Genomic DNA, 113,488 nt, shown 5'->3' with positions numbered 1-113,488 from the left:
TGGTCGCCGACCGGCGCGGGAAAGTCGATCTCAATGGCCGCGACATCATGCGGGCAGCACCGGAGATGATCGCGCGCGCCGGCGTGGCGCTGGTGCCGGAAGGCCGCGGCGTTTTCGGATCGTTGTCGGTGGTTGAAAATCTCATCATGGCCGCGCGGCCCGGCACCGACGGACGCCGGGTCTGGACGCTGGACAAGATCTACGAGTTGTTTCCGCGCCTGCATGCGCGGCGCACCAACGGCGGGCATCAACTGTCAGGCGGCGAGCAGCAGATGCTCACCATCGGTCGCGCGCTGATGACCAATCCCGACCTGATCCTGATCGACGAGGCCACCGAAGGCCTTGCGCCGCTCGTTGCTAAGGACATCTGGAAGACGCTCGGCGTGATCCGCGCCGAAGGCGTCGCGACCATCGTGGTCGACAAGGATTTTCGCAGCCTGTCGAAAATCGCCGACCGCATGGTGATGCTGTCGAAGGGCACCGTGGTGTTCGACGGCACGCCCGCTGTGCTGGCGGAGAAACAGGAACTGCTGGAGCAACATCTCGGAGTGTGAGGCGGCGCGGTAATTCTTGCCGTCACCCGGTAGCGAAGCTCGCAAGAGCTCGCACCTCAGGATGACGACAGGGATTAATTCGCGACCACCAGCCCTGCATCGCCCGCATCGACGATATGCCGCTCCACCGGCTGCGGCCATTGCACGACGAGCGCGCCGATCAAATCCTCAAGTCCATCCTCGTCGAACGCATCGTAAAACACCGGCGCATGGGCGCGGGCGATGAAGGCGTGCAGCAGATGCGCGGCGTCGTAGTCGTAGACAATATCCGCCGGCACGATGCCCGCGCGCCGCATCATGAAGCGGCGAAATCCCGTCAGCCTTGCGCGGCTCGCATCGAGCGCGGCGAACGACAGCACCAGCGCCTCGTGCGCGATGCACGGGCCGTCCTGCATCCGGTCGAGCATCGGCAGCGCGTTGGCGGCGATGACGTCGTCAAGGTTTCGGAAATCGTTCGACATGTCGGAGGGATGCAGCGTGTTGCGCACGACGATCATGCCTGCTGCTTTGAGCCCGCGCGCGGCCAGCACATCCGCCAGCGTCCGCGTGTGCCGTTTCGCTCCGGCTCCGGTCGTCGCAGTCGGCGGTTCGATGATGTCCAGAGCGGCGCTCATCGCGCGGCGACGGTGCGCGGAGCTGCGGCAAGCGATTGTTTCGCCAGCATGGGCGCGACGGTTTCAGCCAGACGCGCGGCAGCCGCCTCGATGCCGAGGCCCGCCGTATCGACCTGCGCGGCGGCGCGCGCATAGAGCGGTTCGCGGCTCAAGAGGATGGTGCGCAGTTCCTGCATCGCGGAGCGGTCGTCGGCCATCGGCCGCAAATCGCCCTGCTTGCGCACGCGCCCCATGTGCTCTTCAGGTTTCGCCTTCAGCCACACCGTGTAGAACGACGACAGCACCAGATCGAACGTCACCGGCTCGGAGACGATGCCGCCGCCGGTCGCCAGCACGATCGGCTCGTTGCGGGCCAGCAGTTGCGCCAGCGCGGCCTGCTCCATGCGGCGGAAGCCTTCCTGGCCGTAGAGCGCGATGATTTCGGCGACGGAGAGGCCGTTCTGCTGCTCGATCTCCTTGTTGAGCTCGATGAAGGTCCAGCCGATCTTTTTCGCCAGCAATTTTCCGAGCGTCGACTTGCCCGCGCCGCGCAGGCCGATCAGTGCAATGCCTGCGAAACTGTTGCCGTGCCGCGCCGATCCGTTGCCCGAGAGAATATCCTTGGCCTGCGCGATCTGGGCCGGCGTCGCGTTGCGCATCAGGTCGCGGATCACCAGCCAGTCCGGGCTCGTGTCGGCGGTCGGGATCAGATCCTCCACATGCGCGCCCATCGCGGCCGACACCCGCCGCAGCAGCACGATGGAGACGTTGCCCTTGCCGCTTTCGAGCTGCGCGATGTAGCGCTCGGAGATTCCGGACACCTTGGCGAGCACCTTGCGCGACATGCCGCGCAGCGCGCGCATGGTGCGGACGCGCTGGCCAAGTTGTTCAAGAAACTGGTTTTCCGGCTCTGCCTGCAAGGTCATGTCGTGTTTCGGATCCCGGTCATTCGCAGATCAACCTGAAACATAATGCCGGAAAAGGTTGACAGCAAGCGCGTAGGGTGACTTTATGTGAATTATAATTCTAAATTAGAAACGTGGAGCGAAACGCCGTGGGCATCGGGATGGGGCCGGGCATCAGCCCGGCATGGAAGTCATGAGCGATTCACCCGGCACATACAATGCCGTGACCTATCTGCTCGACCGCAATGTGGATGCGGGGCGCGGGGCCAAGGTCGTGTTCAAGGATCCGGTCTCCGAGATCACCTATGGCGCGTTGCAGGCGCAGACGCGGCGGCTTGCGAATGTGCTGAAGCGCCTCGGCGTGCGGCGGGAAGAGCGCGTCGCGATGATGATGCTCGACACCGTCGATTTTCCCGTCGTGTTTTTGGGCGCGATCCGCGCCGGCATCGTGCCGGTGCCGCTCAACACGCTGCTGACCGCCGAACAATACGCCTACGTGCTGGCGGATTGCCGCGCGCGGGTTCTCTTTATCTCCGAGGCGCTGCTGCCGGTGGTCAAGGATGTGCTCGGCCGGATGCCGGACTTGCAGCATGTCGTTGTCTCCGGCGCGGCTGCAAACGGCTATCTGTCGCTGAAGGATGAACTCGCGAAAGAGAGCGATCAATTCGCGACCGCAGCGACCCATCCCGACGAGCCTGCGTTCTGGCTCTATTCTTCGGGCTCGACCGGAATGCCGAAAGGCGTGCGTCATCTGCATTCCAATCTTGAGGCGACGGCGGAGACCTATGCGAAAAAAGTTCTCGGCATCCGCGAGGACGATGTGGGTCTCTCGGCGGCGAAACTGTTTTTCGCCTACGGCCTCGGCAACGCGCTGACGTTTCCGATGTCGGTCGGCGCGACCACGATCCTCAATCCCGAGCGCCCGACACCGCAGGTGATGTTCGAGCTGATCCGCAAGCACGACCCGAGCATCTTCTTCGGCGTGCCGACGCTGTTCGCGGCGATGCTGAACGAGGAAGCGTTCAAGAACGAGCCACGCACCAAACGTCTGCGCGTCTGCACCTCCGCCGGCGAGGCACTGCCCGAACTGGTCGGGGAGAACTGGAAGCAGCGTTTCGGGGTCGATATTCTCGACGGCGTCGGCTCCACCGAACTCTTGCACATCTTTCTGTCCAACGCGCCGGGCGACATCAAGTACGGCACATCGGGCAAGCCCGTGCCGGGCTATGCGGTGCGCCTTGTCAATGACACGGGCGCGGATGTGCCGGACGGCGAAGTCGGCGAACTGATCGTCAATGCGCCATCGGCGGGCGAGGGCTACTGGAACCAGCGCAGCAAGAGCCGCCAGACATTCGAGGGCGGCTGGACCCGCACCGGCGACAAGTACACGCGCGATGCGGAAGGCCGTTACACCTACTGTGGCCGTTCCGACGACATGTTCAAGGTCTCCGGCATCTGGGTGTCGCCGTTCGAAGTCGAGAGCGCGCTGATCACCCATCCGGCCGTGGCGGAAGCCGCCGTGGTGCCTGCGGAAGATTCCGAGGGCCTGCTGAAGCCGAAAGCGTTCGTCGTGCTGAAGCAGGGTGCGTCGGTGAGCGACCTCAACGGCGCTCTGAAGGAGCACGTCAAGCAGAAGATCGGGCCGTGGAAATATCCGCGCTGGATCGAGGTGGTGGAGAGCTTGCCGAAAACCGCGACCGGAAAAATCCAGCGCTTCAAGCTGCGCGGCTGATAATAAGGGACAACGACAATGACGCTGCAACCCTCCGGCACGCTGGCTATCGGTGCGAGCGAACTCGAATACCGCATGATCGGGCCGATGCCTGACAAGGCGCCGACCATCGTGATGCTTCATGAAGGTCTTGGCTCGGTCGGGCTGTGGGGCGACTTTCCCGAGAAGCTGCAAGCCGCCACCGGCGCCGGCGTGTTCGTTTATTCGCGCGCGGGTTACGGCAACTCCTCGCCTGCGAAGCTGCCGCGTCCGCTGAACTTCATGGAGATTGAAGCACTCGAGGTGTTGCCGAAGGTGCTCGACGCCATCGGCTTCCGGCGCGGATTGCTGCTCGGCCATTCCGATGGCGCGTCGATCGCAACGATCTATGCCGGCGGGGTGCAGGATCACCGCGTGCGCGGCGTCATGCTGATCGCGCCGCATTTTATTGTCGAGGAATTCGGGCTCGCCTCTATCGCGAAGACCAAACAGAATTACGATACCGCCGATCTCAAGCCGAAACTCGCGCGCTGGCACAAGGATGCCGACAACGCTTTCAACGGCTGGGCCGATGTCTGGCTCGATCCGAAATTCCGCGACTGGGATATTTCGGAATCCCTTGCCTATGTGCGTGTGCCCGTCGCGATCATCCAGGGCGCGGACGATCAGTACGGCACGCTGCGGCACATCGAGATCGCGGAGGCCGAGTGCTATTGCCCGGTGGACGCGACGATCATTCCCGACGCGGGGCATTCCCCTCAACGCGAAGCACCCGAGATGACCCTGAAAGCGGCGGCGGAATTCGCGAACCGGCTGTTGTCCCTGCATGGCGAAGGCGCCCTGGAGCGCGCTGCCTGACATGCATAAAAATGCATGTTTATGGCAGTATACCGCTGGACAGGGGTAAAAAACTGCACTATTGTGCATTATAATTCAGATTTCAGCCATATCGAGGATTACTCATGGCCGCCGAAGACCGGAAACTCGCCAACAGCGCGACCTTTATCGATTTCCAGACCGAGCCGTCGAAATACCGGCATTGGAAGCTCGATGTCGCGGGCGATGTTGCCACCCTGACCATGGATGTGGACGAGAACGGCGGCCTGTTCGAGGGCTATCTTCTCAAGCTCAATTCCTACGACCTCGGCGTCGACATCGAACTGGCGGACGCCGTGCAGCGGCTGCGCTTCGAGCATCCGGGCGTGAAGGCGGTGGTGATGCGCTCCGGCAAGAACCGCGTGTTTTGCGCCGGCGCGAATATCCGGATGCTCGCCGGATCGACCCACGCGCATAAAGTGAACTTCTGCAAATTCACCAACGAGACCCGCAACGGCCTCGAAGACTCCAGCGAGAATTCGGGCCAGCGTTTCATCACTGTCGTGAACGGCACTGCGGCGGGCGGCGGCTACGAACTTGCGCTCGCCACCGATCATATCATCATGGCGGACGATGGCGCAGCCGCGGTCGCGCTACCCGAGGTGCCGCTGCTCGCGGTGCTGCCCGGCACCGGCGGCCTCACGCGCGTGGTCGACAAGCGCAAGGTGCGTCGCGACCATGCGGATTTCTTCTGCACCATCGAGGAAGGCATCAAGGGCAAGCGCGCCGTGCAGTGGCGGCTGGTGGACGAAATCGTGTCCAACTCCAAGCTCGAAGCCAAGGTCGCGGATCGGGCGAAAGAATTCGCCGCAAGCTCGAAGCGCAACGGCGAGGGCAGCGGCATCGCGCTGAAACCGCTGAAGCGCGAGTTCACCGAGAACGGTATCCGCTATGGCTTCGTCAGCGTCGATCTCAACCGCCCCGAGCGCATCGCGACCATCACGATCAAGGCGCCGGAAAAGGATGCGCCTGCCGATGTCGCGGGCATGACGGCGCAGGGTGCGGACTTCTGGCCGTTGCAGGTGGCGCGCGAACTCGACGACGCGATTCTTCATTTGCGTATCAACGAGCTTGAGACGGCGATGTTCGTGTTCAAGTCGCACGGCGAGCGTGCGCGGGTGCTGGCGTATGACACTTTCCTCGATGCCAACAAGTCGCACTGGCTGGTCAACGAAATTCGGCATTACTGGAAGCGCGTGCTCAAGCGCGTCGACGTCACCTCGCGCACGCTGGTGACGCTTGTTGAGCCTGGCTCGTGCTTCGTCGGCACGCTGGCCGAACTCGTGTTCGCGGCGGACCGCTCCTACATGCTGATCGGTGAGAAGCAGGGCGACAACCGAGCGCCCGCCGAGATCATTCTGTCATCGGCGAATTTCGGCGCCTATCCGATGAGCCACGGGCTGACGCGGCTGGAGTCGCGGTTTCAGGCCGATCCGTCCGACGTGGACACGGCGAAGGCTAAGATCGGCGAAGCGCTCGACGCCGAGACCGCCGAGGAACTGGGCCTCGTCACCTTCGCGCTCGACGACATCGACTGGGACGACGAGGTGCGCGTGTTCTTCGAGGAGCGCGCGTCGTTTTCCCCCGACAGCCTCACCGGCATGGAAGCGAATTTACGCTTTGCCGGTCCCGAGACCATGGAATCGAAAATCTTCTCGCGCCTCACGGCGTGGCAGAACTGGATTTTCCAGCGCCCGAATGCAGTCGGACCGGAAGGCGCGTTGCTGCGCTACGGCACCGGCGTGAAAGCGCAGTTCGACATGACGCGAGTTTGAGACACTTTCATCGGCCAGCCGCCGCGGCCGATAGCTGAAACAAAAGTGCACAACAGGAGCACGCCATGAACATCATGAACGTCGATTACACCACCAAGATTCCGAACAACGTCAATCTCGCGGAAGACCGTCAGGTGCTGAAAGCGCTCGAAGGCTGGCACCCGGGCTATCTCGACTGGTGGAACGACATGGGGCCGGAAGGTTTCCAGGAATCGCTGGTTTACTTACGTACCGCGATCAGTGTCGACCCGAAGGGCTGGGCCAAGTTCGATTACGTGCGGATGCCAGAATATCGCTGGGGCGTGCTGCTGGCGCCGCAGGACGAACAGCGTCAGGTGAACTTCGGCCAGCACAAGGGCGAGAAGGCGTGGCAGGAAGTGCCGGGCGAGTACCGCGCCATGCTGCGCCGTCTGGTCGTCATTCAGGGCGACACCGAACCCGCCTCCGTCGAGCAGCAGCGGCATCTGGGCAAGACCGCGCCGTCGCTCTACGACATGCGCAATCTGTTTCAGGTCAACGTCGAGGAAGGCCGCCATCTGTGGGCGATGGTGTACCTGTTGCAAAAGTATTTCGGCCGTGACGGCCGCGAGGAAGCAGATGACTTGCTGCGCCGCCGTTCCGGTGACGAGGATGCGCCGCGCATGTTGGGTGCGTTCAACGAAGCCACGCCGGACTGGCTGTCGTTCTTCATGTTCACGTTTTTCACGGACCGCGACGGCAAGATGCAGCTTGAGAGCTTGGCGCAGTCCGGCTTCGATCCGCTGTCGCGCACCTGCCGCTTCATGCTGACCGAAGAAGCGCACCATATGTTCGTCGGCGAGACCGGGGTGAGTCGGATTCTCCAGCGCACTTGCGATGCGATGAAGGAAGCCGGCATCGAAGACCCGAACGAGATCGAGAAGGTCCGTGCGCTCGGTGTCATCGACCTGCCGACCATGCAGAAGAAAATGAACCTGCATTATTCGCTGTCGCTCGATCTGTTCGGATCGGAAGTCTCGACCAACGCCGCGAACTTCTACAATTCCGGTTTGAAGGGCCGCTTCCAGGAAACCAAGATCGACGACGATCACCGTCTGACCAACGACATCTACAAGGTGCTCAAGCTGGTGGACGGCAAGATCACGCTGGTGGACGAGCCGGCATTGACCGCGCTCAACATGCGGCTGCGCGACGACTACACGCTGGATTGCGAGAAGGGCGTGGAGCGCTGGAACAAGGTGATCGAAAAGACCGGCGTCAAGTTCCGACTCGAACTGCCGCACACCGCGTTCCATCGCCAGATCGGCGAGTTCACCAACGTCAACGCGACGCCGAAGGGCGTCATTGTCAGCGACGCGGAGTGGGCGAAGATCAAGCATGACTATCTGCCCTCGGCCGCCGACGGCGATTTCATCTCGTCGCTGATGGAGCCGGTCTCCGAGCCTGGCAAGTTCGCGAACTGGATCGCGCCGCCGAAAGTCGGCATCGACAACAAGCCCGGCGACTTCGAATACGTGAAGATCGCGGCCTGACGGATAAAGCCCATGAACGCGCCGACGCAGGAATTGCTGAAGCAGCACCTCATCGATCCGGAAATATGTATTCGCTGCAATACCTGCGAAGAAACATGTCCGGTCGATGCGGTGACGCATGACGGCAACAACTATGTCGTCGATGCCAGCATCTGCAATCACTGCATGGATTGCATCTCGCCGTGCCCCACCGGCTCGATCGACAACTGGCGCGTGGTGACCAAAGCCTATTCGCTCGAAGAACAGTATTCCTGGGAAGAACTGCCGAAGCAGGAAGAGGTCGCGGCGGTGGCGGTGGGCGAGGGCGGTGCGATTGAGGCGCTGGAGGACGACGTCTCGAAGCTGCTGGAGGAGGCGCGCAAAGGTCTCGGCGGCAAGCCGGTGGCGCCGCATTCCGCCAGCAAGCCGACGGTCAATCTCTACAACCGCAGCAAACCTGCGACGGCGACCGTCACCGGAAATTTCCGCCTCACCGATGCCAATGCCGATTCCGATGTGCGGCATATCATCCTGGACTTCGGCGATCAGAAATTTCCGGTGCTGGAAGGCCAGAGCATCGGCATCGTCGCACCGGGCATGGATGCCAATGGCAAGCCGCATGTTGCGCGGCTCTATTCAGTGGCGTCGCCGCGCGGCGGTGAGAAGCCCAACACCAACAATCTCGCGCTCACCGTGAAGCGCGAGGAGGGCGGCGTCTGCTCGAATTACCTGTGCGACCTGCCGCGCGGCGCGAAGCTGGAAATCACCGGCCCGTTCGGTGCGACCTTCCTGATGCCGGACGATCCCGCCGCAAACATCATCATGATCTGCACCGGCACGGGCTCCGCGCCATTTCGCGGCTTTACCGAGCGCCGTCGCCGCGCGATGCCTGACGCGCCGGGCAGGCTCTTTCTGTTTTTCGGCGCGCGGCGTCCGGAAGAGTTGCCGTATTTCGGGCCGTTGCAGAAAGTGCCTGAGAAGTTGCTGGCGAAATACTTCTGCTATTCGCGCGTGCCGAACGAACCGCGCGTTTATGTGCAGGATCGCATCCGCACCGAGGCCCCGCAGATCGCGGCCCTGCTGCGCGACGAGAAGACCCACGTCTATATCTGCGGCCTCAAGGGCATGGAAAGCGGTGTCGATGAAGCGTTCGCCGACGCCTGCCGCGCGGCGTCACTGGACTGGGCGGCGCTCAAGCCGGCAATGCGCGAAAGCGGGCGTTATCACGTCGAGACGTATTGAAATCTTTTTTCTCACCCGCTCGCCTGACGCTCGCGACCTCTCCCCGTAAACGGGGAGAGGTGGAAGATCGCTCTTACTCCCCCGCGACCGGCAGGCTGAGATTCGCATAGACGATGCCGCCGTCGACCGCGATGGCGTTGCCGACCACATAGTCGCCGGCGCGCGATGCGAGATAAATCGCGATGCCTGCCATGTCCTCCGGCGTGCCGATGCGCTTGGACGGGATCGCCTTCGCAACCGCGTCGCCATGGTCGCGAGCTGCCGTATTCATGTCGGACTCGAACGCGCCCGGGCAGATCGCGGTGACGTTGATATTGTCGTGAATGAGTTTGGCGGCCATTCGGCGCGTCAGATGGATCACCGCCGCCTTGCTCGCCTGATAGGAATAGGTCTCCAGCGGATTGACGGACATGCCGTCGATCGACGCGATGTTGATGACCTTGCCTGGCTTGTCCTTGGTCGCCGCTGCGCGCAGCGGCTTCGCCAGCGCCTTGGTCAGGAAGAACAGCGACTTGACGTTCAGGTTCATCACCTTGTCCCAGCCGGCTTCCGGGAATTCGTCGAACGCAGCACCCCACGCGGCGCCCGCGTTGTTGACCAGAATGTCGATTTTCGGTTCGCGCTTGATGAGTTCGGCCGCGAGCGTCTCGCAGCCCGCGACGGTGGACATGTCGATCGGCAGCGCGATGCACTCGCCGTCATAGGCGGCGGTGAGTTCCTTGGCGGTTTCCTCGCAGGGGCCGGCCTTGCGCGCGGTGATGTAGACCTTCGCAGCGCCCTGGGCGAGAAAGCCCGAAGCGATCATCTTGCCGATGCCGCGCGAGCCGCCGGTGACGACCGCGATGCGGCCCTTCAGTGAAAACAGATCCTTGAACATAACGCCTCCTGTTGCTTTGGCGGCGATATAGCGCCAGCGGCAAGGAGTGAGTCAAGGAATGGCGGGATTGCGGACTCTGTTTGAAACGTGGTTACGCCGCGTCGACGCGGCGGAAGCCGTTCCACATCGCGGTGGCGGCGCCCGAGGTCAGCACCGACAGGAAACGCACGTTCTGATAATTGCCGTTCAGTGAAATGCGCGGCAGCGCCGTCATGTGCGCGGCGTTGCCGGGAAAGATCATGCCGGGGCGCGTCGTGACGGCTGTCTTGAATCCGATCTCGCGGGCGAAGCCGAATTCGCGCGCCGCCGCCGCCGCCCGGTCGCCGTAGGGATAGGCGAAATGCAGCGCGGGCCGCTGCAACTCGTTCTCGATCCGCGCGCGGCTGTCGCGCATCTGATGCACCGCCTCGGCTTCGGTCTCACGCGCCAGATTGCAGTGGCTGATCGTATGCGCGCCGATGCTCACCAGCGGGTCAGCGGCGAATGGCGCAAGCTCCTGCCACGACATGCAAAGCTCGCGCGCGATGGCTGCATCGTCGACGCCATGTTGCGCGCACAGCCGGCTGACCTCGTCCTGCACCAGCTTGTCGTTCGCCATGCCGCGCAGCCAGCCGTGCACCTCGTCGAAAGCGGCCTGCTTGGCGGCGGCGTCGTGTGCGGCCAGACGCACCGTCACGCCGTCGCGCACGATCTCGATGATGTCGGCGCGCGCGATGGCGCGCTCCAGCGCTACCCACCACAATCGGCCGCGTCCGTCGGCGAAATCGCTCGCGACATAGACCGTGAACGGCGCATCATGGTCACGCATCACGGGGAGGGCGTGGTCGCGGTTGTCGCGGTAGCCGTCGTCGAAGGTAAAGCAGGCGAAGCGGCGCGCGAACTCGCGCTCCCGCATCCGGCGGTGGGCTTCATCCATGGAAACGATGTCGACATCCAGCGCGCGGACATGCGCCAGCACCTCGCGGAGGAAATCGGGCGTGATTTCGAGGTGGCGGTTGGGCTGGAACAAATCGTCGCGGGCGGGCCGGACGTGGTGCAGCATGAAGATAGCGCCGACGCCGGCCAGCAGTGGCCGCAGCACGTGATGCGCGCCGGTGAAGTAGAGCGCGTCGAGGCCCGCGCGGATGACGTGATTGCGAAGCTGCTTCATGGCGATGGCTCGGGCCGATCCTTTAGGATCCGACACCGACATGTCGCAGAAACGGTTGAACAAACGGTTATGCGCGCGTCCGAAACAGCGGCCTAAAGCCCGGTTTGACGTTTGCCTGACGGCATGGGGCCCGCGTTCATTTCCAGTTTGACACCCGTGCAAGGGTTTGTTTTGTCTGCACTCTGTCAGGTGAAGGTCCGGAATGAACCGATTAGCAAGTTGGGCGCGAAAATGGGGGCCAGGGCTCATTCCGCTGGCGTTCCTCTGGATCGCGGCGATCTGGACGGGGACTGGGCCGCTTGAGGCCGATCTGGCCGCCCGGTCAAGCGCCGTCCTCAACGATAATGTGCTCGACAAGACCCGCATTACCGTCTCCGGCCGCGACGTTTCGCTGTCGGCGGAGGCGTTCTCGGAAGATGGACGCCGCAGTGCCGCCTCGGAAGTCGAAGCTGTCGCGGGCGTGCGGCTGTTGAATGACGGCACCCGCCTGATCGTCGAAGCCAAACCGTTCCTGTGGTCGGTCGAGCGCGACGTGGTCAGGATCACGCTCGGCGGCAGCGCGCCGCTGCCCGCGAGCAAGGCGCGGCTGGCGGAAGCCACGCGCGCCGTCGCCGGAGGGACCGAAGTGTCGGACCGTATGATCCTGGCCCGTGGCGCGCCGCCGCGTTTCGACAACGCCGCGCTGCTGCTGGTCGATCAGATCGGCAAGCTCAAGGAAGGCAAGATCGCGCTGAGCGACACCAGCGTCAGCCTGAGCGGCCTGGCGCGGGAAATCGGCAGCCGCGAAGCCATCGTGGCCGCGCTGCGCAATCTGCCCGAAGGCTATTCGGTAAAGGAAAATGCGATCAAGGCGCCGCCTTACGTCTTCCAGGCCAACAAGGACCCGGTCGCCAACACGATCACGCTCGCCGGTTATGTGCCGGACAACGCCGTCCACGCCGCCATCGTCGCCGCTGTCGGCCGGAAGTTTTTCTCCGGAAAGCTGGTGGACAATCTCAAGGCCAGCGTCGGCGCGCCGCAGGGGTTCTCGAACGCCGTGGTTGCGGCGCTGGGCGCATTGTCGCGGGTCTCGACCGGGTCGCTGGTGATCTCGGACCGCGAAGTCAAATTGTCGGGTGACGCGCTTTACGCTGTCGCGGCCGATCAGATTCGCGACGGCCTCGGTGGCGAACTGCCGCAGGGCTGGACCTCGAAGGCCGAAGTGTCGGTCAAGCCGGTCGCCAGCGGCGTCGATCCGACGGTCTGCCAGCAACTGTTTTTCGATCTGCTGGGCAAGGCGAGGATCAAGTTCGAATCCGGCCGCGCCACCATCGACAAGGATTCCATGGGGCTGCTCGACCGGCTGATCGAAACCGCGCTGCGTTGCCCGACCGCCAATATCGAGGTCGCGGGCCATACCGACAGCGACGGCGACGACAACACCAATATGGCATTGTCGGAAAAGCGCGCGCAGGCGGTAGCGGATTATCTGATCAAGGCCGGATTGCCGGCGGACCGGCTGAAGGCGGTCGGATACGGCAGTTCGCAGCCCGTTGCCGTCAACGATACCGACGAAGGCAAGGCCAAGAACCGGCGCATCGATTTCGTGGTGAAATGAGCATGATCTACCTTGCGACATTCAATTGGGGCTGGATCCTGGCGGCAGCGCTGGTCGGCCTTGCAATGGGCTGGATCGCGGTGGTGCAGCGCGGGCAGGGGTGGACCATGGTGACGCTGCGCAAGGTCGCGGTGCTGGTGGCGGCGCTGATCCTCGCGTCGGTGTTTCATCTCGCGCCCGGCCGCGCCGGCTATTGGCTCGACCTCGGGCTTGTGATGTTCGCGGCTTATGTCCTGGGTTGCGCGCTGGGCTCCTGGTTGCGCAGCCTTGTGGTCGCGCGGCACACGGCCGCAGGCTGACACAAGATGGCAAGCGGCCTGACGTCGCATTTCCGCATGCTTGGCCATTACAATGCATGGGCGAACGCGCGGCTGTATGAGGCCGCCGGCCGTCTCGGCGAGGCGGATTACCGGGCCGATCGCGGCGCCTTCTTCAAATCGGTCCACGGCACGCTCAATCATCTGCTCGCGACGGATCGAATCTGGATGAAGCGTTTTACCGGCGAGGGCGATGCGCCGGATCGGCTGGATGCGATCCTGTGCGAGACGTTCGGTGCGCTTCGAATGGCCCGCATGGCGGAAGACGCCCGGATCGTGGCCTATGTCGAGGGGCTGGACGATGCGCGCATTGCCGGAACGATTTCCTATCGGCGTGTCTCGAGCCCCGAGCAATTCGTGCAGGAACTGGCTCCCGCCCTGGCGCATTGGTTCAATCACCAGACCCATCACCGCGGTCAGACTCATGCGCTTTTGACAGGGCTCGGCGAGCCGTCCGCCGAACTGGACTTGCTGTTTTTTCAGCGCGAGCAAGTCAAATCGGCCTCATGGTCCTGACACGGAGGCGACACCGTTGCGGTGCAATGGACGGCGATCGTGTCACGGTATTGTTAACGTGACTTCCGGCGCGTGAATGGGCTCAAATTGATCACGCCGGCCTCGCGGTCATCGAGCCGGTCTGCTAGGACAGCATCTAACGGGACAATGTGCTGATCGAATTTCGAGGTCTGGATGCTGGAGACACTACGCGGGGCTATCGCGTACTTGCGCGAGAAGCAGATCCTGCACAAGCTGGGCGTTGCGATCAGCATCGCGATCATCGCCACGGCTTGCTTCATCCTCTACGAGATGTTGAAGGGTCTCGACACCGACGACCTCTATGAGGCGCTGCGCGAAACCGAAATGCGCACCGTGGTGCTCGCGGGGCTCTGCGTCGCCGCCGGCTACTTCACCCTGACGTTCTACGATCTGTTCGCGCTGCGCGCCATCGGCCGCACGGAAGTGCCGTACCGGATTGCCGCCTTCGCCGGATTCACCAGTTATTCGATCGGCCATAACGTCGGGGCCAGCGTCTTCACCGGCGGCGTGGTGCGGTATCGCGTCTACTCGGCATGGGGGCTTTCGGCCGTCGATGTTGCGAAAGTCTGCTTCCTGGCCGGTCTCACCTTCTGGCTTGGCAACGCCGCCGTGCTCGGTCTCGGCGTCGCCTATCATCCTGAAGCTGCGGCTTCGATCGACAAGCTCCCGATCTGGCTCAATCGCCTTGCCGCCATCTGCATCCTGATCGGCCTCACGGTCTATGTCGCGTGGGTCTGGATGAAGCCGCGGGAAGTCGGGCGCGGAAGCTGGACCGTCACGCTGCCCGGCGGCCCGCTGACGCTGCTCCAGATCGTGATCGGCATCGTCGATCTCGGGTTCTGTGCGCTGGCGATGTACATTCTGGTGCCCAATGAGCCCCATGTCGGGTTCGTCGTCGTGGCGGTGATCTTTGTGTCGGCGACGCTGCTCGGCTTTGCCAGCCATTCGCCCGGCGGCCTCGGCGTGTTCGACGCCGCGATGCTGGTCGGCCTGTTTCAGTTCGACCGGGAAGAACTGCTGGCCGGCATGTTGTTGTTCCGGGTTCTTTATTATCTCGTCCCGTTCTTTATTTCTGTCATCTTGCTCTCGCTTCGGGAGCTTATTGTCGGTCTCCGGGCGAAGCGGGTCGCAGCCGCCTTGCAGCGGCTCGACGATGCCGCGAAACCGCAGGCGACACGTTCTCCGATTTCGTGACGCGGCTGTATCGGGTCACGCGGAACAGGTACGGCGCATGACGATGACATCTCCGGGTTCAGGTTTCGCGCCGTGGTCCGACCGGCTGCGGCGGTCGGCGATTATTCTGATCGCGACGGCGCTTGGCCTCGCGGCGTCGGTGATGTTCGGCGGTCTCACGCTGCCGCAAGCCGGGCTGGTGTTTCTGGTGATCGGGGGCGCGGCGCTGGTGCCGTGGCATCTGCATCAGTCCGTTCCGGCAGCCGATGATCTGATCGGCGTGCGGCCGGCGGAAATGCCGGTGGTGGCGTCGCTGGTCGGCGGCATGCCCGATGCGGCGGTGCTGCTGGATCGCGCCGGGCGCGTGCTGCATTTCAATATCGCCGCAGCACAACTCGCGCCGGCCCTGCGCAGGAATGAACTCGCGCTGTTCGCGCTGCGCTCCCCGGAAATCATCGCGGCGCTGCGCGAAGCCATTGCGAGCCGCCAGCCGCAGCGCGCGAGCTATGTGGATCACGTTCCGATCGACCGCTGGATGGAATTGATCGTGACGCCGCTGTCGCTGCCGACCGCGTTCGGCGGCAGCGAGTACTGTATCCTGATGACATTCCACGATCAGACGCCGCTGCGCCGGGTCGAGGAAATGCGCGCCGACTTCGTCGCCAATGCGAGCCACGAACTGCGCACGCCGCTGGCGGCGCTGTCCGGCTTCATCGACACGCTGCAAGGTCCGGCGCGCGAGGATGCCAAGGCGCGCGACCGTTTTCTCGGCATCATGCACGCGCAGGCGACGCGCATGGCGCGGCTGATCGACGATCTGCTGTCGCTGTCGCGGGTTGAACTGAGCGCTCATGTGCGTCCCGAAAAGATGGTCGACGTTGTGCCGCTGGTCCGTCAGGTGATCGACGGGCTGGAGCCGCTGGCGAGCGAGCGTCAGGTGAGCATCGAACTCGAACTGCCCGAGACGCCCGTGCAGATTGCGGGCGAAACCGAAGAACTACTGCGGGTGTTTGAAAACCTGATCGAGAATGGTCTGAAGTACGGCGCATCCGGCGGCCGCGTGGTGGTGTCGCTGACCGCGCCCTCCCCGGAGGATGGCGCCGGCGAGGTTCGCTTCGCGGTGCGCGACTTCGGTCCCGGCATTCCGCCCGAGCATTTGCCCCGGCTAACGGAACGGTTCTATCGCGTCGATGCCGGCGACAGCCGCGCGCAAGGCGGCACGGGTCTGGGCCTGTCATTGGTCAGGCACATCCTTATTCGTCATCGCGGACGATTGCTGATCGAGAGCGTGTTCGGACACGGCGCGACCTTCACCGCCTGCTTCCCGGCGACCAGGTCTGCGACGACGGCAGCGAAGGAATAGCGCGAACGCGGCCGCAGTTCTGCCGCATGGTCGCAAAGCCGCCTTTTGCAGCCAGCTCCGCCGCCACTTCGCAACAAAAAAGCCTCATCGATCCGATGAGGCTTTTCTGCATTGTATGTCACGCAAGCGATTGAGATTTTCGCCTACTTGGTCGGCCGCGAGGTGCGGCGGCGATCCGAGGCCGGCTGATAGGCCACGCGCGAATGATGCGCGCAGTAGGGGAGGCTGTTGAGCGCTTTGCCGCCGCAGAAAAAGAAGTCCGCGCTGCCCGGATCACCGACCGGCCAGTGGCAGGTGCTTTCATTCAGTTCGAGCAGGCTGAGGCGCTGGCTCATCGGCACCACGTTGTCGTAGGCGATCGGATCGGGCTCGGCTTCGACATCAAAGGCATGGGCCAGCGCTGTATTGCCGCGCGACACCGGGCGATTGATCCGCATCATGTGCTGCGCGGGACGCACCTTGCGCTGCCGTGGCGCTGCCGAGGAGGGGCTCTTGGCGCGGCCCGACAGGCCGAGCCGGTGAACCTTTCCGATCACGGCATTCCGGGTGATATTTCCGAGTTCGGCGGCGATCTGGCTTGCCGAAAGTCCGGATTCCCAAAGCTTCTTCAACTGCTCAACGCGATCGTCGGTCCAGCTCATTACCGTCATCGCACTCTTCCTTTTGTATCGCGCCGGCCATTTTTGACGCGGCGTCGCGATTGCCAAATTCCCGAAATCCCTGCGGGCAGAATCCCTTAGCCCTCGCCGGTTGCATGAAAAGCGACCGGGCGTTTACGCCGCACCGAAGACAATCGAGGATCAGAACCGCCGCACGAGATGTCGTACCCAACGCCAGGAATGCTACAATATGGCGTGACTCACGCGCAAGAGTCGGGCTTTGCGCGTCCACATGTTCCGGTCAAAAAGCAAATAAATTCGATCTTTGTGAGACATCCTAAACAGAGGTTTTTTTGCCCCAAGCCGGGTGGCGCGACACTGGATTGGGTCTGAAAATGCCGGAATATGCCCTTGCCGCAGCGACAACCAGGCCTTCGCCGCGCCTCCGCGAGCCCTTGTGTGGATTGACACCACAGGGCTCGCCAATAGAATAACCGCCACGTGCCGCCTTTTCGGGCGGCACGTTTCGTTTCCGGGGCAAGCAACTGAGCAACAAGCGCGCGGACGCGCTCGCAAAGCTGTTGGCCCATACCATCGATCAGGTCGCCATGAGCCAACATGCCAAGCCGCATCTCGACTCCCACATGTTGCCGGTTTTCGCCCGCGCCGACGTGGCGTTCGAGCGTGGCGAAGGGCCGTGGCTGATCGCAACCAACGGCGACCGCTATCTTGATTTCACCAGCGGCGTGGCGGTGAACGCGCTCGGCCATGCGCATCCGCATTTGGTCGCGGCAGTGCAGGCGCAGGCCGCGAAACTGTGGCACGTCTCGAATCTTTTCACGATTCCGGAAGGCGAGCGGCTGGCGACGCGCCTGTGCGACGCGAGTTTCGCCGACGTGGTATTCTTCTGTAATTCCGGCGCGGAGGCGATGGAAGCCGCCATCAAGATGGCGCGGAAATTCCAGGCGGTGAACGGCAAGCCGGAGCGCTACCGGCTCATCACGTTCGAGGGCGCATTCCACGGCCGCACGCTCGCGACGCTGGCCGCAGGCGGACAGCAGAAATATCTCGAAGGTTTTGGACCGCGTGTCGAAGGCTTCGATCAGGTGCCGCTCGGTGATCTCGACGCCGTGAAGAAGGCGATCGGACCCGAGACGGCGGGCATCATCATCGAGCCGTGGCAGGGCGAAGGCGGTGTGCGCGCAGCCGATCCCGCGTTCTTCCGCGCGCTGCGGCAGCTCTGCGACGACAACAAACTGGTTCTGGTGTTCGACGAAGTGCAGACCGGCATGGGCCGCACCGGCACCCTGTTCGCCTATGAGAAGACTGGCGTGGAGCCGGACATCATGGCGCTGGCGAAGGCGCTCGGCGGCGGCTTTCCGATGGGCGCGTGCCTAGCCACGGTTGCGGCTGCGGCCGGCATGACACCGGGGACTCACGGCTCGACCTTCGGCGGCAACTTGCTGGCTGCTGCTGCTGGCAACGCCACGCTCGATGTGATGCTGGCGCCGGGATTCTTCGACCATGTGCAGCGGGCGTCGCTGGTGCTGAAACAGAAACTCGCATCGATCGTCGATCGTTACCCCGACGTCGTCGATGAGGTGCGCGGCGATGGTTTGCTGATCGGCTTGAAAGCGGTGGTTCCGGCGGGCGATCTTGTCGGTGCGCTGCGCGATGAAAAGCTGCTGACGGTCGGCGCGGGCGAAAATGTGGTGCGGCTGCTGCCGCCGCTGATCGTGACCGAGGCCGAGATTGAGGATGCGGTGTCGCGCGTCGAGCGCGTCTGCGCGAAGCTGACGCGGATTTCGGCGCGGCGAGAGGCTGCGCGATGAGCAAGTCCCCGCGTCATTTTCTCGACCTGTTCGATGTGCCGACCAAGGAGTTGCGCGCGATTCTCGATGCCAGCGTGGCGATGAAGAAGAAGCGCAAGGCCGGCGACACGTCCAGCAAGCCGCTCGATGGCAAGACGCTGGCCATGATCTTCGACAAGCCGTCGACGCGCACCCGTGTGTCGTTCGATGTCGGAATGCGCCAGCTCGGCGGCGAAGCCATCATGCTGACCGGTGCGGAGATGCAGCTCGGACGCGGCGAAACAATCGCCGATACCGCGCGCGTGTTGTCACGCTTTGTCGACGCCATCATGATCCGGATTCTCAATCACGAAGCGCTGGCCGAACTCGCGGCGCACGCCACGGTACCGGTCATTAATGGCCTGACCCGGCGTTCGCATCCCTGTCAGGTGATGGCGGACGTCATGACCTTCGAGGAGCATCTCGGCCCGATCAAGGGGCGCACGGTGGCGTGGACCGGTGACGACAACAACGTGCTGGCGTCGTGGGCGCACGCTGCGGAGCGCTTCGGCTTCAACCTGAATATCGCGACACCGCCAGAACTCGCGCCCAACAAGCTGCTGAAGGACTGGATCAAGACGACGGGCGCGCCGATCGTGCTTGGCAATAAACCCGAGGACATGGTGCGCGGCGCGGATTGCGTCGTCACCGACACCTGGGTGTCGATGGGCGACAAGGACGGTGAGCACCGTCACAACCTGCTGAAGCCCTATCAGGTCAACGCCAAGTTGATGTCGCTGGCGAATCCCGACGCCATCTTCATGCACTGCCTGCCGGCCCATCGCGGCGACGAGGTCACCGATGAAGTGATCGACGGCCCGCAGTCGGTGGTATTCGACGAAGCGGAAAATCGCCTTCACGCCCAGAAGGGCATTCTGGCCTGGTGCCTGCACGCGATTGGCTGAAGCTGCGCGTTTCTGTCGTCATGTTCCGGCGGCAGGCGAGTCATCTCTGGTCCTTTTTTGGGGAACGAAGCACCCTATATAGGGCGGGCGATCCTCGACCCACCACTGCGTTGCGGCTGGAAATCGAACCGGACATGGTTTGAGTTTCTGCTGCGGCAATCTGCTTCCTCCTGATCCGAGAATGCTTCCGACATGACGCCTGAAAGCCAAATTCGCGCTCCCTCCGCAACGCCGGTGGATGATGCCGTGCTGCCCTTCGAGGTCAGCGCGCTCGACGTGCGCGGCCGGCTCACGAAGATGGGACCGGCGCTCGACGAGATCTTGACCAAGCACGATTATCCGGCGCCCGTCGGCAAACTGCTCGGCGAAGCCATCGTGCTCACGACGCTGCTCGGTACGACGTTGAAATTCGATGGCCGCTTCATCCTGCAAACCCAGACCGATGGCCCGGTGTCGATGATCGTTGTCGATTTCCAGGCGCCCGATCGGCTGCGCGCTTATGCTCGGTTCGATGCAAGCAAGCTTGAGGCGGGCCAGGATTCGGCCGCGCTGCTCGGCCACGGGCATCTTGCGATGACCATCGATCAGGGCCCGGACATGAGCCGCTACCAGGGGCTGGTTGCGCTGGAGGGCGGCAATCTGGAAGACGCCGCGCATGAGTATTTCCTGCGCTCCGAACAAATTCCGACGCGGGTGCGGCTCGCCGTCGGCGAAGAGTTTCGCGCCGGCGACGGTCCGAAGCATCGCTGGCGCGGCGGCGGCATGTTGATGCAGTTTCTGCCCAAAGCGCCGGAGCGCGCGCGGCAACCCGACCTGCATCCTGGTGATGCGCCGGAGGGCGCTGTCGTGCATGACATTCCTGAAGATGATGCATGGGCCGAAAGCCGCTCGCTGTTCGGCACCATCGAGGATGTCGAACTGATCGATCCGGATTTATCGGGAGAGCAGTTGCTGTTCCGGCTGTTTCACGAGCGCGGCGTGCGGGTGTTCCCGACGCAGCCGATTCTTGCCAAGTGTTCCTGCTCGCGCGATGCGGTGGCGGGGATGCTTGCGAGTTTCACGCCGCAGGATCGCGCGGACATGGTCGAGAACGGCAAGGTGGTCGTGACCTGCGAGTTCTGCAGCTCGGTTTATGAGTTCACGCCGGACGAGGCCGGCGTGGTGACGGTTTCAGAAGAAGGGCGCGCTGAAAATTAATTCAGCGTCCGCTTGTGGTCGGGGCTGTCGAGCGAGAACGCGGGGATGTCGATGTCGAAGGGCTCGCCGTCCTCCGTCACCATCTGGTAGCTGCCCGACATGAAGCCCGACGATGTCTGAAGCGGGACGCCGCTGGTGTATTCGAACCGCTCGCCGGGCTCGAGAACGGGCTGCTCGCCGACCACCCCTTCGCCACGGACTTCCTGGCTCCGCCCGGTTCCGTCGGTGATGATCCAGTGCCGGGTCTTGAGTTGGACGGTCTGGCTGCCGGAATTCACGATGGCGATGGTATAGGCCCAAAAGAACCGGCCATCCTGCGGCGACGAGCGCTCGGGCAGAAAGCTCGGTTCGACGATGACTTCGATCTGACGAGTCACGGCGCGGTACATGCGGTCCGTCCACGGTCTGGTTGCATCATGGCAGATTCTCCATCCTAACCTAAGTGCTGCCGACCGGGTTTAAAGCGGGTAGGCTGCTACAGGATACGCAACTGTCCCGACCATTGTTTCACCACCGTCTTTATCCAGCATGGTCTGAGGGTCGTCTATTTGAATGCCTTCAATTTGAATACCAGCAATTTGCGGGCCGCCCCGATCTTTCGTAAAACCGGCGTCGTGGATCGCAGGTTCGTATCGTTCTTATGGCGCCGCATGGAATGAAATGACGCTCGTGACGACCCAGATCACCGATCAGGCGATGGCGGATGCGACGACCGCAAAGGCCGCGGCCCTCCCGGTTGCCGTGGGTGAGCGGGAGCTGCGCCTCGATCTGTTTCGCGGCATGGCGCTGTGGCTTATTTTCGTCGATCACCTGCCGCCGAATATCCTGACCTGGTTCACCATTCGTAATTACGGCTTCAGCGACGCCACCGAAATCTTCATTTTCATTTCGGGTTATACGGCGGCTTTCGTTTACAGCCGCGCGATGCTGAGCAGGGGCTTTGTCGTCGCGAGCGCGCGCATCTTCAAGCGCGTGTGGCAGATCTACGTGGCGCACGTTTTTCTGTTCACGATTTACCTTGCGGAAATCTCCTACATCGCGACGCGATTTGAGAACCCGCTCTATGCGGAAGAAATGGGGATTCTCGATTTCCTCAAGCAGCCCGACGTGACGATCATCCAGGCGCTGCTGCTGAAATTCCGGCCCGTCAACATGGACGTGCTGCCGCTCTACATCGTGCTCATGATCTTTCTGCCGGTGATCATCTGGCTCATGCAGCGCAAGGCCGATCTCGCGTTGGCCTTATCTGTACTGCTCTATGCCATCACATGGGAGTTTGATCTTGCCCTGCCGGCTTATCCCAACGGCACATGGTTCTTCAATCCGTTCGCCTGGCAGCTTCTTTTCGTGTTCGGGGCCTGGTGTGCGCTGGGCGGCGCAAAGCGCATGGCGCGCATTCTGTCCTCACGCATTACGCTGTGGCTTTGCATTGCCTATCTCGTGTTTGCGTTCTGTGTAACGCTGACCTGGCATGTGCCGCAGCTCAACGTTTTCATGCCGCGCTGGCTCGAAAGCTGGATGTATCCGATCAACAAGACCGATCTCGACGTGCTGCGCTTTGTTCACTTTCTCGCATTGGCGGCGATCACGGTGCGCTTCCTTCACGCCGACTGGCCCGGCCTCAAGTCGCCGTGGCTCCGCCCCGTGATCCGGTGCGGCCAGCATTCGCTGGAAATATTCTGCCTTGGCGTCTTCCTGGCGTTTGCGGGACATTTCGCTCTGGCCGAGATTTCCGGCGGCGCATGGATGCATTTCTTCGTCAGCCTCGCCGGGATCGTGATTATGTCCGGCGCTGCGTGGCTGTTTTCGTGGTACAAGACGGAGATCGGCAAGGGCGACAAGCGTGTGAAAGGCGCGGATAGCGATGCCGATCTCGCCGGAGGCGGGTCATGAGAAAGATGCTGATCGCAGCGGTCGTGATGGGCCTTCTGGCGTTCTCTCCTGTGAAGGCGGAGGACGGCTGCGCCGTGCCCGCGTATCTCCTGGCGACGGAGAATGCGCTTCCCAAGGTGGCTGATGCGGTCAAGACCAGGAAGCGGCTCGAAATTCTCGTCGTGGGCAGTGGTTCTTCGGCGCTCGCGGGCCCCGACGGGGTCAATGCATCTTATCCGGCTCGGCTCGAGGCGGCGTTGCGCGAGATATTTCCAGGCGTGACGATCAACGTGAGAACCGATCTGCGAAGCAAGAAGACGGCGGCCGAGGCGGCCTCGAATTTCGGAGACTTGATCGAAAAGCTCCCACAGGATCAGAAGCCGGATCTCGTTATCTGGCAAACCGGCACCGTCGACGCGATACGGGGGGTCGATCCCGACGATTTCCGGAGCGCGCTTGAGGGTGGTGTTGGTGCGTTGCAGAAGACCGGTGCAGATGTCCTCTTGATGAATCTCCAATACAACCCACGTATGGAGACGATGCTCGTGGTTTCGCCATACAACGATACGATCCGAGTTGTCGCGCAAGAGCATGAGATTCCGATGTTCGATCGTTTTTCGATCATGCGGCACTGGAATGACGCAGGCGATTTCGACCTGTTTGGTTCGGCTCACGGATATGGAATGGCGAAGCGGGTTCACGATTGCATCGGCCGCGCGCTCTCGTCGCTGGTTGTCGAGGCGTCGCGCCTCAATCCGGCGGAGCTCAGGATTCAACGTTGATGCGTTTTGATGATCGGTTTGTGTTTGCCGCGTTGGCGGTGGCGATGATGTGCGAATTATTGGGTACGTCCCCGGCGCTGGCTCAGGCGGCGCCGAATGAAGCTGCACCCGCAGCGCCTGCGCAGCAGAAGAGCCTGACCACAAAAGCGATTGAAGCGGCGAAGAGCGCTGCCAAGGGCGCAGGGGATATTCTCACCCGCGTTCCATGCCTGCCCGCCAAGGGATTGAAGGACGTTCCGGGTTCGCTGCCCCGCGTTGCGCGGCGAATCGCGGCGGGCGAGCCGGTTACCATCGTTGCGTTCGGCTCGTCGACCACGGTGGGCTTCGGTACGTCGTCACCCGCCTATACCTATCCCAACCGTCTCGCTGACCAGTTGCGCCGCAAGTTTCCGACCGCCGACATCAGCATCATCAATCGCGGCATGGGCGGACAGGATGCCCCCGAAATGATGAAGCGGTTCAACGCCGCCGTGCTCGATGCCAATCCGGATCTCGTGATCTGGCAACTCGGCACTAACACCGTCGTCAAGGGTACGGCCAGCGATATCGCCGCGACGGCGGCGCTGGTGGAGGACGGAATCTCACGTCTTCAGGCCAAGGGTGTCGATGTTGTGCTGATCGATCCGCAATACGTTCCTGCGGTCGCCTCGAAAACGGAAAACGCCAGCAAGATGGTGAAGGTGATCGGCGAGGTCGCCAAGCTCAAGAACGTGGCGGTGTTCCCGCGTTTTGAAGTGATGCGTCAGTGGCACGAAGACGAGAAAATGCCGTTCGATAAATTCGTGATCGGCGACGGCCTGCACATGAATGACTGGGGCTACGCCTGCTTCGCCCAGCTGCTCGGCGACACGATCATCAAGTCGGTCGGGCAGGTGAAGGCCGGGGTCAACATCCCGAGCAATGTCATGACCTACCGCCCGATGTGAGAGCGAAGGGCTTTCCTATTTGTCATTGGGGCTTGATCCGGCAATCCACCTTCTCGAAAGTTTTTTAGATGGATGCGCGGGTCAAAGGCGAGCGGAAGCGACGCCGTTCTTTGCCCGCGCGGGTCGGGGTTTCGACTCACGCCTTCTCGAGTCCTGCAGTGAGATCCTCGATCAGATCGTCCTGATGTTCGAGCCCGGCCGAGAAGCGAATGAATCCTTCGCTGATGCCGAGTTCGGCGCGCGCCTCCGGTGTGAGACGCTGATGCGTCGTGGTCGCCGGATGCGTGACGATGCTTTTTGAATCGCCGAGGTTGTTGGAAATCCGCGCCAGTTTGAGTGCATTGAGCGTGCGGAACGCCGCCGCCTTGCCGCCCTTCACCTCGAAGCCGATCAGTGTCGAACCTGCGCGCATCTGCTTCTTCACTATGGCGGCCTGCGGATGATCGGCGCGGCCCGGATAGATCAGCCGCGAAATTTTCGGATGTTTCGCCAGCACGTCGGCAATCGCTCCCGCCGTCTCGGTCTGCGCCTTGACGCGGATGCTTAGCGTCTCGAGTCCCTTCAGCAGCACCCAGGCGTTGAACGGCGACATGGCAGGGCCGGTCTGGCGCAGGAATGTATGGATGTGCTCCTGAATGAAGTCATCCGACGACAGGATGATGCCGCCGAGGCAGCGGCCCTGGCCGTCGATGTGCTTGGTCGCCGAATACACCACGACATCGGCGCCGAGCGCGAGCGGGCTCTGCCAGATCGGCGTCGCGAATACATTGTCGACAATCAGCCGCGCACCGGCGCTGTGTGCGATCTCGGCCACCGCTGCGATGTCGACCACATCGAGGGTCGGGTTGGTTGGGCTTTCGAGGAAACAGGATTTGGTGTTCGGCCTCATCGCCTTTTGCCACTGATCGAGATCGTGGCCGTCGACCAGCGTGGATTCGATGCCATAGCGCGGCAGGAGATCCTCCACGACATATCGGCATGAGCCGAACAGCGCCTTGGCCGCGACAACGTGATCGCCGGTTTTCAGCGGGGCAAGAATTGCGGTGGTGACGGCGGCCATACCGGTGGCGGTGGCGCGCGCGGCTTCAGCGCCTTCAAGTTCGACCATGCGCTGCTCGAACATCGCGACTGTCGGATTCGAGAACCTCGAATAAAGGAAGCCGGGGTCCGCGCCGGTGAAGCGTGCTTCGCACTGCTCGGCGGTGTCATAGATAAAACCCTGCGTCAGGAACAACGCTTCGGAGGTTTCGCCGTACTGTGAGCGCAGCGTGCCGGAATGCACGAGGCGGGTCTCGGGGCGATAGTTGCGGGTGGGGGATTGCGGCTTTGCCGCGGGCGTCTTGGTCTCGGACATGTGCACTCCATCGTGGCCACCCTGCGGTGGACACAAAAAAACCGGCCTGGAAATTAATCCATGGGCCGGGATCACACTGTCCCCGGCCTGTTTAGCGAGTTATTTAACGTGGCTGCAAGCCGGCCGGCTCAAATGACCACGGGATAAGTCCTAGGCTTAATCCCGCATGGTCTTTCCGTCAAGCACCTCATCGGATAACGGGTAAACGTGGGTTTTGCCCGACATGACAGGCAGATAGGGATTGAACAGGTGGCTTTCACGCTCGCCCCCGGCGCGACAGGAATTCTGCCCGACCGCATGATCGCGGCGATGGCGGATGCCGGATTGATCCTGCCCGAATACCCGTTCGTTGAAAGTCAGATCCAGCCGGCCAGCCTCGATCTGCGCCTTGGCGCGATTGCCTATCGCGTGCGTGCGAGCTTCCTGCCGGGGCCGGACATCACCGTCGCGCAGCGTATCGACGAATTGAAGCTGCACGAGATCGACCTGTCCGATGGCGCGGTGCTGGAGACCAACTGCGTCTACATCGTGCCGCTGCTGGAAAGCCTTGCGCTGCCGCCGACGATTCTCGCAGCCGCCAATCCGAAAAGCTCGACCGGACGGCTCGACGTCTTCACGCGCGTGATCGCCGACGGCACGCGGCGCTTCGACATGATCGCGGCGGGCTATCACGGCCCGCTCTACGCGGAGATCAGTCCCAAGACATTTCCGGTGCTGCTGCGCGAAGGATCGCGGCTATCGCAGATCCGTTTCCGCGTTGGTCATCCGTTGCTCGATGCCGATGAACTGCACGCGCTGCACGCGGCCGAGCGCCTGGTCGACAGCGACGACGCCGATCTCGCCGGTGGAGTGGCGCTCAGTGTCGACCTCAGCGGCGAAGGCTCCGACGGATTTGTCGGTTATCGCGCCAAGCGTCATACCGGCGTGGTCGATGTCGACCGCCGCTCCGGCTACACCGTCGGCGAATTCTGGGAGCCGATCCGTGCACGGCCGGATCGCAGCCTGATCCTCGATCCCGGCGAGTTCTATATTCTTGCTTCCAAGGAAGCGGTGCAGGTGCCGCCCGATTTTGCCGCCGAGATGGTGCCGTTCGATCCGCTGGTCGGCGAATTCCGCGTCCACTACGCAGGCTTCTTCGATCCGGGCTTCGGCTACGCAGGCGCCGGTGGGCAGGGTTCGCGCGCGGTGCTGGAAGTGCGCTCGCGCGAAGTGCCGTTCATTCTCGAGCACGGCCAGATCGTCGGCCGTCTTGTCTACGAGAAAATGCTGTCGCGCCCGGACGCGCTTTATGGCCAGAAGATTGCGTCCAACTATCAGGGGCAGGGCCTCAAGCTGTCGAAGCATTTCCGGACCTAGGCATTTCGGGATCCGATTTTTCGCAGTTCCGCTCTGCGGATTATATCTTCGAGCGGCACAGTTCTCCCATGTCGGTCCGATCTTCAGGCATGCTTGCCGTTGCACGTCAAATGCCGGATCATTCCCGAGATAAAGATCGTTCGGGAGAACGCCATGACCGCCGCAGCGAAGCCTCTGAGTGCGCCCGCGCCGAAATCGGAACTTGGCCTGATCGCGCCTGACACGTCGGGCATGAATTTTTATCGTGCCGACCCGGTCCTCGCCGATCTGTTGCGCGTCCATCTTCCTGCGGCGCTGTTTCAGCACATCGAGCCGCATCTGGATCGTCTCGGCGCGCTCGCCGGCGGTCAGCTCGATGAGTGCGCGCGGCTGGCCGACAAGCATGGCCCCGTGCTGCATCAGCGCGACCGGTTCGGTAACGACCGGCAGTGGATCGAATATCATCCGGCCTACCGCGAACTCGAACGCGCCGCCTACGGCGAATTTGGCATCCACGCGATGTCGCATCGCAAGGGTATTCTCGGCTGGGCGGAGACCTATCCGGCGGTCGCCAAGCACGCCTTCACATTCCTCTTTAATCAAGCCGAGTTCGGACTCGGCTGTCCGATCAACGTGACCGATGGCGCGGCGCGGTTGTTGTCGCGTTTCGGCGACGATGCGCTGAAAGCAAAGTATCTCGACGGCCTCACGCAGACCGACATGGGCAAGCTCACGCAGGGCGGGCAGTTCATGACGGAGAAGGAGGGTGGCTCCGATGTGGGCAAGCTCACCACCACGGCAGTGCAGGAGGGCGATCACTGGCGGCTGCACGGCGAAAAATGGTTCTGCTCGAATGCGGACGCCGAAGTCGTGATGTTGCTGGCGCGGCCCGAAGGCGCTGTCGGTGGCACTCAGGGCGTCGGTCTGTTCCTGATGCCGCGGCGGCTCGATGACGGATCGCCCAACCATTATCGCATCGTTCGCCTCAAGGATAAGCTCGGCACCCGTTCGATGGCATCGGGCGAAATCAAGCTCGAAGGCGCGATCGCTTATGCCGTAGGGTGCCTCGATCGCGGCTTTGTGCAGATGGCCGAGATGGTCAACTGGTCGCGGCTCTCGAATGGCGTGAAGTCTGCGGCGCTGATGCGGCGCGCCCATCACGACGCCAACACGGTTGCCAACAATCGTGTGGTGTTCGGTCGCCGCATCATCGACATGCCGCTGGCGCGCCGGCAACTGATGAAGATCATGCTCGCGACCGAACAGGCGGTGTCGATGAGCTTCGTCACCGCCGATGCGCTGGATCGCGCCGAGGCAGGCAGCCAGGATGCGGCGGCATTGTTGCGCGTGCTGACGCCGACGCTGAAATATCGCGCCACGCGCGACGCCCGCAAGGTGTGCGGCGACGCGCTCGAGATGCGCGGCGGCATCGGTTACATTGAGGAGTTCGCGACGCCCCGGCTGCTACGCGACGCTCATCTCGGTTCGATCTGGGAGGGCACAGGGAACATCGTCGCCCTTGATACGCTGAAGCGTGCGGTTGGTCGTCACGGCGCGGAAGCCGCACTGGGCGCGGATTTGCACGCGCGGATCGACGATACTGCAAGCATTCCGCAAGCCTGGCGCGACCGATTGCGCGGCCTGACCGACAAGGCTATCGGCTTTGCCCGCGAGGTGGCGGGCCGCTCCGAAAACGAAGCGGAGGCGCGCCGCGCCACCAGCACGCTTTATCATGTCGCGAGCGCTGTGACCTTCGCATGGGAAGGCAGCAGGATACACGCGATGCGCGGCGATGCCCGCCGCCTGCTGTTGTCGCGGCTGGTCGTCGATCATCGGCTGACCGCGCAGGACCCGTTTGCCGTCCTGTCCGACGGGCGGGGTGACGCCATTTCCGATCGGCTGCTTGGCGACCGGCCGGTGGCGATGGCCGATGCGTCGGCCCTCCTCGAACCGGCCTGAACGGGTTTGTTCGGAGCAGCGGATAGCCGCCATGCGCACCGGTCGCGTTGCCGAGCGGTATTTCGGTGGTAAGTGTCGCTGACAAGCGGCTGCGATCATAAACGATAGCCGCGCAGGGGAGTGCATGTCCGAGCTTGGGGTTGCCGAGATACCTGTCGTGGTGGTGGACACCAAGCCACCGTTGCCGCCCATCAAAGGGCCGACCAGGAATCCTCTGCTTGATGGGCCGATCCTCTCGACATTGCTGAAGCTGGCGGCTCCCAACGTCATAGCGCTCACCGCCGGCACCTGTGTCGCGATTGCCGAAACGTCCTATATCGGCCGCCTCGGTGTGGAGCCGCTCGCGGCGATGGCGCTGGTGTTTCCCTTTGTCATCCTGATGATGACCATGTCCGGCGGCGCGATGGGCGGCGGCGTGGCATCCGCGATCGCGCGCGCGCTCGGCGCCGACGATGCCGGGCGCGCCTCGAGCCTGGCGATCCACGCGCTGATGATCGGCCTGTGCTTCGGGCTGGCGTTCACGGTCACGATGCTTGTGTTCGGGCCGTGGGTGCTCGCGATGCTGGGAGGACAGGGCCGCGTCTTGAGCGAAGCCGTTGGCTACGCGCAGATCTTTTTCGCTGGCGCCGTCATTCCGTGGATCATGAATATGCTGGCGGCGCTGCTGCGCGGCACCGGCAACATGAAATTGCCGTCGGCTATCATTCTCACTTCTGCGCTGTTTCAGATTCTGCTCGGCGGCATTCTGGGCCTCGGGTTCGGGCCCGTGCCGCAGTTCGGGATGCGTGGCGTCGCCGCCGGAACGCTGATCGCATTCTTGATCGGTGCTGCCATCATGACATGGTATCTGCTGTCGGGCCGTAGTCGCGTGAAGCTGAATTTCAGGGGCTTCCGGTTTCAGCGCGCAATGTTCTACGACATTCTGAAGGTGGGCGCGGTCGGTTGCTTCTCTCCGCTGCAAATAATGCTGACGGTGACGATCTTCACGCACCTGCTGGCGAACTTCGGCACCGAAGTGCTGGCCGGTTATGGTATTGGCGCGCGGCTGGAATTCATGCTGACGTCGCTGGCGTTTGCAGTCGGAATTGCGTCGGTGCCAATGATCGGAATGGCGATCGGCGCCGGCCGTATCGAGCGGGCGCGGCGCATCGCATGGACCGCCGGAGGCCTGTCGTTCGTGGCGGTCGGTGTGTTTGGCGGGTTCTTCGCCGTTTTCCCGGATATCTGGGTCAATCTCTTCACCGATAACGCGGCTGTCCGCGCCGCGGGCCGTCAATACCTGTCTACGGCAGCGCCCTTCCTCGGGTTCGTCGGGCTTTCGATCTCGCTCTTCTTCTCATCGCAGGGCGCGGCTAAAGTTCTTGGCCCGGTGCTGGCGCAGACGGCGCGACTGGTCTTCGTCATTGCCGGAGGATGGTGGCTGATGTCGCAGGGCGCGAGCAGCCCGCAATTCTTCTGGCTGGCGGCAGCGTCCATGGTTGTGCTCGGCGTTCTTGCAGCCGCCGCTGTGCGGTTCACCGACTGGGGATCGAGAGCTTCATCCGCCGCCGCTGAATGATCGGGACTGTTACGCGAGGGCCGTGACCGGGCGCGACAGGGTCGCGCGTGCGAATTTTTTCGCGTTGGCCGGTTTGCCAAACAGATAGCCCTGCGCCAGATCGAAACCCATTTCGTGTGTGGCGACCAGATCGGACCTCGTCTCCACGCCCTTGGCGACAGTGCGCGCCCCGGACCGGTCCGCAAGCTCAAGGATGCTGCGGCAGACCGTTTGCTTCAGCCGGTTGTCGGCGCAATCGGTGACGAATTCGCGGTCGACCTTCATTTCGACAAACGGGAAACTTGGCAGATCCGCGAACAAGGGCCAATCGACGCCGACGTCGTCGATGGAGATGGCGATGTTATGAAAGCGGACGCGTTTGGCGACATCGATGGCCAGGTCGATATTTTGAATGATCTCGCTGCTTTTCACTTCAATGATCAGACCTCCGAACGCCGGATGATCAGGGATCTGGCGGCAGAGTCCGCTGACTGAAGCCGGATCCTCGAGAAAGCTGATCGGCAGGTTGATCGAGAGATCGACGGGACCGTACTGGTCGACGAAATAGTGCCAGTCCTCCAGCGCGCGGTTCACCACGAACTCCGACAACGCCTTGAACTGCGGGTCACTTGCGTCGGGAATGAAGGAGGCGGGAGGAACGACGCCCCACGCCGGATGACGCAGACGGATCAGCGCTTCGGCGCCGCGAGGCGCCAGCGTATGCGCGTCGATTTTCTGCTGATACCAGAGTTCCAGCCAGCCGGCCTTGAGAGCTTCCGCGACATCGACGGGCGGGCTCGGCGGAGCCTTGACCGGAAGCAAGGTGGCCACGCTGGAGCGCAACCCGTCCGCGCTGAACGGGGTGGCAAGCGGCGGCAGCATCGCGATGCTGATTTCCTCACCGAGCTGGCGCACTGCATTGAGGACGATCGAATCCTTCGGACCGATCAGCAGCACCTTGCCGGTGAACTGCTTGCTGGTAAGGGCTTTCAGGATATGGCCAGCTTGAGTGCCGTCATGCGGTATTCCAAGCACTACGAGGTCAGGCAAGTGACGGTCGAGCAGTGCGGGAAGTTCGTCGGCGGCCGCGCATTCGCACGCGATGAAGCCGAGCTCATCAAGGGCTTCCGCGAGAAAGGTGCGAATATGCCTTTTTTCGTCAACAATACACACACGCGGCGTCACCTTACGCAGGCCGAACGTCGCTACCGTGTCTGCTTCCGCAAGTTTCGAATTCTGCATTCGCGACTCTCCGTGCTCTTCGAGGAGAATGTCTTAGCGTCACGGGGCGGTCGCAAATGTGGAATTGCCGAACCATCCACTTGTATAATTCGGTAAGGTTAAAGGTGCGAAAGAGATTCGAATTTAAGCGATTAAATTCGAGCAGTTTGTTTGTATCCCGCTTGTTCAGTGCGGTTTTGCCGTCTCGCACAGGAGATGTGCGGTTTACTCCGGCTTGTCGCCGGAATGTGTCGCGCGCATATCGTCCGGCAAACTCAGTCTTCGAGTTTGTGCTTCATCTTGATAACGGCTTCGTCCATTTGCGCGCTTATATATGGCGCGATTTCGTTCGGCAGCACATCGACAGTCCAGATAAATCGGCTGCGCCCCTCGCCATCATCGAGAATCTGCACGGAAGCGCTGTGTTGCTTGATGCGTTCGCCGATGATGGCATAGACGAGCCGGCGTCTTGTGTCGTCGCAATCGACCAGCAGTTCGCGGGCGACCGTGCCGTTCGCGAATGTCACGATTCGTGTATCGCCGTCCATTTTGCATTCGGTCACGAAGCCCGGCGCGAGCCGCGTGTGCACGGCAGGAAAGTCGCGCACCGCCTCCCAGACGCCGTCAGAGGGCGCAGCAAGTAGGATTTCTTTGTGAATTGACGCCATGGATCGAGCTCTCGCAAGTTGCAGACGGTTTAAGTGCAAACGGCTTCGACGTTGTTGCCGTCCGGATCGATCAGGAAAGCGGCGTAGTAGGTGGGGCTGTAATCCGCGCGCGGCCCCGCGCCGCCGTTGTCGCGGCCGCCGGCCCTGAGCCCCGCTGCGTGAAACGCCTTGATGGCATCGTGATCAGCGGCGCGGAACGCGACATGCGCGCCGGGGCCTTCCGGCTCTTTTGAAACATGCAGCCACAGCGCGGGCGCGTCTTTCGGTCCAAATCCTGCGCCACTGTCGTCGCGTGAGCACAGCACATGGCCGAGCGGTGCGAGCGCCGCGGTATAGAACCGCACGCTGGCATCGAGGTTTCTGACTTTCAGTCCGATATGGTCGTACATGATGATCTCCCTGATTGTGGAGATCAGCCTACGGCGGCGGACTGTAACCGTTCTTGGAGAATCTTGCGGTCGCCGCGCGCGGCCTCGCGAAAGCGCCGGGGCGAGACGCCGGCGGCCCGATGGAAGGTGCGCACGAAATTCGACAGGTCACCGAAACCGACGTCGAATGCGATCGATGTGATGGATCGCGCATCGTCGGCCAGAAGCCTGGCTGCATGGCGCAGCCGCGAGCGCACCAGATATTGATGCGGGGTCACGCCGAGCACGTTGGAAAACAATCGCAGGAAATGAAACGAACTGATCCCGGCCGCCGATGCGGTGGCGTCGAGATCGATGTTGTTGTCGGCGTGGGCATCGATCCACAGCGCGCTCTCGACCGCGCGTCGGCGGTCGCGGGTCGTGGCCGATTGCGTTTTCTGCGATTTCCCGGATGTCGCTTCGACGAAGCGATTCACGAACAGCATCGCGGCCTCATCGATCCCAATGTCGCTGTCGCCGCGTCCCGCCGCTTGCGCGAGTTCACCATAGACCATCAGTTCCGGCAGCGGCGGCACGCTGCCGAGGCGCAGCGCATCTGTGCGCAGACCCATGTCATCGGCCAGCGCGGGGGCGAGCTGGAACGACAGGCATTCGTCGCCGCAGACATGGTGATCATGTGAGCAGATGTACTCGTCGCCCGCGTGACCGACCATCACAGCGCCTGCCACAAGCTCGTAGCTGTGGCCGTGTGTGTCGTAGCCGAAGCTGCCTTTGCGGACATAGGACAGCGAGTGACATGTGTGCTGTTCGAGGAACGGAGCGTCGTCCGGTCCCATGTTGCACCGGTAGGCGACCACGGAGAGCGATGCGTTGTGCAGCAACGAGGTGACCTGCATACGCGGAATTCTAGCTGCGCCGCCGTCGCGGGGCAATCGACAACCCGGGATCGAACAGCATCGGCGCGTCCTCGGATGCATGGCCAGCGATGCGCGCGCGTTCAATGGAAAGCATCCGGAACTTGGTGGTGACCCCGCCATTGGCCGAAAAGCCGCCGGTCTTGCCGTTCGCGGCCAACACCCGGTGGCAGGGGATCACGATGGGCAATGGATTTTCGCCCAGCGCCTTGCCGACGGCCCGGGACAAGAGCTTGTCGCCGAGTTGTGTGGCGATATCGCCGTAAGTCAGCGTCGCGCCGGGCGCGATGGTCCGGGCGATGTCATAGACGCTGCGGCTGAAGGCAGGAATTTTCTCCAGGTCGAGAACAATGAAGGAAAGGTCCCTTGCTTCGCCGCGCAGAAGTCCCGCCATTGCGTCGCAGGCCTGCCGGACATGATCCGGCATTGTCGCTTCCCGCGCGCCGGGTGCCTTTTGCCGGATGCGCGCGCGGGTTCGGGCGTCGTCCGCTTCCGGCAATTGCACGCCCAGCAGGCCCCGGTCGCCCCAGGCGACGCCGCAGCGGCCGATCTCCGTATCGAACAATGCAAAACCGGTCGTCATTGCGTTCCAGACTGGCATGGCTGAGTTCATGATTCTTGGAGAATCTTGCGCTTTTCGAGACCCCACGCCACCCGAATCCTGTCCGGGAAGCCATCTTGCGGCGGCTCGCCGGGTGTGGCTAAGGTCGGCCTTGTGCGGGTGTAGTTCAATGGCAGAACGGCAGCTTCCCAAGCTGCATACGAGGGTTCGATTCCCTTCGCCCGCTCCAGCCTGCCTGTGACCGTATCGACGAATTTAATCAGTGCGGCGAAGGGCCAGGGGAAATCCCGAGCAGGCTCCCAAGTCGGGCGCGGGGGCGCACCAGGTCGGCGAGCGAATAGCCCTCCAGAACCTCCATGAATGCATCGCGGGCCTTCGCCAGCGCGCCTTTGAGAACGCAGCAAGAGCCGATCGCGCAAGGTACATCGAGCGGTTCGAAGCACGATGCGATCGCCATGTCGGGCTCGGTGTACTGCACCACGTCGGACAGCAGGATGTCTTCCATCGGCTTTGCCAGCCGCAACCCTCCGCCGCGTCCGCGCACGGTTTCGACATAGCCGCCGACGCCGAGTTGATGAGCCACCTTCATCAGATGATTTTCCGAGATGTCGTAGCTCGCCGCGATCTCCGCAATCGTCGCCAGCCGGTCCTGCTTCACTGCGAGATACATCAGCATTCGCAGCGCATAATCGGAATATGACGTCAGTCGCATGTCAGCCTCGTATCTGGATTATAAGATATATTTCAAATATTGCTTTATGGCAAGTCCTGTCATAAGCTGCCTTGAGCACTCACTTGAAGGACTGCTCCAATGCGCAAATTCGTTTCGCCAGGTGACATCATCGCGTGGCCATTTTTACTGCCGGGCAATATCGCCTCTCGCGCGATTGGCTCTGCCGAACACAGCTCGCTGGTGCGGATGCTGGTCAATTCGCTGGTCTGGACTGTGCTTGGCGTCGTGGTGGTATGGGTTGTCGCATGATGGGCCTGACAAAAAAACATGACCGTGTTTCCGAGGATAACATTCGGCAGCTCGTCGATGCGTTCTACGTCAAGGTGCGTGCGGATCCCGAGTTGGGACCGGTTTTTGCAACCGCGATCCCCGGCGATTGGCAGCCGCATCTGGAAAAGATGTATGCCTTCTGGTCGTCCGTCATGCTGACAAGCGGACGTTACAAGGGGAATCCGGTCGTCAAACATTTCGCGGTGGATGGAATGCGGTTCGACCTGTTTGCCGTCTGGCTGAAACTGTTCGGCGAAACGTGTGAGGACATGTTTGACGACACAGTCAGCGCCGTTTTTCGCGAGAAGGCCAATCGCATTGCTGAAAGCCTCAAGCTGGCGCTCTTCTATAGGCCGGATCGGGCGTGGCCGCCGCAGGCGTCGGACTAGACCGCGCGCGCCAAACCGCTTCGTCCCAGGCGACAAGAGCTGTTCCTTGGCTTTCGCAGGCGGGCTGTTAAGTTGGGCCCTCCAATGATCCAATTAACAGAGGCCTGATGTCACAGCCCCGCTTGTTCACGCCAATCGCGCTCCGAAACATTACCGCCAAAAACCGAATCGTAATCTCGCCGATGTGCCAGTATTCGGCGGAGGACGGTGTGGCGAACGACTGGCATCTGGTCCATCTCGGCAAATTCGCGCAGGGCGGCGCCGGAATCGTGATGACGGAAGCAACCTCCGTGAATCCCGAAGGCCGTATCACTCATGGTGATCTCGGCCTGTGGAACGACGCGCAAATTGCACCGCTGAAACGCATCGCGGCGTTTCTGCGCGCCAATGGCTCGGTGCCTGCGATCCAGTTGGCTCATGCCGGCCGCAAGGCCAGTATGCAGCGGCCGTGGTATGGCAACGCCGCACTCACCGCCGCAGATCACGCGCGTGGCGACAAGCCGTGGATCATCGTTGCGCCGAGCGCCATTCCCATGGGCGACGGCTGGCTGATGCCGCACGAACTGACCGAACTGGAACTGAAGCAGCTGTGCGAGGATTTTCGTCTTGCGACGTTGCGGGCGGTCGAGGCGGACTTCGACGTGCTCGAGCTTCACTGTGCTCACGGTTATCTGCTGCACGAATTCCTCTCGCCCCTGTCCAACAAGCGCAGCGATGCTTACGGCGGCGACCGCGCCGGGCGGATGAAATTTCCGCTCCAGATCGTCGAGACGGTGCGCGCGGCGTGGCCCAAGGATCGTCCGCTGTTCGTGCGCATCTCGTCGATCGACGGCATCGACGGCGGTCTGGATATTTCCGACTCAGTCGCGTTCGTGAACGAAGCGAAGGCGCGGGGCGCCGACGTGATCGACTGTTCGTCCGGCGGATTGATGGGATCGGCCACGGCGGCCCGCATCCCGCGCGGCTACAGCTTCCAGGTGCCGTTTGCCGAGCAGATCCGCAACGAGACCAAGGTCGCCACCATGGCGGTCGGTCTGATCCTGCATCCGCAACAGGCCGAAGACATCGTCGCCGAAGGCAAGACCGACCTTGTGGCGGTGGGCCGCGAGGCGCTGTTCGATCCGAACTGGCCGCTCCATGCCGAACTCGCGTTGCGCGACACCAAGGGCGAGATTGGCGACGGCACGTTCGACTCCTGGCCCAAGCAATACGGCTGGTGGCTGGAGCGCCGCGAGCCGGGCCTGCGCAAGCTCAACGGCCCCGCATTGCCATTTCGCAAGGTTTAGGCGACGCTCCGGTTCATTGCGGATCGGGTCAACCCTCATGGCTTTGTCAAAATCCATTTGCATCGCGGGCGCGGGCAGCATCGGCTGCTTCGTCGGCGGCATGTTGCGTGCCGGCGGACGCCCGGTCTTGCTACTGGCGCGGCCGCGCGTGATCGACGACATCAATCGGAACGGGCTCAAGGTCACCAGTTTTGAAGGCATCGAGCACCGCCTGACCCCGGCGGAGATCGCACTTTCGGACGACCCCGCGATTTTTGCAGATGCAGGAATTATTCTGGTCACGGTCAAGAGCGACGACACGCCAGAGATCGCGGGCCTGATCGCGCGCCACGCAGCAAGAAATGCGGTGATCGTCAGCCTCCAGAACGGCACCGGCAACGTCTCGGTGCTGCGCGACGCGCTGCCGGATCATGACGTGCTTGCGGGCATGGTGCCTTTCAACGTGTTATCGCTCGGCGACGGACATTTCCATCGCGCCACCTCCGGCGACATCCTGCTGGAAAGGGATGACGCCGACACGGCCAAGCAACTTTGGCAGCCTGAACTGGCGTTTCGCGCGGTGGACAACATCACCGGCGTGCAATGGGGCAAGTTGCTGGTCAATCTGAACAACGCGCTGGTCGCTCTTTCCAACCTGCCGCTGCGCGAGCAGTTGTCCCAACGGCCCTGGCGCGCGTTGTTCGCGGATCAGTGGCGGGAGGCGCTTCGTGTTGTCAAAGCCGAAGGCATCGATCCCGTATCGACGACGCCATTGCCGGCGTCGCTCACGCCGTTCATTCTGAAGCTGCCTGATGCGTTATTTCAGCGCGTCGCCGCGTCGATGGTGAAGATCGACCCGACAGCGCGCTCCTCGATGTGGGAAGATCTGCAGCGCGGCCGCCGCACCGAGATCGACCACCTTCAGGGCCTGATCGTCACGCTCGCCGAACGTCATGGGCTGAGCGCGCCGCTCTCCGCGCGCATCCTGGCGTTGATCCGCGATGCCGAGCAAACGGGGAAGGGCTCGCCGGGTCTTGCGCCGGATCAGATTCGGGCGACGACCTGATCTTGGCGACGCTTATCGCCGCTGCCATCTCCCGGTAAAATCTGACGGAGGCAGCGTTCGCCTTTTTGTACTGCACTGCCGCATGCTTCACCGCAGACTGTTGAAGCCGCGACTCGTGCTGTATATCTTACAGTACGTATGCCGGACGGCGTCGATAAGTCCCGATACCTGCCGGCTGACAGGCCTCGCTCCGGAACGATCCGGACATGTTGCGCGGTGACGGATCGTCTTGTGAGATCGGCCTCAACGATTGGAGGCTCACATGCTTGCGGACACAATCAAAATCACGCCTCATCGCCTTGTTGCCAGCGACAGGGTCGAAGGAACGCGGGTCTTCAACGCCGACGGCAAAAAGATCGGCGCGATCAAACGGCTGATGATCGACAAGACCAGCGGCAACGTCGCTTACGCGGTGCTGTGTTTCGGTGGCTTTCTCGGGGTCGGCGAAGATTATCGCCCGCTGCCGTGGGGAAGCATGAAATACAACCCCGCGATTGAAGCCTACGAACTCCTAACATTGATGAGCGACGAAGAACTGAAAAAAGCGCCGTCCTTCGGAGCCGACAAGGAGTTCGACTGGGGCAATCGCGTGCGCGAAGTCGACGCCTACTGGATCGGCTTCTGACGCGTGTAACCGCGGAATCAGCCAGCCGCCGCGGTGACAAGACGATTGGCTTCGCCGCGGCGGTAGACCATGAGCGTTGCGACAAGCCCGCAGACGGCTGCGAACGTCATCCAGAGACCCGGCGCAGCCTTGTCTCCGGTCGCCTCGATCAGAGCGGTGGAGACCGCCGGTGTGAAGCCGCCGAACAACGCGGTGGCAAGGCTGTAGCACAGCGAGAAACCGACCGTTCGCACGCTGGCTGGAACGATCTCGGTGAGCGCGACGACCATCGCGCCGTTATAGCTTCCGTACAGGAACGACAGCCACAGCTCGACCATCAGCATTCGCTCGAAAGAAGGATGCGAGACCAGCCAGGAGATCGCCGGATAGGCGGTGAGAATGGTGAGGACTGTGAACCCCAGCAGGATGGGCTGGCGTCCGATCCGGTCCGACAGCGCTCCCATCACCGGCAGCCAGAAAAGGTTCGAGACCGCGACGCAGAAAGTGACGATCAGCGAATCCGTGATCGAGAGTTTCAGCACGCTCTTGCCGAAGGTCGGCGTGTAGACCGTGATGAGATAGAACGACACGGTGGTCATCACCACCAGCAGCATCCCAGCCAACACGATCCACCAGTTCGATACGATCGACACGAAGATTTCTGAAAAAGTTGGATGGTGCTTGCGTGCAAGGAACGCCTCGGTCTCCTGCAGCGACCGCCGGATGACGAAGATGAACGGCACGATCAGCGAGCCGATAAAGAAGGGGATGCGCCAGCCCCAGTCCGACATCGCTTGCGGCATCAGGGTGGTGTTGAGAACGTAGCCGATGATCGCGGCGACGATGATCGCGATTTGCTGGCTGCCGGATTGCCAGCTCACGTAAAAGCCTTTCTGGTTCGGCGGAGCCATTTCCGACAGATAGACCGATACGCCGCCAAGTTCGACGCCGGCGGAAAAGCCTTGCAGCAGCCGGCCGATCAGCACGAGCGCTGGCGCGGCGAGACCGATGGTCGCGTAAGCTGGCACGAAGGCGATCAGCACGGTGCCCATCGCCATGATCGCCAGCGTGACGATCAGGCCTTTCCTGCGCCCGACGCGATCCACATAAGCGCCGAGCACGATCGCGCCGAGTGGCCGCATCAGAAATCCCGCGCCGAAGGTCATGAACGTCAGCAGCAGCGAGGCGAATTCATCACGAGCCGGAAAGAACGCGTTCGCGATGTAGGTTGCGTAGAATCCGAACAGGAAGAAGTCGAACATCTCGAGGAAATTGCCGCTGGTGACGCGCAGTACAGCGGCAAGCTTCGATTGCTCGACTTTGACGGGCGCCGTCGCAGATGGGGCCGAGGCGGTCACGGGGCATCTCCCTGAATTCTTGTTGTTTTCAGGAGGATAGACTGCGCCGTTTTGTCGCATCTCGCAAGATGGGACGATAATCTCGAAGCGCGCTGGTGACGTGGCTTGCTAGGCGACGGCCTTCGCGGCGGCGCGCCCCGCGTTGCGGCCGGAAAAAAGACAGCCGCCGAGGAAGGTCCCTTCGAGCGAGCGATAGCCGTGGACGCCGCCGCCGCCGAACCCGGCGGCTTCACCGACGGCATAGAGCCCGGGAATGATCTGGCCATCGTTGCCGAATACCCGCGACTCCAGATCTGTCTCGAAGCCGCCGAGCGTCTTGCGCGTCAGGATGTTGAGCTTGACCGCAATCAGCGGTCCATGCGCGGGGTCGAGAATCTTGTGCGGCTTGGCAGTGCGGATTAGCTTGTCGCCGATGTAGCGCCGTGCGTTGTGGATGCCCATGACCTGGGTATCCTTGACGTAAGGATTGTCGATCTCGCGGTCGCGCGCCTCGATCTGTTGTCTGATCGACGCCGTGTCGAGCAGGTTCGCGCCGCTGAGCTTGTTCATGGCCGCAATGAGATCGTCGAGAGTGTCGCGGACGATGAAGTCCGCGCCTTTCTGCTTGAAGGCTTCGACCGGGTCGGGCGCGCCCTTGTTGAAGGCGCGGCGGATGGTCATGCGCCAGCTCTTGCCGGTGAGGTCCGGGTTCTGCTCCGAACCCGACAGCGCGAATTCCTTTTTGATGATGCTCTGAGTCAGGATGAACCACGAATAGTCGTGGCCGGTCTTCATGATGTAATCGAGTTGCCCAAGCGTGTCGTAGCCGGGATAGAGCGGCGAGGGCAGGCGCTTGCCGATGGCGTCGAACCACATCGACGACGGCGCCGGCAGGATGCGAATGCCGTGGCCGGGCCAGATCGGGTTCCAGTTGTGGACGCCTTCGACGTAATGCCACATGCGGTCACGATTGATGAGGCGCGCGCCTGCGGCTTCTGTGATGCCTATCATGCGGCCATCGACATGTGCGGGAACGCCGCTCACCATGTGTTTGGGCGGGGTGCCGAGACGTTTCGGCCAATTCTCGCGAACCAGATCGTGATTGCCGCCGATGCCGCCGGACGCGACGATCACGGCCTGTGCTTGCAGCGTGAAGTCGCCGGTCTCGGTGCGCGACGAACTGACGCCGCGGGGTTCGGACGACGGTTCGAGAACTTTTCCGCTGACGCCGGTTGCGGCTCCGTTCGTCATATCGAGCGCATCGACGCGGTGCCGAAATCTGAAAACAATGCGCCCGGTCTTGACGTGCTCACGGGCGCGCCGCTCGAACGGCTCGACCACACCCGGACCTGTGCCCCAGCTGACATGAAACCGCGGCACCGAGTTGCCATGGCCCATGGCGTCGTAGCCGCCACGCTCGGCCCAGCCGACCACCGGGAAAATCCGGTGTCCCATCGCCTGCAGCCAGCCGCGTTTCTCGCCTGCGGCAAAGGCGACATAGGCTTCGGCCCATTTTCGCGGCCAGTGATCCTCGTCGCGGTCGAAACCGGCGGTTCCCATCCAGTCCTGCAATGCCAGATCGTGGGAATCCTTGATGCCGAGCCGTCGCTGTTCCGGCGTATCGACCAGAAACAGCCCGCCGAGCGACCAGAAAGCCTGTCCGCCGAGATTCTGTTCGCCTTCCTGATCGACAACGATCACGCGCTTGCCCGCGTCGGCCAGTTCGGTGGCCGCCACAAGGCCCGCCAGCCCTGCGCCGACGACAATCACGTCCGCATCGTTTGCCATAGTTCGCAATCTCCCCAGCCGGTATGATTGAAGCGCGGCGTGCGAAGTCCGGTCAACGAAAATTGCGCGCGAAGGAGCGGGTTGCGAGTTCAACTCGTTCAATGAACCACGCTCGCTCTGTTCCAAATCGGGATCACATCGTGCAGGTGCAGCAAGCCAGCAACACTGCGGCAGATTCTGTCTCCATCGCGCTGACCGATCTGGACAAAATCGCTGAGTCACAACACGCTGACAGTGCCCCGACGATCGACAGGCAGGGGGCGACGGGGCCGGCAATGAAGATTGTGACGGGGATTCTCGCGGCGGTGCTTCTCGTGATCGGGGTCGGCGCCAGCCACGCCGTGGTCCGGATTTCCGAGGACCGGGGCGGCCGCATCGGCACCTATGTGGACAAATATCAAAGTCTCAAGGGGTCGGGTGAAACCGTCATGATCGACGGCTTGTGCGCGTCGGCCTGCACCATCGTGCTTGGAGCTGTTCCCCGCGACAAGATTTGCGTGACATCCCGCGCCAGTCTCGGATTTCACGCCGCCTGGGATTTTGGAGCCGGTGGCCGGCCGGTAACGAACCTCGAAGCCACGCGGATGCTTTACGAGATGTATCCGACCTCGATCCGGAGCTGGATCTCGCGGCGCGGCGGCCTGAAACAGCGCATGATCTTCCTGCGCGGGCGCGAACTGACCAGCATGTATCGCCCCTGTTACATGGATGCGCAGGCGTCGGCTCACGCGCGCTGACAAAAAGCCTGTTGTCTGCCGTATTTGCTCCCTGTCATGTGATCCCCCGGTGCGAGGGCGACGCTTGCCTGCGCAGGCGTCCCGCTCTATCCCAAGCACGTTGAGGACAGGCCGCTGGCATTCCGTTCGCGGACCGCCTGCCGCACGAAAGATCAAGGATCGCAATACGATGGACAGGACAACCCGGCCGCTCGTGATCATCGCGGCGTTTGCCGGCAGTCTCGCCATCGGGTTGCTGGTGACATTGTGGCTGCTGGGCGGCTTCCGCGGGGTCACCGCGCCCGCGGCGATCGGAGGGCCATTTCGGCTCACCGATCAGACGGGACAGGCCGTCACCGAGAAAAACCTCATCGGCCGCCCTTCAATCATATTCTTCGGATTTACGCATTGTCCCGATGTCTGTCCGACGGCGTTGTTTGAAATGTCGGAGGTCCTGCGCGCCATGGGGCCTGACGCGAGCAAAGTGAATGCGTATTTCGTGTCGGTCGATCCTGAGCGCGATACCACGGCCGCAATGAAGGACTACATTTCGAGCTTCGATCCGAACCTGAAAGGCCTCACCGGAAGCCCGGAAGAGATTGCGCGCGTGATTTCGGCTTATAGGGTCTATGCCAAGAAAATTCCTCTGAAAGACGGCGACTACACGATGGATCATACCGCGCTGATCTATCTGATGGACAGCAAGGGTAATTTCGTCCGGCCTTTCGATCTGAAGCGGAAGCCGGAAGAAGCCGCCGCCGATCTCAAGCGCTATCTCTGATCTGCTTCCTTGCGTGACGCATGGGTTCTGATTGAGAAAGTCGGGACGCCATGCGCGAGTGTCGCGCGAGGCCGTGTTCGGTCTTCTCCCAATGATATGGTTCGGCCAATAACTGGTAGAGCGCGCGCCAGGCCGCGATGGACAAGCAAATCCAGTAGATCGGCGTCAGCAGCAGAATCCATGCTTCATGCAGCAGGTTTCGTCTGGCCAGCCCGATCATCCCGATCACGACGGTGCTGAGATAGCCGGCTGCAATCGTCGCCAGATAAAGTTCAATGAACGGTTTTGCGAAGAACGATGTCACGCTGCTGTCAAACGCGCTCATGACTGCCCGAACGAGAATCTCGCCGAGCAGGAACGGATGCGCCAGCGCGCTCAAAACGTTTCCGCCGACAATGATATTCAGGGTGAAAAATCCGCCGCCGCCGGCATCTCGCCAGAGTTGCCGCGGAGAGCGCATGTGCACGCTCCAGGTTTGCATCCACCCTTTCATCCAGCGCGAACGCTGACGCAGCCATGCCCCAAACCGCGCAGGAGACTCCTCGTAGGTCGTTGAGGGAAACATCACACAGCGATACTTGAACCGGGCGAGCCGGAAACCGAGATCGGCATCCTCGGTCACATTATAGGGGTCCCAGCCGCCGACCTCGCGAAGTACGCTGGTCCGGAAATGATTGGAGGATCCGCCGAGCGGCAACGGCATTTCGAAGTTGGAAAACCCCTGAAGGAATACGTCGAACTGCCCGGCGTATTCGGCCGTGAACATGCGCGGCAGCCAGCCGTCGCTGGTGTTGTCGATGCAAAGACTGGCCTGTGCGCAGGCGACGTCCTCATCGCGCGTCAGGAAAATATCGAGCGCGGCGCGAAGCTGATCCGGATCAGGGCGATCTTCGGCGTCGAACACCGTGATGAAGGTGCCGCGCGCGAAAGTCAGCGCGTAATTAAGAGCTTTCGGCTTGGTGCGCGGTCCGACATCAGGTGCAATAATGACCTGGACATGCGGCATCGGTCCGAGCCGCAGCGATGGCTGCGCGCGTGCCGAGATCGTCCAGTTCGATGACGAGCTTGATGTCGAGCTTTTCGCGTGGATAGTCGAGTTCACCGATGTAGCGCATCAGCGGCGCGACCGACGATGCTTCGCGATAAAGCGCTGCGACCACCGTATAGACAGGGAGTTGATCGTCGGACAACCGGGAGCGAGGAACAACGGGCTTTTGCGGCGAAATGCTTCCCGCCAGACGCAGGCTTGTGAAAAGCAGGAACCACACCGACAACACGATGCTGCAAAAGTCGAGTACCGCAAGCGGCGCCAGGATCAGCACAGTCACGGGTACGAGGCGCAACAGATGGCGGGCCGCCGATGTCAGCGGATGACGCTGTGTTGGCGCGGAAGGCGCTGCGGACAATGCGGGAGACTGCTCCGCGAGGCCTTTTGCGGCCTTGCGGGCAAGTGAATCACCGCACTGGCGCTCGAGAAATTCGTTGAGCCGGGCTTGCGACGTCAGCCGGATACGATGGCCTAACTCCGGAAACCGGCGAAGGAACTCCGTTATGTTGCGAGTCGTGTTTCCGCGCGGTGAGATGATGTAGATCAACTCGCCGTTTCTGCGGATCGGCAGATAGCCGTGCCGCGCGACGAACTGGAATGCACTGTCGGGCAGCGGAAAGTCGCGCCGGTCTATGTCAGTGAAGTTCTCGACCTCGACGCCGGTGTAGGAGGCCAGTCGATCAAGGTACACCTCTTCGTCGATGACGCCCCGTTGAATCAGGACCCGGTCGGCGCAAACGCCGATCTCCCGGGCGCGGCGCTCGGCCGAGGCCAGAAACGAACCTGGAAGCACGCCGCGCAGACAATCCAGTTCGAGAGCAGGTCTGTCGCGGAGGACGATCTGGTCGCTGCGCAGCGGAAAGCCAAGACGGCTGGTGAACGCGGCTTTGAAACGGCGGGCAGAATCCGCCAGACGGCCGAAACGCGGCTCAGGTGCGTTGTCAAATCGCCTTGTCCGCTCAGCCACGGCCATTTGACCGCCACCCCACGCCACAAACGGCACTCGAATCCGCCTGCGGATGGTCTATAAGACCCGCACGCGGACCCCCCAATTGATGCAACCACAGATGGTATTCCCCTTCAACATCCGATTGCGTGATCTAGCCGTTGCAACTGCGGCGGCGGTCTGCATCTCCGCGATGCATGTGCCCGCGATGTCACCCGCACATGCGCAGGGCGCGCCATCCGCGACGCCGTCGCAACCGTCCCCGCCTCCCGCCATCGTCCCACAGCCCGCCGCCCCCCAAGCGGTGCCGGGATTCTGGGACCCGCGGCGGCGGCCCGACCGGCCTGATCTGGCGCGGTTGACTGTGATCCGCTTTTTGACGGAGACGGATTACCCGCCGTTCAATTTCACTGGCCCCGACGGCAATCCGGCTGGCTTCAACGTCGATCTCGCGCGGATGATCTGCGAAGAAATCAAGGTGGCGTGCACGATCCAGATGCGGCGGTTCGAGACGCTGGTGGATGCTATCAACGGCAATCGCGGCGATGCGATCATCGCGTCTCTGGCCGTCACGCCGCAGTTGCGCGCAAAGCTCGATTTCAGCGATCCCTACTACCGTGCCCCGGCGCGCTTCGTGTCGCGGCGCGATGCGGTGATGGCGGAGGTGCGGCCGGAATATCTCGAGGGCAAGAAGGTCGGCGCCATCGCAGGCTCGTCGCATGAAGCGTATTTGAAAACGCTTTTTACCGATGCACAGATTGTCAGCTTTCCCAACGATGAGGCGCTTCGCCTCGCGCTCCGCCGCGGCGAGGTCGATTTTATTTTCGGTGATGCGATTTCGCTGGCGTTCTGGATCAACGGCACTGATTCTTCGGATTGCTGCGCGTTCAGCGGCGGCCCTTTCACCGAAAGCCGCTATTTTGGTGAGGGCGTCGGCATCGGCGTGAAACGTGGCAACGACTTGCTGCGGCAGGCGCTGAACTGGGCGATGTTCCGGCTATGGGAAAAGGGCCGCTACACCGATTTGTGGCTGCGCTATTTCTCGGTCAGTCCGTTCTGATCAAACGCGAGGCACGATGGCGATGGCGATCGGATCGGCAAGAATCAAACGCATGGGCGTCGGATTGCTGGCGGCGTTTTGCTGGTTCTCGCTGTTGCTTCAGCTCGTTTTGCACATTCAGGTCACGAACGGGCTCGGCCTCTCGCTCGCGGAATCGCTGATCCGCTTCTTCTCCTATTTCACCGTGCAGACCAATATCCTCGCAGCGCTCGTGCTCACGGCCTTTGCGATCAAGGCCGGGATGGACGAGTGGCTTGTGCATCCCTTCGTCCGGTCCGCTGTCGCGGTCTATATCACGATGGTCGGGCTCACCTATCACACCCTGCTGCGTCACCTGTGGGAGCCGAAAGGTGCGCAATGGTTCGCAGACACTGCGCTGCATACCGTGATGCCGGTGGCCTATGTTCTGTTCTGGTTGACGTGTGTTCGCAAGGCAGGGCTGCGGTGGTACGATCCGCTGCTGTGGCTGATCTACCCGCTGTTCTATCTCGGCTTCGCCCTGGTGCGCGGAAAGATGTCCGGCTTCTACCCTTATCCCTTTATCGACGCCAAGACCTTGGGTTATGCAGGCGTTGCGGCTAATACAGCCGGATTGCTGATCGTCTGCGCTGCGCTCGGCATGTGTTTTGTAATGATCGGCTGGTGGCTCGCGCGCCGGCAGCCGACCTGATTTCCCTGCGCGGAGACCCTTGATGTCGATTGAAATGCCTGCAACCGCGAGCGACCTGCGCGCTCTTGCCGAACAATCCAATGCCTGGCCGTTCGAACAGGCGAAGCAGATTGTCGCGCGGTTGAAGAAAAAGCCGAAGGACGAAGTGCTGTTCGAGACCGGCTATGGCCCATCGGGGCTGCCGCATATCGGCACCTTCGGCGAGGTGGCGCGCACCACCATGGTGCGTCATGCGTTTCGCGTGCTCACCGACGACAAGATCAAGACCAAGCTGCTGGCGTTCTCGGACGACATGGACGGGCTGCGCAAGGTTCCGGATAATGTGCCGAACAAGGAGCTGCTCGCGCAGGACCTCGGCAAGCCGCTGACACAGGTGCGCGATCCGTTCGGCACGCATCCGAGCTTCGGCGAACACAACAACGCGCGGCTGCGCGCGTTTCTCGACACCTTCGGCTTTGAATACGAATTCGCCAGCTCGACGCAATACTACAAGTCAGGCCGTTTCGACGCGACGCTGCTGAAGATGCTGGAGAACATCGACAAGGTGATGGCGATCATGCTGCCATCGCTGCGCGAGGAGCGTGCCGCAAGTTATTCACCATTCCTGCCGATCTCGCCGCGCACCGGTATCGTGCTTCAGGTGCCGATCGTCGCGCATGACGCCAAGGCCGGCACGGTGTCCTATGATGACCCCGACACCCAAGAGCGTGTCACCGTTCCGGTCACCGGCGGGCACTGCAAGTTGCAGTGGAAGCCGGACTGGGCGATGCGCTGGGTTGCGCTCGGCGTCGATTATGAAATGGCGGGCAAGGATCTGATCGACTCGGTGAAGCTGTCTGGGAAGATATGCTCGGCGCTTGGCGGCACGCCGCCGGAAGGATTCAATTACGAGCTGTTTCTCGACGACAAGGGCCAGAAGATTTCCAAGTCGAAGGGCAACGGCCTCACCATCGACGAGTGGCTGCGTTACGCCTCGCCGGAATCGCTGTCGCTGTTCATGTACCGCGAGCCGAAGGCGGCGAAGCGGCTGTATTTCGATGTGATCCCGCGCAATGTCGACGACTATCAGCAGTTCATCGACGGTTATCCGCGCCAGGACGGCAAGCAGCGCCTGAGCAATCCGGTCTGGCACATTCACGCCGGGCAGCCGCCGCTCGCCGACATGCCGGTCACGTTCCAGTTGCTGCTGACGCTGGTGTCGTCGTCCAACGCGGAGAATGCCGAAACGCTGTGGGGCTTCATCGGACGCTATCGTCCGGGTGTGACGCCGCAGACTCATCCGAAACTCGATGCCATGGTCGGCTATGCGATCAATTATTATCGCGACTTCGTGGCTCCGACGAAGAAGTTCCGCGAGCCGTCCGACAGCGAGCGAGCGGCCTTGACCGATCTGCGCAACGCGCTCGCGCAGTTGCCGCCGGAGGCATCCGCCGAGGATATCCAGAACGTGGTCTATGAAATCGGCCGGCGCGAGCCGTTTCTCGATCAGGTCAAGAAGGGCAAGGATGGCCGTCCGGGCGTGTCGCTCGACTGGTTCAACATGCTCTATCAGGTGCTGCTGGGCCAGGAGAAAGGCCCGCGCTTCGGATCGTTCGTCGCGGTCTATGGTATCGCGAATGCCATCGCGATGATCGACGCGGCGCTGAAGCGAGCTGGATAACTTACTGGCTCGCCCAGACGATGCGCGCGATCCACTCGACGTTCTTGGCGTCGATGACGCGGTCCTTGTGCGCCGGATTGAGCGACTGCAACTCGATCACTTTCGCGGTCCGCCGTTTCAGTTCCTTGACCGTGACCTCGCCGTCCTTGGTCTTGACGACTACGCGGTCGCCGCGCCGGATTGGCGAGCCCGGCGAGACGATGATGACGTCGCCGTCGCGATAGGCCGGCTTCATCGAATCGCCTGAAATTTCCAGCGCATAGGCGTGCTCGTCATTGACGGACGGAAGCCCGACCTCGTCCCAGCCCTTGCCGACGGGAAAGCCGCCATCGTCGAAATAACCGCCGGTGCCGGCTTCGGCGAATCCCAGCAGCGGCACGGCCTGCACGGCACGGGCGGTGTCCTCGATCAGTTGCACGAAGATGTCGACCGTCGTGCCGGTTGCCGCCAGCGCCTTCGCCACAGATTCAGTCGATGGCCAGCGCTCGCGCCCGTCCGGTGTGACGCGTTTCGATTTGTTGAAGGTTGTCGGGTCGAGCCCGGCGCGTTTCGCCAGTGCGGAGGCCGACAACCCCGCGCGTTCGGCGAGGCGATCCAGCGCATTCCAGATTTGATCGTGAGTAAGCATGGGTGTGGCCGGAGAGTGGCCCAGCCGACCGGACCGGGGCAGTGAATTTGATCAGATTCTAGGAATTATTACCTCGAATCGACGGCTTCTGCAATCGGGTGCTGTTCCCTGAATACCGGCCTTGAAGTGACTGGAGTGCGCCGATACGGTCTGCCGGGCGTTCGGCAAGCCTCCGGAAAAGCCCAAAGAAATCAATAATTCACGAGAATCGATCGCTGTGTCCACGATCTATAAAGTCTGTCCGGCCTCGGCCTGGCGCGAGGCCGAACGCCAAGGCACCTTTCGCGGAAGCGCCGACGACCGGCGTGACGGGTTCATCCATTTCTCGACGGCCTCGCAGGTTGCAGGGACGGTCGCCAAACATTTCGTGGGGCAGACCGGGCTTTTCCTGATTGCCATCGACGCCGATGCGCTCGGCGACGCGTTGAAATGGGAGCCTTCGCGCGGGGGCGAATTGTTTCCGCATCTCTACGGCGAACTTGATCTTGGCGCCGTGACGCAGATTTTCGACCTGCGCGCCCGGTCCGACGGTTCGCACGATATTCCGGAGCTTGTCCCGTGATCCGCGCCTTCGACGCCCTCACATTGCCGTTGCTGCGCCGGCTCGATCCGGAGGACGCTCATCGATTGGCGGTCGGCGGTTTGCGGTTCCTGCCGCCCGCGAAGCCCCGCGCTGATGATCCCAAGCTCGCAGTACGCGCCTTCGGCCTGAATTTCCCCAATCCTGTCGGCATGGCCGCGGGTTTCGACAAGAACGCTGAAGCGCCCGACGCGCTGCTGCGGCTGGGGTTCGGCTTTGTGGAGATCGGCTCGGTGACGCCGAAACCGCAGGCAGGCAATCCGCGTCCGCGGCTGTTTCGTCTGGAGCAGGATTCCGGCGTCATCAACCGCATGGGTTTCAACAATGACGGCGCGGAAGCCGTGCTGCGCAGGCTTGCCGCGCGGGCGCGTCTCGGCGGCATCGTCGGCGTCAACATCGGCGCCAACAAGGATGCGGTGGATCGCACAGCCGATTATGTCCGGCTGATCGAACTGTTTGCGCCGGTGGCGAGCTATTTCACCGTCAATGTGTCGTCGCCCAACACGCCGGGTTTGCGCAACCTGCAACAGGCCGCCGCGCTGGACGATCTGCTGGCGCGGGTGGTCGATGCGCGCGAGCGGGTACGCAAGAACGCCGGCGATTCGCCGCTGCTGTTGAAGATCGCGCCGGATCTGACGTTGCAGGAGCTTGACGACGTGGTGCACATCGCCCGTTCGCGGCGTGTCGATGGCATGATCGTCGCCAACACCACGCTATCGCGGCCGGCGTCGCTGCGCGAGCAGGCGCGTGCGAAAGAGCAGGGCGGATTGTCGGGACGGCCACTGTTAAAGCTGTCCACACGCATGGTGGCGGAAACCTATGTGCGGGCGGAAGGCGCCTTCCCGCTGATCGGCGTCGGCGGCATCGATTCCGGAGGGGCCGCGCTGATGAAGATCCGCGCGGGGGCCAGTCTGATTCAGCTTTACTCGTCGCTGATCTACAAGGGGCTCGGGCTGGTCGAGGACATCAAGGCGGATCTCCTGTCCACGCTGCGGCGAACCGGGCGCGACAGTCTTTCCGAAATCGTCGGCGCGGATGCCGCGACCATCACCGCAGAGCCGTGGCCGGAGTGAGGGCGCGGTCGCCGAACGAAGCCTTCAGCAGCGCCGGATAGCGCAGCGCCTGCAGGCCGCCACGCGCGACGTAGTGAACGAGCAGCGCAATCCAGAGGCCAGCGTTGCCCAGCGGACGTGTCAGCGCCCACGCCGCAAGAAAGATCACCAGCGACAGCAGCATGAGATTGCGCATGTCGCGCGCCCAGGTTGCGCCGATGAAAATGCCGTCATAGGCGAATGCGAACACGCCGAGGATCGGCGCGAGAACCACAAAGACGAGATAGTCGTTTGCCAGGCGCTGAATCTCGAGATTCGATGTCATGACCTCGATCAAGGCCGATCCAAAGACGAAATACGCGGCTGCGACGGCGAGCGCGAAAACCGAGCCCCACAAGATCACGAGTTTGGTCGCGGTCAGGAAACCTTCGCGGTTGCGCTGGCCATAAGTGCGTCCGCAGATTTGCTCGGCGGCATTTGCGATCCCGTCGAGAAAGAATGCGCTGATGAGAAGAAAATTATTGAGCACGGCATTCGCCGCCAGCACGTTATCGCCGGCGCGCGCGCCTTGTGAGGTGAAGAACAGAAACGCCGCAATGAGGGCTGCCGTGCGGATGAGAATGTCGCGGTTCACCGCGAACATGTGCAAAAGCCGCTCGCGGTCGAAAAGCCGCTCAACGCTGATGTCGAACATGCGGCCGAGCAGGCGCCAGGCCAGCGCCGCGCCCACGACAAATCCGATGGTTTCGGCCAGTATCGCGGCAATCGCCGCGCCTGCGATTCCCTTGTTCAGTACAAGCACCAGCCAGACTGTCACGATGATGTTTGCAACGTTGATCAGGATTTGCAGCGCCAGCGCGGTTTTCGCGCGCGCCTGACCGACGAACCAGCCCAGAAGGACATAATTGCAGAGCGCGAGCGGTGCAGACCACAGCCGGATTGCGAAGTATTCGCGAGCCGCGGCGGTCACCGGTTCGCTGCCGCCCATCAACGAGAAAGCGATAGCGCCCAGCGGCTTGTGGACGGCAATCAGGAACAGGCCGATGGCTGTCGCGATAATGATGGCGCGGAACAAGGTCGCGCGAATTTCCGCATCGTCCCGCGCGCCCAAAGCTTGCGCGGTAAACGCGACGGTGCCCATGCGGAGGAATCCGAACAGCCAGAACAGGCAATCGAAAACGACCGATGCCACGGCCACGCCGCCGAGTAGCGCGGGTTCACCCAGTCTTCCGATAGAGGCTGTCGCGACGACACCAAGGAGTGGAGTCGTCAGGTTGGCCAGCATCGCCGGTCCGGCGATGCTGAAAACCTGCGCGGTCGTGACTTTAGCGGCGTCCCTCAATCAGCGCGGCCGATTGGTGTTGAACAGCCGCGAGATCAGCCAGACCGGGATTACAATCACCGCGCCCAGCAGGAAGTAGCGCCACAGGCCGTTGATGGCGTCGAAGCCGAGATTCCAGATCCAGTCGACCAGCCGGCGAATGCTGTAGACGATATTCCACGGATCGAAGCCGATCGCGGCGAGCACCACGCCGACGAGCAGCGACAGCAATACCAGCCGCACCAGCACCGCCAGCGGCGAACCGCCGAGAAAGCGCGACAGGGTGTCGTCGTTTCTGGCTGGCAATTCCCTCACGTCGTCCGGCATCGTCGTCTCCTGAATGGTCGTGTGCGCGGCGCCCACACTAGCACGCCACATGGGAACTGTCTGCGCTGCGTCAATGGTTATCGACGGCTGCGACAGACGGAATTTTCGCCTCGGAGATTAACATTCGTTCAAGTGTCTCCAGCCGGTCGGCGTCGCGCGGCGGTTTGTCCCAGCGCAAACGGCTGATGCGGGGAAATCGCATGGCAACACCGGACTTGTGCCGCGCGGAACGCGCCAACCCCTCGAACGCCACCTCGAACACCAGCCCTTGATCCGGTTCATGCACCACATGACGCACCGGGCCGAATTTTTCGGTGGTGTGACGGCGGATGAAGCGGTCGATTTGAATCAACTCCTCATCGGTGAAGCCAAAATAGGCCTTGCCCACGGGGACGAGCTGATCGCCGTCGTCGCCTTTGGTCCAGACGCCGAACGTGTAGTCGGAGTAATACGACGAGCGCTTGCCGTGGCCGCGCTGGGCATACATCAGCACCGCGTCGATGATGTGCGGATCACGTTTCCATTTCCACCACTGGCCCTTCGGACGGCCCGGCAGATAGGCGGCATCGCGGCGTTTCAGCATCACGCCCTCGACAGCTTCCGAATCCTCTCCTGCTCCGGCACTCGCCGGGTCGGCGCGTGCGGCGGCGAGATCCTCCCATGTCTTGAAAGAAACTTGCGGCGAGAGATCGATACGGGGATCGCCAAGCTGCGCAATAAAATGTTCCAGTTTCACGCGACGCTCGGTGAATGTCAGCGCGCGCAGGTCGTTGGCGCCGTCGCTGAGCAGATCGTAGGCGCGCAGATGGATCGGATAATCCTTCATCAGCTTCGGCGTCACGGATTTCCGGTTGAGGCGCTGTTGCAGGACATTGAACGTCTGTACCCGGCCGTCGCGCAGCACCAGCAACTCGCCGTCGAGCGCGCCGGGCAATCTCAGCGACGGCACCAGATCGGGAAAGCTCCTGGTGATGTCCTCGCCTGTGCGTGAATAAAGCCGTGTCACGATGTGATCGTTCTCGTCGCGTCCGCTCACCGCCTGCACGCGGATGCCGTCCCATTTCCATTCTGCCGTGAAATCCTCCGGCGCAAGATTGGCGAAGTCTGAGTCTTCGATGGCGTGCGCCAGCATCACCGGACGGAACGGCGCGGGATCGAGATTGACGGGTTTGTCTGCGCGGCCCTCGAGCCACGCGAACAGGTCGAGATACGGCGGCGCGAGCCCCGGCCAGATCAGTTCGACATCGTGCGCATCCTTGCCGCCGAGTGCCGCAGCGGCAGTTTTCGCCAGCCGCGCCGAGACGCCGATGCGCAAACCGCCGGTAACAAGCTTCAGCAACGCCCACCGTCCCGTTTCATCAAGCTCGTCGAGCCAGCGCACCAGCTGCGCCGGGATTTCCGTCTTGCCCAGCGTGTTGAAGGTGGTGACCACGTCGGTCAGCGTCGGTGGCGGCGGGGAATTGGTGGCGCGCTGGTTGGCAGGCCACATCAGGGCGACAGTCTCCGACAAATCGCCGACGTAATCGTAGGACAGTGCGAACAGTTCCGGATCGGTGCGCGCGGCGATCAGGTCGCGGATCAATCCCGCCTTGGCGTGGCGGAACGACAACGCGCCGGTCAATGCCGCGAGCGCCCAGCCGCGATCGGGGTCCGGCACCTCGCGAAAGTAGTTCGTGATCAGGCGCAGCTTGTTGTTGCGGCCGGGCTCGTAGGCCAGGCGATCAAGCAGTTGCGCAAACCGGTTCATGACGGCGATGCCTCGTCGGCCGCCACGGCCTCTTCGTCTTCATCGCCATAGCCGACCAGGGCAAGCGGCCGTGCCTTTAAACCCTTCGACTGGCACCAGTGCACCAGCGCGTCTTCCTGCCCATGCGTCACCCAGACCTCGCCCGCCCCGGTCGCGTCGATGGTCGCGCACAGTCCGTCCCAGTCGGCGTGATCGGAAATCACCAGCGGCAACTCGATGCCCTTTTGCCGCGCGCGGGCCCGCACCCGCATCCAGCCTGATGCAAATGCCGCAACCGGATCGGGAAATCGCCGCGTCCAGATATCGGTGATGGCCGAGGGCGGCGCGAGCGTGATGGTGCCGGCGAGGTCGGCTTTCTTCATGCCCTTCGCCATTCGCAGATCACCCAGCGGAATGCCGCGGCTCTCGTAGTAACGCGTGATCTTCTCCATCGCGCCATGCAGGTAGATCGGCGCGTCGTAGCCGGCTGCGCGGATGAGGGCGATCACGCGCTGCGCCTTGCCGAGCGAATAGGCCCCGACCAGATGCGCGCGTTCCGGAAACAGCGCGACGGATGCCAGCAGCTTCGCAATCTCGCCCGCAGCGTCCCCATGGCGAAAGACAGGTAATCCAAACGTCGCTTCGGTGATGAATACGTCGCAGGGGACCACCTCGAACGGTGCGCAGGTTGGATCGGTCGCGTCCTTGTAGTCGCCCGAGGCGACGATCTTGGTTTTGCCGTGGGTCACCGCGATCTGTGCTGACCCGAGCACATGGCCGGCCGGATAAAACGTCACGGTGACGCCGCCGACCTTGAGCGTTTCGCCGTAGGCGATGGCTTGCGTGCTGCCCGCGAAATTGTCGCCATAGCGCAGCCGCATCATATCGAGGGTTTCTTGCGTGGCCAGCACCGCGCCGTGGCCGGGGCGGGCGTGGTCGGAATGGCCATGGGTAATAAGCGCCCGCTCGACCGGCCGCACCGGGTCGATATGAAAGCCGCCGGGCTTGCAGCACAGGCCGGCGGCGACGGGCATCAGGATGTCTTGGGGGCGCATCTGCCTTACCATCCGCGCTATATAGTCACTCCATAAGTCCGTTGGAGTCTGGTAAATCCCGCGAGGCTCTCTCCTGAAGGTTCATATCAAGTCCATGCCCGCGTCCTTGTTCCTGTCTTCGGGAAACCTGATCGCCGACCGGCGGTTCGATTTCGGACGCGACCTGATGCTGCGGGGCGATCTCGCCGCTGCGGCGGAGCTGATGGAGCAGGCGATTGAACTCGAGCCGCGATTTGCGTCGGCATGGTTCGCGCTCGGCGATTTACGCGAACAACTTGGTGCGTGGGACGAGGCGATTGTCGCGTATAACCATGCGTGCGAGGCCGATAGCGATGACCGGCACGGCGCCAAGCTGCGCCTGATGCGGCTCGGCGCGGAAGAAGTCTCCTCCATGCCACCCGGCTATGTCCGCGCGCTGTTCGATCAGTACGCACCAAGGTTCGACAAGACGCTGGTGCAGGATCTGGATTACTGCGGCCCGCAGGTGTTGCTGAAAGCCGTGCTGGCTGCGCGCCATGCGGCAAAGCTGCCGGTGTATTTCAAACGCGCGATCGATCTCGGATGCGGGACCGGGCTTGCGGCGCAGGAATTCGCCTCGCTGGTGGATGAGTTCATCGGCATTGATCTTTCGCCCGGAATGATCGAACGTGCGCGCGCCACCGGCCTTTATGCGCGGCTGGATGTCACCGACATGCTGCAAGGTCTGCAGGCCGAGGGTGCGACCAGCGTCGATCTTGTCATGGCGGCCGATGCCTTTGTCTATGTGCCGCAGCTTGAGCCGCTGTTGCTAGAAGCAGAGCGCGTGCTGAGGCCGAATGGCCTGCTGGCCTTCACGGTGGAGACGCACGCGGGCGATGGCGTCATTCTCGGCCGTGGGCTGCGCTACGCGCACGGCGCGGACTATTTGCGCAGGGCGGTCCTGGGCGTGGGCCTAACGATGTGTGCGATCACGTCCGCGTCCACCCGCACCGAGGCAGGAGAAAATGTGCCGGGTCTGGTCGTGACGGCGAGCAAGACCTGATCGTTCCGGCAGGGCATTCCACCAACAAAAAACCCCGGCGTTTTGCGCCGGGGTTTTTCGTCATGAGGGATGTTGCGATCAGTACTTCGCAACCACAGGCGAATTGAAGTGATAGTTCAGGCCGGTGCGGAAGATGTGCTCCTGCACCTTGCTGGTTGTCGCGAAATCAGCTCCGCCAACCGTAAAGGTATCCGTCGCGCGGCCGAGATCGACGAACAGATATTCAGTCTTCGAGGTCCAGTTCCGGCCGAACAGGCCGAACAAATCGAATGGCGATTCAACGCCGCCGCCAACGGCATAACCGGTTCTGGTCTTGTCGAAGGTCACGTCCGCAAAGCCGCCGCCGCCTGCCTGAATGCGGGTTTTGACGTTGCCGTAGGCGAGACCGCCGGTGGCGTAGAACAGGCTGTCTCCGACCGAGTAACCGAGGCGGCCACGAACCGTGCCGAGCCACTGCATCTTCTGGTCATAGACCGCAATGCCCGCCGCCGAACAGCTCGCCACGCAAGCGCGGTTGTCCTGCTGGGTCGATCCCTGGAAATCGGCTTCCAGGCCATAGACCCAATTCGCGGCCTGGAAATTGTAGCCGACCTGAACGCCACCCATGAGGCCGTCCGGGCTCAGGTTGAATCTCTCGAGAGCACCGGGGCCAGCCAAAGAACTACGATTCAGAGCCGTTGCGCCGCCGGCATTCAGACCGCCGTAGAGACCGGCCCAGTTGGCAGCCGGGGCGGCAGCATAAAGGCTGGTGCCACCGATGCGATAGTTCAGGCCGACGCGGAAAATATGTTCGCGGATATCGGAACCGTAGGCATAGACGCCCGGGACGCCGCCGCTCTGGTTGCCGAGATCGAGATACAGATATTCGATCTTGCCGGTCCAGTTGCCGCCCAGTGCGGCTTCGACGCCGCTGCCGATGGTCCAGCCTGTCAGGGTGTTGCTTGTGCTGGACGACAGTCCCGGCGCTCCGATGATACTGGCTGCGGTGTCGGCGCCGCCATAGGCAAAGCCGCCCGTGAAGTAGCTGAGCACAGGTCCGGTCGCGAGACCGACACGGCCGCGCACGGTGCCGAACCAGCCGAGTTTCTGGTCGAATTGGGTGCCGGCGAGAACGCAGTCACCAGCGCCCAGACAGGTGCGGTTATCGCGGAGGCCTGATCCCTGGATGTCGGCTTCAAGGCCGAGCACGACATTGCTGAAACCGAGCAGGTTCCCGTATTGCCAATTGTAGCCGATCTGTCCGCCGCCGAGCGCGCCCATGCCACCCAGGCGGGACGACTCAACCGTACCGCCGACAGGATCGATGAGGTTGGTGTTGCTGCGCCCGATGCCGACGCCTGCGTTCACGCCGAGATAAAAGCCGGTCCAATTGTAGACCTGAGCAACCGGTGCTTTGTAATAGGGCGCCTTGGCAGGAAGATCAGCGGCCTGCGCGGCGACCGTGGTTCCGATGAGTGTTGCTGCGACCAGAATTTTTTTCATGACACCCCAAGACGTCCAACTTCGATCATTCATAGTTACACCCCGATCGCTGCTTCGGCTGTCACCCATGAGCCACATCGCGCGGCATAAAATTCACTAACACTTTATAAACATTTGGAACTTTGGTGTTGGTGTCTGCCATTTTGTCGGGGCAGCGATGCATTGATGCGTATCATCGCTTTCTCTTGAGCAGAGCAGCAATATCGGCTCCCTCAGCCGGGTAGCGCGCGAAGTAAGCGCGGCGCTCGCAGCCGTCGTTCTCCGCCCTCGACCGAGGGCGAAAGACGGCTTAGCTCTAGGCCGTGGACACCAAAACCCCGGTATCGCCTGAGCTGCTGCCAGAAAATTTCCTGCGCTGGTTTGCGGCGCGGGGATGGTCGCCGCGAGTCCATCAGCTCGATCTCCTGGCGAAAGCGCGGGACGATCGTTCGGCGCTGCTGATCGCGCCGACCGGCGCGGGCAAGACGCTGGCCGGATTTTTGCCGACGCTGGTGGAACTGGGTGCGCCAACGTCGCGGCTGAGCCCGAAGACCGTCTCCACAGGGCGCGGTGTGACGCGCAGCAGCGGCTTGCATACGCTCTACATCTCGCCGCTGAAGGCGCTCGCGGTCGACATCGCGCGCAACCTTGAGCGTCCTATCGCCGACATGAAACTGCCGGTCCGGGTCGAGACCCGCACCGGGGACACGCCGGTGTCGCGGCGTCAGCGTCAGCGCAAGTATCCGCCGGACATTCTTCTGACGACGCCGGAGCAACTCGCCTTGCTGCTGTCGTCTGACGACGCACCGTATCTGTTGTCGAGCCTCAAGCGCATTGTGCTTGACGAACTGCACGCGCTGGTGACCTCGAAGCGCGGCGATCTCCTGTCGCTGGGGCTCGCCCGGCTGTGGCGGCTCGCGCCGCAGGCGACCACGGTGGGCCTGTCGGCGACTGTTGCGGTGCCGGACGACCTGCGCCGCTATCTGATGCTGCAATCGAGTGGCACGGAACGCATGGCCGATCTTGTGATCGCCGATGCCGGAGCCGCGCCCATTGTCGAGATGCTCGACACCAAAGAGCGGCTGCCGTGGGCCGGTCACATGGCGCGCCATGCGCTCAATGAGATTTACGATCTGGTCAAGGCCAACAAGACCTCGCTGATGTTCGTCAACACCCGCGCGCAGGCGGAGATGTTGTTTCAGGATTTGTGGCGCATCAACGAGGACGGCCTTGCGATCGCGCTGCATCACGGCTCGCTCGATGTCGCGCAGCGTCGCAAGGTTGAGGACGCGATGGCCGCAGGCAAGCTGCGCGGCGTGGTCTGCACGTCGTCGCTGGATTTGGGCATCGACTGGGGCGACATCGATCTGGTCATCAATGTCGGCGCGCCGAAAGGCGCGTCACGTTTGATGCAGCGGATCGGCCGCGCCAATCACCGCCTCGACGAGCCTTCGCGCGCGGTCATGGTTCCGGCGAATCGCTTTGAAGTGCTGGAATGCCGGGCCGCCATCGATGCTGTGGCGGAGAACGCGCAGGATACGCCGCCGCAGCGCGCCGGTTCGCTCGACGTGCTGGCGCAGCATGTGCTCGGGCGCGCCTGCGGTGAGCCGTTCCTGGCCGATGCGCTTTATGACGAGGTCAGAAGCGCTGCGCCCTATGCGGATTTGGCGCGCAAGGATTTCGACGACGTGATCGATTTCGTCGCCACCGGCGGTTACGCGCTGAAAAGCTACGAGCGCTTCGCGAAGATCAAGCAGGACAAGGACGGCAGGTGGCGCGTCACCAATCCGCGCGTGCGCCAGAGCTATCGGCTCAACGTCGGCACCATCGTCGAAGAGCCGATGCTGAAGGTGAAGCTGGTGCGGGGTCGAAGCAAGGGTTCAGGATCGACGGGCGCCATCGCGCGGGGCGGGCGGATGCTCGGGCAGATCGAGGAATATTTCATCGAGGGTCTGGTGCCCGGCGACACCTTCGTGTTCGGCGGCGAGGTCGTGCGCTACGAGGCGCTGATGGAGGACGAGGTTTATGTTTCGCGCAGCAACGACGCCAACGCGAAAGTGCCGTCCTATGCCGGCGGCAAGTTTCCGCTGTCCACATATCTTGCCGAGCGCGTGCGTCTGTTGTTGGCCGATCCGCCTGCGTGGAAAGGCCTGCCGGATCAGGTGCGCGAATGGCTGTCATTGCAGGCGGCTTTCTCCCGCGTGCCGGGGCCGCGCGAACTCGTGGTCGAAACGTTTCCGCGCGCCGACAAGCATTATCTCGTCTGCTATCCGTTCGAAGGCCGTCTTGCGCATCAGACGCTCGGCATGTTGCTGACCCGGCGGCTGGAGCGTGGACGGGCGAAGCCGCTCGGCTTTGTCGCTAATGAGTATGCGCTGGCGGTGTGGTCGCTCGGCGACATGTCGTCGATGATCCGGAACGGCCGCCTCGATCTGGATGCACTGTTCGATCCCGACATGCTGGGCGACGATCTCGAGGCGTGGCTTGCGGAGTCGGCGCTGATGAAGCGCACGTTCCGCACCTGTGCCGTGATCTCCGGGCTGATCGCGCGGCGTTTCACCGGCGAGGAGAAGTCGCGGCGGCAGGTGCTGTTCTCGACCGATCTCGTCTACGATGTCCTGCGCAAGCATCAGCCCGACCATGTGCTGCTCCGCGCGGCGCGGGCGGATGCCGCAACCGGCCTGCTGGATATTCGCCGACTCAGCGATATGCTGATCCGCATCAAGGGGCGAATCACCCACAAGGAACTCGACCGGGTTTCGCCTTTGGCCGTGCCGGTGATGCTGGAAATCGGACGCGAACAGGTTTATGGCGAAGCCTCCGACGAGTTGCTGGCGGAAGCCGCCGACGAACTCGTGAAAGAGGCGATGTCGCCCGATCAGGACTGATGCGAGATGCAGGCGGCGCAGGCGACAGATCGAATTCCAGCCGTCACTGTCGCGGGCGTCACCTTTGCCGCCGATCTTGCCGGCGCGCTCTTCTGGGAAGACGAGCGGCTTCTGATCGTCTCGGACCTGCATCTCGAAAAGGGTTCCAGCTTTGCCATGCGGGGCGTGCTGCTGCCGCCGTTCGACACCGCGGCGACGCTCGCACGCCTGAGTGCGGTGATCGCGCGCCACGATCCCCGCACGGTGATAGCGCTCGGTGACAGCTTCCATGACCGCGAGGCTCACGCGCGGTTGTCGCCGGATGATCGCGAGGCGCTGTCGGCCTTGCAGGCGCGTCGCGACTGGATCTGGATTTCCGGCAATCACGATCCGGCACTGCCGCGCGATCTCGGTGGTGTGGTCGCGGACGAAGTCGCCATCGGCCCCATTGTATTTCGCCATGAGCCCACGGGGGCCATCGGTGAAATCGCAGGGCACCTGCATCCGAAGGCACGGGTTTCGACGCGCGGACGTTCGGTGGAGCGAAGGTGTTTCGCCAGCGACGGCGAGCGCGCGGTGATGCCGGCGTTCGGCGCCTATACCGGTGGCCTGAGCATTCGCGATGTAGCCTTCGCGGCGATCTTCCAGACGATGGCCTTCACGGCCCATGTGCTCGGCGATCGCCGCGTTCACAGCATCGCGGCGTCGCGCTGCTATTAGCTTTATGCGGCCTTGGCCTGCACCTGACTGCAAAATTCCGCGAGCTTCTCGGCAAGCCGCAGTGTAGCTGGGCTGGCATCGGGCGATGCCATCAGTGCGACCTCTGTCTTGTCGATGGGTGCGAATCCGTCCTTCGCCGTCAGCACGCGATGATCGGCCTGAATAGCGATTTCTGGCAAGATGCTGAGCCCAAGCCCGGCGGCGACCGCGGCCTGAATGCCGGACAGGCTGGAACTGGTATAGGCCATGTGCCAGTTGCGTCCGCCGGCTTCGATCGCGTGGATCGCGCGCGTCCGGTAGAGACATCCGATCGCGAAGAACACCAGCGGGAGAGACTGCGCCTTCGCGTCGATCGGATTCTTCTTGCTGGTCACCCAGTGAACGCGTTCCGGCCACACCGCGATGCCGCCTTTCTCTCCGGCGTCGCGCTTGATGAGCGCGAGATCGATGTCGCCGCGTTCGAGATCGCGGCGCAGATATTTGCTCTGATCGGCGCGGACATCGAGCCGCAGGCCGGGCCGCGCACGTGCGAAATTTCCCAGGAGTTGCGGGAGCCGATAGGCGGCGAAGTCCTCGGGAATGCCGAGCCGCACCGCGCCTTCCGATTCTGGCCGGGCGAGAACGTCGCGTGCTTCTTCCGCCAGCGCGAGAATCCGCCGGGCATAAGACAGCAGGCGCTCGCCGTCCTCGGTCGCTGTCACCGTCTTGCCGGACCGGTTGAGCAGCACACGACCGAAATCGTCTTCCAGTCGTTTGATCTGCTGGCTCACGGTAGACTGGGTGCGGTGGACCCGCTCGCCGGCGCGGGTGAAGCCGCCGGAATCCACCACCGAGACGAAGCTGCGCAGGAGTTCGAGATCGAGCATGGCCGCACCTATTTATATATCCACTGATGTCGATTTTATCATTTAATTTCCAAATGACAATGTCAGGCCTATTTCGGGTGGCGAAGGAGACTTTCCATGTCCATCGCCGTTCCATTGTCCGCTCCGGCCGCCCGCAGCAACTGGCTGCCGTTCCAGATCGCCCTGTTTTGCGTGGTCTGGAGCCTGTCTTTCGCCGTCGCCAAGGTGGCGCTCACGGATTGTCCGCCGTTGCTGTTGCTGATGGTGCGCTTTCTGCTGGCCGGTGCCGTAATGCTGGGGCTCGCGGCGCTGAAGCCCGGTGAAATCAGTTTGACCAAGCGCGATCTTCTGGCCTTCGCCGTCATCGGCATCGCCAACAACGCGATGTATCTCGGCTTCGGCTATGTCGGATTGCGCACGGTCTCCGCCGGGCTCGGCACGCTGGTGGTCAGCGCTAACCCGGTGTTGACCGCCGTGCTCGCGGCCATGTTTCTCAGCGAGCGGTTGACGTTGCAAAAGGTCATCGGCCTTGTGCTCGGCGTTGGCGGTGTCGGCTTCATCGTCGTGCATCGCCTGTCCACTGGCACCGGCCAGGACAGCGCGTCAGGTCTAATTTTCACATTCTGCGCGCTGCTCTCGATCGTCGCGGGCACCATTCTCTACAAGAAGCTCGCGCCGCAGGGCGGGATGCTGATCGGCAACGCGGTGCAGAACGTCGCCGGCGGGCTGATGCTGATCCCGTTCGCGTTCTCGTTCGAAAGCGTCGCCGAGATCGTGCCGAGCTGGAAACTGCTGGCGTCGCTGGGTTATCTCACCGTGCTCGGTTCCATCGTCGGCTATCTGTTGTGGCAGCATCTGATCCGGGTGATGGGCGCAACCGCGGCAAGCTCCTATCATTTCCTGATGCCGCCGCTCGGTGTACTGTTCGGCTGGCTCCTGATCGGAGAGCATGTCTCGCTGGCGGATGTTCTCGGCCTCGTTCCGGTCGCGCTCGGCATCTACCTCGTCACGCGTCCGTCGTCGCTGCGCGCTTGACAGGACAAGGCAGTGCGCCTCGTAGGGAACCGGGGCGCACCGGGGCCGTTGTCAGCCGCGGCAGGGCACGGGCATGACACATCACAAAATCGATCATCGAAAGAAACTGGAGCGGGAGCCGGCCGCGCCGAAAGACAAGCAATCAGAACCTTTCAGCCTGCGTGGAATGCTGAAGAAGCTCGGTCCGGGCCTCATCACCGGCGCATCGGACGACGATCCTTCCGGCATCGGCACCTACAGTCAGGCCGGCGCGCAACTCGGCTACGGCATCGGCTGGACCATGCTGCTGACCTTTCCGCTGATGGTGGCCATTCAGGAAATTTCCGGTCGTGTCGGCCGTGTTACGGGACGCGGCATCGCCGGCAACGTCTGCCGGCATTATCCGGCCTGGGTGCTGAACATCATCGTGGCGCTGCTGTTTGTCGCCAACACCATCAACATCGCGGCTGATCTCGCAGCGATGGGCGATGCGCTCAAGCTCCTGATCGGCGGCCCCGGATTTCTTTATGTGCTGGTGTTCGGTGTCGCCTCGGTCGTGGCGCAAATTTTTCTTGACTACAAGCGCTACAGCGCCGTGCTGAAATGGCTGACGCTCAGTCTGTTCGCCTATGTCGCCGCACTGCTTGTGACCAAGGTCTCGTGGGGCGATGCGTTGCGCGGCATCGCCATCCCCCATGTGCAGTGGACGTCGGCTTTCCTGACCACGCTGGTGGCTATACTCGGCACCACGATCTCGCCCTATCTGTTTTTCTGGCAGGCGTCGCAGGAAGCCGAGGACCAGCGTGTCGATCACAACAAGCAGCCGCTTGCCGAGAAACATTACGGCGCGCTGAAGGAATTTCGCCGCATTCGCGCCGACACGATTGTCGGCATGGCGTTCTCAAACCTGATCGCGATTTCGATCATCATCATCGCGGCGGCAACGCTGAATGCGACCGGCAAGACCAATATCGAAACCTCCGCGCAGGCGGCCGAGGCGCTGAAGCCGATCGCGGGTAATTTCGCGGAATTCATTTTTGCGCTGGGCATCATCGGCACTGGCCTGCTCGCGGTGCCGGTGCTGGCTGGCTCTGCGGCCTACGCCATCGGCGAAGGCCGCAGATGGACGGTCGGTCTAGCCCGCAGGCCGGGCGAGGCGGTGGCGTTTTATTCGGTGCTGGCGCTCTCGGCGGCCATCGGAATTGCGCTCAACTTCACACCGATCAGCCCGATTTCAGCACTGTACTGGAGCGCGGTGATCAACGGCGTGCTCGCCGTTCCGGTCATGGTGCTGCTGATGTTTCTCGCGCGCCGCCGCGATGTGATGAGCAAGTTCATCATTGCGGGCCCCTTGTACTGGCTGGGCTGGCTCTCGACCGCGGTCATGGCGGTCTGCGTGATCGCGATGATCGCGGGATTTTTGCTTTAGTCTCTGCGGAAGACCACCGAGGCGAGCCAGCCGGTCATGATCGCCATCAGCGCGGTTGCGAGTCCGTAGAGCAGTCCGTGCTGACGCGCGGCGTTGGCAACGAATTGCTCGAAGCCGACCTTGACGATTTCAAATGCGGTGTCGGTCCGGGTCACCAGCGCGCCGTTCGCGAACAGCTTGATGTCGATGTCGTAAGTGCCGATCGGCACTTCGGCGGGCAGCGGAATCCCGGTGCGGAACAAGGTCGGCGTCAGGAAGGTCACCGCGCTGGTTTCCTCCCGGTAGAGTCCGTGATCGGTGCGAAGCCGCACGAACGCGGAGCGGAACGGGTCGCTTGCGACGGTATTGGCGATATCCGGCCCCATGCGTTGCGGCAGCGATATGCTGGTCAGTCCGACTTGCTGTCGCCGCCGCACATCCGGAGATGCGATGTTGTCGACGGGCCGGTTGGTGAAAATGCCGAGATAGGCAGGGACCTGAATGAATTCGCGGGAGTCGACATTGATCCAGATACCGAGCTTGCGCTCCTTGCGCCGTGTCACCATGTCGGCGCGCGGTCCGCTGACCGTGACGACGATGTCGTAGCCGGTTCCGGTCGGCAGCGATTTGCCATCGCGTTCGATCGAGCCGAACAGCACAAGCTCCTCGCCGGAATAGTTCGGGGTGACGGTGACGCGGTGGTTGGACACCGAAACGATCAGGTTCTCGGCGCGCGCCGTTCCGCTGGCAGCAACGGCGAGCATCAGCGCGGCTGAATAGAGGGTTGAGCGATTCATCATCCGCCGCCCCCAAGCTCGCGGATGGAATAGAGCTCGTTCGGTCGGATCACCAGTTCGACGGCGAAGCGGATGCCGACCGACATAATCAGAAGCCCGAGCAGCAGGCGCAAATGTTCGCCGCGGATGCGTTGGCCGGCCCGCGCGCCGAACTGCGCGCCGATCACGCCGCCCACCATCAGCACCAGCGCCAGCACTGCATCGACCAGATGGTTGGTGACCGAATGCAGCACGGTCGCGATCACCATCGTGACCAGCGTCAGCGCCATCGATGTGCCGATCACCGTCGAAGTCGGTACGCGAAGGATGTAGATCATGATCGGAATCAGGAGAAAGCTGCCGCCGACGCCCATGATGGCGCCGAGAAAGCCGACGATAAAACCGATCCCGACGACGGGGATTACTGACAGATAGATCTTGGAGCGCTTGAAGCGCATCTTCAGCGGCAGGCTGAGGATCCAGCCTTGCGCCCGTGCCCGCCGCTTGATGGCCGTGTCGCCGCCGCGCGCGCGCAAGATGGCGCGGAATCCTTCCAGGAACATCAGCGTGCCGACGGCGGTCAGCAGCACAACGTAAGACAGCGCGATGATGAGATCGAGCTGGCCGACGGAGCGCAGCAGCGCGAAGATCCAGACGCCAAACGCCGTTCCGGTGACGCCCCCGCAAAGCAGGATCAGGGACAGGGCCGGGTCGATGGCGCGCCGGCGCCAATAGGACAGCGCGCCGGAGAACGATGAGGCCGCCATGTGGCTGGAGACCGAGGCGACGGCGACCGCAGGTGCGATCCCGATGAAGATCAGCAGCGGTGTCATCAGGAAACCGCCGCCGATGCCGAACATGCCGGACACGAATCCGACCGCCGCGCCCATCGCCAGGATGAGAAAGACATTGACCGGAATGTCGGCGACAGGAAGGAAAAGTTGCACGCGCGCGTTCGCTTGATTTTTGGCGCGAGGCCCCGGTTGTGGTGCTAAAGCATGGAGGGGTCCGCAAACCGCTTCACGCTTTTCGGCATCATGCTCCGGAAACCCCTCGCAGCAGGGATTTCGCCGCGACGCGGGGTCATGCGCCGCACTTCTGCTTAACTGAAATCGTCCGCGGGTGCGTTAAAGAATCGGAGGGCGGCGCCGAAAAATGCGTGATGTGGTTTCAGAACACATCAGCTGCGTTAATCTTAACGCGGGAGGTCCACGACGGGACCGCGCGCGTTACGGCTTCCAGGGACAACGAAAAGGCTGATCTTAGCGGGACGCGCTTTTGCCGACGGCCGGCTTGGCAGCAGGCTTCGGCGCTGTCGCGGCATCCCATCCGCCGGCAGGAGCGCCCACGGCGTTGGCCTCGTCGGGCTGCGGCTCGGGCGTGAAGGTCTGAACCGCAAGCTTCGCGGCTGCGAGCGATTGAGGATCGAGCCGCTTGGCGACATCGTCACGCTTGCGGCCGGAATCCGCATCACCTTGGGCGGCGGCGAGGCTGAACCACTTGAAGGACTCCGCGAGGTTCTGTTCGACGCCGATGCCGCGCGCGTAGAGAATCCCGAGGTTGAACTGGCTGTCGGCGACGCCCCGTTCCGCAGCCTTGCGAAACCACTGCGACGCGCTCTTGTAGTTCGGTCCCACGCCGCCGCCGTCCGCATCGAGCACCGCGAGATTGTGCATCGCCTTGGCGCTGCCCTTCTCGGCGGCCTGCAGATAATACCCACGTGCGGTCTCGATATCCTTCTTGAGGCCGAGGCCTTTCTCGTAAAGCGTTCCCAGCCGGAAAGTCGCGGGCACCACGCCGCCCTGGGCGGCGCGTTCATACCATTTCGCCGCCGTTGCATAATCCGGGGCGACGCCACGCCCTTCTGCGTAGCGGATGCCGATCTCGAAGGCCGCGCCCGGATCGCCCTTGTTGGCCGCGGTGCGTAGCGCCGCGCCGCCGATGGCTTCGGGCAGTTTGTCCGCCACCGGAACGAGCGCGACCTTGGCGTTGCTCTTCGCTGCGGGAGGAATCGTGACCGAAATTCGCTCGTTCGGCTTGGCGATGGATCCGGTCACATCGGGCAAAGCCGGAGCCGCCGCCGGTGCGGCGACCGGCTCAAACGGCGCCGCGGCGGGGACCGAGAGAACCTGGGGCTGCGCATTCATCGACTGACGATCGAGCGGCGTCGGCGACGTGATCGAGGGCATCGCGGGCGGCGCGATGTCGGATCGCGGACCGCTGTCGCCTGCGGGCGGTGTCGCCGGCTGGTTGACGCTGGACTCGGCAGGCAGCGATGGGTTCGCGCTATCGTGACCGCTGAGAAGGTTCATGCCCATCTTGACCGTGCCGAGCACGATCACGACCACGCTGGCGCCGACCAGCAGCGCGCGGATCTTCGAGGAGATTCCGGAATCCCCGATGGTCGCAACCTTGGCGGCATTGCGCGCGGCATCGTTGAGCGCGGTGACGCGATTTGCCTTGGGCCCGGCAGGCACGGGAGGGGCTGCGGCGGCAGCCTGCGCGGCGCGGCGCGCGGCCTGAATGAAGTTTGTTGAACTGACGGGCGCCTGCGCGCTTGTGGAAATCTCGTTCAGGACGACTTCCGACGCGGCGATGCGCTCGGAGGGAGACGATCCAGCGCGCGCCGATTGCAGGCGGGTGCCCGGCTCCAGCGGATGATCCGGCGGCAGACTTGGATCGATCGGACTGCGCGGCGGCGACGGTGGCCGCACCTGAGCGGCGGGTTCGTCTGCATCGGCCTGCGCATACGTCATGGCCGCCGCAGGCATATGAGAAGTTGCGGCGGCAGCCTGCGTGGCTTGCAGACGCGCGATTGGGGCCTGTGCCGCAGCGGGATTCGGCATTTCCGGACGCGGCACCGGCATGAAGGACGCAGCCGGGCGCGGCGATTCAGGCGCGGAGGTCTCGCGCATGGCGGGCGCGGGCATCGGAATGTCGCGCGGCATCTCGCGCGCGGCAGGGGCTGCGGCGCGCGCGCTGCGCAAGTCGCCCTCGATCTGCGCGAGACGATCGACCACATGGCCGAGCGTGTTGTGAACGGCTTCGAGCGAGTCCTGCGTGTGCCGGTTGGTTTCCGACTGACTATAACGGATATCGGTCAGTTCGCGCTTGATGGTATCGACCAGATCGCCATCCATCGGCGCGGCGGCGCGGTATCCCTGATCCGCAGCTGCGCCGGACACGCGCTGGGTCTCGAGATGGCGCAGAATGTCGGACAGGCCTTCCTCGACCCGCGCAAGATTTCCGCCGCGCGAGTCCGACATCTCAAGCCGCTCAAGCAGATGGTGCACGCGCTGCTCGACATGGCTCAGCGAGGATGCGCTGTCATTGCCGACCTGAAGATGATCGAGCCGGTCCGAAATCGTCCGGACGGCGTTGTCGAAATAGATCGTGTCGCCGGCAGCCGGGCGGTCGCGCTGCTCCAGCGCCGTGGTCAGCACGGCGATGCGCTGTTCGAGCGCGGACAGGATGTCGCCGTTGCCGCCCGCGCGCGCGAGTTGATCGACCTTGATCGATAACGTCTGGACGTGGCCGGCGAGTTCGTTCAGCGCATCATTCGATGCGACGTTGGACACGATTGACCGGAGTGCGGCGATTGCGTCTTCAAGCTGAGGAACTGTTGCGGGATCGTGGCTGGATCGCACGATGGTGTCGATCTTGCCGCCGAGATTGCGGATCGCATCGTCGAAGCCAGCGAGTTGTTCGGCGGGCTTGAGCGTGCGCAGTTCGCTGTAGATGTCCGATAGCGCGCGTTCGATCCCGGACAGCGCCGTTGAGTCGATGCCGCTGGAGCGGGTTTCGTCGATGCGCCGTCCCAGCGAGCGGATTTCGCCTTCCAGCGATTCGATCGCGCGGCGCGGCAAGGCTTCGGTGATGGCGAGACGGATTTCGGCCAGTTCGCTGCGGAAAGCGGCGATCGACTGCTCGATGCCGTCGGGACGGTTCAGCGCCGCGATCTGACTCGTGATCTGCGAGAGCTGCCGCTCCAGTCCGGAAAAATCGGCCTGCGGCTGCATTGGCGGCGCATGGTTGATGAAAGAGGGTGGCGGCATCCGCGCCGCGCGCGAGGGCATGCCGTCGAGTTCGCCCTGCCGCGCAACGATTTCCGCAATCGAGAAATCCATCGCCGACATACTGGGGGCGGTGCGCGCTGCTGATGCGGCGCGATAGGGAACGTTTGCGGGGGAGCCGTCAGAAATCTGCGACAGCCGGGCGTCCAGCCGCGAAATGGCGTCGTTCAATTGCCGGGCGACGGCGGGATCGCTCTTGGGGGCGCCCGGTGCACGCGAGATGTGTTCGACCTGACGGGCGATGGAATCCAGCCGCTTGTGGATTTCGGCGACGTCCTGGGCCTCGCGGGGATCGGCTCTTCGGGGGTCCGCACCGGGGCTGCCGATTGCGGAATTCAGCCAATCTCCCAAGGACATACCGGCACGGCGCGCAGAAGCTTCGGCCCTTTCGCGGACCGATGGCTCGATTCCGTCAACACTCCACGATACGCGCGATGTCATGCCTTGGTCCGGTCCTGGCGCCAGCTCCTGCCTCAGCGCTTCAGGTCCTCGCGTCCCTTTGAAGAGACAAGCAAATTTCGACGCGAGACGCCTGTTTCCAGTCCCGACTTTTTCGCGTTACGGTAAATACCGGGTTAATGAAACGTCGGCGGCGCCACTATTATTAATTTTCAGGCCTGAGGCGTCAGCTTGAGGACGGCCGGGAAAACAGACCGCTGAGATCGCCGAGATCCGCTTCCGTTATTGTTCCGTGAGCGGAATTCATGACGGACGACTGCCCGATATAGGCCCAGTAAATGAACTCCGCGCGGGGGATCGACACCCGTGCCTCGACGCCGGATTCGCGAAGAAGCTTGGCGATATAGGCAACCCGCCCGGCATCCACGGTTGCGACGACTTTGGCGGCATCGGCATTTGAGGCGGCCCATGAGCGGAAGGCGCGCTCAAGGCTTCTGTCTTCATTAAAAGCCAGTTTCATCAAATGAGTCAGGCGCGCGGGCCCTACGATCGACGAATCGATCTCGCGGATCACTCCATCTGTCGCGCGCTCCTGCCAGGTCGCCAGCAGTTGAGCGCGAAAATCGGCAATGCTTTCGAAGTGCCAGTAGAAACTGCCCCTCGAGACCTGTAGCCCTTCGGCCAGCATGCCGGTTTTCAGAGCGGCGGCCCCCTGCCGGGCAAGTGTCCGCAGTCCGTGGGCAATCCATTGCTCTCGGGTAAGGCGGTCTTTCGCGAGTGAAGATTCGGCAGCTTCAACCATACACAAGTGTATTGACACAAAAAGCTGCCGCACGCTAGGCTCCGTACAGAGGTGTATGGATGCCTAGGCGGAATATTGCACTTGCGCAGGCGGGTCTTGTCGGCGGATGGGCAATGCAATTCTGCGGTGGTTAAATTCAACAACGCGATCGAAGGCGTCAGTATGAATGGCGCCTCGCGCTCGCCGATGATGGCGCGCATCGCGCATTTCAATGTCATGGTGAGGTCATTGACGGCAGTCCATGTGCTGAGGCGGTTCATCGCCAAACAACTCGTGCAATCCGCGTCCATTGTGAACTGAGAGACATTCCATGACGATCTACAAAGCACCCGTCGAAGATGTGACCTTCCTTCTCAACGACGTTTTCCAGATCGACCGCTACAACAACCTTCCCGGATTCAGCGATGCGTCGGCGGACGTCCGCGCGGCGATCCTCGATGAAGCCGCCAAGTTTTCCGAAAAGGTGCTTCAGCCTCTCAATCACTCCGGCGATCTCGAAGGCTGCACGCGCCATGACGACGGCCGCGTTACCACGCCCGCGGGCTTCAAGGACGCGTTCAGGCAACTGGCGGATGGCGGCTGGCTCGGCCTGTCGGGTCCGGCGGAATACGGCGGCCAGGGTCTGCCGGTGACTCTGTCGCAGGCCGTCAACGAATTCCTGTGTTCGTCCAACATGGCGTTCTCCATGTATGGCGGACTGACCATGGGTGCGATGGCGGCGCTGCTGGTTCACGGCTCGGACGAGCAGAAGACGACGTTCGTGCCGAACATGATGGCCGGCAAATGGGCCGGCACCATGAATCTCACCGAGCCGCAATGCGGCACAGATCTGGGCCTGATGCGCACCAAGGCGGTGAAGCAGGGCGACGGCACCTACAAGATCACCGGCACCAAGATTTTCATTTCCGGTGGCGAGCAGGATCTGACCGAGAACATCGTGCATCTGGTGCTGGCGCGCATCGAAGGCGCGCCCGCGGGCATCAAGGGTGTCTCGCTGTTCGTGGTGCCGAAGGTGAAGCTCAAGGCGGATGGTTCACTCAGCGGCGAGCCGAACGGCGTCTCCTGCGGCTCGATCGAGCACAAGATGGGCATCCACGGTAATTCGACCTGCGTGCTGAATTTCGACAACGCGGTCGGCACACTGGTCGGTGAAGAAAACAAGGGCATGGCGGCGATGTTCGTCATGATGAACGAGGCGCGACTCGGCGTCGGCGTGCAGGGCCTCGCGCAATCCGAGGTCGCCTACCAGAACGCAGCGGCCTACGCGAAGGACCGCCTGCAGGGCCGCGCGCTGACCGGGCCGCAGGCCAAGGACAAGCCCGCCGATCCGATTATCGTGCATCCCGACATTCGCCGCACGCTGATGTCGATCCGCGCCTTCAACGAGGCGGCGCGCGCGCTGGTGGTGTGGACGTCGCTGAAAAGCGATCTTGCGCATCGCTCCGACGATGCGAAGGAGCGTCAGGCCGCCGACGATCACATGGGTCTGTTGACGCCGGTGGTCAAAGGCATGCTGACCGATGTCGGCTTCGCCAACGCGGTCGCGGCGCAGCAGGTGTACGGCGGTCACGGCTACATTCAGGAAACGGGCGTCGAGCAATTCGTGCGCGATGCGCGTATCGCCATGATTTATGAAGGCGCCAACGGCATCCAGGCGCTGGATCTGGTCGGCCGCAAGCTCGGCCGCGACGGCGGACGCGCCATCACGGCGTTCTTCAACGAGGTCTCGGCTTTCGCCAAGGACAACGCCGCGGACGAAGCGCTGAAGCCTTACATCGCGCCGATGAGCGCCTCGCTGCAGCATTTGCAGCAGGCGACCATGTGGCTGATGCAGAATGCGATGGCGAAACCCGACAATGCGGGTGCGGCTTCCACCGATTTCCTGCATCTTTTCGGCCTCGTGTCGCTCGCCTACATGTGGGCGCGCATGGCGAAAGTCGCGCAGACCAAGCTGGCGGAATCCGGTGAGGAGCCTTACCTGAAGGCCAAGCTCGTCACGGGCAAGTTCTTCATGGAGCGGATGCTGCCGGAAACCTCGCTGCGCCTGTCGCGCATCCAGACCGGCGCAGGCTCGATGATGGAGCTGCCCGCCGAGGCGTTCTGATTTCTTGAAATATCCCGCGCAGATTCAGTGCGGGTCTCCAACGCGACAACGTCAACAACCGGGACTCGAAGGAGGGCGTTATGCCTGAGGCATTTATCTACGATCATGTCCGCACGCCGCGCGGTAAAGGCAAATCCGACGGCTCCCTCCATGAGGTGACGGCGCTCGCGCTGGCGACCGCGCCGCTGAAGGCGCTCAAGGAACGCAACAACCTCGCGCCCGACAGCATCGACGACGTCGTGCTCGGCGTGGTCGATCCGGTCGGCGAGGCGGGCGGCGACATCGCACGCTTTGCAGCCATGAACGCGGGCTTCGACACCTCGGTGCCGGGCATCCAGATCAATCGCTTCTGCGCATCGGGTCTCGATGCGGTGAATTTCGCCGCGGCACAGGTGATGTCCGGCCAACACGAATTGACGATCGGCGGCGGGGCGGAATCCATGAGCCGCGTCGGCATCATGTCGTCGGGCGCGGCATGGCCGATGGACCCGTCAATGGCCGTGCCGAGCTACTTCATGCCGCAAGGCGTGGCGGCGGATCTGATCGCCACCAAGTACGGCTTCTCGCGCGACAACGTCGATGCCTACGCCGTGCAGAGCCAACAGCGCGCCGCAAAGGCTTGGAACGAGGGCCGCTTCAAGAACTCTGTAGTCCCCGTGAAGGATATCAACGGCATCACCATCCTCGACAAGGACGAACACATGCGTCCTTCGACGACCATGCAGTCGCTCGGGCAGTTGCAGGCCTCGTTCGCGGCGATGGGCGCAATGGGCGGCTTCGACGCGGTCGCCGTGCAGTCGCATCCGGAAATCGAGGCCGTGAACTACGTGCATCATGCCGGCAACTCGTCGGGCATCGTTGACGGCGCAGGCGCAGTGCTGCTCGGCAGCGCGGAAGCCGGCAAGAAGCGCGGGCTGAAGCCGCGTGCAAAAATCCGCGCCTTCGCCAATATCGGCTCGGAGCCCGCGATGATGCTGACCGGTCCGGTCGACGTAACGAAGAAAGTGCTGGAGCGATCCGGCATGAAGCTTTCGGACATCGATCTGTTCGAACTCAACGAGGCGTTCGCATCGGTGGTGCTGCGCTATATCCAGGCCTTCGAGATCGACAACGACAAGATCAACGTCAACGGCGGCGCGATCGCCATGGGCCATCCGCTCGGAGCCACCGGCGCGATGATCCTCGGCACCGTGCTCGACGAACTGGAGCGCACCAACAAGTCGACGGCCCTCGTCACGCTGTGCATCGGCGGCGGCATGGGCACCGCGACCATCATCGAGCGGGTTTGAGGAACAGCACATGACTTACAAGAATTTCAGGGTTGAGACCGACGCCGACGGCATTGCGCTGGTGACGTGGGACATTCCCGGCAAGTCGATGAACGTGCTGGACGAGACCACCAGCACCGAATTGGCGGCCATTGTCGATGCCACGACCAAGGATGCCGCGATCAAGGGCGTCGTCATCACCTCCGGCAAGGAAGCATTTTCCGGTGGTGCGGACCTGACCATGCTGGAAGGCATGAACCGCGCCTATCTGGAATTGCTGAAAGCCAAGGGCGAGGAAATCGCCAACAAGTATGTGTTCGATGAAGTCCGCAAGCTGTCGCAGGCGCTGCGCAACATCGAAACCTCCGGCAAGCCGTGGGTTGCCGCGATCAACGGCCTCGCGCTCGGTGGCGCGTTCGAACTGACGCTGGCTTGCCACTATCGTGTGGCCTCCGAGAATCCCAAGACACGCCTTGGCCTTCCTGAAATCAAGGTTGGGCTTTTCCCCGGCGGCGGCGGCACGCAGCGGCTCCCGCGCATGCTTCAGCCGATGGAAGCCCTGCAGATGCTGCTCAAGGGCGACGCCATCGACCTCAAGAAGGCTCTTGCCTCGGGCATCGTCGGCGCGGTGGTTCCTGCGGCAGATCTGATCAAGACCGCGAAGGACTGGATCAAGGCCGGCGGCAAGGCCGTGGCACCCTGGGATGAGAAGGGTTTCAAGCTGCCCGCCGGGCCGGTCTACTCGAAAGCTGGAATGCAGTTTTTCCCGCCGGCCAACGCGATCCTGCGCCGCGAGACCTACGACAATTATCCGGCGGCCCGCGCGATCCTGCAGTGCGTCTATGAAGGCCTGCAATTGCCGATGGATGCCGCGCTGCGCGTCGAGTCGCGCTACTTCTCGAAGATCCTGCGCTCGAAGGAGGCGGCGGCGATGATCCGCAGCCTGTTCGTGTCGATGGGCGAACTCAACAAGGGCGCACGCCGTCCGCAGAACGTGCCTGCCACGAAGGTGAAGAAGCTCGCCGTCATTGGCGCCGGCTTCATGGGCGCGAGCGTCGGCTTTGTGTCCGCGCAGGCCGGCATCGAGGTCGTACTGATTGATCGCGATCAGGACAGCGCCGACAAGGGCAAGGGTCACGCCAAGGCTGTGGTCGATGCCGCAGTGTCCAAGGGCCGCATGAAGCAGGCTGACGGCGATGCAATTCTCGCGCGCATCACCGCGACCCCGGACTACAACGCGATCAAGGACTGCGACCTCGTCATCGAAGCCGTGTTCGAAGATCGCAACGTCAAGGCGGAGACCTATGCCAAGGCGCAGCCGCTGCTGCGCTCGGATGCGATCTTTGCGACCAACACCTCGACGCTGCCGATCAATTCGCTGGCCGAAGAGTGGAAGGATCAGTCGAAGTTCATCGGCATTCACTTCTTCTCGCCGGTGGAGAAGATGATGCTGGTGGAAATCATCGTCGGCAAGAACACCGGCGAGGTCGCGCTCGCGACCGCGCTGGATTACGTCCGCCAGATCAAGAAGACGCCGATCGTCGTGAATGACTCACGCGGCTTCTTCGCCAACCGTTGCGTGCTGCGCTACATCGGTGAAGGCTACGAGATGCTGCTGGAAGGCGTGCCACCGGCGATGATCGAGAACGTCGGCAAGATGGCCGGCATGCCGGTCGGGCCGCTGTCGCTCAACGACGAAATCGCCATCGACCTTGCGCTGAAGATTCTGAAAGCCACCGAGGCCGACATCGGCACGCAGGCGGTCGATCAGGATCAGAAGAAGCTGTTGGTCGAAATGGTCGAGAAGCGCGGACGCCTCGGCCGCAAGAACGGCAAGGGCTTCTACGATTATCCCGAGAAGGGCAAGGGCCAGAAGAAGCTGTGGCCCGAACTGTCCACCTTGCAGCCCAAGCACCTCGATCCGGATACGCTGGACATCGAGGAGCTGAAGCAGCGCTTCCTCGTGGTGCAGGCGGTGGAAGCCGCGCGTACGGTTGAGGATCATGTCATCACCGATCCGCGCGAGGCCGATGTCGGCTCGATCCTCGGATTCGGCTTCGCGCCATTCACCGGCGGCACGCTGTCCTACATCGACTTCATGGGCACAAAGAACTTTGTCGAGCTGTGCCACAAGCTGGAGAAGAAGTACGGCTCGCGGTTCACGCCGCCGAAGCTTCTGATCGATATGGCGGCCAAGGGCGAGACCTTCTACGGTCGCTTCCCGCCGAAAAAGCTCGCGGCGTAAATATCGCTTCGTAAGAATACAAAAAGGCGGGATCGATGATCCCGCCTTTTTCATTCTCGGATATGATCGCGCTTACGAAGCTTTCATCAGACCTTCAGCGGCGAGCGCTTCCTGCACTTTCGGACGCGCGCCGACGCGGTCCTTGAACGCCATCAGGTTCTTCAGGCCCGAAAGATCCATCTTCATGCCGTCGGCCCAGCGCAGCATCGTGAACAGATAGCCGTCCGGCACGGTGAACTGCTTGCCCATCAGGTAATCCTTACCCGCGAGCGCGTCGTTGATGTAGGCGAACTTGCCCATGATCCGGTCCCTGAAGAACGCCTTGGTGTCGTCCGAAAGCGCCGGCTGAAACAGCGGGCTGAAATTCTTGTGCAATTCGGTGCTGACGAAATTCAGCCACTCCTGCAGGCGGTAGCGCTCCGCGGTCCCGTTGCCGGGAACCAGATTCTTGCCCGGAACCTTGTCGGCGATCATCTGCACGATCACCGGGCCTTCGGTCAGCATTTCGCCGTTGTCCATGCCCAGCGCCGGGACCTGGCCCTTGGGGTTGATCGCCTTGTAATCGCTGCCGTCCTCGAGCTTCTTGGCCTTGAGGTCGACCTTGACCAGATCGAACGGGATACCGGCCTCTTTCAGGGCGATATGGGGCGAAAGCGAACAGGCGCCGGGGGAATAATAGAGTTTCATGGGAGGTATCCTTTTGAAGATTCGAGAGGCCGGGGCATTGGCAATACCCATGGCGGTCCACTAAATGCTGTCATAAGTCAAGATTGATGCAACTGCATTTATTGGGGTAAGCTCGGCTGTCCCCACGGCATGGACGATACCATGAAACGCAAACCATCCACCGAAGCGACGGATGTCTGGATCCGCCTGATGCGGGTTCAAGGCAAGGTGCTCGGCGCTGTCGAGCAGGATCTCAAGAAGGCGGGATTTCCGCCGCTCGCCTGGTACGACGCGCTGCTCGAACTGTCGCGCGCGCCGAGCGGTGAACTGCGCCCGGTCGAACTCGAGAAGCAGATGTTGCTGCCGCAGTATTCCACCTCGCGCCTGATCGATCGTCTGGTCGAGGAAGGCCTTGCCGTGCGTCGCGAGTGCGAGAAGGACAAGCGCGGCCTGTTCGTCGAGATCACGGACGCCGGACGCGAGTTGCAGAAGCGGATGTGGAACTCGTATTCCGCGGCGATCGAACGTCACATCGGCTCGAAACTGTCGGACGCCGATGCGGTCAGGCTGAGCGGTCTGCTCGACAGGCTCGGCTGCTGCGCCGGCGCGCCGCAAGCTGTTGCGGTCTCCAGGGACGCTGCCAAAGAAACCACGTCCGCCCGATGATCCTTTGTTTACCTCTCGTGGCTACGGATGCCTGCATCCGTCGCACTTCCCTGCATCGCGCGCTGAAAATGACAGCTACGCTTCTTACCCGGATGTCTCATGGCGCGTGACCAGATTGATATGACGCCGTTGCAGTCGCGTGACGAACTGGTCGCGTGGCTGGAAGCGGGCGTGAAGCCGAAATCCGAATTCCGCATCGGCACAGAGCACGAGAAAACACCGTTCACGCTGGAAGGCCACAAGCCCGTCCCCTATGAAGGCGCGCGGGGTATCGGCGCTCTTCTCGAAGGCATGAAGCTGTTGCTCGGCTGGGAGCCGATCACGGAGAACGGCAACATTATCGGGCTTTACGATGTGACCGGCGGCGGCGCCATCTCGCTGGAGCCGGGCGGTCAGTTCGAATTGTCCGGCGCGCCGGTCGAGACCGTGCATCAGACTTCGTCCGAACTGATGGCGCATCTGGCGCAGGTCCGCGAAATCGCGACACCGCTTGGCATCGGATTTCTCGGCCTTGGCATGACGCCATCATGGTCGCGCAAACAGATTCCGGTGATGCCGAAAGGCCGTTACCGGATCATGACCGATTACATGCCGAAGGTGGGCCAGTACGGCCTCGACATGATGTACCGGACCTGCACGGTGCAGACCAATCTCGATTTCTGCTCCGAAGCCGACATGGTCAAGAAGCTGCGCGTGTCGGTAGCGCTGCAGCCGGTGGCCACCGCGCTGTTCGCGAATTCACCGTTCACCGAAGGCAAGCCGAATGGCTTCCTCTCGTTCCGCTCCGAAATCTGGCGCGACACCGACAATGCCCGCGCCGGCATGATTCCGTGGGCGTTCGAGGACGGCATGGGCTTCGAGCGCTGGGTCGATTACGCGCTCGACGTGCCGATGTATTTCGTCAAGCGCGGCGACGATTACATCGACGTGTCCGGATCGTCGTTCCGCGATTTCTTCGACGGCAAGAACAAGATGATGCCAGGCGAAAAGCCGACGCTGTCCGACTGGGCCAATCATCTCTCGACGATTTTCCCTGAGGTGCGGCTGAAGCGGTATCTCGAAATGCGCGGCGCCGACGGCGTGCCGTCACAGCAGTTGCCGTCGCTGTCGGCGTTCTGGGTTGGGCTGCTTTACGATAACGACAGTCTGGACGCCGCGTGGGATATCGCCCGACGATGGACCGTGCAGGAGCGCCAGGCCTTGCGCGACGACGTCCCCCGGCTGGGCTTCAAGGCGAAAATCGGCAACCGCTATCTGTTCGAGGTGGCCAAGGACTGCATGGCGCTGGCGCACAGGGGTCTGGCCCGACGCGGCAGAATTGATCATCTCGGTCGCGACGAGACGCGGTATCTGGACCCGCTCGACCGCATCATCGAATGCGGACATACGCCGGCCGAACAGCTCCTCGCGAAATTCAACGGCGCTTGGGGCGGCTCGGTGGAGCCGGCCTATGACGAGTATGCTTTTTAGCGTTTTCTCAATGACTTAGCGCGAGGCCGCACACAGCATCACGGTTCTTTGCCGATCGGGATGCGCCGGTTCACGAGAATGTTGTTCCGGCATTTATCTGCCGTTCATCTGCCATACATCAGCGCGGCGATTGAATAGGCGTCGTCCGCCCGGACGTTTGCCCATCGCTCACCGGATGGCGTCCGTCCCCCCGCTGAAAGCGATGGCATGCTTCGAATCTGTACTTTCAGATCATGCTTGAACGCATGTTTGTCATTCGCCATTGCGCTCGCCGTGATGCTTGTCGTGCAGGGTCAGCCCGCGCACGCGCAAGCCAATTTCGACCGGCCCGGCGGCGACTATTCGCGCTCGGTGGTGCCGTCCGGAGATCCTGCGGTCTGCGCCCTGCAATGCGAGCGCGACCGAAAATGCCGGGCGTGGAGTTTCAATTATCCGCTGGTCAATGAAGACGGCGCAATCTGCTGGCTGAAGAACAGCGTTCCGCCACGCACCGCGAGCAACTGCTGCGTGTCGGGCGTTCGCGGCGCCGGTGTTGTCGAGCCGCGCAACAGCACGCTGGAAGTCGAGACCGACAGACTCGGCGGCGATTTTCGCAATCTCGAAGTGGGCGTCGATCCGAATGGCACGACATGCAAGGCAGCGTGCGATGCCGACAACAAGTGCCGGGCGTGGACCTACGCGCGGCCGGGTTATATCGGCAAATCAGCGCGCTGTTTCCTGAAGGATCACGTGAAACCGCCGCGCCGCAAGCCGGGGTTCATTTCCGGCGTGGTGCGATAATCCGCTCCGCAGGGACAAACGATTATCCGATTTGCGCGTTAAGCTGGGTTGTTCGGGCTGGATCGAACGGTCAGGAGCGCTCCGATGAGACATAGCTGCCTTGCAATCGCTGGATTTTTCATTCTCGCCGTCACGACCATGACGGCTGTCGCACATCATGGCTGGGGAAGTTACGACGCCAGCAAACCGGTGACGGTGGAGGGCTCGATTCTGACGAGCACGTTCGAGAATCCCCACGCGACCATCGCCGTGAAGGGCGCGGACAAGATATGGACCGTGACGCTGGCGCCGACATCGCGCATGATCGCGCGCGGCGCGCCGGCTGAAGTCGTGGCCGTCGGCAAGACGGTGTCGGCTTATGGCTATCCTTCGACCATCGAGATGAACGAGATGCGCGCGGAACGGATTACGGTGGACGGCAAGACCTACGAGTTGCGCTGATGATGGAGTCCGCGCCTGCGATCTTCTCCGCGATCGAGGCATCGGCTTTCGGCGCGGCCATCCGGCAATCGCGCTGGCTATACATGGTCGCCAATGTCGGTCACATCGTCTCGCTGATGGTGTTCGCGGGCGCCATCGCCGTGATGGACATGCGGATGGCGGGAGCGTTGTCCGCGACCTCACCGGGTTATGTGCTGAAGATGGCGCGCCGCGTCGCGTTGGCCGGGTTTGCCGGCCTTGTCGTGTCGGGTGCATTCCTGTTCACGGCGGAAGCCAGCCACGTCATCATGAACCGTGTGTTTCAGGTCAAGCTCGGCCTGATTGTACTTGGTCTGCTCAACATAGCGCTGTTCGAAATCCTCATCGCGCCGAAGGTGAAGGATCTGCCGCCGCTGGTTCCGTTGCCTTCCGGCGCGCGGACCGGGGCGATGGCGTCGCTTGCGATCTGGATTGCGGTCGCGATCTGCGGGCGTTCAATCGCGTATTTTTAGCGGATACGCGCGCAGCGATCTCAATGCACCGACGTAAACGATCGCGCGATCCGGAATCCCGACAACCATGTCCACACCGGCTGGCTTCTGATGCCGAGATCCCACGAGCCGACGATGGCATCGACACGGCCGACGAGATTTGCGACCGGCAGAAGTCCGACGCCGCCATCGGAGACACGCACGCGGCTGTCGGCTGAATTATCGCGGTTGTCGCCCATGACGAACAGGTGGTCCGGGGGCACGGTGACGTCGGGCGTGTTGTCGAGGAAGCCGTGCTCGCGCTGCTTGAACAGCATATGCGCGCGGCCGCCGGGCAGCGTCTCGACAAAGCGCTTCGCGGGCCTGTTGCGTCCTGCTTCGTCCTCGGCCTGACCGAGGCCGTCGGGCTTCAATGAGACGGGCTGGCCGTTGATCCATAAATATCCGTCGCGCATCTGCACATGGTCGCCCGGTAAACCCACCACGCGCTTGACCCAGACCTGCGACGTGTCGCCGGGCCAGCGGAACACCACGACGTCGCCGCGATCGGGCAGCGCGCCGAATACACGTCCGGTCGCGGGGAGCGCCACGTTCACCGGCAGCGATGCCGCGCTGTAACCGTAGGGATATTTCGACGCCAGCAGCGCATCGCCGATCAGCAGCGTCGGCTCCATCGAGCCCGACGGCACGTAAAACGGCTCGGCGAGCGCGCCCTTTGCCGCCATCACGATCAGGAAAGCCGCGACGATCTCGACGAGCGATCGGGTCCAGGATCGCGACGACTTCGCGGTGCGCGGAATTTCCAGCTCTTCTCTGTGCTCGGACATGATCGTTTCCGAAACTGGTTGTGCCTAGCCGGTGCCGCCGACGGTGATGCGATCCATCCGCAGTGTCGGCTGACCGACGCCGACCGGCACGCCCTGGCCCTGTTTGCCGCAGGTGCCGATACCGTCGTCGAGTTGCAGATCGTTGCCGACCATTGAAATGCGATGCAGGTCGGTGGGGCCGTTGCCGATCAGCATTGCGCCTTTCAGCGGCGCGCCGAGTTTTCCGTTTTCGATTTTGTAAGCCTCGGTGCACTGGAAGACATACTTGCCCGAAACGATATCGACCTGGCCGCCGCCGAAATTCGCGGCGAAGATTCCGTTTTTGACGGAGCCAAGAATTTCCGCGGGATCGCGGCCGCCGGCCAGCATGTAGGTGTTGGTCATGCGCGGCATCGGCACATGCGCATAGGATTCACGCCGTCCGTTGCCGGTCGGCTTCATGTTCATCAGCCGTGCGTTCTGGCGGTCCTGCATGTAGCCGACGAGAATGCCGTCCTCGATCAGCACGGTGCGATTGGTTGGCGTGCCTTCGTCGTCGATCGACAACGAGCCGCGCTTCGATGAGATGGTGCCGTCATCGACCACGGTCACGCCCTTGGCCGCGACCTGCTGGCCCATCAGGCCCGAGAAGGCCGAGGTCTGCTTGCGATTGAAATCGCCCTCGAGCCCGTGACCCACGGCTTCGTGCAGCATCACACCGGGCCAGCCGGGGCCGAGCACCACGTCCATTTCGCCTGCGGGCGCGGGCACTGACTCCAGATTGACCAGCGCCTGACGGATCGCGCCGTCGGCCGCCGAGCGCCATGCCTTGGTCTCGATGAAGCGCGCATAACCCTCGCGTCCGCCGTAGCCGTGGCTGCCGCTTTCCTGCCGGTCGCCGTTGCCTGCGACCACGGAAATGTTCACGCGCACCAGCGGGCGGACGTCGCGATAGCTCTCGCCATCGGGGCGCAGGATTTCCACGATCTGCCACGTCGCGCCGAGGCTGACGGAGACCTGCCGAACGCGAGGATCCTTGTCGCGCACATAGGCGTCGATCTCGGCCAGCAGCTTCACCTTGCTCTCGAAGCTCTGACCGTCGAGCGGATTCTCGTCGCCATAAAGCCGCGTGTTGGTGTGGCCGGGGGCGGCTGCGAATGTTCCGGAATAGCCGCCGCGCACCGCATGAACCGCATCGGCGGCGCGGATCAGCGCGGGCAATGATACGTCGGAGGAATGGGCGTAGCCGACTGCGTCGTTCTTGACCGCGCGCAGGCCGAAGCCCTGCGCCGTGTCGTAGGTCGCCTGCTTGAGGCGGCCGTTGTCGAAGCCGAGCCCTTCGGACTGGCGGTATTCGAGAAACAGCTCGCCGTCGTCGGCTCCCTCCAGCCCGCGCACGACCTGCTTGCGCACGTCGTCACGGTCGAGACCGGCGCGATCGAGCAGGGAGGCGGTGACGGCGACGGTGTCGGACGATTGGCTCATAAAAAACTCCCGGGAACTCCAAGGCCGCAAAAATGGCGGCGAAGGTCAGGCCCACAAGATAGGGACGATCGTGCCGGAGGGCGAGGGGAGCATTTTCCGGCTCTCGCCAAAGGGTCAGAGTCTACGGCAGCTTGTCGTAGCCTTCGCCGAGCCCCTTCAGGCTGAGGGGGAAGCCGATGCCTTCTTCCGGGGTCTCGAAGATAATGAAGGTCGCGGTTTTTGCGGTTTTCAACTGATTGAGTAGCGTATCGTCCATCACGACTTCGGCAACACACCCGTTCGGCAGGCAGCGCACAAAGCCGGCGCGCCCCACGTCCTTGTCGTCGAGCTTCAGGCCGAGGCCTGACGGCAGCAGGACGCCGAGCGGCGCGACCACCCGCATCAGCTTGCTCTTCTGATCCGCGGTTTTGAGAATAATAACCGTCAGTCCCGCATTGGAACGGTCTTCGGCGACGACGCTCTGGATCAGGGCGCATTGCTCGCCCTGCGCGCCTGCGGGGGTATCGCAGCGGATCTGCCAGTCACCGTGGACGGATTTGACGGCTCCCTGCGCGCTGGCCGGAGCGGCAGTCGCCAGAAGAGTCGCCACCGCGACAAGCGCGAGCCGAATCGGCAGGATCGCGTGATTGCGGATTGAGAAAGCTTGGTTTCGCACGCCCATCAGGCTCAATTCCTTGGCAGTGATCTCGGCCATTCCCGGCATGACAATTCCGGCCTGTCCCGGCAGTTTCCCCAGCGTCTCCTGCCTGAGGGCTGGATTGATAGGGTAATGACGGCGTCTTGAGGGCAAGTTATCGCCGGGACGCACCACCTCTACAGCCACGAATCGGGTTTTCGCCACCTATGTCGCCCGTGGGTACAACGAGCAATCCAAGTGTCAAGCATTCTCCCGCCGCAGGGCCGTCAGTTTTGGCCGATTTGCCAATGGGATTCGGCTCTTTCAGACACCTTATAACGTGCATTGCGGTAGGCATGGAATTATGGTTTGAGGAACGGGAAATTCGACGCGTTCTAACCTTGGGCCGAAGGCCGAAATCCTGAACGCGCCTGAAAATGCAGGCTTAGAAGCAGATCTTGCCGCCCGGCGGGATCGCCGGGACGACGAGAGCAGGAGCGAGAGCGGCATGAAGATGTCGAAGGGCCAAATCGGCCGCCGAGTACTGGGTTTTGCGGTGGCTGCCACCGCGCTGGCAACGGCAGGGGCAGCTTTCGCGGCCGGGACGCTGGGTCAGCCCTCGCCCTGGGAATACGCGCTCCAGCCGTCCGCATCGCCGGTGATGGACAACATCACATGGTTCCACAATTTTCTGCTCTGGATCATCACCGCGATCACGGTCTTCGTCGCGATTTTGCTCGGCATCGTGGCCGTCAAGTTCAACGCCAAGAAGAACCCGGTCCCCTCCAAGACCACCCATAACACGCTGATCGAAGTGGTCTGGACCATCGTGCCGGTCCTGATTCTGGTCGGCATCGCCGTACCGTCGTTCCGTCTGCTTTTCCAGCAGCTCGATATTCCGAAGGCTGATCTGACGATCAAGGCCACCGGCAAGCAGTGGTACTGGAGCTACGCCTATCCCGACAACGGCAAGTTCGAATTCGACTCGCTGATGGTCGCCGACAAGCAGCCGCGCCTTCTGGCCGTCGACAATGAAGTGGTTGTCCCGGTGAACAAGGTGATCCGGGTGCAGGTCACAGGCGCCGACGTGATCCACTCCTTCGCGATGCCGGCATTCGGCGTCAAGATCGACGCCGTTCCCGGCCGTCTCAACGAGACATGGTTCAAGGCGACCAAGGAAGGCATGTTCTACGGCCAGTGCTCGGAATTGTGCGGCAAGGACCACGCCTACATGCCGATCGCGATCAAGGTTGTGAGCGACGCCGATTTCACGAAATGGGTCGAGGCCGCGAAGAAGAAGTATGCAAGCACTCCGGCGAATTCCTACGCTTCGATCGGGGCTGTCGCGCAGTAAGCGCATCGACGGACAAGGGCGGCCGGGCGCACGACGCTCACGGTCGCAAGGCTGACGGGACTGCAAGGCTTAAAGGATTTGAAAATGGCCACCTCCGCTGCAACACATGATCACGCTCATGACGACCATGCGCACGATCACCCGACCGGGTGGCGGCGTTATGTCTATTCGACGAACCATAAGGACATCGGCACGATGTACCTTATCTTCGCGATCGTCGCGGGTGTCATCGGCGGCGCAATGTCGGTCGCGATCCGCATCGAGCTGATGTATCCCGGTGTGCAGCTCTTCCATGAAGCCCACACCTACAATGTGTTCGTGACGTCCCACGGCCTCATCATGATCTTCTTCATGGTGATGCCGGCGATGATCGGCGGCTTCGGCAACTGGTTCGTGCCGTTGATGATCGGTGCACCGGACATGGCGTTCCCGCGCATGAACAACGTTTCGTTCTGGCTGCTGCCGGCTTCCTTCGCGCTGCTCCTGATCTCGACCTTCGTCGAGGGCGAGCCGGGCGCGAACGGCGTCGGTGCGGGCTGGACGATGTACGCGCCGCTCTCGACCTCGGGCCATCCCGGTCCCGCGGTCGATTTCGCGATCCTGTCGCTGCATATCGCCGGTGCATCGTCGATTCTCGGCGCGATCAACTTCATCACCACGATCTTCAACATGCGCGCGCCTGGCATGACCATGCACAAGATGCCGCTGTTCGTGTGGTCGATTCTCGTCACGGTGTTCCTGCTGCTGCTGTCGCTGCCGGTTCTGGCCGGCGCCATCACCATGCTGCTGACCGACCGCAACTTCGGCACCACGTTCTTCGCGGCCGACGGTGGCGGCGATCCGGTGCTGTTCCAGCATCTGTTCTGGTTCTTCGGCCACCCCGAAGTGTACATCCTGATCCTGCCGGGCTTCGGCATGATCTCGCAGATCGTCTCGACCTTCTCGCGCAAGCCTGTGTTCGGTTATCTCGGCATGGCCTACGCCATGGTCGCCATCGGCGGCATCGGCTTCGTGGTCTGGGCGCATCACATGTACACGGTGGGCATGTCATCCGCGACGCAGGCCTATTTCGTCGCGGCGACCATGGTCATCGCGGTGCCGACCGGCGTGAAGATCTTCTCGTGGATCGCCACCATGTGGGGCGGATCGATCGAATTCCGCGCCCCGATGATCTGGGCGATGGGCTTCATCTTCCTGTTCACGCTCGGCGGTGTGACCGGTGTGGTGCTCGCCAACGCCGGCGTCGACCGCGTGCTGCAGGATACCTATTACGTCGTCGCCCACTTCCACTACGTGCTGTCGCTGGGCGCCGTATTCGCGATCTTCGCGGGCTGGTACTACTGGTTCCCGAAGATGTTCGGCTACATGTACAACGAGACCATCGCCAAGGCGCACTTCTGGGTGACCTTCGTCGGCGTGAACCTGGTGTTCTTCCCGCAGCATTTCCTCGGCCTGTCGGGCATGCCGCGCCGCTACATCGATTATCCCGATGCATTCGCCGGCTGGAATCTGGTGTCGTCGATCGGCTCGTACATCTCCGCGTTCGGCGTGCTGATCTTCATCTACGGCGTGATCCAGGCGTTCGTCCGCAAGGAACAGGCCGCCGACAATCCGTGGGGCGCCGGTGCAACCACGCTGGAATGGACGCTGTCGTCGCCGCCGCCATTCCATCAGTTCGAAGTTCTGCCGCGCGTTCAGTAATTTCGCGGCTGGGTAAAGCATCCGCCACGGCCGAAAGGTCGTGGCGGCTGAAACGTTCAGGGAAGTGAGCAACAAGTGTCGGCTGTCGACCATCGCGCGATAGATATGTCGCCTCGTATCTCCGAGGCAGGCGTCGCGGATTACATCGCGCTGCTGAAGCCGCGCGTGATGTCACTGGTGGTGTTCACCGCGCTGGTCGGACTCGTGATCGCGCCGGGGCATTTTCATCCCGTGCTGGCGATCACGTCGATCCTCTGCATCGCGGTCGGCGGCGGCGCTGCCGGCGCGCTGAACATGTGGTACGAGGCCGATATCGATGCGCTGATGTCGCGCACCGCGAACCGTCCGATTCCGCGTGGGCGTATCCTGCCCGGCGAGGCGCTTGCTTTCGGTCTGACGCTGGCGTTCTTCTCGGTGATGACGCTTGGCATTCTCGTGAACTGGCTCGCGGGTGCGCTGCTGGCTTTCACGATCTTCTTTTACGTCGTCGTCTACACGATGTGGCTGAAGCGCTGGACCGCGCAGAACATTGTGATCGGCGGCGCCGCCGGCGCATTGCCGCCGGTGGTGGCCTGGGCCGCGGCCACCGGATCGCTGTCGCCGGAGCCGATCCTGCTGTTTCTCATCATCTTCCTGTGGACGCCGCCGCACTTCTGGGCGCTGGCTCTGTTCCGCACCGACGATTACGGACGCGCCAACATCCCGATGCTGCCGAACGTCGCCGGCCCGGATGCGACACGGCTGCAAATCCTGCTCTACACGATCCTGCTGGTCGCAGTCGCGATCGCGCCGTGGCCGCTGGGATATTTCAGCGCCGTCTACGGCGTAACGGCGGCCATCCTCGGCGCCGGCATGATGTGGTACGCGGTGCGCGTTTATCGCGAGCGCACCGGCAGTGCCGGCCTGCAAGCGACGCGCGCGTTGTTCAAGTTTTCGATCCTCTATCTGTTCGGGTTGTTTGCCGTGCTGCTGTGTGAAGTGGTGGTTGCGGCGCTCGCGCGGATGTTCTGGTCATGAGCGCGGGTATCGTCATGGACAGCAAGAAGCCGCAAGAAGGCATCGTTCTCACGCCGGAGCAGAAAAAGCGCCAGCGCGAGCGTTCCATTGCCATTGCACTTGCCTTGGGTGTGCTGGTGATCCTGTTTTTCGCAGTGACGCTGGTGAAGGGCCCGATCGTGCTCTCACGGCCGATCTGACGGCACTGAACGAATGGACAACGACACGCAGCCGATGACGCAGCAACCAACGAGCACCAGGAAGACGCCTCGGGTCAGCCGCGACATCATGGTCGCGTCGATCTGCGGTTTCGTCGTGGCGTTCATGGTCGGCGCTTCCTACGCAGCGGTGCCGTTCTACGACTGGTTCTGCCGCGCCACCGGATTCAACGGCACCACGCAGGTTGCGACGTCCGCGCCTGCAGGCACGCTCGAGCGCCGGATCGCCGTGCGGTTCGACTCGAATGTGAGCGGCGGGCTGCCCTGGAAGTTCGAGGCCGAGCAGACCGAGATCAGCGTCAAGATCGGCGAGGTGGTCACCGCTTACTACACGGTGACCAATCAGGCCGCGCGCGCGACCACGGGCGTCGCCGCCTATAACGTCGCACCGCTCACGGCAGGTTCGTTCTTCCAGAAGATCAATTGCTTCTGCTTCACCGAGCAATCGTTCGGTCCTGGCGAGAAGCGCGAGATGGCGGTGGTGTTCTACGTCGATCCGGCGCTGGTCGCGGATCATGAGTATGACGACCTCAACACCATCACGCTGTCCTATACGTTCTACCCTGTGAAAGATCCTGCGCCAAAGCCGCTTGCGGCAACGGAGACGGACAAGCGCAAGGGCAACCTTTGATCTTCTGTTTTCGACCATAACGACGACACGCGCCGGATGACACCGGCATCACGGAGAGACCACATGGCAACGGGCCAAGCCAAGCACCACGATTATCATCTCGTCGATCCGAGCCCATGGCCGGTCGTCGGTTCGATCTCGGCTTTCATCATGGCCGTGGGCGCCGTCGCATGGATGCACAAGATGTTCGCCGGCGCGCCGATTGTGTTCGGCGTCGGCACCATCGGCGTGCTCTACACCATGGCGAGCTGGTGGGCGGACGTGATCCGCGAGGCGCAGTACAAGGGCGATCACACCCGCGTCGTGCAGCTTCATCACCGCTACGGCATGATCCTGTTCATCGCCTCCGAAGTGATGTTCTTCGTGGCGTGGTTCTGGGCCTATTTCAACGCAGCGCTGTTCCCGGCCGATCCGGTTCACGCCACGCGTGAGGCGCTGTTCGGTGGCGTCTGGCCGCCGAAGGGCATCGAGACTTTCGATCCGTGGCATCTGCCGCTGCTCAACACGCTGATCCTGCTGACCTCCGGCACCACGGTGACTTGGGCTCATCACGCGCTGCTCGAAGGCGACCGCAAGGGCCTGAAGTACGGACTGATCCTCACCATCGCCCTGGGCGCTCTGTTCACCTGCGTGCAGGCCTATGAATACGGCCACGCCGCGTTCAGCTTTGCCGGCAACGTTTACGGCGCGACGTTCTTCATGGCGACCGGCTTCCACGGTTTCCACGTGCTGGTCGGCACCATCTTCCTGCTGGTGTGTCTGCTGCGCGCGTATGCGGGCCATTTCACACCGAAGCAGCATCTCGGCTTCGAATTTGCCGCGTGGTACTGGCATTTCGTGGACGTGGTCTGGCTGTTCCTGTTTGTCGTGATCTATGTCTGGGGACATGGCGCATCGACCATGGCGCACGGCGCGCACTAACCGTCGCAATGGTCGTTCAAAAGACCTAGATTGAAGGGCGGCCACCGTGCCGCCCTTTTTCTTTGGAGACGAGTACGGGCATGGACCAGCACGTTCCCGCGACCCTGGCGCAAACCGCGATGCGCGGTCTTGCCTGCAAGTGTCCGCGCTGCGGCGAAGGCAAGCTCTATGCGGGGTTTCTGACGTTGCGTCCGCGCTGCGAGGCCTGCGGTCTCGATTACGCTTTCATCGATGCGGGAGACGGTCCGGCCGTGTTCATCATCATGATCGCGGGCTTCATTGTGGTCGGCTCCGCGCTGATCGTCGAGATCAAGTACCAGCCGCCATTCTGGGTCCACGCTGCGTTGTGGGGGCCGCTGATCCTGGCAACGACATTGCTGCCGCTGCGGTCGATGAAGGCGCTGCTGATCGCGCTTCAGTATCATCACAAGGCCGCCGAGGGACAACTCGTCGGGCGTGACCCGAAATGAGTCAGGTGAAAACGGCCAGGCCCGCGCGCGGCATTTTCGGCCTCGCGCTGATCGCGCTGATCATGGTGTCGGTGCTGGCGAGCCTCGGCGTCTGGCAACTTCGCCGCAAGGACGAAAAGCATGCGCTGATCGCGGCGCTCACCGAGCGGCTTGCGGGCGCGCCGCGCGCGCTGCCATCTGCCGCGGAATGGCCCACGCTCAATTCCGCGCACGACGAATTTCTGCGCGTCTCTTTCAGTGCGACCTTCGAGTCGAAGCCGGACGCCATGATCTACAGTTCCGGTTCGGCGGTGCGCGACGACATTTCCGGGCCGGGCACATGGGCTTTTATGCCGGCGCGGCTGGCTGACGGCCGCGTCGTGGTGATCAATGCGGGCTTCGTGCAGAACACGATGCAGGATCGCGCGCAGCAGGACCGCGCGGTGACGCGGCTCGTGACCGGCGCGCCGGTCGCGATGACCGGCTACATTCGCTTTCCGGAAAAGCCCGGCACGTTCACGCCGGACCAGGACGCTGCCAAGCGGCTGTGGTTCTCGCGCGATCACCGCGCCATGGCGCAGGCGCTCGGCTGGGGTGACGTGGCGCCGTTCTATATCGATCTGGAAGCGCCGGTGCCACCGTCGGGCACCCCGAAACCGGGTCCGTTGCACGTCCATCTCAAGGACGATCACCTGCAATATGCCATCACATGGTTCGGCCTCGCACTGGTGGTCGCAATCGCCTTCGGTTTCTGGGTCAGAGGGCGGCGGCGGGGCCTCATCTGAGCCTCGCGGAGCGATCCGGTTTCCTTGTGAAGCCGGATCGCAGCCGATATGGTGCGGTTCGATTTCCCTGCGGGTGAAGTCAATCATCATTCAATATCAAAGGCTTGCACTAGGCTTGAGCCTTTGGAGGATCGCTTGACGAGCTATATTTCGACACGGGGCGAGGCTCCCCGCCTTGGCTTTTGCGACGTGATGCTGACCGGGCTTGCCCGGGACGGCGGCCTCTATGTGCCGGAGGTCTGGCCGCAGCTCTCCAGCGAAACGATCGCCGGATTCTTTGGCCGCCCCTATTGGGAAGTCGCCGTCGAGGTGATCCGCCCGTTCGTCGCGGACGAAATTTCCGAAGCCGATCTCGGCCGTATGGCGCTTGAAGCCTACGCGACCTTCCGCCATCCGGCCGTGGTGCCGCTCAGCCAGATCGCGCCGGATCGTTTCGTGCTGGAACTGTTTCACGGCCCCACGCTCGCGTTCAAGGACGTGGCGATGCAGTTGCTGTCGCGGCTGATGGATCATGTGCTGGCCAAACGGGGACAGCGCACCACCATCGTGGTTGCAACCTCCGGCGATACCGGCGGTGCGGCGGTCGATGCATTTGCCGGTCGCGACAACGCCGATCTCATCGTGCTGTTTCCGGACGGGCGTATTTCCGACGTGCAGCGGCGCATGATGACCACCAGCGGCGCGGCCAACGTCCATGCGCTCGCGATCGAAGGCAACTTCGACGATTGTCAGGGCATCGTGAAGGGCCTGTTCAACCATCACAAATTCCGCGATTCCGTCTCGCTGTCGGGCGTCAACTCGATCAACTGGGCGCGTATTGTGGCGCAGGTGGTTTATTACTTCACGTCGGCTGTGGCGCTTGGCGCGCCTGCGCGCGAAGTCGATTTCACGGTGCCGACCGGAAATTTCGGCGATATCTTCGCGGGCTATGTCGCCAAGCGCATGGGCCTTCCCGTCAGGCGGCTGCGGATCGCCGCCAACGTCAACGACATTCTGGCGCGCACGCTCAAGACCGGCATTTACGAGGTCAAGCAGGTTCACGCCACCACGTCGCCGTCGATGGACATTCAGATCTCGTCGAACTTCGAGCGGTTGCTGTTCGAGGCGACCGGCCGCGACAGCGCCGCTGTGCGCGCGCTGATGGGTTCACTGGCGCAGTCGGGACGCTTTGTGCTGAGCGACGCGGTGTTGAAACAAATTCGCGACGAATTCGACGCAGGACGCGCCGACGAGACCGAGACCAGTGCGGCGATCCGCGCTGCGTGGCGCGAGGCGGGCGAACTGATCGATCCGCATACCGCTGTTGCGCTCGCGGTCGCGGATCAGGACAAGCCGGTGTCGACGGTGCCGAACATTGTGCTCTCGACCGCGCATGCCGCCAAGTTCCCGGATGCCGTCGAGGCTGCGTGCGGAATGCGTCCGCCGCTGCCCGCGTGGCTCGACGGCCTGATGACGAAGCCTGAACACATCAAGGTCATGAAGAACGACCAGACAGAGGTCGAACGGTTTATCGTCTCGGTGAGCCGCGCCGCCAAGCAAGGGATCGCCGGATGAGCGTCAACGTTACCAAGCTGCCTTCGGGTTTGACCGTTGTCACCGACACCATGACGCATCTGGAGACCTCCGCGCTCGGCGTATGGACCGGCGTCGGCGGCCGCGACGAGAAGCCGAATGAACACGGCATGTCACATCTGCTGGAACACATGGCCTTCAAGGGCACGACACGGCGGACGTCGCAGCAGATCGCGGAAGAAATCGAGGCGGTCGGCGGCGACCTCAATGCGGCGACCTCGACCGAGACGACGGCCTATTACGCGCGCGTGTTGAAGGCCGACGTGCCGCTGGCGCTCGATGTGCTGTCCGATATTCTCGCTAACCCGTCGTTCGATGCCGAAGAACTTGAGCGCGAGAAGAGTGTGATCGAACAGGAAATCGGCGCGGCGCAGGATACGCCGGACGATGCGATCTTCGAGCACCTGAGCGAAATGTGTTATCCGGACCAGCCGATGGGCCGCTCCCTGCTGGGTACGCCGCAGACGCTGGCCGCGTTCAATCGCGACAATCTGCAAGGCTATCTGTCGACGCATTATCGCGGCCCCGAAATGGTCGTCGCTGCCGCAGGTGCTGTCGATCACAAGCATGTGGTTGCGGAAGTCGAACAGCGTTTCGCGAGTTTCGACGGCACGCCGGCACCGAAGCCTACGCCTGCGATGTTCGGCAAGGGCGGCACTCGCGTCATTCACCGCGATCTCGAGCAGGCGCATCTCACGCTGGCGCTTGAAGGCGTGCCGCAGTCGGATCTGTCGCTGTTCAGCCTGCAGGTCTTCACCAACATCCTGGGCGGCGGCATGTCGTCGCGGCTGTTTCAGGAGGTGCGCGAGAAGCGCGGGCTCTGCTATTCGATCTACACCTTCCACGCGGCCTATTCCGATACCGGATTCTTCGGGCTTTATACCGGCACCGATCCCACCGACGCGCCGGAGATGGTGGAAGTCATTGTCGATGAAATGAACAACGCGGTCGAAACGCTCACTGAAGCGGAAATATCCCGGTCCAAGGCACAGATGAAGGCGGGCCTTCTGATGGGAATGGAAAGCTGCAGCTCGCGCGCCGAGCAACTGGCGCGGCACATTCTGGCTTACGGGCGTCCGCTGACCTCGGAAGAACTGGTCGCGCGGATCGATGCGGTCAGCATTGAATCGACGCGCAACGCGGCGCGGGCGCTGCTCAGCCGCAGCCGTCCGGCGGTGGTGGCGCTGGGGGCAGGGCGCGGCCTCGACACCGCTGTCAGCCTTGCCGAAGGGCTGGCGCGGCCGAAGGCCAAAGCTCTTCTGCATTGAGGGTGCAACTTCACCGGCGCGACAGTTTCGGCATGTGATGACGTGAGCGCAGATCCCGCAGGACACGGTTCTCGCTATCCGCGCCTGCTGCGGGCTGTCTTTCTTGCCCTGGGATTTTTCTTCGTCGCGCTGGGTTTTATCGGGGCATTCCTGCCCGTTTTGCCCACGACGCCATTCCTTATTTTGGCGGCGGCGTGCTTTGCGCGTTCGTCCGAGCGGTTCGAGAACTGGCTGCTGCAGCATGGCCGCTTCGGTCCGATCCTGCGGGAATGGCGCGCACGCGGAGCCATTCCACGCAAGGCGAAGCTGGCCGCGCTCGGCGGAATGACTGCGGGCTTCATGATCTTCCATCTGACCGTCAATCCCGGCTTGTCGCTCACGCTTGCCGTTGCGGCCTTGATGCTGACGGGCGCCGTGTATGTCGTCTCGCGGCCATCGTAGAGCGCACCTGTCCGCACAGGTGGAGTTCGGAATAAGCGGAGAATTGTGCTAACGGAATACTACGCGGACGCGCCATCGGCGTCCGGATACGGGGAGGGTCCGGCATGGCCCTGTTTCGTCTTCCCTCGGCAACGGCTCCGGCGCTCGCCCCGCGCGGACACGGGCTTCTGCTGCGTGCGCCGCAAATGGCCGATTACGGGCAATGGAGCGAGTTGCGCGAGATCAGCCGCTCGTTTCTGACTCCGTGGGAGCCGATCTGGCCGTCCGACGATCTGACCCGCTCGGGTTTCCGCAGGCGGCTGCGCCGCTACGCCGAAGACGTGTCCGAGGACAGGGCCTATCCCTTCGTGGTGCTTCGGGAGGACGACGGCACGCTCATCGGCGGGGTAACGCTGGCCAATGTGCGGCGCGGGATCGTGCAGGCCGGCACCGTCGGTTACTGGATCGGCCAGCCTCATGCCGGCAAGGGCTATATGACCCGGGCGCTGCGTGTGCTGTTGCCGACCCTGTTCGGCGAACTCAACCTGCATCGCATCGAGGCCGCCTGTATCCCGACCAACCAGTCCTCGATCCGGGTGCTGGAGAAATGCGGGTTTGCCCGCGAGGGACTGGCCCGGCGCTATCTGTGCATCAACGGGGTCTGGCAGGACCATTACCTCTACGGCCTGCTGGACGAGGATTTCCGCGGTTAACCAGCCGCCGTCTTGGCGATGCAGCGCCTTTGGTTCGCCGTCTTTGCCCTGCTATAAGGCCGTCTCCGATCCCTCTCCGATTTTTCTCTCCGATCTCTCTTTGATCTCTCGGGCCGACTGGAAGCAATGATGGCGGGTGACAGGCTTTTGAAGCGCACAGCAGTTGCTGTGCTGGCGGTTGCGGCAAGCGCGGCGCTGTCGGGCTGCGGCGGCGGCAGCATGTTTGGCTCGTCGGGCTCGTCATCCGGCGATTCGTCGTCGTCGGGATCGTCGTTCGGCAGCAGGTTCAGCCAGCTATTCAGTTCGAAGTCGCAGGAAGCCACCACGACGTCCGCGCCATCGACGCAGGCATCCGAGAACAGCGATCTGACCTGTCCCAGCGTCGCGATCCGGTTCGGCGCATCCACGCTGGCCGTCGGGCTGCCGGGCAAGCCCGCCTCGGGCAACGACCTGCGCTATCAGGGATCGATCACGCGCACGGCGCGCGACTGTAATTTGCAGGGCGGTCAGGTCACCGCGCGGATCGGCATCATGGGCCGCATCATCACAGGGCCTGCGGGTGCGCCCGCGACCGTCGATGTGCCGATGCGCGTAGCCGTCGTGCAGGAAGGCGCGCCGGAGAAGGTCATCACCACCAAGGCGATCCGGACCACCGTGACGATGGAAGGTGAGAACACCGAGTTCAGCCTCGTCGCCGAAGACGTCACCTATCCGACGCCGACGGCGGCAGCGAACGACAAATACATTTTCTATGTCGGTTTCGATCCGGCCGCGCTGAAGCCGGAGCCCGCCGCGCGCAAGCGGAAGAAATAACGCGCATCATGCGCCCAAACAAAAAGCCGGCCGCGAGATTGTCGCGGCCGGCTTTCGTTTAAGCGGTAATGTTGTCAGTTCAGCTTGCTGCGAACGTCCTGGATGCCCTTGGCGATCAGGTCGTCGGCGACCGAACCCTTGACTGACTGCGTCATGATCGACGACGCCGCGGTCACTGCGGCCTCAGCAGCCGCTGCGCGGACATCCGCGATCGCCTGGCTTTCTGCCTGCGCGATTTTGCCTTCGGCGGTCTTGGTGCGGCGAGCGACGAAGTCTTCCATCTTCACCTTGGCTTCGGCTGCAATACGTTCAGCCTCTGCCTTGGCGCTGGTGACGATCTCCTGCGCTTCGCGTTCCGCGCTGGCGCGGCGGGCGCGATATTCCTCGACCAGCTTCGCAGCCTCTTCCTTGAGGCGGCGGGCGTCGTCGAGTTCCCGCTGAATACGGTCGCGGCGATTGTCGAGCGCCTTCAGAACAGTGCGGTGAACGCCGAAATAGCCGAACACGCCCATCAAAAGGACGAAAGCGACGGCGACCCAGAATTCTGCTTCGAACATCGTCGTTATCCCTTCAAGGACGCATCGACTGCGCTGTCGACAGCCTTGCTGTCAGGCGCAACGCCGGTGAGGCGCTGGACGATGGCCGCAGCCGCATCCGATGCGATCGAGCGGACATTGCCCATCGCCGTCGTGCGGGTTGCGGCAATGGTCTTTTCGGCATCGGCGAGTTTGGTTGCGAGGCTGGCTTCCAGCGTCTTGCGATCGCTTTCGGCCTGCGCATTCAGCTTGTCACGGGTCTCCGAGCCGATGGCCTGAGCCCGCGCGCGCGCATTGGCGAGCTCGGTTTCATAGGCCTTCAGGGCTTCGTCAGACTCGTCCTTGAGCTTCTGCGCCTCGGCGAGATCGTTTTCGATCACGCCTTCGCGGTTGGAGATGATGCCGCCGACGCGCGGGAGCGCGAACTTCGACACGATGAAGTAAAGCAGCGCAAAGGCGATCGCGAACGACACCAGCTGCGAGGCAAACGTTTCCTTCTGGAAAGGCGGGAACCCCGCCTTGCCATGTCCGTCTGCCGCAGTGTGGGCGGTCGTGCCCTTTGCAGTGCTCTGACCCGTCGCCATGAGCGTCTCCTGTTTGCGTCAGCCGCGGCTCAATCGAGACCGCGGCAACGCATCATCCGAAATCAGACGGCGAACAGCAGCAGCAGCGCGATCAGCAGCGAGAAGATGCCGAGCGCTTCGGTCACGGCGAAGCCGAAGATCAGGTTCGCGAACTGGCCCTGCGAGGCGGACGGGTTGCGAAGCGCGCCGTTGAGGAACTGGCTGAAGATCATGCCGACGCCGATACCCGCGCCGCCCATGCCGAGACATGCAATGCCGGCGCCGATGTACTTTGCTGCGACTGGATCCATAGTAGAAACTCCTTCTTGGGATGTTGGTGTCGTTGGATGAAGTGAAATCCGGGTCTTGAATTCAGTGTCCCGGGTGAAGTGCGTCGTTCAGATAGATGCAGGTCAGGATGGTGAAGACGTAGGCCTGCAGGAAAGCCACGAGAAATTCGAGGCCGGTGAGCGCGGTCGTCATCGCCAGCGGCAATACCGAACCGAAAATGCCAAGTGCGCCGAGCGCGCTCAGCGACGTGACGAAACCCGCGAACACCTTGAGGGTGATGTGACCCGCCAGCATGTTTGCGAACAGACGCACGGAATGGGACACCGGCCGCGACAGGAACGAGATGACCTCGATCACCATGATCAGCGGCAGGATATAAAGGGGAATGCCCGAGGGGACGAACAGCTTGAAGAATTTGAAGCCGTTCTTGTAGAGGCCGTAGAGCAGCACGGTCAGGAACACCATCAGCGCCAGCGCCAGCGTGACGATCAGATGGCTGGTCACGGTGAAGGTGTACGGAATGAGGCCGATGAGGTTCGCGGTCAGGATGAAGGCGAACAGCGAGAACACGAACGGGAAAAACTTCATGCCTTCTTCGCCGACGCTTTCCCTCAGCGTATTCCCGACGAATTCGTAGGACAGTTCCGCGAGGGACTGGATACGGTTCGGCACCAGACGGCGGCCGGCGCTGCCGCCGATCATCAGCAGCGCGACGAGAGCGACCGAGCCGAACATGTAGGCTGACGAGTTGGTGAACGCGATCTCCTGGCCGCCGATATGGCCCAGCGAGAAGATCTTGTGGATCTCAAATTGATGGATCGGATCGGCCATCCACGTTCGTCTTTCATCTTTGCCGGCATGCCGGACAGTAACACCCGCCAGCGAACTGGCTTGAAATTCCAAGCGATTCCCAGGATCGGTCGCGGGACCCTGTCAGGAGCGGTCGGACGCGTCGCGGTTTGCGACGCCGGCTGCCCGCATCACGTTGATCACACCGGCGGTGAAGCCAAGCAGAAAAAACACGATGAGACCCCAGGGCGATGTCGACAATAGACGGTCGATACCCCAGCCGATGACCGCTCCGACAAGCACGCCTGCAATCAATTCGGAGGAGAGGCGAAACCCCCGTGCCATCGCGGATGCGTTGGAGGGGCCTGCCCCGCTTCCCGACTGATCGGTCTGGATTTTGCGGTCTTTCCGGACTTCGGAAAGCCGATGATTCAGACGGTCGAGCCTTGCGGAGAGCGCAGCTTCGTCGGCCGTCGGCTTGTCTTGCTCACCTTCGCCGCGACCCTTGCCGTGTGTGCCGTTCGCCATTGCTGTCGACACCTACGCCCGTCGCGCGATTTCAGAGAAAAACGCCCCGCCACCCACGGAAACCGCGCGGACCATACTGACGGCCTACGGTCAAGTCAAGATTGCCTAATTACCATCTATCAGATTGAAATATCTCGGAAAATTATGGAAAAATTCCTGCTGCTGCGCGCACTCGCCGCACTGCGATAACAGGGTATGCCATGCGGCGCTGACGGGCGCGTTTTCGGCTCGTTGTGATAGCTTCGCAATTTCCAGAATTCGGACAGCCGGAGGCCAGATGGCGCGCCAGATCGACTACTATTTTTCCACCCAGTCGCCATGGGCCTACATCGGGCACGCATTGTTTGAGGATCTCGCCGCCGCGCACCAGCTCAAGGTCAATTACAAGCCGGTTCAGCTGATCGAGGTTTTTTCCGAAACGGGAGGCTTGCCACTGGCAAAACGTCATCCGGCCAGACAGCGCTATCGGATGATGGAGTTGCAGCGCTGGCGCGACAAGCGCGGTCTCACGTTCAATCTCAAGCCGCAATTTTTTCCAGCCGATCCCCGGCTTGCAGATGGCGTGGCCGTTGCGGCGGCCGCCGTGGGGCTCAATCCCGAGCCGTTCGTGCGCCGCGCATTCGTGGGGCTCTGGGAGCAAGAACTCAATCTTGCGGACCCGGCGACAGTGACCCGGCTGGCGGATGAAGCGGGGTTGCCGGGGGCAAAGATTGTGGCGCATGCGGTCTCGGACGAAATCAGGGCCGCTTACGAACAGAACCGTCAGGACGCCATTGCGTCAGGTGTATTCGGCTCACCCTGCTGGGTGCTGGACGGCGAGGTTTTCTGGGGCCAGGACCGGATCGAATTGCTGGCCGATGCGTTGAAGTCCGGCCGAAAAGCCTACACCTCCGAAGTCTGAGGCAGGCGACGGCTTCGAGCAGACGAGGAAGCCCATGCTTGTGAGTGACATGCTTGCTGAAGTCATGCGCGGGCATGACTTGCGCGTTGAAGCACCATTCCCGGTGTCGCGCCGTCCGGCTTGTCTTGCAGCGAGGGTGCTTGCTGCAATGGCGGTGGCATCGGTGCTGATGTTCAACGGCGAGGCGCGGGCTCAGTCAGCGCCTGACACCGAGAATGGCCGTTTTGTGCTGTCACCCGTTCCGGATGGATTCCTGCGGCTCGATACCCGCAACGGAACGGTCTCCACTTGTACCAATAGTGGCGGGTGGACATGCCGCCTTGTGCCGGACGAACGGGCGGCGCTCGATTCCGAGATCGGACGGCTTCAGGCTGACAACAAGCGCTTGAAAGACGAACTCGCGCAGCGCGACACCGTGAACGGCAAGACGGACGCGCCGCTGGCGAAAGAAGATTCGAAGAAAAGCGCGCAGGCGTTGCCGGACAACAAATCGTCGCCCGACAAGAAGATCGAACTGCAACTGCCGCCAGAACACGAAAAGCTGATGGCGCTGATCGATCGCGTATGGGACCGGCTGATCGAAATGGCCGTCCGTCTTCAGAAAAGACTGTCCGAGATCTGAGATTTATCGGCGTAAAAAAACGGCCGCGGGTTGTTCCGCGGCCGTTGTGGTTTGGAATGTGAGGGTCAGGCGACGATGCCGTCTGACCCTCGAATTTTACTTGGTGATATCGACGTCCTTGGTTTCCGGCAGGAAGAAGAAGCCGATCACCACGGTGATCAATGCGAAGATCACCGGGTACCAAAGGCCGGCGTAGATGTCGCCGGTCGACGCCACGATTGCGAAGGACGTTGCTGGCAACAATCCTCCGAACCAGCCGTTGCCGATATGGTAGGGCAGCGACATTGACGTGTAGCGGATGCGGGTCGGGAACAGTTCGACCAGCATCGCCGCGATCGGGCCGTACACCATGGTCACGAAGATCACGAGAATGAACAGAAGTCCGATAATCGCGGCCACCTGCGGCCGGAAGATATCGAACGGATTGCTCATCTTCACGAGTGTCGTGTTGGCGCCGGGCTTCGGATAACCGGCAGCCTGTAGGGCGGCGGTTGCACCAGCGTTAGATGCTGCCGGCGTGGTGTAGGGTACGTCCGTTCCGTTGATCTTGATGGCGACGGGCGAGCCTGCCGGACCAGCGACGGTTTCGTACTTGACCGAGGACTTCGCAAGGAAGTCGCGGGCAAGATCGCAAGGTGCCGAGAACACGCGGGTGCCGACCGGGTTGAACAAGTCGCCGCAACCCTTCGGATCCGCCACCACCGAAACCTTCACCGTCTCGATGGCCTTTTCCAACTGCGGGTTGGCGTTGCTCGAGATCATGCGGAAGATCGGGAAGAAGGTCAGCGCCGCGATCAGACAGCCTGCCAGAATGATCGGCTTGCGGCCGATCTTGTCGGACAGGGCGCCGAACACGATGAAGAAGCCGGTGCCGAGCAGCAGCGACCACGCGATCAGCAGGTTCGCGGTGTAGCCGTCGACCTTCAGGATCGATTGCAGGAAGAACAGCGCGTAGAACTGGCCAGTGTACCAGACCACGCCCTGACCCATGACGCCGCCGAGCAGCGCGATCAGAACGATCTTGGCGTTGCTCCAGTTGCCGAAGGATTCGGTCAGCGGCGCTTTCGAGCCCTTGCCCTCGTCCTTCATCTTCTGGAACACGGGGGATTCGTTCAGCTTCAGTCGAATGATGACCGAGACGCCGAGCAGCACGACCGAGAGCAGGAACGGAATGCGCCAGCCCCAGGACGCGAATTCCGCCTCGCCGAGAATCGTGCGGGTGAACAGGATCACCAGCAGCGACAGGAACAGGCCGAGTGTCGCGGTGGTCTGAATGAACGAGGTGTAGTAGCCGCGCTTGCCGGGAGGCGAGTGCTCCGCGACGTAGGTAGCTGCGCCGCCGTATTCACCGCCGAGCGCGAGGCCCTGCGCCAGACGCAGGGCGATCAGAATGATCGGAGCCGCGATGCCGATGGTGGCAGCGTTCGGGAGCAGGCCGACGATGAAGGTCGACAGGCCCATGATGAGAATGGTGACGAGGAACGTGTACTTGCGGCCGACGATGTCGCCGATGCGGCCGAACACGATGGCGCCGAACGGACGAACCAGGAAGCCTGCGGCGAACGCGAGCAGCGCGAAGATGTCGCGGGTCGCTGGCGGATAGGCCGAGAAGAACTGCGCGCCGATGATCGCGGCGAGCGAGCCGTAAAGGTAAAAATCGTACCATTCGAAAACGGTGCCGAGCGATGAAGCGAAGATGACGAAACGTTCGTCCTTCGTCATGCCGCCCGCGCGTGGCGAGGTCGTAGTCACAGTGGCCATTTCAATGCTCCCCAAAACGTGTTGCTGAAAAAATCGCTTCTGCGCGCCGTTCTTTCGCCGGTTCAAAAACGCGAGAAGTTCGCAAATACGGTAACATCGGCGTGAAACAACGCCCTATAAGACTTTCGGCCAGCGCATATGGAGGTCCGACATACCTTGCACTGCACAATCGTTGCATTTGCGGGCACGAGCGCTTGTCGTTTTCGCTCGCGGGTTGCAAGACTAAACGGCGCGGTAAACACTTGAATCCAGTATTACCGTGGGGCTCACTCGACTATTGCAAACGGGATAAATGACCATCGCTTCCAGCACGCATCTCGTCGTCGCCGACGACCATCCGCTTTTCCGTGACGCTCTGCGACAAGCGGTCGCGACCGTCGTTGCATCCGCGCGCATCGACGAGGCGGGATCGTTCGAGGAATTGACAGCGCTGCTTGAGCGCGAATCGGATGTCGATCTAATCCTGCTCGACCTGTCGATGCCTGGAATCAGCGGCTTTTCCGGGTTGATCTACCTGCGGGCGCAATTCCCGGCAATTCCGGTGGTCATTGTGTCGGCCAGCGACGATGCGGGCACGATCCGCCGGTCGATGGATTTCGGTGCGTCGGGCTTCATCCCCAAGCGCTTCGGCGTCGAGACGTTGCGCGAGGCCATCGGCAAGGTCATGAACGGCGACGTTTGGATTCCGGCTGACATCGATATGTCCGCGGCGGCCGATCCCGACATGACGCGGCTGCGCGACCGCCTGGTGACGCTGACGCCACAGCAGGTCAGGGTGCTGATGATGCTGTCGGAAGGTTTGCTCAACAAGCAAATCGCCTATGAGCTGAGTGTCTCCGAAGCGACCATCAAGGCGCATGTCTCCGCCATCCTGCAAAAGCTGGGTGTCGAAAGCCGGACCCAGGCCGTGATTGCCGCCGCCAAAATATCCGGCGGACAATGGAAGCAGGCCGATACAACGCAGTAATTATTCCGCAGCCACCATCTGCTGCGTGCGCCATTGCCCGAGCAGGGCGCGCAGCGCTGCCGGCTTGACCGGCTTGTTGAGCACAACAATTCCGTCCGCGCGCGCGGCCTCGCGGACATGCGGGCTGCGGTCGGCGGTGATCAGAATGGCCGGAATTCCCTCGCCGAACCGCTGGCGGATGTCGCGGATCGCCGCGATGCCGTTGCCGCGATCGAGGTGATAATCGACAAGCAGTCCCGTCACCCGCTCCTCGGTGGCGGCGATCGCTTCCGCGGCTGAGACCGGGTCCACCGCCGCGATGACCTTGGCGTCCCAGCCGGTGAGCAAGGTCTTCATGCCGTCGAGGATGGCGCGGTCGTTCTCGATGCAGACAATGAGCGTGCCGCTCATCGGCGTTTTGGTGGACATGTTGGTGCCCGACAACGCCGCCGTATGGGTGATGGTCTTGGCGATCGGCATTGTCACGGAAAAGCGCGAGCCGCCGCTGCGGTTCGAATCGACCGCGATGCCGTGGTTCAGGACGCGGGCCAACCGTTCCACGATCGATAGCCCGAGACCAAGTCCGCGCGCGATCCGCGCGCCCTGGTCGAGGCGATGAAATTCCTTGAAGATTTCAGTGCGCTTGAGAATCGGGATGCCGAGGCCGGTATCGTAGATCCCGATCTCCAGCGATTTTCCCTTGCGGCGGCAGCCGACCAGCACGCGCCCCTTGGGCGTGTATTTGATGGCATTGGAAATCAGGTTTTGCAGCAGACGCCGCAGCAGCACGCGGTCCGACGTGACAGCCAGCGCGCAGGGCACGAAGGTCAGTTTGAGTTTTCGCGCTTTTGCGATCGGCGCGAATTCCACCTCCAGCGAGCGCATCAGGTCGCTCATGCGGAAGCTGGAGATTGATGGCGTCATCGCGCCGGAGTCGAGCCGTGAAATGTCGAGCAGCGCGCCGAGAATTTCCTCGATGGCCTCCAGCGAGTCGTCGATATTGCCGACGAGGCGCGCATCCTCGCCGCCGGCCTGCCGCTCGACCATGCTGGTGACGTAGAGTCTGGCGGCGTTGAGCGGCTGCAGAATGTCGTGACTGGCCGCTGCGAGGAAGCGGGTCTTGGAAATGTTGGCTTCCTCGGCGGTGCTCTTGGCCAGCGCCAGTTCGCTGTTCAGCCGTGTCAGTTCCTCGGTGCGTTCGCGGACGCGCTTTTCCAGCGTCGCATTGGCGCGCTCCAAAGCCTCGGCGGCCTCGAAGCTCGGCGTGATGTCGGAGAAGGTGATGACCAGCGCGCCGCCCGGCATGCGGTTGGCGCGCACTTCGATCACCATGTTGCGGTCGATCAATCGCTCCAGATAGGGCTCACCTTCGGTGGTGTAGGCGGCGAGCCGCCGTTGCAGCATGGTGTGGTCACCCTTGGAGGCCGCCTGTCCATTGCTGCCGATGAACTCCAGGATCTCGACGAGCGGTATTCCGATTTGCGCGTATTGCGCCGGCAGGTCGAGAATTTCGCCGAACTGCCGGTTCGAGGTGATGAGCTGGAGTTCGGGATTGAAGACGGCGATGCCCTGACGGACGTGATTGAGCGCGGTCTGCAACATCTCGCGGTTGAAATGCAGCGCGGTATGAGCGTCGTCGAGCAGCTTCAATGCGGCCTTGGCGGAGACCGCACGCTTGCGCAGCAGCAGCGACAGCACGAGCCGCGACGAGGCGGCCCCGATCGACGAGGCGATCAGATGTTCGGCGTGGCGAAGCAGCAGAAAATCCGCGGGCGCGCTGCGTTCGAGATTGATGCGATGCGTGGCCGCAAACGTCTCGAACGATTGCAGCGCGCGGTCGGGCCCGAGATACTGTGCGACCGTGCTGAGCAGGTCCTGCACGGTGACGGTGGTGCGCCAGCGCCTGAAGTTGGGCGCGATCGGCGCCAGTTCGTTGGGCACGAACAGGTCGGCCTGCACCCGCTCGATCGATGTAGGCTGGCGCATCAGCGACAGCACGATGTAGGCCAGCAGATTGAGCGACAGGCTCCAGAAGACGCCGTGAATCAGCGGCGCCATTTCGGTACCGAGCAAGGCTTGTGGCCGGAGTGCGGTGATTCCGAACAGGCCTTGCGTGAGCCATAACGTGCCGCGCGGATCGACGTCGGCGAAGCTCGGCAGGAACAGCGTATAGGCCCACACCGCGAAGCCGATCAGCATGCCGCCCATCGCGCCGCGCGCCGTCGCCCGCCGCCAGAACAGGCCACCGAGAAACGCCGGCGCGAGTTGTGCGACGGCTGCGAACGACAGCAGGCCGATGGCGGCAAGCTGGGCGTTGCCCAGCACGTGATAGTAGAGATACGCCATCGCCATGATGGCGAAGATCGCGACGCGGCGAACCTTGAGCAGGAAGCCGCCGAAGTTGGCCTTGCCGCCCTGCGAAGCCGGCCGCCGCTTCAACACCAGCGGCACGATGATGTCGTTCGACACCATGATGGCCAGCGCCACGCATTCCACGATCACCATCGCGGTGGCGGCGGACAGCCCGCCGACGAACACGATCACGCTCAGCGCCGTCGCGCCCGCCGAGATCGGCAGCGCCAGCACGTACATGTCGCTGTCGGATGCCCCGAACGGAAAGGTGACGAGGCCTGCGATGGCGATCGGAATCACGAACAGGTTGATAAGAACCAGATAGAGCGGAAACAGCCAGCGCGCGCGGCGGACTTCGGCCTCGGTGGAATTTTCCACGACGCTGACGTGGAATTGCCGGGGCAGCAGCAGGATCGCCAGAAACGACAGCAGCGTCATGGCGAGAAAATTACCGATCGACGGTGTGGCCTCGATGGCGCGGACCGCCTCCGGCGTCTTCATGGCGCGGTCCCACAAATCGGACGGGCCGAACATGAAAAACGTGACGAAGACGCCCGCCGCGATGAAGGCCACCAGCTTGACCAGCGATTCCGTCGCGACCGCCAGCATCAACCCGTGCTGGTGTTCGGTGGCGTCGGTCTGGCGCGTGCCGAACAGCACTGCGAAGGCGGCCAGCGTGACGGTGACGATGAAGGCGATGTCGCCGATGTATGGAATACTGGAAACGTCCTGATCCTGATTGAGGATGGTTTCCAGCGACGACGCAACCGCTTTCAATTGCAGGGCGATGTAAGGCACCGAGCCGATGATGGCGATGGCGGCGGCGGTCCCGGCGACGGCCTGGCTCTTGCCGTAACGCGCGGCGATGAAGTCGGCGATCGAGGTGATGTTCTGCGATTTGGCCAGCTGGATGACGCGCATCAGCAACGGCGTGCAGAATGCGATCATCAGGATCGGGCCGACATAGATCGCGAGAAATTCGACGCTGGTGCGCGTCGCGAGCCCGACCGAGCCGAAGAACGTCCAGGACGTGCAATAAATCGCAAGCGACAGCGGATAGATAAAGGTGCCGAGGCGGCCACGCTGGATCTGCGTCAGCCGTTCGCCGTAGCTCGCCACCACGAACAAAAGTCCGATGTAGCCGAACGCGACTGCGATCACGCCCCAGTCATGCAGCATCGAATTGATCCCTCGGCCTTACCGGCCCGCGGGCGACCTTAGCCCGGACCGCTTGCCTGTGCATCCGGCTCGGCTGCCGTGCGCCTGACGAACATGATCTTGGCGAATTCAGCGAATCAGCATATACACGTAAAAGTTGTATTACGACGGTATTGCCATCAAGGAGCAGGCCGATGGGTCACATGCTGCCTTTTGTATCCGGGGACGCCCCGGTCGCGATCGTCGATGACGATGCCTCGGTGCGGGATGCGCTGTCGCTGCTGCTGAAGATCGAGGGATTTGCATCGGAGGCGTTCGGGGACGGAGATTCCTTTCTGGAAACCCTGCGAAGCAGTGCGCCTTGCTGCGTCATTCTCGACCTTCATTTGCCGGGCAGCTCCGGCCTCACCGTTTTGAAGCATCTCGCCGATGCGCGGTTCGCGCCGCCGGTCTTTGTGATGTCCGGCCAGTCGGACATTGCGATGGCCGTGGAAGCTATGAAACTCGGGGCGCGGGATTTTCTCGAAAAGCCATTCTCCGCAAGCATCATGATCGACCGAGTCCGTGAGGGCGTTGCGGCCTATCGCCGGTCGACCGCGGGACACATCGACGGTCTCGCCGATTTTCCGGGCCGCGATCTGCTCACCCGGCGCGAGCGGGACGTTCTGGCGGAGGTCGCGCACGGGGCTTCAAACAAGGAGGCGGGCAGGCGGCTCGGCATCAGCCCGCGCACCATCGAAGTTCATCGCGCGCGGATCATGGACAAACTTGGCGCCAGGAACGCCGCGGACCTGATGCGGATTGTGCTGTCGGATGCCCCCGCACGGCTCGAAGCCCGCGCGGTCTGATGTGAAGACGGCGCTGCATCCATGGGATACGGCGTCGTCTTTCCGGGCTTTCCGCAGATTGTTATTCAGCAGATCGCTGCCGCAACCAATTACTCTGCTGCCATGGACTTGGCATGCAGCGGCAGATCGAGCCGCTCCCAGACCTGCACCAGCGCGTCGGCGAGCTTATCGATCAAAACGTCGTCATGATACGGCGACGGCGTAATGCGAAGGCGCTCCGAGCCCTTGGGGACGGTGGGATAGTTGATCGGCTGAATGTAGATGCCGTGCTCTTCCAGCAGCAGGTCGCACGCCTTCTTGCAGCGCTCGGGATCGCCGACGAACAACGGCACGATGTGCGTGTCGCTCGACATCACCGGCAATCCGGCCGCCGTCAGAATCGCCTTGAGTCGCGCCGCGCGGTCCTGATGACGCTCGCGCTCCCACGACGATGACTTCAAATGCTTGATGGCGGCAGTCGCGGCCGAGCAGATCGCAGGCGGAAGCGCCGTCGTGAAGATGAAGCCCGGCGCATACGAGCGCACGGCATCGACCATTTTGGCGCTGCCCGCGATGTAGCCGCCGAGGCAGCCGAACGCCTTGGCCAGCGTGCCTTCGAGAATGTCGACCCGGTGCATCACGCCGTCACGCTCGGCAATGCCGCCGCCGCGCGGACCGTACATGCCGACCGCATGAACCTCGTCGACATAGGTCATGGCGCCGTAACGCTCCGCGAGATCGCAGATCTTTCCGAGTGGCGCGATGTCGCCGTCCATCGAATAGAGGCTTTCGCAAACGATCAGCGTCGGGCGATCCGGATTGGCGCGCAGCAATTCCTCGAGATGCGCGACGTCGTTGTGGCGGAATACGATGTACTGGGTGCCGGACTGGCGGATGCCCTCGATCATCGAATTATGGTTCAGCGCGTCCGACAGGATCAGGCAGTTCGGGATCAGCTTGGCGAGTGTTGCGATGCCGGTCTGGTTGGACACGTAGCCCGAGGTGAAAACCAGCGCGGCTTCCTTGCCGTGCAGATCGGCAAGTTCCTGCTCAAGCTGGATCAGGGAATGGTTGTTGCCGGCGATGTTGCGCGTGCCGCCAGCGCCGGTGCCGACGCGGGTCGCGGTCTCGACCATCGCGCCCACCACCTTGGGATGTTGACCCATCCCGAGATAGTCGTTGGAGCACCACATCACGATGTTGCGCTGGCCTTTGGGGGAGTGCCACACCGCATGCGGGTAGCGGCCGGCGATCCGCTCCAGATCGGCGAAAACGCGATACCGCCGCTCGTCATGAAGTCGCCCGAGGGCGTCACCGAAGAACTTGTTGTAATCCATCACAAAAACCCTGACGGGAACCCGGATTACGGCAGCCGGCCCAAGGGGTCTTCCAGGGGGTCTTCTGTCGTGCGTGGGCCTTTTTAGAGCTTTTCCAGCTTTAATGTCGAGGCCGTTTTCGCCGGTCTCATATGCGGCTGATGGTGGCGTTGACCAGGATCAATCCGGCCAAACAGGACACTCTTCTCAAGGTTTGGCGTCTTGAAATCAGGTCGCCGTGAAGCGCACCACGCCATCGGCGCCGACATGGGACGTCAGGCGGTCATGGGCCAGCATATGATTGACGTGCGCGATCAGCTCGCCCGCGGCGAAGCCGGTCTGGTGCGCATCGAGCACGTGCTTGTGGAACACGACCGGCACCAGTTCCGCCGAGGTCTTCGGTGACGTGCGGCAGGCGTTGGCGATGAGCTGGCAACGCTCTTCGTGATGATCCGCAAGCTGCTTGATGCGCGTCTTGACGCCGTAGAACGGAACGCCGTGTCCGGGCAGCACGAGAACGTCATCCGGCAACAGGCCGGTCAACTCCGCCAGCGAGGCGAGATAGTCGCCCAGCGAATTCGCCGCCGGCTCGACAGCCCATACGCTGACATTCGGCGAGATCTTGCTCAGCACCTGATCCGCCGAAAGGAAAATATTATCGGCTTCGCAAAACAGCATGACCTGCTCGAATGCATGGCCGCCGCCGGTGATGACCTTGAATGTCCGCGCACCGATCGTGATCTCGTCGCCGTCGGACAGGCGATAAAACGAGGCAGGCAGAATCGACACGCGCGTCAGGTAATCCTGGCCCTTGCCGAGCAGCGCTTCGGTGATCTCCTCATCCATGCCGTGACGGCGGAAGAACAGCCGCTGCGCCAGCTTGCGCTCCGGCGAGCCGCGATGCTGGTGATAGGCGGCCTGCAGGTATTCGACCTGCGACATGTGAAGCGGGCAATTGAAACGCTCGACGATCCATCCGGCCAAACCGACATGATCGGGATGCGCGTGGGTCACGATCAGCCGCGTGATGTTGAATCCCTTGAGCGGACCTTCGAACAGCGCTGTCCAGGCGGCGATGGTCGCGTCGTTGCCGATGCCGGTATCGACCATGGTCCAGCCGTCGCCGTCGGCGATCAGATAGATGTTCACGTGGTTGAGACGGAACGGCAGCGTCAGCCGGACCCAGATCAAACCCGGCGCGACCTCGATCGCCTCGTCCGGCTTGGGCGGCGTCTCGAAGGGATAACGCAGGCCATCGGGGGCCGTGGTCAATGTGGCGGTCTTGTTATGCATCGTCTCGCAATCGCGTTTTTCCATTCCGGCTTAACGCGGCAAAACCGGCCGCGCTAGTGTCCTGCGCGGCTGAAACCTGCGTTTTGAGGGCTGTCCGGGCATGGTTGCCATGCAGGCAACCATGTCTTTGCTGTTTGAAACGGCTTCAGGATGCCGCTGCGCCGCTCACCGGGACGGTGGCGGCAGCCGGCGTCGCATCGGCGTGCGCGTGGCGCTTCGCATCGTCGAGCTTCGACTTGATGCCGAGGCGATCCAGCAGGTTCGCGTCGCGTTCGGTCTGCGGATTCTTCGTGGTCAGCAGCACGTCGCCGATGAAGATCGAGTTCGCGCCGGCGACAAAGCACAGCGCCTGCAACTCGTCGGTCATGTACTGACGGCCGGCCGACAGGCGAACGACGCTTCGCGGCATCATGATGCGCGCGACCGCGATCATGCGCACCAGCGCGATCGGATCGGGCCGCTCGGCGGTGTCGTTGACCGGCACGCCCTTGACCTCGTTCCACATGTTGATCGGAACGCTCTCGGGATGCTCGGGAAGGTTCGCCAGCAGTGCCAGCATGCCGAGCCGGTCATCGACCTGCTCGCCCATGCCGATGATGCCGCCGCAGCAGACCTTGAGGCCGGCTTCGCGCGCGTGCGCCAGCGTGTCGATGCGATCCTGCATCGTGCGGGTGGTGATGATCTTGCCGTAGAACTCCGGCGATGTATCGACGTTGTGGTTGTAGAAATCGAGGCCGGCGTCGTGCAGCCGCTTCGCCTGGCTGTCGGTCAGCATGCCGAGCGTGACGCATGTTTCCATGCCGAGGTCTTTCACGGCGCTGACCATGTCGCAGACCGTGTCGAGATCCTTGTCCTTCGGATTGCGCCATGCGGCGGCCATGCAGAAGCGTTCCGCGCCGGCTTCCTTGGCGCGCTTCGCGGTGGCGACGACGCTGTCGTGATCCATCAGCTTGGTCGCCTTGAGACCGGTGTCGTATTTGGCGCTCTGCGAGCAGTAGCCGCAATCTTCCGGACAGCCGCCGGTCTTGATGCTCAGGAGACTCGCGGTCTCCACGTGATTGGGATCGAAGTTGCGGCGATGAATGCTCTGCGCCTGAAAGATCAGATCCGCGAACGGAAGGTCGTAGATCGCCTGCGCTTCCGCGCGCGTCCAGTCGCTGCGCGGCTCGGTCAGTGCATCCCTGCCGACCGGCACGCGACCGTTCACATCCGAACCCGGCACTATGCTCATGCGCTGACCCTTTGCAGTGAAGACGTCTGGAAGTGAAGACATCCGGTAGTGAAGACGTCGCTGTCTTTATCGATGAGGAAGCCGCATGCCTTGAAGGCATTCGCGATTTCCTCTGGTGTCCAAGACTAGCAAGGATCATGAGGGCCCAGAAGAGTCAATCTGGGCCCTCATCTTCCATGGATCGCAGCCATGCCGGGCGGCATAGCGCGTAAACGCAATTGCAGCCTGATGAAATTACGCCGCCCGGATATTAAGCAGGAAGGCGTCCACTTCCCCACGCAGCGTATCGGCTTCGCGGCGCAGCTCGCCCGACGCGTTGAGCACTTCGCCGGCCGCGGTTCCAGCCTCGATCGAGGCCTGACTGACGCCGACGATGTTGCTCGACACTTCCGACGTACCGCTGGCGGCATGCTGGATGTTGCGGGCGATCTCGCGGGTCGCGGCGCCCTGTTCCTCGACGGCTGCGGCGATGGCGGTGGTGACCTCGTTGATCTCGCCGATGGTGGAGCCGATGCTGCGGATTGCGCCGACGGCAGACGCCGTGACGTTCTGCATGCTTGAGATCTGCGCCCGGATTTCGTCGGTCGCCTTCGCCGTCTGTTCGGCGAGGCTCTTCACTTCGGATGCGACCACCGCGAATCCGCGGCCGGCTTCTCCCGCGCGCGCCGCTTCAATGGTGGCGTTGAGCGCGAGCAGATTGGTTTGCGATGCGATTTCCTGAATCAGGTCGACGACGCTGCTGATGCGATTCGCATTGTCGGCGAGGCCCTGCATCGTCGTGTCGGTCTTGCCCGCTTCGCTGACCGCGTGCGCGGCGATCTTGGCCGAGTTCGTCACCTGACGGCTGATCTCCTGGATGGACGACGACAGTTCTTCGGTGCCGGCCGAAACCGTCTGCACGTTGACCGAAGTTTCCTCGGCGGCGGACGCGACGGTGCTCACCAGCGCGCTCGAATGTTCGGCGCTGGTGGACATGCTTTCCGCGGTCGACTGCATGACGTTCGCGGACGTCATCAAGGTGTCGAGCGCGGCGCGGACCTTGTTTTCGAAGTGGACGATCTGCATTTCGACGCGCGAGGCGCGTTCAGCCTTGGCGGCGCGGTCCCGATCCTGTTCGCCGCTCAGCGTGCGCGAGCGGATCATGCTTTCGCGAAACACCTCCAGCGAACGCGCCATGACGGCGATTTCATCCTGCTGGCGGCTGCGGCGGACTTCGGCTTCAAGGTCGCCTTCGGACAGTCGCCGCATCACGTCCTGCAGGTTGCCGATGCGGCCCAGGATATTGCGGCCGACATAGAGCCAGACGAACAGCGCTGATCCGACCAGCGTGAGGGCGCCGAGCGCGAGCATAACCATGGTTGCCAGCGATATGGTGTTGCGCGCCTTGGCCGCTCCGGCATCGGTGGAGACCTGCACGTCATCCACGAGCCGTTTGATGCTCATTTCGAGGCCGCGATTGAGCTTGCCGGTTTCTTCCAGGATCAGGCGGCCGTAGTCGGCAGCGTCGAGTTCTTTCTGCCGCAGCTTGAAGACGCCTGTCTTCTTGTCGCCGAACGCCATCAACTGGGCTATGGCCTCCTTCAACTTGTCGCCATCGCCGCGGCTGCCAAGCGAAGCAAGAGAAGTGTCGATGCCGTCGGAGGTCACCGAGAACGCATATTCGTGATCGCTGAGCGTCTCGGCGCTGGTGGCATTGGCCGCGGCGCTGATGTTGCTTGCGGCAAAGTTGACGTCTGCGAGCAGGCTGGCCAGCATATCGACGCCCTGCATGGCTTTCAGAGCATCGCTGCCATCGACGCTTGCGCTTGTCAGCGCGGTGTTGACGACGGCTTTCGCTTTATCGGTGCTGGAATTGATCATGGTAACGACGGCGGCGTGAGCCTTCCGGGCGGCCTCGAATTGCCGGGCATGTTGCCCGGCGAGGTCGAGCCGCTCATTGGCTGCCGCGCGCAAGCTGCCGATGGTGTCGTCGAGCATCTTGACGTTTTCCTCCAGCGCGGCAACGACGGTCGGGTCGGCGTTGAGGTCCTTGATTTCTTTCAATTTCGTCAGTGCGGCGGCCTGGGCCTCCTTCAGGTCCTTGGTGCGCGTCTGAAGCGTGGCTTCATCTTCTGATGCGAGCATCGCGGGACCGCGAGAGGCCAGGCTCTGGCTCAGCCCCGACAGTTGAAGGCTGGCTGTCAGCCGGGGAATGTCACGTCCGCTAAGTTCGGTCATCATGCCGCCGAGCTGGCCGAGCAGCAGGCTGGCGCCGGCGCTGATCGCGATCGCCATGCCGGCGATCACCGCGAAGGCCAGGAAAAGACTTCCCCGCACGCCGAGCGTCAGGCTCGGCACTTTGAAACGAAACAGTTTTTTCCCGAAATCAAGCCGCAAACCCATAGTGCCCCCCGCATCGACGAATCCGTAAAAAGACGTGCGGGCGCAGTATCAGGATGCATGGTTAAAATTCTTAGGACCAATGGCGGTTTGGTGCCAAAAATCTGGCAGACCGCCTGCGGTGGTCATGGGGGAGGGCTGGTGCTGCCAGACAGGATTGAACTGTCGACCTCTCCATTACCAATGGAGCCGATCACAGGAACTAACCCCTTGAATTATCTACGCGCGTGGCTGGGGAGGATTTTCAGTCCCCATAATTTCCCCGACTTAGTTGAATCTTCTCCCAGCGATCGCCTGAAACGTGCATTTTAAGTTTTTGCGCTTTTACCGATTCGGATTCGAGGCACCCATTGAGTGACGTTCTTACCATCCGAGGCTTGATCGAGAGAGTGTTGAGCGGAACCATCAGAATTCCCAAATTTCAGCGGGGATTTGTGTGGGAGTGACCTGACCGGGCTTTTTTGGACCAAGCTTTGTGAGAAAGTGAGCTTGGAAAGGAGCTTTGGTTATGCCGAAGAAG

104 protein-coding genes, 1 tRNA gene, 1 pseudogene and 1 riboswitch (1 of these 107 cut by a window edge) are annotated in these 113,488 nt (G+C 62.4%); of the genes and pseudogenes, 63 read left to right on the top strand and 43 right to left on the bottom strand.

Features of this window, described 5'->3' with window-relative positions; all coding sequences use genetic code 11:
- Positions 1-554: the 3' portion of an ABC transporter ATP-binding protein gene (locus AC07UB_RS09805; RefSeq protein WP_492791662.1), read on the top strand. It extends 157 nt beyond the left edge of the window; 554 of the gene's 711 nt are visible here — the last part of the coding sequence; the start codon falls outside the window, past its left edge; the stop codon is at positions 552-554.
- Positions 555-628: 74 nt separating this feature from the next.
- Here AC07UB_RS09805 and AC07UB_RS09800 read toward each other — a convergent pair whose 3' ends face one another.
- Positions 629-1,168, bottom strand: coding sequence for a hypothetical protein (locus tag AC07UB_RS09800; protein WP_492791663.1), 540 nt, complete (start codon positions 1,166-1,168; stop codon positions 629-631).
- Positions 1,165-2,100, bottom strand: a pseudogene (locus AC07UB_RS09795) (helix-turn-helix transcriptional regulator); the annotation flags it as partial. The pseudogene AC07UB_RS09795 and the gene AC07UB_RS09800, both read right to left, overlap by 4 nt.
- A 145-nt stretch (positions 2,101-2,245) precedes the next feature.
- Between AC07UB_RS09795 and AC07UB_RS09790 the strand changes: the two are divergent.
- The 5 genes from AC07UB_RS09790 to boxA all read left to right on the top strand — a co-directional run bounded on the left by AC07UB_RS09790 (position 2,246) and on the right by boxA (position 9,146).
- Complete coding sequence (locus AC07UB_RS09790) at positions 2,246-3,784, top strand: benzoate-CoA ligase family protein (protein ID WP_492791664.1); 1,539 nt, start codon at positions 2,246-2,248, stop codon at positions 3,782-3,784.
- Positions 3,785-3,802: 18 nt separating this feature from the next.
- Entirely contained in the window at positions 3,803-4,621 is an 819-nt protein-coding gene (locus AC07UB_RS09785; protein ID WP_494652793.1) for an alpha/beta fold hydrolase, read from the top strand.
- A 104-nt stretch (positions 4,622-4,725) separates the two neighbouring features.
- Positions 4,726-6,414, top strand: coding sequence for a 2,3-epoxybenzoyl-CoA dihydrolase (boxC, locus tag AC07UB_RS09780; protein ID WP_494652791.1), 1,689 nt, complete (start codon positions 4,726-4,728; stop codon positions 6,412-6,414).
- A 65-nt stretch (positions 6,415-6,479) separates the two neighbouring features.
- Complete coding sequence (boxB, locus tag AC07UB_RS09775) at positions 6,480-7,925, top strand: benzoyl-CoA 2,3-epoxidase subunit BoxB (RefSeq protein WP_494652789.1); 1,446 nt, start codon at positions 6,480-6,482, stop codon at positions 7,923-7,925.
- A gap of 12 nt (positions 7,926-7,937) precedes the next feature.
- On the top strand, positions 7,938-9,146 hold the full coding sequence (gene boxA / locus AC07UB_RS09770) for a benzoyl-CoA 2,3-epoxidase subunit BoxA (protein ID WP_494652787.1): 1,209 nt from the start codon (positions 7,938-7,940) through the stop codon (positions 9,144-9,146).
- Between the two features lie 73 nt (positions 9,147-9,219).
- Here the strand turns inward: boxA and AC07UB_RS09765 are convergent, their stop codons facing one another.
- Both AC07UB_RS09765 and AC07UB_RS09760 read right to left on the bottom strand, forming a co-directional pair.
- A complete protein-coding gene (locus tag AC07UB_RS09765) occupies positions 9,220-10,023 on the bottom strand; it encodes an SDR family NAD(P)-dependent oxidoreductase (RefSeq protein WP_492791669.1) in 804 nt (267 codons plus the stop codon).
- A 91-nt stretch (positions 10,024-10,114) separates the two neighbouring features.
- Positions 10,115-11,173: a polysaccharide deacetylase family protein gene (locus AC07UB_RS09760; RefSeq protein ID WP_492791670.1), complete on the bottom strand. Its 1,059-nt coding sequence runs from the start codon at positions 11,171-11,173 to the stop codon at positions 10,115-10,117.
- Between the two features lie 202 nt (positions 11,174-11,375).
- Between AC07UB_RS09760 and AC07UB_RS09755 the strand changes: the two genes are divergently transcribed.
- The 5 genes from AC07UB_RS09755 (at position 11,376) to AC07UB_RS09735 (ending at position 16,160) form a co-directional block, all read left to right on the top strand.
- Positions 11,376-12,770 (top strand): OmpA family protein, encoded by a 1,395-nt coding sequence (locus AC07UB_RS09755; protein ID WP_492791671.1) that lies wholly within the window; start codon positions 11,376-11,378, stop codon positions 12,768-12,770.
- A gap of 2 nt (positions 12,771-12,772) precedes the next feature.
- On the top strand, positions 12,773-13,069 hold the full coding sequence (locus tag AC07UB_RS09750; protein ID WP_492791672.1) for a hypothetical protein: 297 nt from the start codon (positions 12,773-12,775) through the stop codon (positions 13,067-13,069).
- Between the two features lie 18 nt (positions 13,070-13,087).
- Positions 13,088-13,603, top strand: a complete 516-nt coding sequence (locus tag AC07UB_RS09745) for a DinB family protein (protein WP_492792754.1) — start codon at positions 13,088-13,090, stop codon at positions 13,601-13,603.
- Between the two features lie 174 nt (positions 13,604-13,777).
- The gene (locus tag AC07UB_RS09740) at positions 13,778-14,818 is read left to right on the top strand and encodes a lysylphosphatidylglycerol synthase domain-containing protein (RefSeq protein ID WP_492791673.1); all 1,041 of its coding nucleotides are present in this window, start codon (positions 13,778-13,780) and stop codon (positions 14,816-14,818) included.
- A gap of 37 nt (positions 14,819-14,855) precedes the next feature.
- Complete coding sequence (locus tag AC07UB_RS09735; protein ID WP_492791674.1) at positions 14,856-16,160, top strand: ATP-binding protein; 1,305 nt, start codon at positions 14,856-14,858, stop codon at positions 16,158-16,160.
- A 143-nt stretch (positions 16,161-16,303) separates the two neighbouring features.
- On the opposite strand, the gene AC07UB_RS09730 is transcribed toward AC07UB_RS09735, so the two are convergent.
- Positions 16,304-16,810 carry a GcrA family cell cycle regulator gene (locus AC07UB_RS09730; RefSeq protein ID WP_492791675.1) on the bottom strand — a complete coding sequence of 169 codons (507 nt, stop codon included), beginning with the start codon at positions 16,808-16,810 and terminating at the stop codon, positions 16,304-16,306.
- Positions 16,811-17,367: 557 nt separating this feature from the next.
- On the opposite strand from AC07UB_RS09730, the gene AC07UB_RS09725 reads away from it, so the two are divergent.
- From AC07UB_RS09725 to AC07UB_RS09715, 3 genes are all read left to right on the top strand, one after another.
- A complete protein-coding gene (locus AC07UB_RS09725) occupies positions 17,368-18,591 on the top strand; it encodes an aspartate aminotransferase family protein (RefSeq protein ID WP_492792755.1) in 1,224 nt (407 codons plus the stop codon).
- Positions 18,588-19,514, top strand: coding sequence for an ornithine carbamoyltransferase (gene argF, locus AC07UB_RS09720; RefSeq protein WP_492791676.1), 927 nt, complete (start codon positions 18,588-18,590; stop codon positions 19,512-19,514). Before AC07UB_RS09725 ends, argF begins: the two co-directional genes overlap by 4 nt.
- A gap of 192 nt (positions 19,515-19,706) precedes the next feature.
- Complete coding sequence (locus AC07UB_RS09715; RefSeq protein WP_492791677.1) at positions 19,707-20,711, top strand: Hsp33 family molecular chaperone; 1,005 nt, start codon at positions 19,707-19,709, stop codon at positions 20,709-20,711.
- On the opposite strand, the gene apaG is transcribed toward AC07UB_RS09715, so the two are convergent.
- A complete protein-coding gene (gene apaG, locus AC07UB_RS09710; protein WP_492791678.1) occupies positions 20,708-21,100 on the bottom strand; it encodes a Co2+/Mg2+ efflux facilitator ApaG/CorD in 393 nt (130 codons plus the stop codon). The two genes, AC07UB_RS09715 and apaG, sit on opposite strands and share 4 nt — an antisense overlap.
- Before the next feature lie 271 nt (positions 21,101-21,371).
- Between apaG and AC07UB_RS09705 the strand changes: the two genes are divergently transcribed.
- The 3 genes from AC07UB_RS09705 to AC07UB_RS09695 are packed head-to-tail and all read left to right on the top strand — an operon-like array spanning position 21,372 to position 24,291.
- A complete protein-coding gene (locus AC07UB_RS09705) occupies positions 21,372-22,604 on the top strand; it encodes an OpgC domain-containing protein (RefSeq protein WP_492791679.1) in 1,233 nt (410 codons plus the stop codon).
- On the top strand, positions 22,601-23,365 hold the full coding sequence (locus AC07UB_RS09700) for an SGNH/GDSL hydrolase family protein (protein ID WP_492791680.1): 765 nt from the start codon (positions 22,601-22,603) through the stop codon (positions 23,363-23,365). Before AC07UB_RS09705 ends, AC07UB_RS09700 begins: the two co-directional genes overlap by 4 nt.
- Entirely contained in the window at positions 23,365-24,291 is a 927-nt protein-coding gene (locus tag AC07UB_RS09695) for an SGNH/GDSL hydrolase family protein (protein ID WP_492791681.1), read from the top strand. The genes AC07UB_RS09700 and AC07UB_RS09695 overlap by 1 nt, the downstream gene beginning before the upstream one ends.
- Positions 24,292-24,427: 136 nt before the next feature.
- Here AC07UB_RS09695 and AC07UB_RS09690 read toward each other — a convergent pair whose 3' ends face one another.
- Positions 24,428-25,645: an O-succinylhomoserine sulfhydrylase gene (locus AC07UB_RS09690; protein WP_492791682.1), complete on the bottom strand. Its 1,218-nt coding sequence runs from the start codon at positions 25,643-25,645 to the stop codon at positions 24,428-24,430.
- 70 nt (positions 25,646-25,715) lie between these two features.
- A riboswitch (SAM riboswitch) is annotated at positions 25,716-25,795 on the bottom strand.
- Between the two features lie 99 nt (positions 25,796-25,894).
- Between AC07UB_RS09690 and AC07UB_RS09685 the strand changes: the two genes are divergently transcribed.
- From AC07UB_RS09685 to AC07UB_RS09675, 3 genes are all read left to right on the top strand, one after another.
- The gene (locus AC07UB_RS09685; protein WP_492791683.1) at positions 25,895-27,001 is read left to right on the top strand and encodes a 2'-deoxycytidine 5'-triphosphate deaminase; all 1,107 of its coding nucleotides are present in this window, start codon (positions 25,895-25,897) and stop codon (positions 26,999-27,001) included.
- 153 nt (positions 27,002-27,154) lie between these two features.
- A complete protein-coding gene (locus AC07UB_RS09680; RefSeq protein ID WP_494652781.1) occupies positions 27,155-28,939 on the top strand; it encodes an acyl-CoA dehydrogenase family protein in 1,785 nt (594 codons plus the stop codon).
- 124 nt (positions 28,940-29,063) lie between these two features.
- Entirely contained in the window at positions 29,064-30,497 is a 1,434-nt protein-coding gene (locus tag AC07UB_RS09675) for an MATE family efflux transporter (RefSeq protein ID WP_494652779.1), read from the top strand.
- Positions 30,498-30,506: 9 nt separating this feature from the next.
- On the opposite strand, the gene AC07UB_RS09670 is transcribed toward AC07UB_RS09675, so the two are convergent.
- From AC07UB_RS09670 to AC07UB_RS09650, 5 genes are all read right to left on the bottom strand, one after another.
- Complete coding sequence (locus AC07UB_RS09670; protein WP_494652776.1) at positions 30,507-31,718, bottom strand: EAL domain-containing response regulator; 1,212 nt, start codon at positions 31,716-31,718, stop codon at positions 30,507-30,509.
- Positions 31,719-31,972: 254 nt separating this feature from the next.
- Entirely contained in the window at positions 31,973-32,365 is a 393-nt protein-coding gene (locus tag AC07UB_RS09665) for an SRPBCC family protein (RefSeq protein WP_494652774.1), read from the bottom strand.
- A 29-nt stretch (positions 32,366-32,394) separates the two neighbouring features.
- Entirely contained in the window at positions 32,395-32,754 is a 360-nt protein-coding gene (locus tag AC07UB_RS09660; RefSeq protein ID WP_492791688.1) for a VOC family protein, read from the bottom strand.
- A 23-nt stretch (positions 32,755-32,777) separates the two neighbouring features.
- Positions 32,778-33,629: a helix-turn-helix transcriptional regulator gene (locus AC07UB_RS09655; protein WP_494652772.1), complete on the bottom strand. Its 852-nt coding sequence runs from the start codon at positions 33,627-33,629 to the stop codon at positions 32,778-32,780.
- 10 nt (positions 33,630-33,639) lie between these two features.
- On the bottom strand, positions 33,640-34,230 hold the full coding sequence (locus tag AC07UB_RS09650) for a methylated-DNA--[protein]-cysteine S-methyltransferase (protein ID WP_494652770.1): 591 nt from the start codon (positions 34,228-34,230) through the stop codon (positions 33,640-33,642).
- A 134-nt stretch (positions 34,231-34,364) separates the two neighbouring features.
- On the opposite strand from AC07UB_RS09650, the gene AC07UB_RS09645 reads away from it, so the two are divergent.
- Positions 34,365-34,438 (top strand) — tRNA-Gly (locus AC07UB_RS09645).
- A gap of 30 nt (positions 34,439-34,468) precedes the next feature.
- Here AC07UB_RS09645 and AC07UB_RS09640 read toward each other — a convergent pair.
- Positions 34,469-34,921 carry an RrF2 family transcriptional regulator gene (locus AC07UB_RS09640; RefSeq protein WP_492791691.1) on the bottom strand — a complete coding sequence of 151 codons (453 nt, stop codon included), beginning with the start codon at positions 34,919-34,921 and terminating at the stop codon, positions 34,469-34,471.
- Between the two features lie 134 nt (positions 34,922-35,055).
- On the opposite strand from AC07UB_RS09640, the gene AC07UB_RS09635 reads away from it, so the two are divergent.
- From AC07UB_RS09635 to AC07UB_RS09620, 4 genes are all read left to right on the top strand, one after another.
- Complete coding sequence (locus tag AC07UB_RS09635) at positions 35,056-35,601, top strand: group III truncated hemoglobin (protein WP_492791692.1); 546 nt, start codon at positions 35,056-35,058, stop codon at positions 35,599-35,601.
- Positions 35,602-35,708: 107 nt separating this feature from the next.
- Positions 35,709-36,887, top strand: a complete 1,179-nt coding sequence (locus AC07UB_RS09630) for an NADH:flavin oxidoreductase/NADH oxidase (protein WP_492791693.1) — start codon at positions 35,709-35,711, stop codon at positions 36,885-36,887.
- A gap of 37 nt (positions 36,888-36,924) precedes the next feature.
- On the top strand, positions 36,925-37,932 hold the full coding sequence (locus tag AC07UB_RS09625) for a 2-dehydropantoate 2-reductase (protein WP_492791694.1): 1,008 nt from the start codon (positions 36,925-36,927) through the stop codon (positions 37,930-37,932).
- Between the two features lie 262 nt (positions 37,933-38,194).
- Entirely contained in the window at positions 38,195-38,557 is a 363-nt protein-coding gene (locus tag AC07UB_RS09620; protein WP_492791695.1) for a PRC-barrel domain-containing protein, read from the top strand.
- Positions 38,558-38,574: 17 nt separating this feature from the next.
- On the opposite strand, the gene AC07UB_RS09615 is transcribed toward AC07UB_RS09620, so the two are convergent.
- On the bottom strand, positions 38,575-39,894 hold the full coding sequence (locus AC07UB_RS09615; RefSeq protein WP_492791696.1) for an MFS transporter: 1,320 nt from the start codon (positions 39,892-39,894) through the stop codon (positions 38,575-38,577).
- Between the two features lie 108 nt (positions 39,895-40,002).
- Positions 40,003-41,661, bottom strand: coding sequence for an FAD-binding dehydrogenase (locus tag AC07UB_RS09610; RefSeq protein WP_492791697.1), 1,659 nt, complete (start codon positions 41,659-41,661; stop codon positions 40,003-40,005).
- Between the two features lie 275 nt (positions 41,662-41,936).
- On the opposite strand from AC07UB_RS09610, the gene AC07UB_RS09605 reads away from it, so the two are divergent.
- Entirely contained in the window at positions 41,937-42,398 is a 462-nt protein-coding gene (locus AC07UB_RS09605) for a hypothetical protein (RefSeq protein WP_492791698.1), read from the top strand.
- A 169-nt stretch (positions 42,399-42,567) separates the two neighbouring features.
- On the top strand, positions 42,568-43,158 hold the full coding sequence (locus AC07UB_RS09600) for an SCO family protein (protein ID WP_492791699.1): 591 nt from the start codon (positions 42,568-42,570) through the stop codon (positions 43,156-43,158).
- Here the strand turns inward: AC07UB_RS09600 and AC07UB_RS09595 are convergent.
- Positions 43,142-44,164, bottom strand: coding sequence for a glycosyltransferase family 2 protein (locus AC07UB_RS09595; RefSeq protein WP_494652765.1), 1,023 nt, complete (start codon positions 44,162-44,164; stop codon positions 43,142-43,144). The genes AC07UB_RS09600 and AC07UB_RS09595 overlap by 17 nt on opposite strands.
- Positions 44,133-45,179, bottom strand: coding sequence for a hypothetical protein (locus tag AC07UB_RS09590; RefSeq protein ID WP_494652763.1), 1,047 nt, complete (start codon positions 45,177-45,179; stop codon positions 44,133-44,135). The genes AC07UB_RS09595 and AC07UB_RS09590 overlap by 32 nt, the downstream gene beginning before the upstream one ends.
- A gap of 82 nt (positions 45,180-45,261) precedes the next feature.
- Here AC07UB_RS09590 and AC07UB_RS09585 point away from each other — a divergent pair, with 82 nt between their 5' ends.
- The 3 genes from AC07UB_RS09585 to AC07UB_RS09575 are packed head-to-tail and all read left to right on the top strand — an operon-like array spanning position 45,262 to position 48,542.
- Positions 45,262-46,212 (top strand): transporter substrate-binding domain-containing protein, encoded by a 951-nt coding sequence (locus AC07UB_RS09585; protein WP_492792756.1) that lies wholly within the window; start codon positions 45,262-45,264, stop codon positions 46,210-46,212.
- Positions 46,213-46,228: 16 nt separating this feature from the next.
- Entirely contained in the window at positions 46,229-46,882 is a 654-nt protein-coding gene (locus AC07UB_RS09580; protein WP_492791701.1) for a Pr6Pr family membrane protein, read from the top strand.
- A 22-nt stretch (positions 46,883-46,904) separates the two neighbouring features.
- Positions 46,905-48,542, top strand: a complete 1,638-nt coding sequence (locus tag AC07UB_RS09575; RefSeq protein WP_492791702.1) for a lysine--tRNA ligase — start codon at positions 46,905-46,907, stop codon at positions 48,540-48,542.
- Between the two features lies 1 nt (position 48,543).
- Here AC07UB_RS09575 and AC07UB_RS09570 read toward each other — a convergent pair whose 3' ends face one another.
- On the bottom strand, positions 48,544-49,170 hold the full coding sequence (locus AC07UB_RS09570; RefSeq protein ID WP_492791703.1) for a S24 family peptidase: 627 nt from the start codon (positions 49,168-49,170) through the stop codon (positions 48,544-48,546).
- A gap of 217 nt (positions 49,171-49,387) precedes the next feature.
- Here AC07UB_RS09570 and AC07UB_RS09565 point away from each other — a divergent pair, with 217 nt between their 5' ends.
- Positions 49,388-49,732 (top strand): DUF952 domain-containing protein, encoded by a 345-nt coding sequence (locus AC07UB_RS09565; protein ID WP_492791704.1) that lies wholly within the window; start codon positions 49,388-49,390, stop codon positions 49,730-49,732.
- Positions 49,729-50,823 (top strand): quinone-dependent dihydroorotate dehydrogenase, encoded by a 1,095-nt coding sequence (locus AC07UB_RS09560; RefSeq protein ID WP_492791705.1) that lies wholly within the window; start codon positions 49,729-49,731, stop codon positions 50,821-50,823. Before AC07UB_RS09565 ends, AC07UB_RS09560 begins: the two co-directional genes overlap by 4 nt.
- On the opposite strand, the gene AC07UB_RS09555 is transcribed toward AC07UB_RS09560, so the two are convergent.
- The 4 genes from AC07UB_RS09555 to AC07UB_RS09540 all read right to left on the bottom strand — a co-directional run bounded on the left by AC07UB_RS09555 (position 50,798) and on the right by AC07UB_RS09540 (position 55,231).
- Positions 50,798-52,087: an MATE family efflux transporter gene (locus AC07UB_RS09555; protein ID WP_492792757.1), complete on the bottom strand. Its 1,290-nt coding sequence runs from the start codon at positions 52,085-52,087 to the stop codon at positions 50,798-50,800. The two genes, AC07UB_RS09560 and AC07UB_RS09555, sit on opposite strands and share 26 nt — an antisense overlap.
- Positions 52,088-52,144: 57 nt before the next feature.
- A complete protein-coding gene (locus AC07UB_RS09550; RefSeq protein ID WP_492792758.1) occupies positions 52,145-52,450 on the bottom strand; it encodes a DUF6460 domain-containing protein in 306 nt (101 codons plus the stop codon).
- Between the two features lie 70 nt (positions 52,451-52,520).
- The gene (locus AC07UB_RS09545) at positions 52,521-54,197 is read right to left on the bottom strand and encodes a cisplatin damage response ATP-dependent DNA ligase (protein WP_492791706.1); all 1,677 of its coding nucleotides are present in this window, start codon (positions 54,195-54,197) and stop codon (positions 52,521-52,523) included.
- Positions 54,194-55,231 (bottom strand): ligase-associated DNA damage response exonuclease, encoded by a 1,038-nt coding sequence (locus AC07UB_RS09540; RefSeq protein WP_494652759.1) that lies wholly within the window; start codon positions 55,229-55,231, stop codon positions 54,194-54,196. Before AC07UB_RS09540 ends, AC07UB_RS09545 begins: the two co-directional genes overlap by 4 nt.
- Before the next feature lie 94 nt (positions 55,232-55,325).
- Here AC07UB_RS09540 and AC07UB_RS09535 point away from each other — a divergent pair, with 94 nt between their 5' ends.
- A complete protein-coding gene (locus AC07UB_RS09535; protein WP_492791708.1) occupies positions 55,326-56,252 on the top strand; it encodes a class I SAM-dependent DNA methyltransferase in 927 nt (308 codons plus the stop codon).
- 78 nt (positions 56,253-56,330) lie between these two features.
- Here AC07UB_RS09535 and AC07UB_RS09530 read toward each other — a convergent pair whose 3' ends face one another.
- Positions 56,331-57,734, bottom strand: coding sequence for an outer membrane protein (locus tag AC07UB_RS09530; RefSeq protein ID WP_492791709.1), 1,404 nt, complete (start codon positions 57,732-57,734; stop codon positions 56,331-56,333).
- A gap of 302 nt (positions 57,735-58,036) precedes the next feature.
- Here AC07UB_RS09530 and AC07UB_RS09525 point away from each other — a divergent pair, with 302 nt between their 5' ends.
- Both AC07UB_RS09525 and pdeM read left to right on the top strand, forming a co-directional pair.
- A complete protein-coding gene (locus AC07UB_RS09525; protein ID WP_492791710.1) occupies positions 58,037-60,601 on the top strand; it encodes a ligase-associated DNA damage response DEXH box helicase in 2,565 nt (854 codons plus the stop codon).
- A gap of 6 nt (positions 60,602-60,607) precedes the next feature.
- A complete protein-coding gene (pdeM, locus tag AC07UB_RS09520) occupies positions 60,608-61,300 on the top strand; it encodes a ligase-associated DNA damage response endonuclease PdeM (protein WP_492791711.1) in 693 nt (230 codons plus the stop codon).
- A gap of 2 nt (positions 61,301-61,302) precedes the next feature.
- On the opposite strand, the gene AC07UB_RS09515 is transcribed toward pdeM, so the two are convergent.
- Complete coding sequence (locus AC07UB_RS09515; protein WP_492791712.1) at positions 61,303-62,166, bottom strand: LysR substrate-binding domain-containing protein; 864 nt, start codon at positions 62,164-62,166, stop codon at positions 61,303-61,305.
- A 96-nt stretch (positions 62,167-62,262) separates the two neighbouring features.
- Here AC07UB_RS09515 and AC07UB_RS09510 point away from each other — a divergent pair, with 96 nt between their 5' ends.
- Entirely contained in the window at positions 62,263-63,180 is a 918-nt protein-coding gene (locus AC07UB_RS09510; RefSeq protein WP_492791713.1) for a DMT family transporter, read from the top strand.
- A 73-nt stretch (positions 63,181-63,253) separates the two neighbouring features.
- Positions 63,254-64,588 carry an Nramp family divalent metal transporter gene (locus AC07UB_RS09505; RefSeq protein WP_492791714.1) on the top strand — a complete coding sequence of 445 codons (1,335 nt, stop codon included), beginning with the start codon at positions 63,254-63,256 and terminating at the stop codon, positions 64,586-64,588.
- Here AC07UB_RS09505 and AC07UB_RS09500 read toward each other — a convergent pair.
- From AC07UB_RS09500 to AC07UB_RS09485, 4 genes are all read right to left on the bottom strand, one after another.
- Positions 64,585-65,364 (bottom strand): TIGR02186 family protein, encoded by a 780-nt coding sequence (locus AC07UB_RS09500; RefSeq protein WP_492792759.1) that lies wholly within the window; start codon positions 65,362-65,364, stop codon positions 64,585-64,587. The two genes, AC07UB_RS09505 and AC07UB_RS09500, sit on opposite strands and share 4 nt — an antisense overlap.
- Complete coding sequence (locus AC07UB_RS09495) at positions 65,364-66,290, bottom strand: sulfite exporter TauE/SafE family protein (protein ID WP_492791715.1); 927 nt, start codon at positions 66,288-66,290, stop codon at positions 65,364-65,366. The genes AC07UB_RS09500 and AC07UB_RS09495 overlap by 1 nt, the downstream gene beginning before the upstream one ends.
- Before the next feature lie 315 nt (positions 66,291-66,605).
- Entirely contained in the window at positions 66,606-69,857 is a 3,252-nt protein-coding gene (locus AC07UB_RS09490; RefSeq protein ID WP_492791716.1) for a tetratricopeptide repeat protein, read from the bottom strand.
- A 184-nt stretch (positions 69,858-70,041) separates the two neighbouring features.
- Positions 70,042-70,617, bottom strand: coding sequence for a TetR/AcrR family transcriptional regulator (locus AC07UB_RS09485; RefSeq protein WP_492791717.1), 576 nt, complete (start codon positions 70,615-70,617; stop codon positions 70,042-70,044).
- A 162-nt stretch (positions 70,618-70,779) separates the two neighbouring features.
- Here AC07UB_RS09485 and AC07UB_RS09480 point away from each other — a divergent pair, with 162 nt between their 5' ends.
- The 4 genes from AC07UB_RS09480 (at position 70,780) to AC07UB_RS09465 (ending at position 76,234) form a co-directional block, all read left to right on the top strand.
- On the top strand, positions 70,780-70,917 hold the full coding sequence (locus AC07UB_RS09480) for a hypothetical protein (RefSeq protein ID WP_492791718.1): 138 nt from the start codon (positions 70,780-70,782) through the stop codon (positions 70,915-70,917).
- Between the two features lie 10 nt (positions 70,918-70,927).
- Positions 70,928-72,721 carry an acyl-CoA dehydrogenase C-terminal domain-containing protein gene (locus AC07UB_RS09475; RefSeq protein ID WP_492791719.1) on the top strand — a complete coding sequence of 598 codons (1,794 nt, stop codon included), beginning with the start codon at positions 70,928-70,930 and terminating at the stop codon, positions 72,719-72,721.
- A gap of 80 nt (positions 72,722-72,801) precedes the next feature.
- Complete coding sequence (locus AC07UB_RS09470; protein WP_492791720.1) at positions 72,802-74,010, top strand: acetyl-CoA C-acetyltransferase; 1,209 nt, start codon at positions 72,802-72,804, stop codon at positions 74,008-74,010.
- Between the two features lie 10 nt (positions 74,011-74,020).
- Positions 74,021-76,234: a 3-hydroxyacyl-CoA dehydrogenase NAD-binding domain-containing protein gene (locus AC07UB_RS09465; protein ID WP_494652754.1), complete on the top strand. Its 2,214-nt coding sequence runs from the start codon at positions 74,021-74,023 to the stop codon at positions 76,232-76,234.
- Positions 76,235-76,306: 72 nt separating this feature from the next.
- On the opposite strand, the gene gstA is transcribed toward AC07UB_RS09465, so the two are convergent.
- On the bottom strand, positions 76,307-76,921 hold the full coding sequence (gene gstA, locus AC07UB_RS09460) for a glutathione transferase GstA (protein WP_492791722.1): 615 nt from the start codon (positions 76,919-76,921) through the stop codon (positions 76,307-76,309).
- A gap of 141 nt (positions 76,922-77,062) precedes the next feature.
- On the opposite strand from gstA, the gene AC07UB_RS09455 reads away from it, so the two are divergent.
- From AC07UB_RS09455 to AC07UB_RS09435, 5 genes are all read left to right on the top strand, one after another.
- Positions 77,063-77,566, top strand: coding sequence for a MarR family winged helix-turn-helix transcriptional regulator (locus AC07UB_RS09455; protein WP_492791723.1), 504 nt, complete (start codon positions 77,063-77,065; stop codon positions 77,564-77,566).
- A 99-nt stretch (positions 77,567-77,665) separates the two neighbouring features.
- Positions 77,666-79,036 carry a glutamate--cysteine ligase gene (locus tag AC07UB_RS09450; protein ID WP_494652752.1) on the top strand — a complete coding sequence of 457 codons (1,371 nt, stop codon included), beginning with the start codon at positions 77,666-77,668 and terminating at the stop codon, positions 79,034-79,036.
- Between the two features lie 276 nt (positions 79,037-79,312).
- Complete coding sequence (locus AC07UB_RS09445) at positions 79,313-79,816, top strand: PAN domain-containing protein (protein WP_494653599.1); 504 nt, start codon at positions 79,313-79,315, stop codon at positions 79,814-79,816.
- An 84-nt stretch (positions 79,817-79,900) separates the two neighbouring features.
- Positions 79,901-80,257 carry a DUF6152 family protein gene (locus tag AC07UB_RS09440; RefSeq protein WP_492791725.1) on the top strand — a complete coding sequence of 119 codons (357 nt, stop codon included), beginning with the start codon at positions 79,901-79,903 and terminating at the stop codon, positions 80,255-80,257.
- Positions 80,257-80,748, top strand: coding sequence for a DUF6644 family protein (locus AC07UB_RS09435; RefSeq protein WP_492791726.1), 492 nt, complete (start codon positions 80,257-80,259; stop codon positions 80,746-80,748). The genes AC07UB_RS09440 and AC07UB_RS09435 overlap by 1 nt, the downstream gene beginning before the upstream one ends.
- Before the next feature lie 20 nt (positions 80,749-80,768).
- Here AC07UB_RS09435 and lepB read toward each other — a convergent pair whose 3' ends face one another.
- The 3 genes from lepB to AC07UB_RS09420 all read right to left on the bottom strand — a co-directional run bounded on the left by lepB (position 80,769) and on the right by AC07UB_RS09420 (position 83,679).
- Complete coding sequence (lepB, locus tag AC07UB_RS09430; protein ID WP_494652749.1) at positions 80,769-81,554, bottom strand: signal peptidase I; 786 nt, start codon at positions 81,552-81,554, stop codon at positions 80,769-80,771.
- 24 nt (positions 81,555-81,578) lie between these two features.
- Complete coding sequence (gene tldD, locus AC07UB_RS09425; protein ID WP_494652748.1) at positions 81,579-83,018, bottom strand: metalloprotease TldD; 1,440 nt, start codon at positions 83,016-83,018, stop codon at positions 81,579-81,581.
- Between the two features lie 121 nt (positions 83,019-83,139).
- Positions 83,140-83,679 carry an invasion associated locus B family protein gene (locus AC07UB_RS09420; RefSeq protein ID WP_494653597.1) on the bottom strand — a complete coding sequence of 180 codons (540 nt, stop codon included), beginning with the start codon at positions 83,677-83,679 and terminating at the stop codon, positions 83,140-83,142.
- Positions 83,680-84,142: 463 nt separating this feature from the next.
- On the opposite strand from AC07UB_RS09420, the gene coxB reads away from it, so the two are divergent.
- The 13 genes from coxB to AC07UB_RS09355 all read left to right on the top strand — a co-directional run bounded on the left by coxB (position 84,143) and on the right by AC07UB_RS09355 (position 95,475).
- Positions 84,143-84,988, top strand: coding sequence for a cytochrome c oxidase subunit II (gene coxB, locus AC07UB_RS09415; RefSeq protein WP_492791729.1), 846 nt, complete (start codon positions 84,143-84,145; stop codon positions 84,986-84,988).
- An 84-nt stretch (positions 84,989-85,072) separates the two neighbouring features.
- A complete protein-coding gene (gene ctaD, locus AC07UB_RS09410; RefSeq protein ID WP_492791730.1) occupies positions 85,073-86,689 on the top strand; it encodes a cytochrome c oxidase subunit I in 1,617 nt (538 codons plus the stop codon).
- 75 nt (positions 86,690-86,764) lie between these two features.
- Positions 86,765-87,706: a heme o synthase gene (locus tag AC07UB_RS09405; protein ID WP_492791731.1), complete on the top strand. Its 942-nt coding sequence runs from the start codon at positions 86,765-86,767 to the stop codon at positions 87,704-87,706.
- A complete protein-coding gene (locus AC07UB_RS09400) occupies positions 87,703-87,885 on the top strand; it encodes a cytochrome c oxidase system small membrane protein (RefSeq protein ID WP_492791732.1) in 183 nt (60 codons plus the stop codon). Before AC07UB_RS09405 ends, AC07UB_RS09400 begins: the two co-directional genes overlap by 4 nt.
- Positions 87,886-87,898: 13 nt before the next feature.
- Entirely contained in the window at positions 87,899-88,534 is a 636-nt protein-coding gene (locus AC07UB_RS09395; RefSeq protein WP_494652745.1) for a cytochrome c oxidase assembly protein, read from the top strand.
- Positions 88,535-88,597: 63 nt separating this feature from the next.
- The gene (locus AC07UB_RS09390; RefSeq protein ID WP_492791734.1) at positions 88,598-89,455 is read left to right on the top strand and encodes a cytochrome c oxidase subunit 3; all 858 of its coding nucleotides are present in this window, start codon (positions 88,598-88,600) and stop codon (positions 89,453-89,455) included.
- Between the two features lie 80 nt (positions 89,456-89,535).
- Positions 89,536-89,925, top strand: coding sequence for a DUF983 domain-containing protein (locus AC07UB_RS09385; RefSeq protein ID WP_492791735.1), 390 nt, complete (start codon positions 89,536-89,538; stop codon positions 89,923-89,925).
- Positions 89,922-90,689, top strand: a complete 768-nt coding sequence (locus tag AC07UB_RS09380) for an SURF1 family protein (protein ID WP_492791736.1) — start codon at positions 89,922-89,924, stop codon at positions 90,687-90,689. Before AC07UB_RS09385 ends, AC07UB_RS09380 begins: the two co-directional genes overlap by 4 nt.
- A 135-nt stretch (positions 90,690-90,824) precedes the next feature.
- Positions 90,825-92,243: a threonine synthase gene (gene thrC, locus AC07UB_RS09375; RefSeq protein ID WP_492791737.1), complete on the top strand. Its 1,419-nt coding sequence runs from the start codon at positions 90,825-90,827 to the stop codon at positions 92,241-92,243.
- On the top strand, positions 92,240-93,529 hold the full coding sequence (locus AC07UB_RS09370; RefSeq protein WP_492791738.1) for a M16 family metallopeptidase: 1,290 nt from the start codon (positions 92,240-92,242) through the stop codon (positions 93,527-93,529). Before thrC ends, AC07UB_RS09370 begins: the two co-directional genes overlap by 4 nt.
- 42 nt (positions 93,530-93,571) lie before the next feature.
- Entirely contained in the window at positions 93,572-93,970 is a 399-nt protein-coding gene (locus tag AC07UB_RS09365) for a YbaN family protein (RefSeq protein WP_492791739.1), read from the top strand.
- 104 nt (positions 93,971-94,074) lie between these two features.
- Positions 94,075-94,662 (top strand): GNAT family N-acetyltransferase, encoded by a 588-nt coding sequence (locus AC07UB_RS09360; protein WP_492791740.1) that lies wholly within the window; start codon positions 94,075-94,077, stop codon positions 94,660-94,662.
- Positions 94,663-94,791: 129 nt separating this feature from the next.
- Entirely contained in the window at positions 94,792-95,475 is a 684-nt protein-coding gene (locus AC07UB_RS09355) for a hypothetical protein (protein WP_492792762.1), read from the top strand.
- Positions 95,476-95,549: 74 nt separating this feature from the next.
- Here the strand turns inward: AC07UB_RS09355 and AC07UB_RS09350 are convergent, their stop codons facing one another.
- From AC07UB_RS09350 to AC07UB_RS09330, 5 genes are all read right to left on the bottom strand, one after another.
- Positions 95,550-96,032 (bottom strand): F0F1 ATP synthase subunit B family protein, encoded by a 483-nt coding sequence (locus AC07UB_RS09350; protein ID WP_494652741.1) that lies wholly within the window; start codon positions 96,030-96,032, stop codon positions 95,550-95,552.
- 5 nt (positions 96,033-96,037) lie between these two features.
- Complete coding sequence (locus tag AC07UB_RS09345) at positions 96,038-96,595, bottom strand: F0F1 ATP synthase subunit B family protein (RefSeq protein WP_492791742.1); 558 nt, start codon at positions 96,593-96,595, stop codon at positions 96,038-96,040.
- Between the two features lie 62 nt (positions 96,596-96,657).
- The gene (locus AC07UB_RS09340) at positions 96,658-96,885 is read right to left on the bottom strand and encodes a F0F1 ATP synthase subunit C (RefSeq protein WP_006022884.1); all 228 of its coding nucleotides are present in this window, start codon (positions 96,883-96,885) and stop codon (positions 96,658-96,660) included.
- 61 nt (positions 96,886-96,946) lie between these two features.
- Entirely contained in the window at positions 96,947-97,696 is a 750-nt protein-coding gene (locus tag AC07UB_RS09335; RefSeq protein ID WP_492791743.1) for a F0F1 ATP synthase subunit A, read from the bottom strand.
- A gap of 102 nt (positions 97,697-97,798) precedes the next feature.
- On the bottom strand, positions 97,799-98,182 hold the full coding sequence (locus AC07UB_RS09330) for an AtpZ/AtpI family protein (RefSeq protein WP_492791744.1): 384 nt from the start codon (positions 98,180-98,182) through the stop codon (positions 97,799-97,801).
- 277 nt (positions 98,183-98,459) lie between these two features.
- Here AC07UB_RS09330 and AC07UB_RS09325 point away from each other — a divergent pair, with 277 nt between their 5' ends.
- Positions 98,460-99,083: a 2-hydroxychromene-2-carboxylate isomerase gene (locus AC07UB_RS09325; RefSeq protein WP_492791745.1), complete on the top strand. Its 624-nt coding sequence runs from the start codon at positions 98,460-98,462 to the stop codon at positions 99,081-99,083.
- A gap of 148 nt (positions 99,084-99,231) precedes the next feature.
- Entirely contained in the window at positions 99,232-99,705 is a 474-nt protein-coding gene (locus AC07UB_RS09320) for a hypothetical protein (RefSeq protein WP_492792763.1), read from the top strand.
- 96 nt (positions 99,706-99,801) lie between these two features.
- On the opposite strand, the gene AC07UB_RS09315 is transcribed toward AC07UB_RS09320, so the two are convergent.
- Positions 99,802-101,466, bottom strand: coding sequence for an MFS transporter (locus tag AC07UB_RS09315; RefSeq protein WP_492791746.1), 1,665 nt, complete (start codon positions 101,464-101,466; stop codon positions 99,802-99,804).
- Positions 101,467-101,758: 292 nt separating this feature from the next.
- Here AC07UB_RS09315 and AC07UB_RS09310 point away from each other — a divergent pair, with 292 nt between their 5' ends.
- On the top strand, positions 101,759-102,433 hold the full coding sequence (locus tag AC07UB_RS09310) for a response regulator (protein WP_492791747.1): 675 nt from the start codon (positions 101,759-101,761) through the stop codon (positions 102,431-102,433).
- Here the strand turns inward: AC07UB_RS09310 and AC07UB_RS09305 are convergent, their stop codons facing one another.
- On the bottom strand, positions 102,434-105,943 hold the full coding sequence (locus AC07UB_RS09305; protein WP_494652737.1) for a PAS domain-containing hybrid sensor histidine kinase/response regulator: 3,510 nt from the start codon (positions 105,941-105,943) through the stop codon (positions 102,434-102,436).
- A 173-nt stretch (positions 105,944-106,116) separates the two neighbouring features.
- Here AC07UB_RS09305 and AC07UB_RS09300 point away from each other — a divergent pair, with 173 nt between their 5' ends.
- Positions 106,117-106,770 (top strand): response regulator transcription factor, encoded by a 654-nt coding sequence (locus tag AC07UB_RS09300; protein ID WP_494652735.1) that lies wholly within the window; start codon positions 106,117-106,119, stop codon positions 106,768-106,770.
- Between the two features lie 89 nt (positions 106,771-106,859).
- Here the strand turns inward: AC07UB_RS09300 and hemA are convergent, their stop codons facing one another.
- From hemA to AC07UB_RS09280, 4 genes are all read right to left on the bottom strand, one after another.
- Positions 106,860-108,086, bottom strand: a complete 1,227-nt coding sequence (hemA, locus tag AC07UB_RS09295; protein ID WP_492791750.1) for a 5-aminolevulinate synthase — start codon at positions 108,084-108,086, stop codon at positions 106,860-106,862.
- Between the two features lie 207 nt (positions 108,087-108,293).
- Positions 108,294-109,358, bottom strand: coding sequence for an MBL fold metallo-hydrolase (locus AC07UB_RS09290; RefSeq protein WP_492791751.1), 1,065 nt, complete (start codon positions 109,356-109,358; stop codon positions 108,294-108,296).
- A gap of 145 nt (positions 109,359-109,503) precedes the next feature.
- Positions 109,504-110,589, bottom strand: coding sequence for a biotin synthase BioB (gene bioB / locus AC07UB_RS09285; RefSeq protein WP_494652732.1), 1,086 nt, complete (start codon positions 110,587-110,589; stop codon positions 109,504-109,506).
- Positions 110,590-110,823: 234 nt separating this feature from the next.
- Positions 110,824-112,971: a methyl-accepting chemotaxis protein gene (locus AC07UB_RS09280; RefSeq protein ID WP_494652730.1), complete on the bottom strand. Its 2,148-nt coding sequence runs from the start codon at positions 112,969-112,971 to the stop codon at positions 110,824-110,826.
- Between the last annotated feature and the right edge of the window lie 517 nt (positions 112,972-113,488).

It is taken from the genome of Afipia sp. GW821-FHT04G03 (assembly GCF_059419985.1).
The sequence above is the reverse complement of the archived record's forward strand: the minus strand, read 5'-3'. Positions and strand labels throughout refer to the sequence as shown.

Coding starts and splice junctions, on each gene's coding strand:
- AC07UB_RS09535 (WP_492791708.1), top strand. CDS start 55,326: ATGCCCGCGTCCTTGTTCCTGTCTTCGGGAAACCTGATCGCCGACCGG.
- AC07UB_RS09320 (WP_492792763.1), top strand. CDS start 99,232: ATGGCGGTGGCATCGGTGCTGATGTTCAACGGCGAGGCGCGGGCTCAG.
- AC07UB_RS09435 (WP_492791726.1), top strand. CDS start 80,257: ATGATGGAGTCCGCGCCTGCGATCTTCTCCGCGATCGAGGCATCGGCT.
- gstA (WP_492791722.1), bottom strand. CDS start 76,921: ATGAAACTCTATTATTCCCCCGGCGCCTGTTCGCTTTCGCCCCATATC.
- AC07UB_RS09675 (WP_494652779.1), top strand. CDS start 29,064: ATGTCCGAGCTTGGGGTTGCCGAGATACCTGTCGTGGTGGTGGACACC.
- AC07UB_RS09450 (WP_494652752.1), top strand. CDS start 77,666: ATGGCGCGTGACCAGATTGATATGACGCCGTTGCAGTCGCGTGACGAA.
- boxB (WP_494652789.1), top strand. CDS start 6,480: ATGAACATCATGAACGTCGATTACACCACCAAGATTCCGAACAACGTC.
- AC07UB_RS09550 (WP_492792758.1), bottom strand. CDS start 52,450: ATGCCGGACGACGTGAGGGAATTGCCAGCCAGAAACGACGACACCCTG.
- AC07UB_RS09765 (WP_492791669.1), bottom strand. CDS start 10,023: ATGTTCAAGGATCTGTTTTCACTGAAGGGCCGCATCGCGGTCGTCACC.
- AC07UB_RS09760 (WP_492791670.1), bottom strand. CDS start 11,173: ATGAAGCAGCTTCGCAATCACGTCATCCGCGCGGGCCTCGACGCGCTC.
- AC07UB_RS09385 (WP_492791735.1), top strand. CDS start 89,536: ATGGACCAGCACGTTCCCGCGACCCTGGCGCAAACCGCGATGCGCGGT.
- AC07UB_RS09800 (WP_492791663.1), bottom strand. CDS start 1,168: ATGAGCGCCGCTCTGGACATCATCGAACCGCCGACTGCGACGACCGGA.
- AC07UB_RS09500 (WP_492792759.1), bottom strand. CDS start 65,364: ATGAATCGCTCAACCCTCTATTCAGCCGCGCTGATGCTCGCCGTTGCT.
- AC07UB_RS09390 (WP_492791734.1), top strand. CDS start 88,598: ATGGCAACGGGCCAAGCCAAGCACCACGATTATCATCTCGTCGATCCG.
- AC07UB_RS09625 (WP_492791694.1), top strand. CDS start 36,925: ATGGCTTTGTCAAAATCCATTTGCATCGCGGGCGCGGGCAGCATCGGC.
- tldD (WP_494652748.1), bottom strand. CDS start 83,018: ATGAGCCAATCGTCCGACACCGTCGCCGTCACCGCCTCCCTGCTCGAT.
- AC07UB_RS09650 (WP_494652770.1), bottom strand. CDS start 34,230: ATGACGACCGGTTTTGCATTGTTCGATACGGAGATCGGCCGCTGCGGC.
- AC07UB_RS09315 (WP_492791746.1), bottom strand. CDS start 101,466: ATGGCCACTGTGACTACGACCTCGCCACGCGCGGGCGGCATGACGAAG.
- pdeM (WP_492791711.1), top strand. CDS start 60,608: ATGCAGGCGGCGCAGGCGACAGATCGAATTCCAGCCGTCACTGTCGCG.
- AC07UB_RS09380 (WP_492791736.1), top strand. CDS start 89,922: ATGAGTCAGGTGAAAACGGCCAGGCCCGCGCGCGGCATTTTCGGCCTC.
- boxA (WP_494652787.1), top strand. CDS start 7,938: ATGAACGCGCCGACGCAGGAATTGCTGAAGCAGCACCTCATCGATCCG.
- AC07UB_RS09505 (WP_492791714.1), top strand. CDS start 63,254: ATGACACATCACAAAATCGATCATCGAAAGAAACTGGAGCGGGAGCCG.
- AC07UB_RS09700 (WP_492791680.1), top strand. CDS start 22,601: ATGAGAAAGATGCTGATCGCAGCGGTCGTGATGGGCCTTCTGGCGTTC.
- AC07UB_RS09455 (WP_492791723.1), top strand. CDS start 77,063: ATGAAACGCAAACCATCCACCGAAGCGACGGATGTCTGGATCCGCCTG.
- AC07UB_RS09540 (WP_494652759.1), bottom strand. CDS start 55,231: ATGCGCCCCCAAGACATCCTGATGCCCGTCGCCGCCGGCCTGTGCTGC.
- AC07UB_RS09715 (WP_492791677.1), top strand. CDS start 19,707: ATGACGCCTGAAAGCCAAATTCGCGCTCCCTCCGCAACGCCGGTGGAT.
- AC07UB_RS09695 (WP_492791681.1), top strand. CDS start 23,365: ATGCGTTTTGATGATCGGTTTGTGTTTGCCGCGTTGGCGGTGGCGATG.
- boxC (WP_494652791.1), top strand. CDS start 4,726: ATGGCCGCCGAAGACCGGAAACTCGCCAACAGCGCGACCTTTATCGAT.
- AC07UB_RS09400 (WP_492791732.1), top strand. CDS start 87,703: ATGAGCGCGGGTATCGTCATGGACAGCAAGAAGCCGCAAGAAGGCATC.
- AC07UB_RS09545 (WP_492791706.1), bottom strand. CDS start 54,197: ATGAACCGGTTTGCGCAACTGCTTGATCGCCTGGCCTACGAGCCCGGC.
- AC07UB_RS09790 (WP_492791664.1), top strand. CDS start 2,246: ATGAGCGATTCACCCGGCACATACAATGCCGTGACCTATCTGCTCGAC.
- AC07UB_RS09610 (WP_492791697.1), bottom strand. CDS start 41,661: ATGGCAAACGATGCGGACGTGATTGTCGTCGGCGCAGGGCTGGCGGGC.
- AC07UB_RS09475 (WP_492791719.1), top strand. CDS start 70,928: ATGACGATCTACAAAGCACCCGTCGAAGATGTGACCTTCCTTCTCAAC.
- AC07UB_RS09705 (WP_492791679.1), top strand. CDS start 21,372: ATGACGCTCGTGACGACCCAGATCACCGATCAGGCGATGGCGGATGCG.
- AC07UB_RS09585 (WP_492792756.1), top strand. CDS start 45,262: ATGCAACCACAGATGGTATTCCCCTTCAACATCCGATTGCGTGATCTA.
- AC07UB_RS09640 (WP_492791691.1), bottom strand. CDS start 34,921: ATGCGACTGACGTCATATTCCGATTATGCGCTGCGAATGCTGATGTAT.
- ctaD (WP_492791730.1), top strand. CDS start 85,073: ATGGCCACCTCCGCTGCAACACATGATCACGCTCATGACGACCATGCG.
- AC07UB_RS09360 (WP_492791740.1), top strand. CDS start 94,075: ATGGCCCTGTTTCGTCTTCCCTCGGCAACGGCTCCGGCGCTCGCCCCG.
- AC07UB_RS09345 (WP_492791742.1), bottom strand. CDS start 96,595: ATGGCGACGGGTCAGAGCACTGCAAAGGGCACGACCGCCCACACTGCG.
- AC07UB_RS09670 (WP_494652776.1), bottom strand. CDS start 31,718: ATGCAGAATTCGAAACTTGCGGAAGCAGACACGGTAGCGACGTTCGGC.
- AC07UB_RS09340 (WP_006022884.1), bottom strand. CDS start 96,885: ATGGATCCAGTCGCAGCAAAGTACATCGGCGCCGGCATTGCATGTCTC.
- AC07UB_RS09630 (WP_492791693.1), top strand. CDS start 35,709: ATGTCACAGCCCCGCTTGTTCACGCCAATCGCGCTCCGAAACATTACC.
- AC07UB_RS09350 (WP_494652741.1), bottom strand. CDS start 96,032: ATGTTCGAAGCAGAATTCTGGGTCGCCGTCGCTTTCGTCCTTTTGATG.
- AC07UB_RS09445 (WP_494653599.1), top strand. CDS start 79,313: ATGCTTGTCGTGCAGGGTCAGCCCGCGCACGCGCAAGCCAATTTCGAC.
- AC07UB_RS09290 (WP_492791751.1), bottom strand. CDS start 109,358: ATGCATAACAAGACCGCCACATTGACCACGGCCCCCGATGGCCTGCGT.
- AC07UB_RS09325 (WP_492791745.1), top strand. CDS start 98,460: ATGGCGCGCCAGATCGACTACTATTTTTCCACCCAGTCGCCATGGGCC.
- AC07UB_RS09620 (WP_492791695.1), top strand. CDS start 38,195: ATGCTTGCGGACACAATCAAAATCACGCCTCATCGCCTTGTTGCCAGC.
- AC07UB_RS09680 (WP_494652781.1), top strand. CDS start 27,155: ATGACCGCCGCAGCGAAGCCTCTGAGTGCGCCCGCGCCGAAATCGGAA.
- AC07UB_RS09515 (WP_492791712.1), bottom strand. CDS start 62,166: ATGCTCGATCTCGAACTCCTGCGCAGCTTCGTCTCGGTGGTGGATTCC.
- AC07UB_RS09470 (WP_492791720.1), top strand. CDS start 72,802: ATGCCTGAGGCATTTATCTACGATCATGTCCGCACGCCGCGCGGTAAA.
- AC07UB_RS09600 (WP_492791699.1), top strand. CDS start 42,568: ATGGACAGGACAACCCGGCCGCTCGTGATCATCGCGGCGTTTGCCGGC.
- AC07UB_RS09750 (WP_492791672.1), top strand. CDS start 12,773: ATGATCTACCTTGCGACATTCAATTGGGGCTGGATCCTGGCGGCAGCG.
- AC07UB_RS09440 (WP_492791725.1), top strand. CDS start 79,901: ATGAGACATAGCTGCCTTGCAATCGCTGGATTTTTCATTCTCGCCGTC.
- AC07UB_RS09355 (WP_492792762.1), top strand. CDS start 94,792: ATGGCGGGTGACAGGCTTTTGAAGCGCACAGCAGTTGCTGTGCTGGCG.
- AC07UB_RS09335 (WP_492791743.1), bottom strand. CDS start 97,696: ATGGCCGATCCGATCCATCAATTTGAGATCCACAAGATCTTCTCGCTG.
- hemA (WP_492791750.1), bottom strand. CDS start 108,086: ATGGATTACAACAAGTTCTTCGGTGACGCCCTCGGGCGACTTCATGAC.
- AC07UB_RS09730 (WP_492791675.1), bottom strand. CDS start 16,810: ATGACGGTAATGAGCTGGACCGACGATCGCGTTGAGCAGTTGAAGAAG.
- AC07UB_RS09555 (WP_492792757.1), bottom strand. CDS start 52,087: ATGCTGGCCAACCTGACGACTCCACTCCTTGGTGTCGTCGCGACAGCC.
- bioB (WP_494652732.1), bottom strand. CDS start 110,589: ATGAGCATAGTGCCGGGTTCGGATGTGAACGGTCGCGTGCCGGTCGGC.
- AC07UB_RS09490 (WP_492791716.1), bottom strand. CDS start 69,857: ATGACATCGCGCGTATCGTGGAGTGTTGACGGAATCGAGCCATCGGTC.
- AC07UB_RS09510 (WP_492791713.1), top strand. CDS start 62,263: ATGTCCATCGCCGTTCCATTGTCCGCTCCGGCCGCCCGCAGCAACTGG.
- AC07UB_RS09305 (WP_494652737.1), bottom strand. CDS start 105,943: ATGCTGCATGACTGGGGCGTGATCGCAGTCGCGTTCGGCTACATCGGA.
- AC07UB_RS09590 (WP_494652763.1), bottom strand. CDS start 45,179: ATGGCCGTGGCTGAGCGGACAAGGCGATTTGACAACGCACCTGAGCCG.
- AC07UB_RS09595 (WP_494652765.1), bottom strand. CDS start 44,164: ATGCCGCATGTCCAGGTCATTATTGCACCTGATGTCGGACCGCGCACC.
- AC07UB_RS09310 (WP_492791747.1), top strand. CDS start 101,759: ATGACCATCGCTTCCAGCACGCATCTCGTCGTCGCCGACGACCATCCG.
- AC07UB_RS09330 (WP_492791744.1), bottom strand. CDS start 98,182: ATGGCGAACGGCACACACGGCAAGGGTCGCGGCGAAGGTGAGCAAGAC.
- AC07UB_RS09605 (WP_492791698.1), top strand. CDS start 41,937: ATGAAGATTGTGACGGGGATTCTCGCGGCGGTGCTTCTCGTGATCGGG.
- AC07UB_RS09280 (WP_494652730.1), bottom strand. CDS start 112,971: ATGGGTTTGCGGCTTGATTTCGGGAAAAAACTGTTTCGTTTCAAAGTG.
- AC07UB_RS09690 (WP_492791682.1), bottom strand. CDS start 25,645: ATGTCCGAGACCAAGACGCCCGCGGCAAAGCCGCAATCCCCCACCCGC.
- AC07UB_RS09480 (WP_492791718.1), top strand. CDS start 70,780: ATGAATGGCGCCTCGCGCTCGCCGATGATGGCGCGCATCGCGCATTTC.
- argF (WP_492791676.1), top strand. CDS start 18,588: ATGAGCAAGTCCCCGCGTCATTTTCTCGACCTGTTCGATGTGCCGACC.
- AC07UB_RS09580 (WP_492791701.1), top strand. CDS start 46,229: ATGGCGATGGCGATCGGATCGGCAAGAATCAAACGCATGGGCGTCGGA.
- AC07UB_RS09370 (WP_492791738.1), top strand. CDS start 92,240: ATGAGCGTCAACGTTACCAAGCTGCCTTCGGGTTTGACCGTTGTCACC.
- AC07UB_RS09740 (WP_492791673.1), top strand. CDS start 13,778: ATGCTGGAGACACTACGCGGGGCTATCGCGTACTTGCGCGAGAAGCAG.
- lepB (WP_494652749.1), bottom strand. CDS start 81,554: ATGTCCGAGCACAGAGAAGAGCTGGAAATTCCGCGCACCGCGAAGTCG.
- AC07UB_RS09660 (WP_492791688.1), bottom strand. CDS start 32,754: ATGTACGACCATATCGGACTGAAAGTCAGAAACCTCGATGCCAGCGTG.
- AC07UB_RS09735 (WP_492791674.1), top strand. CDS start 14,856: ATGACGATGACATCTCCGGGTTCAGGTTTCGCGCCGTGGTCCGACCGG.
- AC07UB_RS09530 (WP_492791709.1), bottom strand. CDS start 57,734: ATGAAAAAAATTCTGGTCGCAGCAACACTCATCGGAACCACGGTCGCC.
- AC07UB_RS09420 (WP_494653597.1), bottom strand. CDS start 83,679: ATGGGCGTGCGAAACCAAGCTTTCTCAATCCGCAATCACGCGATCCTG.
- AC07UB_RS09665 (WP_494652774.1), bottom strand. CDS start 32,365: ATGGCGTCAATTCACAAAGAAATCCTACTTGCTGCGCCCTCTGACGGC.
- coxB (WP_492791729.1), top strand. CDS start 84,143: ATGAAGATGTCGAAGGGCCAAATCGGCCGCCGAGTACTGGGTTTTGCG.
- AC07UB_RS09300 (WP_494652735.1), top strand. CDS start 106,117: ATGGGTCACATGCTGCCTTTTGTATCCGGGGACGCCCCGGTCGCGATC.
- AC07UB_RS09395 (WP_494652745.1), top strand. CDS start 87,899: ATGGACAACGACACGCAGCCGATGACGCAGCAACCAACGAGCACCAGG.
- AC07UB_RS09570 (WP_492791703.1), bottom strand. CDS start 49,170: ATGCTTACTCACGATCAAATCTGGAATGCGCTGGATCGCCTCGCCGAA.
- AC07UB_RS09575 (WP_492791702.1), top strand. CDS start 46,905: ATGTCGATTGAAATGCCTGCAACCGCGAGCGACCTGCGCGCTCTTGCC.
- AC07UB_RS09485 (WP_492791717.1), bottom strand. CDS start 70,617: ATGGTTGAAGCTGCCGAATCTTCACTCGCGAAAGACCGCCTTACCCGA.
- AC07UB_RS09655 (WP_494652772.1), bottom strand. CDS start 33,629: ATGCAGGTCACCTCGTTGCTGCACAACGCATCGCTCTCCGTGGTCGCC.
- AC07UB_RS09785 (WP_494652793.1), top strand. CDS start 3,803: ATGACGCTGCAACCCTCCGGCACGCTGGCTATCGGTGCGAGCGAACTC.
- AC07UB_RS09465 (WP_494652754.1), top strand. CDS start 74,021: ATGACTTACAAGAATTTCAGGGTTGAGACCGACGCCGACGGCATTGCG.
- AC07UB_RS09725 (WP_492792755.1), top strand. CDS start 17,368: ATGAGCCAACATGCCAAGCCGCATCTCGACTCCCACATGTTGCCGGTT.
- apaG (WP_492791678.1), bottom strand. CDS start 21,100: ATGTACCGCGCCGTGACTCGTCAGATCGAAGTCATCGTCGAACCGAGC.
- AC07UB_RS09755 (WP_492791671.1), top strand. CDS start 11,376: ATGAACCGATTAGCAAGTTGGGCGCGAAAATGGGGGCCAGGGCTCATT.